The organism is Mycobacteriales bacterium, from assembly GCA_035690485.1.
GTDB lineage: Bacteria > Actinomycetota > Actinomycetes > JAFAQI01 > DASSKL01 > DASSKL01.
Window position 1 is genome coordinate 1 of the sequence record DASSKL010000080.1, and the last position, 111,713, is coordinate 111,713.

Consider the following 111,713-nt stretch of genomic DNA (forward strand, 5'->3'; position numbering starts at 1 on the left):
CTGCCTCGCCTTGGGGTTGGACCGCACCCACTCGAGCTCACGCTCGATCTCCCGCTTGCGTTTGGCGTCCTTCTGGCCCTCGACCTTGATGCGGGCCGCCTTCGTGTCGAGGTAGGTCGTGTAGTTGCCCTCGTAGGGGTACGCCCGGCCGCGGTCGAGCTCGAGGATCCACTCGGCGACGTTGTCGAGGAAGTAGCGGTCGTGAGTGACCGCGAGCACGGTGCCGGCGTACTGCGCAAGGTGCTGCTCGAGCCACTGCACGCTTTCCGCGTCGAGGTGGTTGGTCGGCTCGTCGAGCAGCAGCAGGTCGGGCTGCAGCAGGAGCAGCCGGCACAGCGCGACCCGGCGGCGCTCGCCGCCGGACAGGACGGTCACATCGGCGTCCGGCGCCGGCAGCCGCAACGCGTCCATCGCCTGCTCGAGCCGGGCGTCGAGGTCCCACGCACCGCTGTGGTCGAGCTTGACCTGCAACTCCCCCATCTCGTCGAGGAGCTGCTGCATCTCGTCGCCGTCGGCGGTGCCGAGCTTCTCGGTGATCTCGTTGTAGCGGTCGAGGGCCTGGCGGACCTCCGCGACCCCCTCCTCGACGTTGCCCCGGACGTCCTTGGCCTCGTTGAGCGGCGGCTCCTGCAGCAGGATGCCGACGCTGTAGCCGGGCGTCAGGGTCGCGTCACCGTTGGACGGTTGGTCGAGACCCGCCATGATCTTCAGCACGCTGGACTTGCCGGCGCCGTTGGGCCCGACGACGCCGATCTTGGCGCCCGGGAGGAACGCCAGCGTGACGTTGTCGAGGATCACCTTGTCGCCATGCGCCTTGCGCACGTTGCGCATGGAGTAGATGTACTGCGCCATTGCTCCAGACTACGGGCCTCGACCGCCCCCTCGGACGGTCACGCCGCCTCGGTGGAGTAGCGCTGCTCCGGCACCGTTTCGGCGGCCGGTGCATCGGCCGGTGCGGCCACCGGCTGCGGCTGCGCGCGCTCCGGCTTGACCGGCTTGGCCGTGGCGAACGTGAGGTCGACCGACACGGAGTCGGCGTTGATGGACCAGTTGTCGCGCTCTGTGCCGTCCTTGCCCCGGTAGGTGTCCCGGTTGAGGCGGCCCACGACGACGACCCGGTCGCCGCGGGTGACGGACTCGTGAACGTGGTCGGCCAGCTGCCGCCAGCACGTCACGTCGAAGTACATCGTCGTCTCGTTCGACCAGGCGCCCGTGCCGCGGTCGAACCGCCGCGGCGTGGCGGCGATGCTGAAGTTGAGGACCGAGGACTGGTCACGGGTGAACCGCTTCACAGGCTCCTTGGTGATGTTGCCGGCCACGGTGATCCGCACGTCGTTCATCGCTGCCTCCGCTGTGCTCCGGGTCGAGGCGGCCGGACCGCCGCCGCAACCGCAGCGTCGTACGCCGCAGAACGCCGCGACCAGGGCCGCGACAAGATCTGTGGGCAGCGCCCCGGCACCTACGATTGCCTGTGGGCGCCCGTAGCTCAGTCGGATAGAGCGGGGACCTTCTAAGTCCAGGGTCGCAGGTTCGAGTCCTGCCGGGCGCGCCCAGCCGACAGGCCCACGCGGCGCTTGACGGGTTGACTCCGGGGTAGGCGACGCCCGTAAGGTCGGTGTCCGAGACGAGTCCCGCCGAAGGCAGGTGACATGCGCGTTCTGCTCATCCACCCCAGCCCGCTGCTGTACTCCGAGCTCTACATCCGCCTGGAGCCGCTGGGGCTCGAGCGGGTGGGCACGGCGGCGCTCGCCGCCGGCCACGACGTACGCGCCATCGACCTGCAGACCCACTCGACGAGCGAGTTGATCGCCGAGCTCGGCAGCTTCCGCCCCGAAGCGGTCGGCTTCTGCGGCAACTACCTCGCCAACGTGCCCGAGGTGCTCGACCTCGCCGGCCTGGTCAAGCGCCTGACCGGCGCCTTCGTCTTCGTGGGCGGTCACTCCACGTCGTTCATCGCGAAGGACATCCTCGAGCAGGCGCACGGCACGGTCGACTGCGTCGTCCGCGGCGAGGGCGAGCGGATCACGCCGATGCTGCTGGAGGCGTGCCGCGACGGCGACGTGCACACCCTGCCCGGTGTCGTCACGCTCGAGGGGTCCGGCCCGGCACCGCTGATGATCGACACACTCGAGGAGTGCCCGCCGACCCGCAGCCTCACCAACCGGCGGCGCAAGTACTTCATCGGCACCCTCGACCCCTGCGCCTCCATCGAGTTCAGCCGCGGCTGCCCCTGGGACTGCTCCTTCTGCAGCGCCTGGACGTTCTACGGCCGCAGCTACCGCAAGGCCGACCCGGTCGCGGCCGCCGAGGAGCTCGCCGCGATCGAGGAACCCAACGTCTTCATGGTCGACGACGTGGCGTTCATCAAACCCGAGCACGGCGACGCGATCGCCAGCGAGGTCGAGCGCCGCAAGGTGCGCAAGGAGTACTACCTGGAGACCCGCAGCGACGTGCTGCTGCGCAACACCGAGGTGTTCGAGCGCTGGCGGCGGCTCGGGCTCAACTACATGTTCCTGGGCATGGAGGCGCTCGACGAGCAGGGCCTCGACCACTACCGCAAGCGCACGAACATCGACGAGAACATGCAGGCGCTCGAGGTGGCCCGCAAGATCGGGCTCACCGTCGCCATCAACCTCATCGTCGACCCGCAATGGGACGAGAAGCAGTTCCAGCTGGTGCGCGACTGGGCAATGTCGGTGCCGGAGATCGTGCACCTGACCGTGATGACGCCCTACCCGGGGACCGAGATCTGGCACACCGAGGCCCGCAAGCTGACGACGCGCGACTACCGGCTCTTCGACATCCAGCACGCCGTGCTGCCCACGAAGCTGCCGCTGCCGCGGTTCTACGAGGAGCTGGTCAAGACGCAGGGCGTGATCGCCCGCAAGCACCTCGGGGTGGCGGCGGTGGCCAAGACGTTCGGCCTCATCGGCAACCGGTTGGTGCACGGCCAGACCAACTTCGTCCGGATGCTCTGGCGCTTCAACAAGGTCTACAACGCCCAGCGCCAGCTGCACGACCACGACCGGGTCAGCCGCTACGAGCTGCCGATCCCCCAGCACCGCGAGATCAAGCAGCGCGACCGGCGCGACCTCTACATCCACACCCAGCCGATCCGTCGCCGCGAGGACACCGTCGAGGTCGGCTGACCCGTACGTCCCACCATCGCGAACCCTCGGCACCGTAGTCTGTGCGCCGTGTCCGAGGTCCTGGTCTGGGTCGACTGCGAGATGACCGGGCTCGACCTCACCCGCGACGCGCTGGTCGAGGTGGCCGTCCTGGTCACCGACTCCGAGCTCACGATCCTCGACGAGCAGGGTCTCGACCTGGTGCTGACGGCTCCGCAGGAGACGCTCGACGGGATGGAGCAGGTCGTCCGCGACATGCACACCCAGTCGGGGCTGCTCACCGAGATCGCCACTGCCACCACCACGGTCGAGGAGGCGCAGCAGCAGGTCCTCGACTATGTACGCCGCTTCGCCCCGGAGCCCCGCAAGGCGCCGCTCTGCGGCAACTCGGTCGCGACCGACCGAGGCTTCCTGGCGCGCGACATGCCGGAGTTCGACGCCTGGCTGCACTACCGGATCGTCGACGTGTCGAGCATCAAGGAGCTGTGCCGCCGCTGGTACCCCCGCGTCTACTTCAGCGCGCCGGCGAAGAACGGCGGGCACCGCGCGCTCGCGGACATCAGCGAGTCGATCCGGGAGCTGCGCTACTACCGCTCGACGGTGTTCGTCCCGGGTCCCGGTCCCGACACGCCGACGGCTCGCGCGGCGGCCGAAGCCGTCTCCGGCACGAGCCCCGCGAGCGGCTGAATCCCGCGCGGGCAGGCGCTCCCAGGCCGGTACACTGATCGGGCCGCGCGGCGCGTTCGCGGCGGCGATGGTGGGTGTAGCTCAGCTGGTAGAGCACCGGGTTGTGGTCCCGGGTGTCGCGGGTTCAAGTCCCGTCACTCACCCCAACGCGTCACGTGGCGGCACTGAGCGCAGGCGGGGGCCGGACAAGACGTCAACTGCGGACCCCGACCGCGATCAGCCCCTGCCGCTCGGACACCAGGGGTTGGCCGGCGCACCGGCGCAGGGGTCGGGCATCGACGGCAGCGTCGCCGACTGCGGGTCGGTGAGCGAGCGCGCGCCCGGAAGCGGGTGCATGACGACCTTCGACCGGCGCGGGTAGTTGGAGCCCGGCAGGCAGGCGCTGCTGCCCTGGACGGGACCGATGGCGATGGACGCCGAGTCACACGCGACCTCGTCGGCGAACAGCGCGTTCGCGTCGGGCAGCGTGGTCTGCCCGGTGCACTCCGGGTAGAGCGACTCCAACATCGGCGGCGAGGTGGTCAGCCCGGCGGGATCGGTATTGGCCCCGAAACAACTCGGCGGGTTGGGCTCGGTGCTCACCGCGCCGATGTCGCCGTTGGTCGGGTTGCCGAAGCCGCCGTTGTGCGTGAACGCGTTGTGGAAGACGGCGTTGCCGTAGTCGTCGTACAGGCAGACCGCCGGGGTCGAGGTGCCGCCGGTGCACGGCGGTCCGCTGTCGGGGAACGGCACCACGATGACGCCCCAGGCGTCGTTGTTGGCGAAGACGTTGTCCATCACGGTGTCGTTGCGCGCCCCGGACAGCGACAGGCCGGTGCCCAAAGGCCCGGCAGCCGCCAGGCCCGACCCCGGCACGTTGGGGTCGTTGTTGTCGTGCACGTAGTTGTGCATGAACACCCAGCAGGAGTGGGTGTGCGTGATCGGGCTGATGGCCCCGTTGGGGCACGAACCGTCCTGCGGCGGCGGGTTGTCGCCGTTTTGGCTGTTGGTGTCGAAGCCGTCCTCGTTGTGGTCGAACTCGGAGTTCTCCACGACCAGTCGCCCACCGGAGTTGGAGCCGGAGTAGCCGAGCGCGTTGTACTCCGCCCATGCGTGGTTGACGGTCTGGTCGCACACCTGCTGGCAGGCACCGATGTAGTAGCCGGAGTCGCTGAAGTTGCTGGCGTAACCCTGATCGAAGCTGCCGCCGGACCAGTCGCTGGAGAAGATGCCGTACTGCGCAGCCGTCGACTCGTCGGCGAAGTAGGTCGACGTGGTGGTCAGGTAGTTGCCCCAGAACCCGTGCCCGCCGATCTTGGCGCTGTCCTCGCCGCCGTTCCACCAGACCTCGTTACCGGTGCTGCCGTCGTGACCGGCGCCGCCCTGGAAGTTGCAGACCGTGAGGTTCTCGACCCAGACGTTGTCGGCCTTCCAGACCATGACGCCGTCGAGCCCCGCCCCCTTGCCCTGCTCCAGCGGACCGGCGTTCTGGTCCTGGGCGCGCGTGCTGCACGTGGGCCCTGACTTCGTCCCGTCCACGATGACGGTGTCGCGGTTCATGCCGCGCAGATGGATGAGCGGCTTCGTGATGAGTACGCCGGCCGGCGGGCCGCCTGCGGGAGAGCTGGACGTCCGGGTCTTGTAGTCGCCGGGTGCGACGAGCACCCAGTCGCCCGGTTGCGCCGCGTTGACGGCAGCCTGGATCGAGCTGTACTGACCGTGGATTCCCTTGTAGGTCCCCACCCGCAGCACCTGCGGGTGGTGGCCGGAGACGGCGATGGCCGGGGTGGCCAGGGCAGCGAGCAGGGCAGTGGCGGCCGCACCGGCCAACGGCTTGTTCATGATGCGCGCATTGCATCGCTCCCCGACCGGCCGGACAAGAGAGGTTGCGGGGCTGCCGCGTCCGTGCCTGTCGTCCGGGTCGGCGGCTCCCCCACTCCTACCCCGACCTGCGTGAGAGCGGAGTTCCGGTCGGGTGGGACGCCGTGAAACGGTAGGGGCCAGGCACTATCGAGGGGAACAGCCGTGGACTACGTGAAGTTCGGCCGCACCGGCATGGACGTCTCGCGCATCTGCCTGGGGTGCATGAGCTACGGCGTCCCCGAGCGCGGCGGCCACCCGTGGTCGCTCGACGAGGAGCGGTCGCGACCGTTCATCCAGCGGGCGCTCGAGCTCGGCATCAACTTCTTCGACACGGCGAACGTCTACTCCGACGGCACCAGCGAGGAGATCGTCGGCCGCGCGCTGAAGGACTTCGCCAACCGCGACGAGATCGTCATCGCCACGAAGGTGCACGGCGTCATGCGCCAGGGCCCCAACGGCTGGGGCTTGTCGCGCAAGAACATCATGGCCGAGATCGACCACAGTCTGCGCCGGCTCGGCACCGACTACGTCGACCTCTACCAGATCCACCGGTGGGACCGGCGTACGCCGATCGAGGAGACCGTCGAGGCGCTGCACGACGTCGTGAAGGCGGGCAAGGCCCGCTACGTCGGCGCCTCGTCGATGTGGGCATGGCAGTTCAGCAAGTCGTTGCACGTCGCGGAGCTGAACGGCTGGACGAAGTTCGTCTCGATGCAGAACCACTACAACCTGCTCAACCGTGAGGAGGAGCGGGAGATGCTGCCGCTGTGCGCCGACCAGGGCATCGCGGTCATCCCCTGGAGCCCGCTGGCCCGGGGCCGGCTCACCCGAGACTGGGACGAGACGACCGAGCGGTCGCAGACCGACGAGTTCGGCAAGTCGCTCTACGACACCACCGGCGACGATCGGGTCATCGTCGAGCGAGTGGCGCAGGTGGCGAAGGAGCGCGGCGTGCCGCGGGCGCAGGTCGCGCTCGCGTGGATGCTGTCGAAGAAGGTCGTCACCGCACCGATCATCGGCGCAACCAAGCCGCACCACCTCGACGACGCGGTCGCGGCGGTCGACCTGAAGCTCACCGACGACGAGATCGCGACGCTGGAAGAGCCCTACCACCCGCACCCGGTGATGGGCTTCCGGTAGCAGCGGTGCGGGTGCGCCGCAGGCTCGCCACGGTCGCCGTCGCGAGGATCAGCACGATGACGACGAGCGACATCCACGTCGGGATGTCGGGGACCGACGCCCCCGACTCGTGCGCCGCGTGCAGCACCAGCTTGCCGCCGATGAACGCCAGGATCGCGGCCAGGCCGAACCGCAGGTAGACCAGCCGGTCCAGCAGCCCGGCGAGCAGGAAGTAGAGCTGGCGCAGCCCCATCAGCGCGAACGCGTTGGCGGTCAGCACGAGGTAGGGCTCCTGGGTCAGCCCGTAGATGGCCGGGATCGAGTCGAGGGCGAACAGCACGTCGGTGAGCCCGATGGCCACCATGACCAGCGCGAGCGGTGTCGCCAGCCGCCGCCCGTCACGAACGGTCGTCAGCCGCGCGCCGTCGTAGTCGCTGGTCGTCGGCACCAGCCGGGCGACCAGCCGGTAGGCCGGGTTGCGGGTGGGGTCGGGTTCCTTCTCGCCGCCGCGCAGCAGCTGCACCGCGGTGACGATCAGGACCGCGCCGAAGGCGTAGAACGTCGCGCTGAACGCGTCAAGCGCCGCCGCACCGGCCGCGATGAAGCCGGCGCGCAGGACCAGTGCGGTGACGATCCCGACGAGCAGCACCCGCTGCCGATAGGCCGGCGGTACGCCGAACGACGTGAGGATCAGCGCGAAGACGAACAGGTTGTCGACGGACAGGCTGTACTCCGTGAGCCAGCCGGCAGTGAACTCGCCGGTCCACCGCCAGCCCGCGACGAACCCCAGGCCGACCGCGAACGCGACGGCGAGGCCCACGTAGACGCCGACCCAGACGGTGGCCTCGCGCATCGAGGGCACGTGGGGCCGGCGCACGCTCAGCGCCACGTCGAGACTCACGACCGCCGCGAATCCGGCGACGGTCAGAGCCCAGACCCAGATCGGGATGTCGAGCACGAGCGGCTCCTTCGGCAGCGACGGCTGCCGAAGGTCTCTCCCACCGCAGGGCGGCCGTGGCACCGGGCCCCGCGTCGGGCTGCGGGGCCGTACTGACGATGCCGCGTGGAGGGGTACTCCCCTTCGGACTGACTCCAGAATAGCCGAGCAGTGGTCGCTAGGCCAGCGGCGTCAGCCGCTCCAGGCCGGTCGGCAACGCCGACGCGTGCAGCACGCCGAGCCGCCTGGTGGCCCGGGTCAGCGCCACGTAGAGATCGTGGCCGCCGCGCGGCGAGCCCTCGACGACGAGGCGCGGCTCGACGACGAGGACCGAGTCGAACTCCAGGCCCTTGGCCTCCGCGACCCGCAACACGGCGACCCTGGCGTCGAGGGCCGCTGGCCCGCGCGCCGCGTCGGGCAGTCGCTCTGTGACGGTCTCGGCGACCTCGGCATAGACCGAAGCGGGCAGGAGCACCGCCACCGTCCCCTCGCCGACCTCGGCCTGCTCGGATCGCACGGCGGCGACCAGGGTGTCGGCCAGGGCAGTCCGCTCGACCCGGCGCACCCAGGGCCGGTCGTCGGTCTCCCGCACCGATCGCGGTATCCGCGCGCCACGCTCGGTCGCGGCCAGCACGTCGCCGGCAACCGCCATGATCTGTGCGGGCGTGCGGTAGTTGACGGTCAGCTCGGCGGCGCGCCATCGCCCGGCGACGAACGGGTCGAGCGCATCCGCCCACGACTGCGCGCCACTCGACGACGACGTCTGCGCGATGTCCCCCACCACGGTCATCGACCGGCTGGGGCAGCGGCGGAAGAGCATCCGCCACGCCATCGGGGTGAGCTCCTGCGCCTCGTCGACGATGACGTGGCCGTACTCCCACAGCCACGCGCCGCCGGCGCGCTCGGCGAGGGGTTGGCGGCCGCCGGCCTCCCGGTAGCGCTGCGCCAACTGCTCGGCGCTGACCCGCCCCCGGGTGCCGGTCGCGGCGATCACCTCGGCGGCGTACTGGCGTTCCTCGCGCTCACGGCGCCGGTCCGCAGCACGTTGCAGGATCTCGTCGGGGTCGCCGAGCAGCACCGCGGCCTCGTCGAGCAGCGGCACGTCGGCGGGCGTCCATGCCGAGCCGGGCGGGCGGCGCAGCAACTGCCGCTCGGCCACCGACAGCGGTTCGAGAGAGGACGGGTCGGCGTACATCCCCTCGACCAGCTCGGCCGGGGTCAACCTCGGCCAGCAGGCGTTGACCGCGTCGCGGAACTCGTCGCTGCGCATGAGCGTCCGGGCCACCCACCGCTGCCGCGACAGCTCGGGGTCGCCGGTGACACGGCCGACCTCGCGCACGAGGTGCTGCAGCAGCGCCCTGGCGAAGGTGTAGCGGGCGTGGTTGTGCGGTCGGCGCGAACGTCGCGCCCGGGACACGGCATCGGCCACGACGCGTGGCGGCACCTGCAGGTCGTGCTCGTCGAACGGCACGACCAGCGGCTCGGCCGGTACCGTCTCGCGGGCAGCGACGGCCGCGGCGATCACGTCGACCATGCGCAGGTCACTCTTCAGCGCGACGACGTCGGCACCGTCGTCCGCGCGCACGTCGACCTCGGGCCCGATCCGGTCGGGCGTGGCCAGCACGACCCCGGTCTCGCCGAGCGAGGGCAGCACCGCCTCGATGTAACGGGTGAAGATCCGGTTGGGGCCGACGACGAGTACGCCGCTGCGCTCGAGCCGCTCGCGATGCGCGTAGAGCAGGTAGGCCGCTCGGTGCAGGCCGACCGCGGTCTTGCCGGTGCCGGGACCGCCCTGCACGACGAGCACCCCGCCCAGATCGGCGCGGATGATCTGGTCCTGCTCGGCCTGGATCGTGGCGACGATGTCACGCATGTGCCCGGTGCGGCTCTCCGAGAGCGCGGCGAGCAGCACGGCCTGCCCCGATAGGGTGGCCCGGTCGTCGGCGGAGATGGTGTCAAGGTCGAAGACGTCGTCGTCGATGTCGACCACCCGCCGGACCCTCAGCCGCAGGTGCCGCCGGCGGACCACGCCGAGCGGGTTCGCCGGCGTCGCGCGGTAGAACGCCTCGGCGGCCGGTGCCCGCCAGTCGACGAGCAGCGTCTCCTGCGCGTCGTCGAGCAGTCCGATGCGGCCGATGTAGTGCCGCTCGCCACCGACCAGGTCGAGCCGGCCGAAGCAGAGGCCGGCCTCGGCGGCGTCGAGCCGGGCCAGCCGGTCCTCGTACATCGTCGCGAAAGCGTCGCGCTCGCTGCGCGCCTGCGGGGTGCCGCTCGCGCCGCGTCGGCGTACCTCCCGCAGCTGGTCGCGCGACTGGGCCCGCAGCCGGTCGAGGCGGCCGTAGAGCCTGTCGACGTAGGCCTGCTCGCGCGCGAGCTCCGCCTGCTTGGCGTCCGTCACCGCCCGGGCGCGTGGCGCGGCCAGGGGGCCGCCTGCTCGTAGATGCGCGCGAGCCGCAGGACCACGTCGTCGCGGTGCCGCCGCGCGGTGATCTGCAGCCCGACCGGCAGGCCGTCGCTGGTGGTGCCGGCGGGCAGCGAGATCGCGGGGTTCCAGCAGAGGTTGGCCAGCATGGTGAACGGCACCGGGCCGCTGTTGCGGGCGTCCTTGCCATCGATGGTGAACGGCAGCGGGCCTTCCGCGGCGAACGCCGGCACCGCCGTCGTCGGGGTGAGCAGCAGGTCGACGTCGGCGAACAGCTCGGCGACCTCGACCTCGAGCCGGTTGCGGCGCTTGACCTGCCGGGCGAACTGCGCGACGGAGTACGACGCGGTGACCTCGAGCGATCGGCGGTTGTCGGGCATGAACTCCTCGGCCCGCTCAGGGAACATGCCGCGCTCGACGTCCATGTTGATGTCGACGGCACCGAGCCCCCACCAGGCCCGCAGCGGGTTGGTCGGGGCGAACGGCCGGTCGATCTCGCGCAGTCCGGCCACGGAGACCAACGTGTCGGCGGCAGCGCGCGCGAGCTCCGCCACCTCGGGGTCGACGACGGCGAAGCCGAGGTCGAGTGACCACGTGGCGGTCAGGCCGCCGACGTCGAGCTCCTCGATGGCCCGCTCGTAGCAGACGCCGGAGGGCGGCAGCGACCCGCGGTCGCGATCGTCGGGACCGGCGGTGACGTCGAGGTGGCGGGCGGCGTCGGCGACGGTGGTGACCATCGCGCCGCGCACGCTGGTCTCGCTCTCGTGCGCCCCGTCGAAGGGGATGCGGCCGTACGACGGCTTCAAACCGAGCAGCCCGGTGAACGCGGCGGGGATCCGGGTCGACCCGCCCCCGTCGCTCGCGGTCGCGAAAGGCACCATCCCGGCGGACACGGCCGCCGCCGACCCTCCGCTCGACCCGCCCGGCGTGCGGGTCGGGTCCCACGGGTTGCGCGTCACGCCGCAGGCCTTGGTCGCGGTGAAGCAGGTCGCCCCGAACTCCGGTGCGGTCGTCTTGCCGAGCGGCACGGCGCCCGCCGCCCGCAGTCTGGCCACCTGCATGGAGTCGGCCGCTGCGGGCGGATGGCCGGCGTAGAGCAGCGAGCCGTGACCGGTCGGCATGCCGGCGCAGTCCTCAAGGTCCTTGACCCCGAACGGCACGCCGGCAAACGGCCCCGGGTCCTCGCCGCGGGCCACCATCGCGTCGACCCGCTCGGCGGCCGCCCGGGCCAGGTCGGGGGCCAGGTGGCTGAAGGCGTTGAGCTCGGGGTCCATGGCCTCGATGAGAGCCAGGCACTCGTCGAGCGCCTCGACCGCCTTGAGCTCGCCGCGGCGTACCGCTTCAGCGGTCTCGATCACCGTGCGCATTCTTGTGACCGTATCTCCCGGTCAGGCCAGGGCGACGAGGTCGGCGAGCTCCGGCCGCCAGACGTCCTCGACCCCGTCGGGCAGCAGCAGCACCCGGTCGGGACCGAGCGCCGCGACCGCACCCTCGTCGTGGGTGACCAGCACGATCGCCCCGCGGTAGCTGCGCAGCGCCTCGAGCACCTGCTCGCGGCTGGCCGGGTCGAGGTTGTTGGTGGGCTCGTCGAGCAGCAGCACGTTGGCACTGGACACGACGAGCAGGGCGAGGGCGAGCCGGGTCTTCTCGCCGCCGGACAGCGTCCCGGCCGGCTGGAAGACCGTGTCGCCGGAGAACAGGAAAGAGCCCAGCACCTTGCGCTGCTCGACCTCCGGCAGGTCGGGGGCCGCCGAGGCGAGGTTCTCCAGCACGGTGCGGCGCGGGTCGAGGGTCTCGTGCTCCTGCGCGTAGTAGCCGAGCCGCAGCCCGTGCCCGGGCTCGACCTGGCCGGTGTCGGGCGGCTCGAGACCGGCCAGGATCCGCAGCAGCGTCGTCTTGCCCGCCCCGTTGAGGCCGAGGACGACGACGCGGCTGCCGGCGTCGACGGCGAGGTCGACATCGGTGAACACCTCGAGCGATCCGTAGCACTTCGACAGCTCGCTCGCGGTGAGTGGCACCCGGCCGCACGCCGCCGGCTCCGGGAAGCGCAGCTTGGCGACCTTGTCCTGCTGGCGCACGTCTTCCAGGTCGGTGAGCATGCGCTCGGCCCGGCGCAGCATGTTCTGCGCGGCGACGGCCTTCGTAGCCTTGGCCCGCATCTTCTCCGCCTGCGTCTGCAGGGCCGCGGCCTTGCGCTCGGCGTTTGCACGCTCACGCCGACGTCGCCGCTCGTCGACCTCGCGGGTGGCGAGGTAGGCCTGCCAACCGACGTTGTAGACGTCGAGCGAGCACCGGTTGGCATCCAGGTGCAGGACCTTGTTGACCGTCGCGTCGAGCAGCGACACGTCGTGGCTGATCACGACGAGACCGCCGCGGTGCGAGCGCAGGAAGTCGCGCAGCCAGACGACCGAGTCGGCGTCAAGGTGGTTGGTCGGCTCGTCGAGCAGCAGGGTGTCGGCGCCGCTGAACAGGATGCGCGCCAGCTCGACCCGGCGGCGCTGGCCGCCCGACAGCGTGCCGAGCGGCTGCCCGAGCACCCGGTCGGGCAGGCCGAGGCTGGCGGCCAGCGACGCGGCCTCGGCCTCGGCCGCGTAGCCACCGAGGACGTGGAAACGCTCCTCGGCCACGCCGTAACGGCGCACCGCGCGCTCGTCGCCGGCCGCCATCTTCTGCTCGGCGGCCCGCAGGTCCTGCATCACCTCGTCGAGGCCGCGGGCGGACAGGATGCGGTCGCGGGCGATCTCCGACAGGTCACCCGTGCGGGGATCCTGCGGCAGGTAGCCGACGCTGCCGCGCCGCGTGATGGAGCCGGCCGCCGGGGCGCCCTCACCCGCGAGGATCCGACAGAGCGTGGTCTTGCCGGCGCCGTTGCGGCCGACCAGGCCGACCTTGTCGCCTCGGTTGACCTGGAACGACGCGTGCTCGAGCAGCAGGCGGGCGCCGGCGCGCAGTTCGACGCGTGAAGCAGTGATCATCGGAGGTACCGAGTCTAGTTGGCGACCCGCGCAACCGGCTTTCCTTTATCCACCGGCGGTCGTACGGTCGAGGTACGGCACCGCACGACAACTTGGGGGCGCGCCATGGGCAACAAGAACAAGGGCGGTCGCGAGGCCCGCAAGCCCAAGAAGGACAAGAAGTCCAAGGGCGTGCCGACCGCAACCCACACGGTTCAGCAGGTCGTGCACCCCACGACCCCGCCGGCCACGGCCGGGCACTGACGCTCAGTCGTCGTACCAGTCGTCGCGGCCGAGCAGGCGGGTGATCGCGGCCTTCAGCTCGTCGGGCGTCGTCGCGCCGACCTCGACGGCTGTCCCGTCGGTGTCAACGAAGACGTTCATCGGTACGCCGCGGATGCCGAGCGCCGCCGCGTAGTCGCCGGTCTCGTCGATCAGCACGGTGCCCTCGACGCCGTAGATGTCGCAGAAGTGCCGGGCCTCACCGGCTGGGTCGACGCTCTCCCAGACGTTGACCATGATGATGTCCAGGCCGAACCGGCCTGCGCGGCGGCGTAGGTCCTCGATGACCGGCGCCTCCACGTTGCAGGGGCCTCACCAGCTGGCGAAGAAGTTGAGGATGTACTTCTTCTCCGCCCACTCCCGGCTCTCCCGGATCCGCCCCTCGAGATCGGGCAGCCGGAAGGCCGGGACCCGCTGCCCGGTGAGCGGGTGCGGCGCGCTGGTGACGTCGTCGGCGGGCGGGCCGGTGAGCAGGTCTTCGACCACGATCAGGCTGGCGCTGCCGGCGTTGGAGACGAGCACCCAGCCGGTGACCGGGTCGACCGCGAGGTCGCCCGGACCCTTGCCGACCGGCACCCTCGCCCACTCGCGGCCGTCGTCGGCCCCGACGATGCTGATCGACCCCGCGCCGCGGTTGCACACGTAGAAGCGGTCGCCCGCAGGGGCCTCGGCGACGCCGACGGGCGCCCGCTCGACGGGCACCTCGTCGATGACGCTGCGGTCGTCGAGCCGGACGCGCACGATCGTGCTGTCGAGGGAGTTGGCGATGAACGCCGTGCCCGAGCGAGGGTTGACCGCGACCTTGCAGGGCCCTTCGCCGACCGCGATGCGCTCGACCGGCTCCATGCGCTCGACGTCGACCATCGTGACCGAGGCGGAGAAGAAGTTGACGCAGTAGGCCAGGCCGCGCTCGACGTCGACGTCGATGCTGCCCACGCCGAGCTCGGCGGGGACCACGGCAACCCGCTCAAGGGTGTCGCAGTCGACCACGGAGACCGTGCTGCCGGCCGTGTCGCCGCACAGCAGCAGCCGCCGCTGCGGGTCGTGGCCGAGCCCCGCGGGGTACTCCCCGACCTCGACCTCGTGCACGCGGTTGCCGCCGCGGGTGTCGATCGCCGAGATCGTGTTGCTGCGGGCGTTGGCGCAGAACATGCGGCCGGTCGGCTCGTCGAAGGCGGCGGGGATCGGCTCCTGACCGACCGGGATCTCCTCGACGGCTTCGAGCCGGTCGAGGTCGATGACCGTGACGGCGTTGCTGCGAGAGCAGGAGACGTAGGCCCGGCGCCCCGCGGGGTCGACCGCGACACCCTCCGGGCCCATGCCGACCGGGATCTCGGCGACGATGCGGTAGGCCTCGGTGTGCTGCGGAGCGGGCGGGCCCAGATCGACCAGACACGCGGCGCCGTCGGGGAAAACCGGCGCCACGCCCGGCACCTTCTCTCCGGCAGTCACGTAGCGCACCGCCCTTCGACGTCGGCCCCCCGACATGTCGTGGAGCCATCCAATCAAACACTTGCTGGACTCGCCAAACGACCGTTTCCCCGCGGCCTCCCGGCACATGCGGCACGATGGCCTCGTGTCGCAACGAGCCCGGATCCTGCGGCTCGCGCTGGAGCTGATGGCCCAGGGCGGCGCCGAGGCGATGAGCATGCGCGACCTCGCCGGCGCTGCGGAGATGAACGTCGCGACGCTCTACCACTACTTCCCGTCCAAGCGCGACCTGCTGACCGCGGTGCTCGAGGAGCCGGAGTACCGCAACGTGCTCGACGGCGAGCTGCCCGGAGCCGGGCCGGGCGGCCCGGTCGACGACCTCGCCCAGCTGCTGCAGGAGTCGTGGCAGGTCATGCTCGACGTGCAGGACTACGTGCGGGTGATGGTCGGCGAAGCACTGCGCGGCGACGACGCGGCGCGCAGCGTCGGCTCGAGCCTGCTGGGCACGACCGAGGCAGCGCTGCAGCAGTGGGCGGCCGACGTGCTGCACGAGCGCCAAGCGGCGCGAGCCGCCGCCATCGCCCGGATGCTGCGCGCCGTCATCGTCGGCGTGTTCATCGAGCAGCTGGCCGACGGCAGCGACGACACGTCCTGGTGCGAGCAGCGGGCGCGTGAGCTCGCACCGATGCTGGCCGGCGTCGTACGCCGTGAGGGTGGCGCACCCAAGTCGACGCACCGGCGCTAGCCCGGCCGGGCCCGTCCGCGTCATCACTTGCGCCGCTCACCGGTCCGGGTACCAGGGCGCCGGCGCGACAACCTGGCGGCAGGAGCGTCAGTCGCGCCGCGGGAGGCCGTCGGCCTCCGACAGCGCGCCGTGGAAGCTTTCGTACTGCTGGATGTGGGTGGGGGCGATGAACAGCCCCTCGGCCTCGACGGTCGTCTTGCCGTCGACCTCGATCCGGCCCGAAGCGTAGATCTTGCGGCCCTCACAGCCGTCGTTACGCGCATGCACGACCAGCGGCACGTCGAGCGGCGTGGGCCGGCGATAGGACACGGTCAGCCGGGCGGTCATCCCCGGAGTCCCGGCCGCGCCGTTGGCGTGGCCGAGGATCTGGTCGAGGACGGCAGCGAGCATCCCGCCGTGGACATAGCCGGGCGGGCCCTCATAGGCCCGACCGAAGGTCATGTCGGCCCGCAGGTCCTGGCCGGTGACGGTCGGGAGCAGCGGGATCGCGATCGGGTTGGCGCCCCCGGAGATGGCGTTGTAGCGGCGGACGTCCCAGTCGTCGTCGGGTCGCCGCGCGACGTCGATCAGCTCCGTCGCCTCGCGGACCAGGTCGGCGGCCCGCTTGAGCCGGTCGGCGTCCGCGTGCGTGCGCACGGTGGTGTCGATGAGGCGGCGTACGCCGTCGGCAAGGTCGAACAGCGCGGCCTCGTCGGGGTCGCGCGGGTCGGTGTCGTAGACCGGAGTCACTCCCGAAGTGTGTCAGCCGTGGTTGGCTTGCCGTCATGCCGTACTGGTCGCTGGGCTGGCGAGCGGCCACCGTGCTGGCCGCGGTGCTGGTGGCCGGCAGCGTCGGCGTGCGCCGGCCGAGGGCGCGCAGGCTGGCTCCGGCAGCGCCGGTGCTGCGGGAGCTCGGCATCGTCTTCCTGCTGTTCGCGCTCTGGCTGCTGGCCGGGTCGCACGCGCACACGCACGTGGCCGGGGCGCAGGACCGGGCGATGGACATCTGGCGGGCCGAGCGCTGGCTGCACCTGCCCAGCGAGGTGACCGTGCAGCACGCCGTGCTGCCGCTGCACTGGCTGGTGAGACGGATCAACGACTACTACGCCGGCGCGCACCTGTCCGGCATGCTGATCTTCCTGTGCTGGCTGCTCTGGCGGCACCGCGGCGCCTACGCGCGGGCACGCAACATCGTGGTCCTGCTGACGGCGTCGGCGCTGCTCATCCAGATGGTGCCGGTGGCACCGCCCCGGATGTTCCCGCACCTCGGCTTCGTCGACACGGGCCTGCTCTACCACCAGTCGGTCTACGGCCCGGTGGGCAGCGGCGTGCCGACACAGCTCGCCGCGATGCCGTCGCTTCACGTCGGCTGGTCAGTGCTCGTCGCCGTCGTCGTGGTGGCCGTCAGCACCAGCCGGTGGCGATGGTTGGTGGTGCTGCATCCGCTGGCGACGATGTACGTCGTCGTGGTCACCGCGAACCACTGGTGGTTCGACGGCCTCGCGGCCATCGGGCTGCTCGCCCTGGTCTGGCCGCTAGAGCTGGCGCTGGAGACGGCCTGGCGGCACCTGCCGCCGTTCGCGGTGCCGCAGCCGTTGGCCGGTCAGGCCGCCGAGGGGATCCAGCGCGTGTCGGCCGGCTCGTCGCGGTAGATCTCGTCGGAGGCCGGACCGCCGGACATGCCGAGGTCGACGAGCAGCGACAGCGGGACGCCCGCGGCCAGCCACGTCATCAACGGATGCTCGGTGTGCGTCTCGTGCTCCATCCCGCTCTCCTCGCCCGTTGGTACTAGCCCGGATGCAGACATTCTCGGCCACACCAAGGAGCCGAATGGAGCACCCGAACGGGTGAAATTCGGTCATGATCGCCCAATCGAGCGCATATTTCGGTGCAATCGGTGCGCGCAGCCGGGCGCCCCGGCGGCGGCGTTACCCGGCCGGGACAGCGTCGATGCGCAGGGGCGTCACTTCGCCGTCGAACCCGCGCAGCGGCTGGGCGGGCAGCAGCGTGGTCGACCACCCGCCGCGATTCAGCGTGGCCCGCAGCAGCGGATCGGCGACGACTTCGCCCGGTGCGGCAATGGTCAGCAGCCGAGCGGCCAGGTTGACGGGGGTGCCGAAGTAGTCGCCGTCCTGCATCAGCACCGGGCCGAAGGAGACCGCCGCTCGCATCTGCAGGTCGTGCTCGGCGACGCGGGGATGGCGCACCATCAGGCAGGCGATCTCGGCGGCCGACTCGGGCGTCGTCGTCACGAACATCACCGCGTCGCCGATGAACTTCACCACCCGGCCACCCTGGTCGTGCACCACGCTGGTGGCCTCCGCCTCGAACGCCGACAGCAGCTTCGCGAGCTTGTCGAGCGGCACCGACCGCGACAGTGCCGTGAAGCCGGCCAGGTCGCAGAACCCGATGCCGCAGGAGAGGCCGCCCGCGTCGTCGACCAGGAGCTCGACGTGGCGGCGTACGCCTTCGATGTGGCGACGGTGCACCACGTCGATGACCTGGGTTATGCCGGGCACGAGCGCGGCAATCTTGGCGTAGCCACGACCGGTGCGCTCCTCGCTGCCGGTGTGCGCGAGCGACAGGTCGTCGATGCTGCGCAGCGCCGCGAACTCCGCCTCCGCTATCCGGGCAGCGGCCGAGCCGACGACCCGGGCCAGGCCGAGCGTCTGGTCTCGACCCAGCAGCTCGACCAGCTCGCCGAACGCGGACAACGCCTTGATGTCGGCCTCGGTGAGGACGGGCAAGTGCGGCGGCGGCTGGGGCAGCCCGAGGGCGCGGCAGAGCTCGCGGGTGTCGTCCTCGGACAGGCCGGTCGCCGGCGCGGCGTCCTCGATCGTGTACGCCGGAAAGCCGGGGTGGATCAGCCGATCGCCGGCGAGCGCGAACAACCGCCCCATGGCGTGGGCCTTCTGCATCTCCTCGACCGAGCAGCCCTGCTCGACCAGGAAATGCAGCAGCGCGAGGCGATCGGCCGCATTGGACGCGCGCTCGTCGTACAGCCCGGCGGCGGCCAGCGTGTCCAGGCCCGGCTTGTCCATGCTGCTCCCCCACGCCCGTCCACTGCCTGCATGCAGTCTGCACCGATTCGCCGGCGGCTCCCAGCGTCCGTGACAATGCCCCGGTGAGGACAACGCCGTGACCCGAGCCGATCTCGGCAAGAGCCCCGCCGACGTCGCCCGGATGTTCGACGCCGTGGCCCCGCGCTACGACGTCACCAACGACGTGCTGTCGCTGGGCCAGGACCGGCGATGGCGGCGAGTCGTTGCGCGGCTGGTCGGTGCGCGACCCGGCGACCGGGTGTTGGACCTGGCCGCCGGCACCGGCACGTCGTCCGAGCCTTTTGCCGCCGTAGGCGCCCGGGTCGTCCCCTGCGACTTCTCCCTCGGCATGCTGCGCGTTGGCAAGCAGCGACGGCACGACATGGCATTCACCGCGGGCGACGCCACTCGGCTTCCGTTCGCCGACGGCGTGTTCGACGCAGTCACGATGTCCTTCGGACTGCGCAACGTCGTCGACGTCGACGCGGCACTGCGGGAGATGCTGCGCGTGACCAGGCCCGGCGGCCGACTGGTCGTCTGCGAGTTCAGCCACCCGACCTGGCGGCCGTTCCGCACCGTCTACGTCGAGTACCTCATGCGCGCGTTGCCCGCGGTGGCACGGCGCACATCCAGCAACCCGGACGCCTACGTCTACCTCGCGGAGTCGATCCGCGCGTGGCCGGACCAGACAGGCCTCGCTGCGCGAATCAGGGCGTCGGGCTGGCAGCAGGTGGGTTGGCGCAACATGTCGGGTGGCATCGTTGCCTTGCACTACGGCGTGCGCCACTGACCTCGACGTGCATCTGTTGTCCGGACCGGACTGGGCAGCAGCGCGCAACACGGCCATAATCCGGGACGGCCTAACCAGGAGCAGAACATGACCACTGAGGCACCGCAGTCCACCAGCGACATGCAGGCTCTCTACGACGCCCTGACCAGTGCAGCCGGTGAAGACGGCCGCACCCGCGTCGGCTACGACGAGGCGTTGCGCAGCGCAGGCACGATCGGGCAGTTCAGCAGCAACGGCGAGCTGGACGATGCACGGGTCGAAGCCGCTGCACGAGGGCTGATCGAGCAGGGTCTGCTGGAGGTGCGCGGTCCTGGTTACAAGTACGTCGGTGGTGCAGTCGGTCGCTCGTCCGGGCGCAGCTCCGGCCGCGGGCGCAAGCGGGCTACGAGCAAGCGCACCGCCGGCCGCAATCGCGCAGCAGCGCGCAAGACGACGGCGCGCTCGACCGGCGGCCGGCGCAGTGCTGCTGCCGCCCGCGGGTCGTCCTCTCGCGGCGCTGCCAGTGGTCGTGCGGCGACCGCGCGGCGCGGCAGCGGTAGCGGTAGCGGGTCGCCGTACCTCGCCGACACGCTGCGCGACCTGCTGGCGAAGATGACCGACGAGGTCTCGACGGTCTCGGCCCTGTCCGGCCGCATCGACAGCGCAGCGCAGGAGCTGCAGGCGATGCTCGCGGAGTACTGCGAGCGGATCGCGACACTGGCTCAGCTGCGCGCGACGACCAGCGAGGGCCCCCTTGCCGCGTTCCTCGCCGAGGAGCTGCGGCCGGAGCGGCCCAGCGAGCTGCAGGCGCTCGACCAGGCGAGCGACCGGGCCCAGCGCGCCGACGTCTGACCCCAGGGCACGGTGCCTGTAGACTGGCCCCGTGTTCACGCGCCGCTAGCTCAACTGGCAGAGCAGCGGACTCTTAATCCGCGGGTTCGGGGTTCGAGTCCCTGGCGGCGCACCCGTGCTACGCCTGCCCTGACCAGGGCTTTTCCTCACGGCCCCGGAAGTTCTGGTGGGCCGCTGTGCACCGACGACAAGGCGTGCGACACTCGGGGTTACAGAGAGCGCCTGGATTCATCCGGCCCTTGTGCTTACTCGCCGCCCTCGAACCCTACTTCTCGGGCGGCGCACCGTGACAGTTTCCCTCAGCAATCAGACACGCGAGGCGAGCGGTCACGCCGCCCCAGACGGGCCCCACCTGGCGTCGAAGGCGCACGGTCCAAGCCGCGAGGGGACCGACGGGCGTGGACGCGCAGCGATGACCAAAGACCGAGCGGCCGCCAGTCACCGAAACGCCACCCCTCCGGCCACCTACCCCGACGAGCCCGCAGCTGCCTGCACGGCCTCGGAGCCCGGCGGGGATGGGCCGTACAAGTGCGGCTGCGGTCACGCCGCCGAGGCCCACGACCAAATCGCCGCCCGGTACTGCGCCGCGACCCGCAGCGCCCACCTCGACCGCGGCTGCATCTGCGCAAAACCTGCGCCGGCAGGCACGAAATGACCGTGCCGACGCTGCCGCGGTCAACTGGGCCCGTCCAATTCGGCTCGGACTACGCCCGGCTGCTGGCCGAGGTGCGACGCGCGGGGCTGCTGGAGCGGTCGGGCTGGCGCTACCTGACCCGTGTCTTGACGCTCGCTGCGTCGATCGGTGCCGGTGTCCTCGCCCTCTCCTGGGTGGGGGACTCCTGGTGGACGCTGGGGGTCGCGGCCTACGCCGGTGCCGTCATGGCGCAGCTCGGCTTCCTCGGGCACGACGCCGGCCACCAACAGATGTTTCACGGTAAGCGGTGGAACGACCGGGTCGGTGTCGCCGTGTCCGCCCTCGGTGTCGGCCTGAGCTACCGGTGGTGGGTCGACAAGCACAGCCGGCACCACCGCAACCCCAACGAGATCGGCCGCGACCCCGACGTCGATCGCAACGTCCTCGCGTGGACCCCTGAGCAGGCGCAGGGCCAGCGGGGGCTGTTCCGGCTCATCGCGCGGCACCAGGACGCGCTGTTCTTCCCGTTGCTGCTGCTCGAGGGGTGGAACCTGCACGCCGGCAGCGTCCGGACGCTGCTGCACCGGCAACCACGAACGACGGAGCTGCTGCTGCTCTGCGCGCATACAGCGGGCGGCGTCGCGCTGCTGCTGACGTTCCTCTCCCCGCTGAAAGCGCTGATCTTCCTGCTCGTCCAGCAGTCCACATTCGGGCTCTACCTCGGCGCCACGTTCGCGCCCAACCACAAGGGCATGCCCATCCTCGACGCCGGCAGCGAGCACCCGGACTTCCTGCGGCGCCAAGTGCTCACCTCCAGGAACATCACCGGCGGTCGGCTCACCGCCCTCGGGCTCGGCTCGCTCAACTTCCAGATCGAGCACCACCTGTTTCCGAGCATGCCGAGCGCCAACCTGAGGCGCTGCCGGCCCCTGGTTCGACGGTTCTGCGCCGAACACGCCGTTGCCTACACCGAGACCGGACTGTTCGACTCCTACCGAAGGGTACTGCGTTACCTCGGGAATATTCGACCGGATGGCCCCGGCACGCCGATGGTGACGGGGTCGTTGTCGCGGAGGGGACTGTGACATGACCAACAGAGCCACCAGCGCAGCCGCCGCAGCCAGCCGGCTGCCACTGCAGCGATGCTGCACAACCCACCCCGACTGGCAGACCCTCACCCAGCACTTGATGGTCAAGTTCGACAACTTGGACGGCCAACGGGTCATAGATGCGGTCGGCAACGCTCGTCAGGCCGTCGACCTCGGCGCGCTCGACCCAGACGATGCCCTGACAACCGGCGAGATCATCGCCCGTTACCAACTCCTGATGCTGTCCGATGCCGCGGCGGCCAGGCACCGGGCGCTAACGACGGCGACGGTGGCCCGCACGGATTCGGCACCCGGCAGGGCACTGGCCAACTCCTCACCGCCGTAGCGCATCACCACGTCGTCCCGCGTACAATGGAGGACGGAAGCTGACGCGCTCCAGACCCTCGGCGACACGGTTCGGCGATGAGTTGTGGGGTGGCCCGTGGACGAGCAGCGGCTGGCTTCCGTCTTGGTCGAGTTCGCCAGGACGTTGACCGGCGACTTCTCCATCCAGACGATCCTCGATCACCTCGTCGACCACGTCGTCGAGGTCATCCCGGTGGACGGCGCCGGCGTACTGCTCATGGACAGCGACACCGAGCACCACTTCGTCGCCGCCTCCGACGACGTCATCCTCGGCGTCGAAGGGCTTCAGATGGAGCTCCAGCAAGGTCCATGCCTGGACGCCTACCGCAGCGGCGAGCACGTCGCCGTGCGCGACCTGGCCACCGACACGACGTTCGACCGCTTCTCCCCCGCCGCCGCGCAGGCCGGCATGGGTGCCGTCTACAGCTTCCCGCTCCGGCTGGACGACCGGCAGCTCGGGGCGTTGGAACTCTACGCGAAGAATCCGGTCGACCTGTCCGACGCCGACCTCGCCGGTGCGCAGATCTTGGCGGATGTCACCGCCGCCTACCTGTTCAACGCGAGCGCTCGCGAGGACGCCCGTGCACTGGCCCGCGCCAGCCAGGAACTCGCGGCGACCCTGCAGGAAAGCTTGATGCCCGCGGAGCTGCCTGAGGTGCCGGGGCTCACGGTCGCCGCCCGCTGGCTGCCCGGCAAGGGCGGCACGCTTGTGGGTGGCGACTTCTACGACCTGTTCCCGCTCCCGTCCAAACGGTGGGGCGCTCTGCTCGGCGATGTCGTCGGGCACGGCGCTCGCGCCGCAACGCTCGCGGCACTGGCCAGATACACCGTCCGGACGCTGGCCATCCTGCAGGCGTCGCCCCGCGACGTGCTCGCGGGGCTGAACGACACCGTGTTCCGACGCGAGGAGCCGGAGCAGTTCCTGACCGCGATCTACCTGACCACCCGCGTCGCCACGCACGGAGTCGCCGTATGTCTGGTCAGCGGTGGGCACCCGGCCCCCCTGTTCCGCCACGCCGACGGCCACGTGGAGGTCGTCGAGACGTCCGGGGCCTTGTTGGGGTGCCTGCCCGATGCGGGGCTGCAGGAGGTCCGCTTCCGCCTGAGGCCAGGAGAACTGCTCCTGCTCTACAGCGACGGCGTGACCGAAGCGCGCCGCGGACGCGAAGAGTTCGGCCAGGATCGGCTATGCGCGCTGCTGGCGGACGCCGACCCCGTCCCTCAAACCGTCGCCGACACCGTCATCGACCGGGTCGCGGCGCACTGCGGCGGGGTTCTCGCCGACGACGTCACCGTCGTCGTGCTCAGCGCAACCTAGAGCCGCGGGCCACCGCGGGGTTCGCACCGCCGACGTACGGCTCTTGCCGGTCGAGCATCCGCTCGCGCGTACGAAGCCGGTCGTACGCCGCAGAGGGAGTCTCCTCGACGAAGCGCTCGACGAGCGAGGTGAAGCGACTCGGCTCGACCCCGTGCGGGAAGTGCCCGGAGTTCTCGAAGATCTCCAGCCGGCTGCCCGGCAGTGCTGCGGCGGTCGCATGGGCGTGGTGCACCGGAATGATGCGGTCGCGGGCACCCCAGACGATGAGGGTCGGGACGTCGGCCGCCAGGTAGAGCCGGTCCCCGGCACTGACCCGCTGCCCGCCCGGGCTCGCCACCGCGCGGACCGCGCGGACGAACGCGGCCCGCCGGTCGCGGTCGGTCATGCCGGCGATACGGCGTACCAGCTCGCCGCCCTCGCTGCTCGGCCGGACACCGGCCACTGCCAGCGCCGGCTGCACGGCGTTGGCCGCTCCCCCGAGCACCCCGAGGACGTGCTCGGCACCGGGCAACGCTGCAGCGCGGATCAGCGGGCTGACCTCACGACCAAGGCCACCGCTGGAGACGAGCACCATGCGCTCGACGTACTGCGGGAACTGGTAGGCGAACTGCATCACCACCCCGCCGCCGAGCGAGTGCCCGACGAACGTCGCCCGCTCGACGCCGATCGTCTCGAGAAGGTCACGCAGCCAGCAGGCGAACGCACCGATCGAGTGGTCGCCCCGCAGGCGGGCCGACGACCCGTGGCCGGCGAGATCCGGCGCGATGACGTCGAAGCCGCCGGCCAGCCGCTCGCAGACGGGCGCCCACTCCGAGGCGTCGCCGGCAATCCCGTGGACCAGGACCACGGCCGGGCCTTCACCGGCACGGACGAAGCTGGCCTCGCGGCCGTGCACGCGCACCGTCTGCATCCCTCGACGGTAAAGGGCCCCGGCGGGATGCTGTCCCGTCAATAGGAGAATCTCGGTGTGACGGGCGACACCTGGGCCGAGCTGGCCGACCTGTTCGTCGACGAGGCCTACGCCTCCGTCAAGGGCTACGTGCGCACCTACGTGATGCACCAGCACCTGCTGGAGCACCTGCCCCCGCCCCCGGCGACGGTGCTCGACGTGGGTGGCGGTGCAGGTCACCAGTCGTTCCCCCTCGCGCTGGCCGGTTACGACGTGACGCTGCTCGACTCCTCGCCCGCGATGTTGGACAAGGCACGAGGACGACTCGCGCGTCTCCCGGCACAGGCCCGGCAACGGGTGGCGCTGCTGCAGGGCGACGGTGCGAGCGCCGATGCTGCCGTCGACGGCCGCCGCTTCGAGGCGGTGCTCTGCCACGGCGTGCTCGGCTACCTCGACGACCCGCAGCCGATGGTCGACCAGCTCTGCCGGTGTGCCGCCCCGGGCGGTCTCGTCTCGATCATGACGGGCAACGCGAGGACCACCGCGGTCCGCCCGGCGCTGGAGCAGCGCTGGGAGGAGGCGCTCGCGTCGTTCGACACCCGGACGGGCATCGGCGTGCTCGGGGTGACCGGCCGGGCCGACACCGTCGAGGAGCTGAGCGACCTCTTGCGCGACCGGGACGTCGAGCCGGTCGCCTGGTACGGCGTCTGGCTGTTCGTCGACTGGCTCGAGTTCGGCGGAGTCCGTCTCGACCCGACCGACGCACCGCAGGTCGCAGCGACCGCGGCGGTCGAGCTGGAGGCCAGCCGGCGCGACCCTTACCGGCAGCTCAGCCGCGTCTTCCACCTGCTGGGACGCAAGAACGAGAGCTGACGACAGGAGCCCGAGCGCCTCGCCATCCGGAGCGACGTCCACCGAACTATTCGATACCCTAATCGAGTGGATGGCACCGGCCGCGTGCTCGCGCGCCTGGCCCGGCAGGTCGAGGTCGGTCTGGCGACGGTCGACCTGTCGCTCGCGCAGTACCGCTTCCTCGCCCTGCTCGCGGAGGGCTCGTCCGCGGCGTCGGCACTGGCCAGCGGGCTCACGGTCAGCCGGCCCAGCGTCACCGCCGTCGCCGACGGCTTGGTGTCCCGCGGGCTGGTCGAGCGGCGGGCCGACGACGACGACCGCCGGGTCGTCGGTCACACCTTGACGGCCAAGGGCCGGCAGATGCTCGAGGAGGCCGACCAGGCCGTCTCGGCCCGGCTCGAAGGGATCGCCAAACACCTCGAACCCGCTGCGGCCGCCGAGGCATTCGCCGGCGTACGACGCTGGCACCAGGCCCTCGACGGCTACCGCGCCGAGAAGCTGAAGGCACGCCGATGACTTCCGGCGGCGACTCGGCGTACATCCCGGTCGGGGTGCGGCCGCGCTACCACGCACCCAAGGCGTCCATCGACCGCGACCGGTCGAAGAGCTGGCTGCGACGGGCCCTGCCGGTGGTCCTCGCGCATAAGGGCACGTTCGCCGTCGCGCTGGTGCTCTCGTTCACCGCGCTCGTGCTGCAGGTGCAGATCCCCAAGCTGCTCGGCGACGCGGTGACGCACCTGCACCACGAGTCGCTGCGCCACTACGTGCTGCTGGTCCTCGGTCTCGCCGTCGCCGCCGGGGTCACCGGCTACGTCTCCCGGCTGTGCCTGATGCGTACGGCGTACGACATCGAGTTCGACTTGCGCAACATCATCTACGAGCACCTGAGCCGGATGTCGTTCCCGTTCTACGACCGGGTGCAGTCGGGCCAGTTGATCTCGCGGGCCAACTCCGACATCCGCTCGGTGCAGATGTACCTCACCTTCGCGCCGGCGATCCTCGTGCAGTGCGGCATCGCGGTCGTGGCGTTCGGCTACATGCTCGCGATCAGCGTGCCGCTCGCGTTCGTAGCGATGGCGACCACGCCGGTCGTCTACGTGCTCGGCGTGCGTATGCGCCGGCAGATGTTCCCGATCTCCTGGCTGATCCAGGCCCGGCTCGCCGACGTGGCCACGATCGTCGACGAGAACATCAACGGCGTCCGGGTGGTCAAGTCGTTCGCCGGCGAGTCGCGCCAGCTGACACTGCTCGCGCGCGCTGCCGACCGGCTGCAGTGGTCCTACGTCAAGGACGCCGACCTGCGCGCGCAGTTCACCCCCGCCGTGCAGAACCTGCCGCAGGTGGGTCTCGCGCTCGTGCTGCTGGTCGGCGGCTACCTCGTCGTGCACGACCGGCTCACAGTCGGCGACATCCTGACGTTCAGCTTCTACATCGTGATGCTGCAGGCGCCGTTCCAGATGCTCGGCATGCTGATCATGATGGGCCAGCGGGCGGCCGCCTCCGCGGGCCGCATCTACGAGATCCTCGACGAGCAGCCGTCGATCGTCGACCGCGCGAACGCCGTCGACCTCGACGAGTGCCGAGGCGACATCGTCTTCGACCGGGTGCGGTTCGGCTACCTGGCCGACGGGCCCCGGGTCCTCGACGGGCTCGACCTGCACCTGGCACCGGGCGAGACCGTCGCCGTGGTGGGCCGCACCGGGTCCGGCAAGTCGACGCTGGCGCGGCTGCTCGCGCGCTTGTACGACGTCGACGACGGCGCGGTCCACATCGACGGCCATGACGTGCGCGACCTCACGCTGGCGAGCCTGCGCGCCAACGTCGGCATCGTCCTGGACGAGCCGTTCCTGTTCTCGGTGTCGATCCGCGACAACATCGCCTACGGCCGGCCCGACGCCGACCTCGCCGACATCCGGGCCGCCGCCGTGGCAGCCGGCGCAGAGGAGTTCATCGAGGCGCTGCCCGAGGGCTACGACACCGTCGTCGGTGAGCGCGGCTACACGCTGTCGGGCGGCCAGCGCCAGCGCATCGCCATCGCCCGCACGCTGCTGGTCAACCCGCCGATCCTCGTCCTCGACGACGCCACCAGCGCGATCGACGTGCAGGTGGAGCAGCGGATCCACGCGGCCCTGCGCGACCTCATGCGCGACCGCACGACACTGATCGTGGCGCACCGGCTTTCCACGATCAGCCTCGCCGACCGGGTGGTCCTCGTCGACGGCGGGCAGATCGTCGCCGACGGCACGCACGCCGAGCTGATGGCGACGACACCCCTCTACGCCGAGGTGCTCGCCCAGGGCGAGCGCGAGGGCGCGCTCGTCCAGGAAGCGGCGCTCTGATGGCGTGGTCGGGCCACGCCGGTGGCGGGATGTTCGGCGGCGGTGGCGCTGCCGGCGGCTCCCGCTCGGCCGCCAACCCCGGTGGTGGGCTGCCGTTCGCCGGCATCCCGCCGGAGATGATGGCGGGCGTCGAGCGGCTGCTCGCGTCGGAGCCCGAGCACGCGGAGCCGCGCGCCCGGTTCACCTACCGGCCGACCGAGCGGGAGACCCGGCGGCTGACCCTCCGCTCGCTGCTGTTCGCCCACTGGCACCTCGGCGTGCTCGCGATCGCGCTCGTCACGGTCGTCAGCGTCGCGAACCAGGCCGGGCCCAAGCTGATCGACGTCGGCATCACCAACGGGATGGGCCGGCACAAGGACTTCGGTGCGGTCGCGCTCGCCGCCGGCCTGTTCCTGGCGGCGATCGCGGTGACCGCGCTCGCCCAGCGCTGGCAGGTGAAGGTGACCGGCCGGCTCGCCGCCTGGGTCATGAACGACCTGCGGGTCAAGGTTTTCACGCACCTGCAACGGCTCGGCCTCGACTTCTACACGGACGAGAAGGCCGGCGTGATCATGACCCGGATGACCAGCGACATCGAGAACCTGCAGCAGATGCTGCAGGACGGACTCGCGCAGTTCGCCGTCCAGGGACTCACCATGCTGGTCATCGCGGGCGTGCTGTTCTCGATGAACGTCAAGCTCGCCCTGATCACGATCGTGGTGATCATGCCGGTGCTCACGGCGCTGTCGCTGTGGTTCCGCTCGGCCTCCGAGAAGGGCTACGACCGCGTCCGCGACGGCATCGCGAACGTGCTCGCCGACCTGGCGGAGAGCCTGCACGGCGTACGCATCGTCACGGCACACAACCGGCAGCGGCACAACGTGCTGCACCACCGCAACGTCGTCGGCGGCTACCGCGACGCGAACATGTACACCGCGCAGATCGCCGCCGTCTACGGCCCGGGCACCCAGATGCTCGGCTACCTCGGCTCCGGCGCCATCCTCGCGATCGGCGGCGACATGGTGCTGCACGGCACGCTGAGCCCCGGCGACCTGGTCGCGTTCTTCCTCTACCTGAACCGGTTCCTGATGCCGATCCAGCTGCTGGTGCAGCAGTACAACACCTACCAGCAGGGGCAGGCGTCGATCAGCAAGCTGCGCACGCTGTTCGCCGTCGCACCCGGCGTGCCGGAGGCGCCCGACGCGGTCGAGCTGCCACCCGTCTCCGGTGACATCGCGTTCGAGGGCGTGACGTTCGGCTACGACCCGGCCAACCCGGTCGTCCGCGACGTCGACCTGCGCATCGACGCGGGCGAAACCGTCGCGTTCGTCGGGCCGACCGGTGCCGGCAAGTCGACGCTCGCCAAGCTCGTCACCCGCTTCTACGACCCGACCGAGGGACGGGTCCTGCTCGACGGGCACGACCTGCGCCGGGTCACCCTGAGCTCGCTGCGGCACCAGCTCGGAGTGGTGCCGCAGGAGCCGTTCCTGTTCGCGGGCACGATCCGCGACAACATCTCCTTCGCGCGACCCGATGCCACCGACGACGAGGTGCGCGAGGCGGTCGAGGCCGTCGGTCTCGAGGAGGTCGTCGACCGGATGCCGCAGGGCGTCGACACGATCGTCCACGAGCGTGGCCAGTCGCTGTCGTCGGGCGAACGCCAGCTGATCGCGCTGGCCCGGGCATTCATGGCCCGGCCAAGGGTGCTCGTGCTCGACGAGGCGACCTCGAACCTGGACCTGCTGTCCGAGCAGCGGATCGAAACGGCGCTCGACGTGCTGCTCGAAGGGCGTACGGCGGTGCTCATCGCACACCGCCTCACGACGGCGATGAAGGCCGACCGCATCATCGTCGTGGACGAAGGGCGCATCATGGAGGTCGGTACGCACGACGAGCTCGTGCGCGCCGGCGGTCGCTATGCCGACATGTACGCCACGTGGATCGCGCATGCCGAGCACAGTCTCGACCAGGAGCCCGCGGTCGGCTAAGGCCACCGAGAGCTCGAGGCGGCTCGCCCGCCTCGCCCGTCAGGACGCCCGCCTCGGCGGACGTCACGGTCAACCGGTCCCTCCGGACCGCTCTTGTGGGAGAGGGCACGTGTCCACATCCGGCCGGCCTGCGGCCAACGGCGGCCCGTCGCCACGGCGACGGCAGCGCCCGACGAGGCGGCGCCCCGACGACGGCCCGATCCCCGTCCTCGCCAAAGCCATGGGCGGAGTGCAGTACGCCGTGGATCGCGGCCGCGTCACCGCCGACACGCGGAGCACCTTCCAGGCGGTCGCGCTGCTGGTGCGCGAGCTGCGCGCCCAGGCCAAGTCCGCGGAGGTGGCCGAAGCCCAGCGCACGGTGCAGCTGAAGCGGATCGACGGCATCGCGGCGATGATGGCGCGTACGGCCGCCGGCAACGCCTCGCTGCTCGCGCTGCTCACCGACGACGCGGCGGTGCTGCCCGGGACGAGCGGCGCCGTCCGGCAGCTGCGGGCGAGCGCCGGCATGGAGAGCGCACCGGAGCCCGTCGCGCCCGAGCCGGCGCCCTCGGCGGGCCAGGCCGGGCGGCAGGTCGTGCCGCAGTCCGCCATCGCGCGCCAGCTGTCCAACCCGTTCCTCGCCCCCGACTTCTCCGCGCCGCAGCCGGCGCGCGCCCGCGTCAGGCTGCTGGCCGACTGGGAGCTGCTGGGGCCGCTGCTGCGGGCCTTCGAGACCGCCAGTGGCGCGGCGCCGTCGTGCATGAACCTGCCGCGACCGGTGCCCGTCCGGCTGCCCGCCGGGCGCGAGCTCATGCCGCACCAGGCCCAGGTCGTCGCGGCCGCGTCCGCGGGCCACCGGACGTTCCTGCTCGCCGACGAGCCCGGCCTCGGCAAGACCGCGCAGGCCCTGCTCGCGGCCCAGTCCGCGAACGCCTATCCGCTGCTCGCCGTCGTACCCAACGTCGTCAAGACCAGCTGGGCGCGGGAAGCCGGCATGTGGACCCCGAACCACCCGGTCACGGTGATCCACAGCGACGGCGAGACCGTCGACGCCTTCCGCGACATCGTGGTCGTCAACTACGACGTGCTCGACCGCCACGTCGGCTGGCTCGGCACCCACGGGTTTCGCGCGATGGTCGTCGACGAGGCGCACTTCATCAAGAACAAGACGTCCCAGCGCTCCCGCAACGTGCTCGAGCTCTCCGAGCGCATCCGGCTGCGGACCGTGCGCCCGCTGCTCATGGCGCTTACCGGCACCCCGCTGATCAACGACATCGAGGACTTCCTGGCCATCTGGGAGTTCCTCGGCTGGATCCGCGACGACGAGCCGGGCCCCGAGCTCATGGCCGCGCTCGAGCGCAACGCCTTGACCCCGGCGGACCCCGACTTCTACCCCGCGGCGCGGCAGGCCGTCATCGACCTGGGCATCGTGCGGCGGCGCAAGACGGACGTCGCCGCCGACATCCCGGCCCGCCGCATCGCCGACATGCCGGTGGAGCTGGAGGGCGCCCTCGGCGACTCCATCCGGGCCGCCGAGCGCGCGCTGGCACGCCGCCTCGTCAAGCGCTACGACAGCGCGCTCGCCGCCCGGTCGAAGGGCGAGGTCGTCGTCGGCATCGACCACGCGCTCGTCCGGCAGGTTGCCGGTTGGGAACGGCAGGACGCGCAGGAGTCCACCGGTGGCGAGAACGTCTTCCACCTGATGCGCCGCATCGGTGAGGCCAAGGCGGTGCTCGCCGCCGACTACGCCGCCCAGCTGTCGCACAACGTCGGCAAGGTGGTGTTCTTCGCCAAGCACATCGACGTCATGGACGCCGCGGAGCAGACCTTCGAACGCCGCGGCATCGGTTACTCCTCCATCCGCGGCGACCAGACCTCACGAGTCCGTCAGCGCAACATCGACGCGTTCGTCCAGGACGACGACGTGGCGATCGCGGTCTGCTCGCTGACGGCAGCGGGCGTGGGCCTCAACCTGCAGGTGGCGTCCAACGTCGTGCTCGCCGAGCTGTCCTGGACCGCGGCCGAGCAGACGCAGGCGATCGACCGGGTCCACCGGATCGGGCAGGACCAGCCGGTGACCGCCTGGCGCATCATCGCCGCGCAGACGATCGACGCACGCGTCGCGGAGCTCATCGACAGCAAGGCGGGCCTGGCCGCCCGTGCCCTCGACGGCTCCGACGAGGAGGTCGCCTCCTCGGTCGACGTCCAGCTCGAGGCCCTCGTCAGCCTGCTGACCGAGGCACTCACCAACCGGGTCGAGGGGCGCGACTGAGCCCCGCGCGCCGGCCAGGACGCTGCGCGGATCAGACGGCGCGGTAGACCACGAACGACGCGGCGATGTACTGGCAGACGAACGCCGCGATCGTCAACGCGTGGAAGATCTCGTGGAAGCCGAACCACCGCGGCCACGGGTCGGGTCGCTTGAAGCCGTAGACCAGGGCGCCGAGCGTGTAGAGCCCGCCGCCGACCACGACGAGCGTGAACGCCGCCACACCCGCGCCGTGAATCAGCTGCGGTACGACGAAGGCGGCGGCCCAACCCAGCCCGATGTAGAGGGGCACGTAGAGCCAGCGCGGGGCGCCGACCCACAACACGCGGAACAGCACGCCGACGATCGCCCCGGCCCACACCGCTGAGAGCACCGCGACGCGAGCCGCGCCGTGCAACGCGAGCACCGCGAACGGCGTGTAGGAACCCGCGATGATCAAGAAAATGTTGGCGTGGTCGATGCGCTTGAAGACCGACTCCACGCGCGGCGACCACCGGCCCCGGTGGTAGATCGCGCTCGTCGCGAACAGCACGACCGACGTCACGGCGAAGGCCGCGGCCGCGGCCGCGGCCGGACCCGTCGGTGCCAAGGCGATCAGGACGATGCCCGCCGCAAGTGCCAGCGGCGACGTCGCGGCGTGCAGCCAGCCACGCAGTTTGGGCTTCATCACCCACCACGGTGTCACGGATGCGGCGGGGCGCGGTGAACCGGGATCAGACCAGGCGGTCCAGCGTCGTCCCGGCGGCGAGGAACAGTTCGGTGCAGTTGTGGACGACCTGCTCGCGGGTGACCTCGTCGGGGTGTTCGATCCACTGGGCGACGCTCTCGGCGAACCCTGCGACGAGGAAGCGCGCGACGAAGCCGACCGCGCGCACGTCGACCTTGCCCTCGAGCCGTCGGGCGGCCTGCGCGACGAGCAGCCCCGTGGCGTGGTTGGCCAGCTGCGCCCGCCGGGCGGCGAGCTCCGGCATGCCGGCCGACTCGCTCAGCACCCGGCCCTTGCGCGGGTCGTCGGCGAGCACGTCGACCATGGCGGCGAGCGCCGCCTCGGTGACCGCCCGCGGGGAGGGGTCGACCGGCTGCTGCACGACGGCCAGCGCGGCGCCGAGCAGCTCGTCGTTCAGCCGGTCGTAGAGCGCGATCCACAGCTCCTCCACCCCGGCGAAGTTCTCGTAGAAGTAGCGGGGTGCGAGGCGGGCGCGGGCGATGACCTGGCGCATCGTCAGAGCGGCTACGCCCTCGGTGCCGGCGAGGTCGAGGGCCGCTTCGAGCAACTGCTCGCGGCGCTGGTCGCGTCGCTCCTGCGGCAGGAGGCCGCCGTAGGTCCGGACGCGCTGCACGTGTCATCTTGACACAGGCGATGTCAGATGGAGATAGTTTTGTCATCACGCGATACCACTTCGTGTCGCGAACGGCGAGGAGGCACGATGAGCGCGCTGGTCGACGAGCGGACGGTCGAGGTCCCCGACGGGCCCGATGCCCACGCGACCAAGATCGAGCCCAAGCCGTTCGGGCCGGGCTCGCTGCTCTGGGACATGTCCGGCGACCGGCTGGCGACGGCGACGTCCGGCTGCGCGTTCGTCCTGCAGGTGATGCACCCGGCGATCGGCACGGTCGTCGACAAGCGCTCGACGTTCCGCACCGACCCGTGGGGCCGGGCGGCCCGCAGCTTCGACTCGGTGCAGACGTGGGTCTACGGCGGGGAGGAGGCCCTCGAGGAGGGCCGCCGGCTGCGCCGCATGCACAAGACGATCAACGCCCCGGGCCCCGACGGGCAGACCTACCAGGCGCTGAGCCCCGAACCCTGGGCGTGGGTGCCGCTCACCGGCTTCTGGGCCTTCCACATCTCGTCGCAGTACTTCTTTCCCGAGCCCTGGCCGGAGGAGCAGGTGCGGCGGTTGTACGACGAGACGCTCAACCTCTGCCGCATCCTTCAGGTGCCCGAGCGCATGCTGCCGCCGACGCCCGAGGACTACTGGGTCTACTTCGACCACATGGTCGACAACGTGCTGGTCGACCACCCGGTGGCACACGAGGTCATCAACAGCGCTGCCCACTCCCCCGCGCCGCCGACGATGGCCCCGCTGATGCGGCCGGCCTGGCCGGCGATGCGCCGGTTGCTGTCGACGTTCAATCGCACGTTCACCGTCGGCCTGCTGCCCCCGGCGGCGCGCGACAAGCTCAAGCTGCGCTGGACGAAGGCCGACGAGCTGCAGCTGCGCGTCCTCGCCCGCACGGTCGGGGCGCTCAACGAGCGCCTGCCGGAGAAGCAGCGCTACCTGCCGATCGCCTACCGGGCGCGCGAGGCGGCGCGACAGCAGGCGGCGCTGACCGACGCGCTCGCCACCCGCGCGATGTAGCCGGGAGGCTTCACCCCGCTGCTCGTGCGGCCGCAGGGCCTGCCCGCAGTCAGCTCCCCCGCGTGCCCGCCGCGCGCGCCGCTGCTCTGGTGCGGCGTTCCTCCGCGTCCATTGCCTCGGCCTCGTCGTAGGTCGGCGCCGTCCCGCCGAGGTGAACGGGCAACCACCAGCGGTCGTCGACGCCCTCTGGGTCGTGGGGGTAGTGCCGTTGGGTTTGCTCCAGCAGGGCTTGCATGCGCCGGCGCAGCTCGTCCGTCGTCGCCTGCGGGTCGCCGGTCGCAGGGAACGGCTCGCCCACGGTCATCGCGATCATCCGACCCCGCGTCAGGTCGCGCGGCCTGCCCTTGGTGAGGATGCGCTGGCCGCCCCAGGTCACCATCGGGATGATCGGTACGCCGGCTTCCGAGGCCATCCGAGCGGCGCCGGACTTGAACTCCTTGAGCTGGAACGACCGGCTGATCGTGGCCTCCGGGAAGACGCCGACGATCTCCCCGCGACGAAGCGCGTCGACCGCGTGTGCGTAGGCGGCCGCGCCGGCCTCACGGTCGACGGAGATGTGTCGCATGCCGCGCATGAGCGGCCCGGTCACCCGGTGCCGGAAGACCGCCTCCTTTGCCATGAAACGCACCAGCCGCCCCGACGGCCGCGCTGCCAGGCCGACGAAGATGAAGTCGAGATAGCTGACGTGGTTGCTCGCGAGCACGGCGCCCCCGTTGCGCGGGATGTTGTCCGCGCCGCGCTCCAGGAAGTGCAGCCCGAGCGCCCTGAAACCCAGCTTCGCCGTCAGGATGACGGGCGGATAGACCAGCTCTGGCATCTGCGCCTCCTGGGGGACGTCCGTGTGGACGCTACCCGCTTCGGGCCGTTCGCCTCTTGTGGCACCGCGCGCTCACCAAGATCGTGAGGGAGTGGCACCCAGGAGGCACGCCTTGACGACTCTGCTCGAACGGCCGCCCGCCCCGGACCGCCGGCGCGAGCCCTCCGGCCGACACCGGCGGCCGGGTGAGAAGAGAGGCGGGGTTCACGGTGTCCGACGAAACCGCTGACGTCTCGCTCAGCGATCTCAACGTCAACGACGAGGACACGCCACTCGCCCTCGCCGTCGGTCGTGCCTTGTTCCTGTGGGCGCTCAACCCGATGATGCTCACCCGGCCGGACACCGGCGCGATCCTGGACGCCAACCCTGCCGCCTGCCGGACGCTGGGGTTGTCGGTCGAGGAGATCCGCGCGCGCGGGCGCGAGGGGTTGCGGGACCCCGCTGACGACCGCTGGACGGCCGGCTTCCTGCATCGCGCGCACACCGGGTCGTACGTGGGTGAGCTGTCCATGCAGCGTGGCGACGGCACCATGTTCCCGGCAGAGGTCTCATCGGCCCTGTTCGAGGCCCACGACCGGCAGTACGCCGTGCTGGTCTTCCGCGACATCAGCGAGCAGCGGGCGACGGAGCGACGACTCCGCGACGCCTTGGAGGAGATGTCGCGACTCGCGACTACCGACCAGCTGACCGGCCTGCTCAACCGCCGTGGCTTCATGACGGTCGGACACACGTTGGAAGAACAGGCGCACCGCAACGGGCACCCGTTGGTGGTGCTGACCGCAGATGTCGATGGCCTCAAGAGCATCAACGACCGGTTCGGTCACGCGGCCGGAGACGACCTGCTGCGCGACGTCGCCGCCACGCTCACTGCGTCGTTGCGCACCGCCGACGTCATCGCCCGGCTCGGCGGCGACGAGTTCGGCGTCATCCTGACCGGAGCGCGTGCCGCCGCAGACGCCGCTGCCGCCGTCGAACGCATCAACGACAACCTCGAGAAGCAGTCGCGGGAGCGCTGGGGGCGCCCGGTCAGGGTCAGCATCGGCATCGCATCCGGGACGCCGGGCTCCGCCTTCAGCCTGTACGAACTGCTGCGCATCGCGGACGACGCGATGTACGCGCAGAAGCCCTCGGCTCGTCGCTCCCGTCGCTAGCGCAGCCGATGCATCTCTTTGGCGACCGCGTCCTCGGAGAAGCCGTCGTCGTGGTAGACGTCCCAGGCATTCATGACGACGCCGATCCCCCAGAAGGCCATCAGGAACGCCGGCCAGAAGATGCCGTCGGCACCGGTCAGCACCCAGACCGCGGCGACGGCGGAGTTGAACAACACGTAGACGAGCAGGTGTCCGTGGAAGTCACGCTTCTTCTTCAGTCGCCGGATGGCCCGTTCGCGCAACTCGGTGTCGGGCTCGGCGAGTTCGTCGGTGAGCATGTCGCCCTCCCTCCCGATACCGCGACCGTACGGCGGTCCGGTCCGCCGGCAGCAGAGGCGAAGGTCCCCAGTGGGGTCAGTGGGTCAGCGCGCCGGGGTTGAGCAGCGCCTCCGAGCCGACGAACAGCGCGACCGCGACGATCAGCCAGGCGAACCAGCGGCGCAACCGGGCGCCGTCGACCCGGGCGCCGACGTGGCCGGTGAGCAGCGCCGCGACCAGGGCGCCGCCGGCGAACACCAGCGCGACCGGCCAGTCGATCGCGGCACGCTGCGCGTGCGCCAACAGGCCTGCGGCCGAGTTGACGACGATGACGACGAGCGACGTCCCGATCGCCAGCGGCATCTCCAGCCCGAGCACCAGCGCGAGCGTAGGCACGATCACGAAGCCGCCGCCGACACCGAACAGGCCGGTGAGGAAACCGACCGCACCGCCGGCCGCCAGCGCCTTCGGCAGGCAACGCTGCCAGTGCACGCCACCGTCGGGGGCGGCACATGCGCCCCGAGGCTGGACCTCGCTGACGAGCATGCGCACGGCGACGACGACCATCAGCGCGGCGAAGGCCACCAGGAGCACCCGCGGTGACATCTCACGGTTGACAGCGGTGCCCGCGACCGCCGTCCCGACACCCGCGACACCGAAGACCGCGGCCACCGTCCAGCGCACCTGCCCGGCACGGATCCGCGGCCAGGCGCCTGCGCCGGACGAGACGCCGACGACGAACAGCGACGTGGTCACCGCCTGGGGCACCGACTCACCCACGCCGTAGACGAGTGCCGGCACCGCAAGGATCGACCCCCCGCCACCCAGCAGGCCCAGCGCGGCGCCGATGACGATCCCGAAAGCCGCGGCCGCGAGCACCGGTCAGGCCGCTTGTTCGCCGGGCCCTGCCAGCCGGACACCGGCGGGACGCGCGCGCTCGAAATCGTCGTCGACGAGCACGGCTTCACGGCCCGCGGCGGCGAGGAGCGACGCGGCGTAGGCCGCGCGGTACCCGGTGGCGCAGTGCACCCACACCTCGCCCGAGGGCACGTCGTCGAGGCGGTCGCGCAGGTCATGGAACGGGATGTGCACGGCGCCCACCACGTGGCCGGACTCCCACTCCAGCTGCTGGCGAACGTCGAGGACCGTGATCGGTCGCTGCGCGCGGGCCGGCTCGAGCTCGGCGAAGCGCACCGCCCGGCTGGTCCGCAGCCCGTCCGGACCGGCGAGCTCCTGCGGATCGCCGTACGCCGCGGAGCGGATCCGATCGATCCCGATACGCCCCAGCTCGCGCTGTGCCTCCTGCACCTGCTCGGGTGTCTCCCCGAGAAGAGTCAGCGGCGTGCCCCAGGGGATCACCCAGCCGAGGTAGGTCGCGAAGGACCCGTCGAGGCCGAGGTTCAGCGAGCCGGCGACGTGCCCGGACACGAACGCAGTGCGGGTACGCAGGTCGACGACCCACTCCCCCGCGGCGAGGTGCCGGCGCAGGTCGGCGGCGTCGGCCCGCTGCGGCAGCGACAGGTCGGGCGGCGTTGCGGGAGCCGCGAGGTTGGCCTCCGCCATGTGCGCGTAGTAGGCCGGATAGGTGTCGAGCCCTGCGAGCAGAGCTCGCACGTAGTCGTCCTCGGCCTGGGTCAGGGCCGGATTGCTCACCAGCTCTGCGGCGATGGTCGAGGCAGTGCCCTCGGCCTGCGTGGCCGAGCAGAAGCTGCCGAACCCGTGCGTCGGGAAGAGCGGTGTGTCGCCGGGCAGCGCGGCAAGGCGGTGCGCCGAGGCGTACTGCGCGCGCGCCAACGAGAGCGTGGATTCGGGCCCCACGAGGTCGGGACGACCGGTCGAGCCGAAGAGCAGCGACCCGCCGCTGAACACGCCGGCCGGTCGCCCGGCCGACTCCACCGCATAGGACAGGTGGGTGAAGGTGTGGCCGGGGGTGAGGATGGCCCGCACCACGAGCAGCGGCGAGACGGCGACGGCCTCCCCTTCTCGGATCGGGGTGCGGTCGAACCTGACCGGGTCCTCGGCGTTGACGTAGTAGGCGGCACCGGTCTCACGGGCGAGCGCATGCCCACCGGTCACGTAGTCGTTGTGGATGTGGGTCTCGAAGACGTGCCGGACCGTCACGGCCTCGTCGTCGGCCACCTGGAGCACCCGGTCGATGTCGCGCTGCGGGTCGATGACGAGTGCTGTCGTCCCGTCGTGGACGACGTAGGAGCGGTCGCCCAACGTGGGCGTGTCGATCGGGATGATGCGCAGCATCGCGTCTCCCTCGGCCCGGTCAGGCATGACCGCGCTCGACGTGTCGCCCGCTGGCGGCCCAGGCGTTGGTGCCGCCCGCGACGGACACCGCGTCGATGCCCTGACGCTGCAACCACCGGGCCGCGGTCAGGCTGCGGTGCCCGCTGGCGCAGATAACAAAGACTCGCCGATCGCGGGGGATCTCCGCAAGATGCGCGGGCAGCTCGCCCATGGGGACCAGCCGGGCGCCGGGCACGTGCGCCTCCACGAACTCGAAGGGCTCCCGGACGTCGAGCACGTAGGCGCCCAGCCCGTGCTCGGTCGCCAAACCGGCGACGTCGACCTCGAGCCGAGCAGAGGATCTCCACATACCGAACACCATACCCCCTGGGGTACCTGGTCAGGAGTGGTCCGCCTCACGCGAGGGACAGGAAGAGCTTCTCCAGCCGCTCGCGATCCACGCCGTCGGCATCCGCCGTCACGCATTGGCGCAGGCCGGTGGCGATGATGCGGAACCCGGCGCGGTCGAGAGCGCGCGAGACGGCCGCCAGCTGCGTGACCACGTCACCGCAGTCGCGACCCGCCTCGATCATCGCGATGACGCCGCGGATCTGACCCTCCGCGCGGCGGAGCCGCTTGATCACATCCGCCAGGTCCTGCGGGTCCAGTTCCATAGCCGCCTCCTTCGATACCCCCCACCGTACCCCTGTCACGCGGATCGACCCCTCGGCCTACAGGGGGAAGGCGGCGGCGACTGCGGACGTCGGGCGACGTGCAACGGCCGACCGGCTAGCATCCCGGCGCCGGCCATGTGACGACACCGAGGACCGCCCGATGAGAGTGACCATCGACGCCGACCGCTGCCAGGGGCACGGCCGCTGCTACGACCTGGCACCGCAGATCTTCCACGACGACGAGGAAGGCTACGGCCAGGTCGGTGGTGACGGCACCGTGCCGGCCGGCCTCGAGCCGCTCGCGAAGCGCGCCGCAGCCAACTGCCCCGAGCGGGCCATCAGCGTCGTCGAAGGGGCCTGACGTGACCGCCGACACGCGCTTCTCCGAGGAGGAGTTCGAGGCGCAGCGCAACCTGCGCCCGCTGGGCACCCGCAGCCAGATCGTCACGGGGCCGGTATCGGACTGGGCCACGGACTTCTCGCACCTCGAGCCGGAGTGGGCGGCCGATCCCTACCGGATCCTGGACGACCTGCGCGCACGCTGCCCGATCGCGCACACCGACCGCTTCGGCGGGGGCTGGCTCCCGACCCGCTACGAGGACGTCGCCGCGATCGCGCACGACACCGAGCGGTTCTCCTCCCGATCGATCATCATGGGAAACTTTCGGCCGCCCCGCGACATCGCGCCCATGGGCGGCACTCCGCCGATCTCCTCCGACCCGCCGTTCCACCACGACGCGCGCAAGCTGCTGCTGCCGGCGTTCACCAAGACGGCGATCGGCAAGATAGAGCCGGCGACGCGCGCGTTCTGCCACGAGCTGGTCGACCGGCTGCAGGGCCGGGACGTCGTCGATGCCGCGGTCGACTACGCGCAGCACATCCCGATGCGGGCGATCGCCGACATGCTCGGCTTCCCGCCGGAGGACGGCCCGCACTTCCGCGAGTTCGTGGAGAGCGCGCTCGAAGGCGTGAACCTGCCGCCCGAGGAGCGCATCGCGCGGATGACCAAACTCTTCGACTACATCCTCGTGCAGATCCGCGACCATCTCGACAACCCGCGTGACGACCTCACGACCTACCTGATCGAGGCAGAGCTCTACGGCCAGAAGCTCGAGGCGTTCCACGTCGCGGGCACCATCGGCCTGCTGCTGATCGCCGGCATCGACACGACGTGGAGCGCGATCGGCGCGTCGCTCTGGCACCTCGCGCAGACGCCGGCCGACCGCGCGCGACTGGTCGGCGAGCCGTCGCTGGTGGCAACCGCCATGGAGGAGTTCCTCCGCGCGTTCGCCCCGGTGACCATGGCGCGGCTGGTCAAGGACGACATGGCGTGGCGCGGGGTCGACATGAAGGCCGACGACTGGGTCCTGCTGTCGTTCCCGGCCGCCAACCGCGATCCCGACCAGTTCGACCGGGCCGACGAGGTCGTGATCGACCGGGAGGTCAACCGGCACGCGGCGTTCGGCCTCGGCATCCACCGCTGCGTCGGCTCGCACCTGGCGCGCATGGAGTTGCGGGTGGCCCTCGAGGTCTGGCTCGAGCGGATGCCGGTGTTCTCCCTCGCCGATCCGGGGGCGGTCACCTGGTCGGCCGGCCAGGTCCGGGGGCCGCGGACCCTGCCGCTGCGCATCGGCGGCTGACGACCGCCGGAGGGCGGAGCGAGCAGGTGGCGGTCGGAGTCGATGTCGCCGCGACGGCCGGCGCCGTCGGGGTGATCGTGACGTGGACCAGCGTCATGCGGGTCCTGGTCATCCCGCGTGGTCGTTCGAGCGCGCTGAGCCGCGTGGTCGACCGGATCGTCGACGCGACCTTCCAGCTCGCCGCCCGCCGGGTCCACGACTACCAGCGGCGGGACCAGCTGCTCGCTGCACAGGCGCCGGCGTACCTGCTGCTGCTTCTCGCGACGTGGCTGGCGGCGTTCCTCGTCGCGTTCACGCTGCTGCTCTGGCCGTGGCACCCGGCGTTCGGGGGCGCCGCCCGCGAGGCGGCGAGCTCGATGTTCACCCTCGGGTTCGATGCGACCGCCACTCCTGCGCCGACCATTCTCGACGTGCTCGCCGCGGCCACGGGGCTGGTCGTCGTCGCGCTGCAGATCGCCTACCTGCCGACGCTGTACGCCGCATTCAACCGACGCGAGACCGAGGTGACCATGCTCGCCTCCCGCGCCGGCTCGCCACCGTGGGGCCCGGAGCTGCTGGCGCGCACTCGCTACGGCACCCGCGCCCGCACCGACGACCTCCCCGACTACTACGCCCTGTGGGAGCGGTGGGCGGCCGACGTCGCGGAGAGCCACACCAACTACCCCGTGCTCACGCGGTTCCGTTCGCCGCAGTCCCACACGTCCTGGCTGGTCGGTTTGCTCGCCGTGCTCGACTCGGCGGCCCTGCTGCTCGCCCTGTGCCCGAGCCGGGACGGCATCGAGCCACGACTGTGCCTGCGGATGGGGTTCACGGCGCTGCAGCAGATCGGCCTCGTGCTCGGCCTGCGCGTCGAGGGCGACCCCGACCCCGACCTGCCCCTGCTGCTGCCGTACGCCGACTACCTGGCAGGCGTCCAGAGGATGACGGCGACCGGCTTCCCGATCGAGCGGTCCGCCGAGGAGGCCTGGCCTCACTTCCGCGGATGGCGCGCCAACTACGAGCGGGTCGCCTACGACATCGCCCGGCTCACCGACGCCGTGCCGGCGTTGTGGTCCGGACCGCGACGCTGGCCGGCAGCTCCGGTGACGACGGTGCGCCCACCCAACCGGATCGCGCGCGACGCACGCTAGCTGTCGCCTTGGCTGCCAGGGCGACAACGGCCGGCGCCGCCGGCCGCTGACGCGAGGCCCGCGTCTCGGGACCTAAGCCCCTGGCCCGCGGGCGCCGAGTCGAGCACGGTGACCAGGTGACCAGCGTGTCCACGGACTGGCCGGTCGTGCACAAGCCGGCCGTCGCCCGCGCCCGCGCCCGCGCCAACCTCGTCGACTACGCCACCGAGCGGGCGAGCTTCACCTGGTCCGATGCGCGGGCCGGACTCGACGGGCTACCCGGTGGTGGCCTCAACATCGCGCACGAAGCCCTCGATCGCCACATCGCGGCGGGGCGCGGCGGGCACATCGCGTTGCGGATCGTGGCAGGCGACGGTTCGGTCACGGAGCACTCGTACGCCGCTCTCGCCGCGCTCACCAACCGGTTCGCCGACGCGTTGCACGATCTGGGCGTCGGCCCCGGGGAGCGCGTCTTCGCCCTGCTACCGCGCGGCCTCGAGGTCTACGTGACCGCGCTCGGGACGCTCAAGAACCGCAGCGTGTTCAGCCCGCTGTTCGCGGCGTACGGCCCCGAGCCGGTGCGCCAGCGGCTGGCCCTCGGCGACGCGCGGGTGCTGGTGACCACGGCGGCGCTCTACCGCCGCAAGGTGGCATCGGCCCGCGATCAGCTGCCCGGCCTCCGGCACGTGCTGCTGGTGGACGACGACGCGACGGCCGGCACGGCCGGGTTCCACGGGCTGCTGCGGCAGGCCGACGCCTCGTTCACGATTCCGCCCACCGATCCGCAGGATCCGGCGCTGCTGCACTTCACCAGCGGCACGACCGGCACGCCGAAAGGCGCGCTGCACGTCCACGAGGCGGTCGTCGCACATCACGCAACGGCCGCGTTCGCGCTCGACCTCCGTGCCGATGACGTCTTCTGGTGCACCGCCGACCCGGGCTGGGTCACCGGCACGTCGTACGGCATCGTCGCGCCGCTCACCCACGGCGCGACGGCCCTCGTCGACCAGGCCGAGTTCGACGCGCTGCGCTGGTACTCCTTGCTGGAGCGTCAGCGCGTGACCGTCTGGTACAGCGCGCCGACGGCACTGCGCATGCTGATGCGCGCCGGTGACGAGCTACCGCACGAGCACGACCTGTCGCACCTTCGCTTCATCGCGAGCGTGGGTGAGCCGCTGAACCCGGAGGTGGTGGGGTGGAGCGCCGACACCCTGGACCACCCGGTGCACGACAACTGGTGGCAGACCGAGACCGGCGGAATCATGATCGCCAACTTCGCGGCTTCGGACATCCGGCCCGGCTCCAGCGTCGGACGGCCTGCTCGGTGTGCGACCGGTCGTCGAGGCCACGCTCGCCGGCGACCACAGGGCCAGCGACGGCCACCGGGGTGGCCGTTACCTCGCCGCGGTCGCGGACCTGCTGCAACGACCGGAGGAGCTGTGAACGACGACGCCGCCCGCGCTGCCGTGGCTGCCGTGCTGGGCCGCATCGCGCCCGAAGTCGAGCTCGACGAGGTGCCCGGTGCCGCCGTCCTGCGCGACGAGCTGGATCTCGACTCGCTCGACTTCCTCGCGCTCGTCGAGGGGCTCTGCGAGCGCACGGGCGTCGAAATCCCGGAACGGGACTACGGCCGGGTCGCCACGCTGCACGACCTCGTCGCCTACCTCGTGGCGCACAGCTGACCCGCACCGGCGTACCACCGTCTCGGCCTCTCCGGCCGGACCGGTACGTCGTCGATCGACCTCATCGGGACTTTCGCCTCTCCCCCGGTCGGAGCAGCGGCGTGACCATGGATGCGCCGGACGGCACAGAGATGCACCGGCCGGGCGGAGGTCGCCATGCGCGTCGACGAGATCATGGCGGAGGCGGTCGTCACGGTCCGCCCCGACACCCCGGTCAAACAAGCGGCGGCGCTCCTGGTGGGGCGCGACGTCAGTGCCGCCCCAGTGGTCGCCGAGGACGGTGTACTCGTCGGCGTCGTCAGCGGCATCGACTTGGTACGTCACGACGTCGGCCCGGATCCTCGGGCCCACATGATCCCGCAACGACCCTCGACGGCACCACCGGAGAGCGTGGTCGACGTCATGTCGCACGACGTAGTGACGACGCATCCGCACGGCGACGTCGCCGACGCGGTCGCTCTCATGGACCGCCACCGGCTACGCAGCCTGCCGGTGGTGGACGAAGGGCGGATCGTCGGCATGCTCAGCCGCAGCGACGTACTGCGCGCGCTGGCTCGCTCCGACGAGGAACTCGCGGTGGCCGTACGCCGGCGGCTGGAGGACTGCTTCGGCCGGGATGCCACCGACGTCGCCATCAGCGTGGACCAGGGGTTGGTCGTTCTCTCGCTGCCATCCGAAGGAATCGACCCCGATGCAGCGGTACGTGTCGCGGAGACGGTGCCCGGAGTCGTCCGGGCCCGGACGAGGTGAGGGACATGGCTGAAGCCTGCGCACGTGCGCTCGAAACGCACACGGCGTGGCTGTTCTTCGCCGGTGATCGCGTCTACAAGGTCAAGAAACCGGTGCACCTGGGGTTCCTCGACTTCCGTTCGGTCGAGGCACGCGCACGAGCGTGCGCGGACGAGGTGGCACTCAACCGGCGGCTGTCGCCGGACGTCTACCTCGGCGTCGCCGAGATTCGCGGTCCGGACGGCTACGAGCACGCGGTCGTGATGCGCCGCATGCCCGACGAGCTGAGGCTCGGCCACCTCCTGCGAACGCGCACGGACCTCGCCGCGGAGGTCGACCAGATCGCGTCGCTGCTCGCCCGCTTCCACTCCGATGCGCAGATACCCGACGACGCCGCGAACCTGGGCTCGGCTCGCCTGCTGCGCGCGCGGTGGGACGACGGGCTCGACCTGCTCGAGCGCACCGGCGTCGTGCCCTCGGCGGACGTGCAGGAGACCCGGCGGTTGGCCCACCGTTACCTCGCCGGGCGACAGGGGTTGCTGCGGGCACGGGTGACGGCAGGCCGCGTGCGCGACGGCCACGGCGATCTGCTGACGGACGACATCTTCTGCCTGCCCGAAGGGCCGCGAATCCTCGACTGCCTGGAGTTCGACCGGGAGCTGCGGATCGGCGACACCCTCGCTGACGTCACCTTCCTGGCCATGGATCTCGAACACCAGGGCGCACCGGCGTACGCACAACGGCTGCTCGACCGTTACGCGGCCCTGTCCAACGACCGGTGGCCGCGGTCTCTCGAGCACCACTACGTCGCCCACCGCGCGCACATTCGTGCGAAGGTCTCCGCCATTCGCGCGGGTCAGACCACGGGCGAGGAGTCCGCACGAGCTGCGGCGGAGTCCCGCAAGCTGACCTCGCTGGGGCTGCGGCACCTGCAGGTCGGGCGGGTACGGATGCTGGTCATCGGCGGGCTCCCCGGCGCCGGCAAGTCCACGGTCGCGACGGCGGTGGCGGGCCGCACCGGCTGGCCGGTGCTGTCGTCCGACATCGTGCGCAAGCAGCTGGCCGGCCTGCCCGCTCTCGTGCCCGCCGGCGCGGACTTCAGGAACGGGATCTACACGTCCGGATGGAGCGAGGCGGCCTACGCCGAGATGTTCGAGCAGGCAAGCCGCCACCTCGAGATGGGCGAGAGCGTCATCCTCGACGCGTCGTTCACCGATCCGCTGCAGCGGCAGGAGGCGGCTGCGCTGGCCCGCCGCACCTCCACGGACCTGGTCGAGGTGTCGCTCCTCACGCTGGACGTGACGGCCGAAGCACGCATCGCGACGCGCCGGCCGGGCGAGACGACCTCCGACGCGACGATCGACGTGCGGCGCCGGCTCGCCGAGTACGCCGAGCCCTGGCCCTCGGCCCACGGCGTGCGGTCCGACACTGCCCTCGAAGAGACCGTCGCCCAGGTGGCGGAGCTGCTGCGCTGATCGCATCCAGGCGCGGGGTCGGGACCAAAGCCCCGGCGAAGGGGGTCCTCTCGCCCGTAGCGGCCGCCCGTGCAGTTGCGTTGGATACCACTGGGAGGTGCGGACGATGAAGGCTTCCGTTGGTGACAGGATCATCGTCGAGGGTCACACCCTCGACGAGAAAGCCCGTGACGGCGAGATCATCGAGGTGCACGGCCACGACGGCGAACCGCCGTACCTGGTGCGCTGGGATGACGGCCACGAAGGCCTGTTCTTCCCCGGGCCTGACGCGCGGCTGCACCACTTCACCCACGAGTCGGCATGACGGCGGCGACCACGGCGTTCGCCGCACGCCGTGCCCACCAGGAGCAGATCTTCGCCGTCGTCAACCGGTTGATCGCGGAATTCGCCGGCATCCACCCGGCCGGCACCGTGATCCGTCGGGTGGCCGCCGTGCGAGAGCAGCTCCTGCACCTCGGCATCCGCGACGATCTGCCCTGGCAGGTGGAAACCCTGGCCCGTCAGCTGCTGTCGGAGCGCACGCCGCCGCACGCCTTCCGCTAGCCCGCGTACGCCGGGCCGGTCGGCCGAACTCTGTTCGTGGATGAGCACGAACCAGGCAGGCGCCGAGCCCGACCTGCGAGAACCGCGACCCGCCTTCCTGCGCCGCCTGCGCACGACCGAGGCGGGGCTGTCCCAGCGTGAGGCGGAGCGTCGGCTACTGGCCAACGGTCCCAACCAGCTGCCCCAAGAGGTCCATGAGTCGTGGCTGGCCGCAGTCCTGGCCCAGCTGGTGCACCCGTTGGCACTGGTGCTGTGGGCGGCGGCAGGGCTGTCCCTGGCTGCCGGCACGGCCGCACTCTCGGCCGCAATCGTGCTGGTCATCGTGCTGAACGCGGTCTTCTCGTTCACCCAGGAACGACAGGCCCAGCGGGCGGTGGCCGCGCTGGGCGCGCTGCTCCCCCGGTCGGTTCGGGTCGTTCGCGACGGCCGGGCGCGTGAAGTCGATGCCCGCACGCTCGTGGTCGGCGACGTCGTCCTCGTCGAGGAAGGTGACGGGATCTCCGCCGACGCCCGGATCGTCGACGGCGCGGTGGACGTCGACATGTCCGCTCTGACGGGTGAGTCGGCGCCGGTGTCCCGCTTCGCCATCGATCGATCGCTGGAGACCAGCTGGATGGCGGCTCCCGACGTGCTGCTGTCCGGCACGCTGTGCACGGCCGGTTCTGCGCGTGCGGTGATCTACGCGACCGGCGGGCTGACCGAGCTCGGGCGGATCGCCGCGCTCAGCCAGCACCAGCACCGGGCCCCGAGCCCACTGGAGCGGCAGGTGCGCTCGGTGGCCTGGCTGATCGCGGCCGTCGGCGTGGTCGTTGGTGGCGCCTTCATGCCGCTGGGAATCGTCGCCGGGCTGCCCGCCCGCGACGCGTTCCTGTTCGCGATCGGACTACTCGTCGCGAACGTTCCCGAGGGCCTACTGCCCACGATCACGCTCGCGCTGGCCGCCGGCGTGCGCTCGCTCGCACGGCGCGGATCGATAGTGCGGCGCCTGAGCGCCGTCGAGGTGCTGGGGTCGACGTCGGTCATCTGCACGGACAAGACAGGCACCCTCACCGAGAACGAGATGCAGGCGGTCGACCTGTGGACCCCGTCGTCCGGACGGCGGTCGGCGGACGGGCTGGAACCCGATCCGGACGAGCGACGGCTGGCCGCGGCGCTGGCCGGATGCTCCACGGTCGAGCTGACCGCCGAAGGGCCGACAGCCGCCGATCCGACCGAACGCGCGCTCTACGACCTGGCCGTGCTGCTGGGCGCGGAGGCCGATCCGACGGCCCGCGACACCGCGCGTGTGCGGATCTTCCGCTTCAGCTCGGCGCGCCGTCTGATGTCTACGGTGCAGCGCGGTGCCGACGGCACGGCGTGCCTCCTCGTCAAGGGTGCCCCTGAGACGGTGCTCGACCTGAGCACACACGTGCACACCGAGAACGGCATCAGGACCTTCGACGCGGGGCTGCGCCGGGAGGCCGACCGGACGCTCGCGGCCATGGCGGCCGACGGCCTGCGCCTGCTGGCGGTGGCCTACCGGCCACTCGCCGGTGTCCCGGTCGACCGCCTCGACGCGGAGCACGACCTGACCCTCGTCGGCATCGCCGGACTGCTCGACCCGCCCCGACCCGAGGTGGCGGCGGCCGTCGCAGACTGCCACCGTGCCGGCATCCGCGTGCACGTCGTGACCGGCGACCACGGGGCGACCGCCGCCCACGTCGCTCGCCAGGTCGGCATCGGTGGCGGGCAGCCGCGGGTCGTCAACGGGCCCGACCTCGACCGCATGAGCGAAGCGGATCTCGACGAGCTGCTGGAGGCGGACGACGAGATCGTCTTCGCGCGCAGCTCGCCCGAGGCGAAGCTGCGCATCGCGGATGCGCTGCGGGCGCAGCACCACGTGGTGGCGATGACGGGAGACGGGGTCAACGACGCGCCGGCGCTGCATCGTGCCGACATCGGTATCGCGATGGGGCGCAGCGGCACGGAGGTGGCGCGCGAAGCCGCCACGATGGTGCTCACCGATGACAACTTCGCGACGATCGCGACCGCGGTGGAGGAAGGGCGCCGCGTCTACGACAACGTGCGCAAGTTCATCCTCTACATCTTCGCGCACGCGACACCGGAGATCGTGCCGTTCCTCGTCTTCGCTCTGGCCGGAGGGCTGGTGCCGCTCCCGCTGACCGTCATGCAGATCCTCGCGGTGGACCTGGGCACGGAGACGCTGCCCGCCCTTGCGCTCGGCCGCGAGCCTGCGGAGCCCGGCCTGATGGACCGCCCCCCGCGGCCGCCGTCCGAACACGTCGTCGATCGCCGGCTGCTGTTCCGGGCATGGGCGTTCCTCGGCGCCATCTCCGCGGTGCTCGTGACCGGCGGGTTCTTCTTCACCCTCTGGCGCGCCGGATGGTCCCCCGGAGCGGCCACGACGTCCGGCAGCCCGTTGCACCACGCCTACTTGCAGGCGACGACGACCACCTTCGTGGGGATCGTCGCGTGCCAGGTGGGCACCGCCGTCGCCGCCCGCACCGACCTTGCCCCGCTGCGCGCCATCGGACTGACCAGCAACCCGCTGCTGCTCTGGGGCATCGCCTTCGAGCTCGCCTTCACCGCGCTGCTGGTCACCGTGCCAGGTGTGCAGCAGGTGTTCGGGACCGCCGCTCCGCCGTGGCCGTCGCTCCTGCTGGTCGCGCCGTTCCCCGTGATCGTCTGGGGTGCCGACGAACTCCGGCGGGGCCGGCTCCGACGAAGGGCGGCTCAGCCGGCCGGAGCCGGCTCCGGCACGACCAGCTGACCGACGATCGGCTGCCAGCGGCGGGCGAGCCGCGCCTCCAGGTCGTGCATGGTCGTGTACTCGAGCTCTTCCATGGACAGCCGGTGCGGCTCGAAGGGTCCGTGCCGACGTAGGTAGTCCATGACCTCGTTGGCCATCGAGCGGGCCCGGTCGAACGACGGGTCGTCGAACATGTCGCGCGGCCCGACCAGCCGGCCGTTGTGCAGCTGGTAGCCGAGGGCCACGACCCGCGGCGGCCCGTCGAAGCGCGCCGGGTGCGCGTCACCGACCGCCACCGGCATCAGCGGCGCGTGGTGCGACCCGCGCATGGCTCCCGCCACGGAGTGCGGGAACGCGAACGGCTCCAGCGCCTCGCCCACGGCCGGCAGCCCCGACTGGCAACGCACGATCATGACGGGGTCGTCCTTGCCGACGTACTTGCCGGCGATCAGGGACAGCCGCTGCGTGCTGGTGGCCGCACCCGGGATCTCCAACGAGCGTGACGTGACCGAGTGGATCACGTAGCGCGCCGGAGTGCCGATGTACATCAGCAGGTCGTACATCTCCTCCGGCGTGTCGAACTCGATCCGCTTGTCCTCGTAGAGGTCGTAGATCTCGAACCGGAAGCCGTCGTGCATCTTCGCGTCGATGACCAGACCCGCCGTGGTGAAGGGGTCGGCGAACATGCGGAACAGCGGCAGGTTCCAGGCACCCGGCTCGGTCTTGTCGGCGAGGAAGACGAGCACCGGCTCCGACGGCCGCTCCTCGAGCTCCATCTCGGCGTACCCGGGGCCGAGGCCGCGCAGATTGCCCGAGAATGCGTCGGAGAGCAGGTCCTGCCCGGCGCCGTAGAGCCCCAGCTTCTCGGCGATCCGCGTCGTCGCCTGGAACACGTCCCAGGCGAAGGAGTGCACCAGCCGGTCGTCCGGCTCGCGTTGGTGGGTCATGATCAGCGAGATGTCGTCGCCGCAGGCGGCGACCTGCCCGTCGATCAGCAGCTGCCCGCGCTCTGCCTCGACGAGCCGGCGGGCCTCCTCGAGCATCTCGGGGTGCACCGCCGAATGGCCGACGAAACCGCCCGTGTCCGCCTTGATGATGCTGAGCGTGTACATGCTGACTCCTCACCCGTCGGGGGTTCGCCGCTCAGGACGCGGCCTGGCCGTGCACGTAGAACAGGAGGCTGCCGGTGCCGCCGTCGTGCAACGTGTGACGCACGCCGCGAGGCACGTGCAGGTAGCTCCCGGCGACCAGTTCCGTCCCGCCGACCGTCACCGAACCGACCAGCACCCACAGGTGGTGCTCCCGGTCGAGGTGCAGGTGGCTGGGTTCCTCGGCGCCCGGACGCAGCCGCAGCAGCCCCGCGACGGCGGACTCCGCGGCGTACAACGTCTTGCAGTCGACGCCGACCGCACCGGCCAGCTCGTGCCACGGCAGCTTGTCGACGTCGGAGTAGGGGACGAGCCGGACTGTCGACTCGATGGTCTGCGGGCTCATGGGAAGCCTCCGGCCGGCTACGTGAAGATGATGTGTCCGCCGGCGGCCATCGCGTAGAACTCGCCGACGGTGATGATGTCCTGGACCTGCGGGATGAAGTCGTTCTTCTCGAGGGCGAAGAGGTCGACCGAGGCCTTGCAGGCGTAGATGCCCGCACCCGTGTCGGCGATCATCTCGACGAACTCCGGAATCGAGGGGATGTCGAGGTCGCCCATCTTGCGCTCCAGGTAGTGCGTCATGAGCGACGAGACGCCCGGCAGGCCACCTGCCCACGTGGCCAGGTGCAGGCCGGGGTTGCCGACGGTGGCCACCTTGACGTGCTCGTGCCGCTTGGCGTGGATCGCGTCCAGGCCGAAGAACGTGAAGAACAGGTTGACCTCGATCCCTTCCGCACGGGCACCGTTGGCCATGATCAGCCCGGGATAGATGCCCTCGAGAGAACCTTTCGAGATGATGATCGAGACCTTCTGGATGGGAGCGGTCATCGCACGACCTCCGTTCGTCCTAGATGCAGCCGCGCGGCTTCGGGATACCGGCGATGCGCGCCGCGACCTTGGCCGGACCGCCCGGGAACACCCGGTAGAGGTCCTTGATGGAGATTCCGGCGGTCTTGCTCAGCGCCCGCACGTTGGGGCCGGAGCCGGTGCGGGCGTACTCCGCCCGCATGAACTTCACGACCCGCAGCTGCTCCTCGCTCGGGTCGGCGATGCCCTCACGGGCGGCGAGTTCCGGGATCATGTATTCGGTCCACTGCGCCGGCTCGGCGAAGAACCCGTCCTCGGTGACCTCGACGGCCACCCCGGCGACCGTGATGGTGGGCATGGCTACTCCTCTCGCGCTCCGACGGCCGACAGCTGCTTGCCGGCGATCGGCATCGGCGCGTGCAGTCTCGGCAGATCGCGACCGCGCAGGAGGGCGTGCCAGTAGAGCGGTTCGAACAGCAGCTTGCCGAGATGGTTGGACCGCGACTCCTTGAGCAACGGCAGCCCCACTGCGGTCGGGAAGTGCCCGGGCAACGGCTCGGTGTCGTAGTTGAAGTCGATGAGCAGCGCCTTGCCGAACCCGGTCTCGACGAAGCAGCTGGTGTGCCCGTCGAAGCTCGACAGCAACGGCCGCCCGGCCAGGTAGTCGCGGATGTTGCCGACCAGCACGTCGCCTTCGAAGTGCGCGACCGAACCGGCCTTGGAAGCGGGCAGGTTGGCGGCGTCGCCGATGACGAAGACGTTGGGAGCGGCGAGCGCCTGCAGTGTGTGCTCGTCGGTGGGCACGAAGTCGAGCGCGTCGCCGAGGCCGGGCGACCGGCCGACGTAGGCCGCGCCGCCATGAGCAGGCACCACCACTGCCAGGTCGAAATCGACCGTGCGTCCGTCGTACGAGATCAACCTGCCGTCCCCGCCGGCGACCTCTCCGACGGCGAACTCCGTGACGAGCTCGATGCCCTTGGCCTCGAGCAGCCCGGCGAGGCGACCGGCGGCGACCGGCTTGGTGAAGGCCGCGTCGAGCGGCGTGACGTAGGTGAGCCGGACCGAGTCGCGTACGCCGCGCCGCCGGAAGTACCAGTCGGCGAGGAAGCAGAACTCCAGTGGCGCCACGGGACACTTGATCGGCATGTCGACGACGTCGACGACGAGGCGGCCGCCGTCGAAGGTCGCGAGCGCACCGGCCAGAGCGGCGGCGCCTTCGGCCGTGTAGAAGGTGAAGACCCGCTCCATCCAGCCCGCGCCGGTCAGCCCCTCGGTCTCCTCGGGGAGCAGCCTGGCGCCGGTCGCGATGACGAGCACGTCGTAGTCGAGCACCCGCCCGCCGGCGAGGAACACCCGGCTGGCCGATGTGTCCACCCGGTCGATCGCGGCCTGCCGGAAGTCGACGCCGTCCCGGAGCTGCCGACGTCGTGACCGGGTGATCCCCTCGACGCTCGATCGGCCGAACGGCACGAACAGCAGCCCCGGCTGGTACAGGTGACTGTCGTCCTGGTCGACCACGACGATCTCGACATCGCCCGCGGGGTAGCACTGCCGCAGCCGGTTGGCCGCCAGCGTGCCTCCGGTGCCGGCTCCGAGGACCACGATGCGGGTGGTCATGCGGCTAGCCAACGCCGCGCGGCACCTGCCCGGTAGGGCCGAAAGTCCGCACCGACCCGGAGGGCACCGCCCGCTGGCTCGACGGCCGGTGGCTCGATCTCGACGCGTGGGCCGAGACGACCGGTCCGACGGCCGGCTGACCTACAGCGCGCGCACGAGCTGCAGCGCGTCGAGGACGCCGATCCCGGTCGTGTAGTCGTAGCCGGGGGTCGCCGGGTACAGCCCGTTGCTGCCCAGCGTGATGTCGCGGAAGCCGTTGACCGCCCCCGGGTTGGGCTGCGGCGCGTAGACGGTCACGACCTGCTGCGCGACGGTGCCCGGGTTGACCTTGTTGTAGAGACGGTAGAAGTCCGCCGCAGCCAGCCCGAGCCGGTTGCCGCGCACGCTCTCGACCCGCGCCCACAGGCCCATCACCAGCGGGCTCGAGACGCTGGTCCCGCCGACCCCGACCGGCTGCCCGCTGCTGCCGTCGTAGACGAGGTACGGCGTGTTGGCGTCGGCCAGCGCCGCGACGTCGGGGACGCCACGACCGCCCTGATTGGTGTACTGCCACGACTGGCCCGCCGGGTTGGCGCGCAGCGTCCACGGCGGCGCCGTCTCCCAGGGGCTGATGCCGCCGCCCCCGGCGATCCAGGCGATCTCCTGCTGCACGTTGCCCTGGTCGTCGGCGAGCAGCGTGGTGCCGCCCACCGCGGTGACGTACTCGCCCGTCGACGGCCAGCTCACCCCGGGAGGCCCGGCCGGCAGGCCGACGGAGATGACGACGGGGCAGGCGTACCCGTTGTCGCCGGTCGACGCGAACATGCTCTGCCCCTGCAGCGCCCCCTCGGCCAGCGACTCGTCGGTCGTGACCATCGCACCGTCGAGGAACGCGATGACGTCGCACTCACCCAGCGACGCCGACAACGCGGTCGCGTGGTCGTCGGCGACGAACAGGTTGATGGCGCGGGCGACCTCGGGGTCGGTGAACGTCGAGACGTCGTACATCCAGAGGCGGTTGACCGCGCCGGCGACCATCGTCGAGATCTGCGTGTCGAGGTCCCACTCGGTGTTGCCGGTCATCGGGTTGTCGTTGGCGTCCACCTGCGGGGTGGCGCCGTAGCGGACGCTCACCGGCACCCGCGGGAAGCGCCACGCCTTCTCGGCGACGCGCAGGTTCTTGATGATCGGCGCCGGGTCGCCACCCATCACGACGGCGACCGACGTGCCGGCTGCCGGGGGCAGCCGGTCGGCGTCATAGGCGTGCGCCACGGCGCGGGGCGTGAAGCCGGTCAGGTCGGGTGAACCGCTCGCCGCGACGCCTGCGGGCGTCGACGGGTGCGAGGTCGTCGCCCGGGTGAGCGGGGTCGCCATCGGGAGGTTCGACAGGCCGAGGACCGCGGTGACGGCGCCGGCCAACCGGGAGGGCACGGAGGCGGGCGCCGCGTTGGCGTAGACGGTGTGACCGTCGAGGGCGTAGGAGAGCAGGCTGGTGTGGAACGCCCGCTGCACCTGCGCGACCGTGCCGGTCGCGTCGACGAGCAGCCGGTTGGACGAGGCGCTGATGTCGCGGAATCCCTGCGCGCGCAGGTAACCCTCGACCGCGCCGACGTGCGCCGCCGTCGGCCCGAACTCCGCCAGCACCTGCGCCGGAGTCATGAAGTGCTGGTACGACGCGGTGCCAGGGGTGGCCAGGTCATGGATGCGCTGCTGCACACCGGCGCTGTTGCGCAGCGGCAGCGTCAGGCTGATGTGCAGCCGCTGGCCGGCCGGGAGAGCACCGAGGACCGGGGCGTCGACGTGCAGCGCCTGCGTGTGCGTGGGCGCCCAGGCAGGCCCGCCGCCGCCGGTGGCGGCCTCCGCCGCAACCGCCGTGGCAGCGATCACGCACATCGCCAGTCCGCCCGCCAGCCACCGTCGCTTCACGCGCCCAACCCTTCGCAGTTCCGAAACATCCGCCGTGACAACGACGGTCCACTGGGATCGTTACGCGATGTGTGCGCTCCGTTCCTGCCTGTGCGGGCAGATTTCTCCGCCGCCGGCCGCAGCGGCGCGCGTGGCGGTGGCAGAGTGGCCGGGTGAGCGCCGAGACGATGTCCGCCCCCGTGGCCCTGACCGATGTCGAGTCGTTCGTCGACGGCCACCCGTGGGAGCAGTACCGCTGGCTGCGTGACAACGCCCCGGTCTACCGGCACCCGGAAGGACACGGGCCGGGTTTCTGGGCAGTCACCCGCCACGCAGACGTGCAGCGGGTCAGCCGCGACACCGCGACCTTCTCGTCGTGGCTGGGCGGCATCATGATCCCCGACCCTGATTCGCCCGAGCTGCTCGACGGCGCCCGCCACATGATGCTGTACATGGACCCGCCGCAGCACACTCGCTACCGGCAGCTGGTCAACCGCGGGTTCACGCCGCGCAGCGCCGCCACGTGGACCGAGCGCATCGAGGCGTTGGCCGCGCAGATCGTCGACGAGGTCGTCGAACGCGGCGAGTGCGACCTGGTCGCGGACCTGGCCGGCGAGCTGCCGTCGTACGTCATCGCGGAGCTGATGGGGATCCCACTGGCCGACGGCCGCCGGCTCTACGAGCTGACCGAGATCATGCACTCGGCCGACCCGGGGCTCAGCGACGCCGACCACATGGCCGCCGTCATCGAGATGCACACGTACGCCGGGCAGGTCGCCGCGGACAAGCGCAAGAACCCCGGCCACGACCTCGCGTCGACGCTGGTCAGCGCCGAGGTCGACGGCGAGCGGTTGTCCGACGAGGAGTTCAACTGGTTCTTCCTGCTGCTGCTCAACGCCGGCGGCGACACGACCCGCAACCTGGTGGCCGGCGGCATGGAGGCCCTGTTCGCGCACCCGGCGCAGCGTGCGCGGCTGGCCGCCGACCTCGACGGCCTGCTGCCCACGGCGGTCGAGGAGCTGCTGCGCTGGGTCAGCCCGGTGGTCTACATGCGGCGCACGGCGACGGTCGACACGGAGCTGGGCGGGCGGCGCATCGCGGCCGGCGACAAGGTCGTCATGTACTACGGCGCGGCCAATCGCGACCCGGCGGTCTTCGCCGAGCCCGACGCCTTCGACGTGGGCCGGGCGCCCAACCCGCACATCGCGTTCGGCGGCGGCGGCGCCCATTTCTGCCTCGGCGCGCACTTCGCCCGCATCGAGATCGCCGCCATGCTGCGGCAGATCCTCAGCCGGTTGCCCGACATCGCCCCTGCCGGGCCGCGCGAGCCGCTGCTGTCGACGTTCATAGCCGGACCCCGCCGGCTGCCGGTGACGTTCGCCCCCGGGCCGCGCCGCCGCTAGCTCGCAGCGACCAGCGCCTCGCGCAGCGAGTCGGGGATCGGGCGCTTGCCGGACAGGTCGCGGGCGACCGTCACGTAGACCGTGCGCACGGTCACGAGCACGTCGGACTCCAGATCGGCCAAACCGCGGATGTCGTAGCGGAGCGTGAAGCTCGTGGTGCCGATCTTCTCGACGTCTACGGCGATGTGCGCGATGTCCCCGGCCCGCAGCGAACCGGCCCAGTCGACCTCCGCGTGCACGACCTGGAAGTCGAGGTCGAGGTCCTGCAGCGTCGGGCCGGGCAGCCGGCCGAGGAACCACGCGCTGGCCTCGTCGACGTAGCCGAGGTACCACATGTTGAAGACGACACCCTGCATGTCGACCTCGTAGTAGCGCACCGGCGACGTGTACACCTCGGCTGCAGCAACCATGACCGGGGAGGCTAACGTGCCGCCGGCCGCCGGCCGGCCCGGATGCCGCTGGCGGCTCCTCCGGCGAATCGACCCGCGACGGTCAGCCGGCCAGTGCGCCCAGAGCGATGCTTTCGGCCGCCGCCGTGATCCGCGGGGGCTCCCGAGTCACCGGAATGGCGGCGGCGACAAGGTGCCGGGCCAGCATCGAGGACGGCCCGACCGCGACAAGGGCGCCGCCGTTGCCGTCGACGGTGCGGGCGGCCTCGGCCAGGAAGGCGAACATCGTCAGCTCGTGCCGGTCGTCGAGCCCCGTGAGGTCCACGACGATGCGCACCCCGGACCGGTTGCCCAGCTCGCGCAGGACCTGCCGGGCCTCTCGCGCCGACTGGTAGTCGAGTACGCCGACCCGCACGTAGACCGCCGGGTACGCCGACGAGGCCTGTCCGGCAATGATCTCGAAATCCGCAGCCATCTGCTCTCATTCCCACGCGCCGAGGAGGGCTGCTGGGGGCCAGAGCAGCTGCGGTCACCCGCCGGGACCTGGACGGGGCGAACGAGAGAACGCTACGTCGCATCGTGCGTGCACTCAAGCGGCTTCCGCCGAGTCAGGGCCCCGGCATGCGCCGATCTGCCGGACCTCGGCTCTCGGACCCGACCGCGGGCCGGTAACATTCGTTACTTTCCGGACAGGGCACCGAGGGAGAGGCCGATGACGGAATCGACGGGCGTGCGCGAGGTGCCGGTCCGCAGGGTCGCCCTGGAGGCGGCGTTCGAGTCGGTGCCCAAGCACTTCGCCAAGGACGGCGACCTGGTGTCCAGCCACCTCGTCGCGGCGCTGTCGTCGGTGTTCCCCGACGGTGAGGACTTCTTCGTCCGGTCGGTCAAGCACTACCGCGACCAGATCAGCGACCCCGTGCTGAAGCAGCAGGTCTCCGGCTTCATCGGCCAGGAGGTCACCCACGGCCGCGAACACCGTGCGTTCAACGCCCACCTCGCGACCCTCGGCTACCCCACCCAGATCGCCGAGCGGCTCACCCGCCGCGGGCTGGAGTTCCGGACCCGGCACGTGCCGCCGATCGCGAACCTCGCGACGACAGCGGCGCTGGAGCACGTCACCGCCACGCTCGCGGAGCTGGTCATGCGCGACGAGGAGACCCGCGAGGCGTTCGGCCACGAGGCGGCCCGCGACCTGTTCCTGTGGCACGCACTCGAGGAGAGCGAGCACAAGGCCGTCGCGTTCGACGTCTATCGCGCGATGGGCGGCAGCGAGCGGTTGCGCATCTTCACGATGAAGGCCGTCCGCTGGGGGTTCGTGCTCGGGATGGCGGTGCAGGTGGTGCTGTCGATCCTCAGCGACCGGGCGACATACCGGCCGGGGGCGCTGCGCAAGAGCTGGCGCTACGCGCGCCGCCAGCCGCTGCTGAGCCGGACCACCTGGCAGCAGCTCAAGGCTTACGAACGTCGCGGCTTCCACCCGAGCGACGTGCCAAACGACGACCTGGTCGAGAGCTGGCGCGAGCGGCTGTTCGGCGAGGGCGGCGCCATGCTCTACGCGACCCGCGGAGCCGTCGCCTCCTGACCCTCCTCAGCCGGCGGCGACCGGCCCGACCCGCTCGGCGCGCAGGGCCGCGCGTCGCACCTTGCCGGCGTCGTCGCGCAACGGCTCACTGACGTACTCGACCGACCGCGGCACCTTGTAGCGCACCAGCCGCTCCGCGACGAACGCGAGCAGCTCCGGCTCCGGCAGCAGCGCCCCATCGGCCTGGACGATCGCGTGGACGTTGTTGCCGCGCTCCTCGTCGGGCAGGCCGATCACCGCACACGAGTGGACCAGCGGGTGCTCGAGGATCGCGGCCTCGACCTCTGCGGGGTAGACGTTCGACCCACCGGTGAGGATCATGTCGCTGGCCCGGTCTCCGAGGTAGAGGTAGCCGTCCTCGTCGAGCCAGCCCATGTCGCCGAGCGACTCCCAGCCGTCGGCCGAACGGCGCGGCTCGGCGCCGACGTAGCGGTAGGTCGGGGTGTCGCGTTCCGACTTCAGCCACACCTCACCGGTCTGCCGGGGCGGCAGGTCGCGGCCGTCCTCGTCGCGGATCGTCACCGTCCCCCGGGCGGGTCGGCCGACCGAGCCGCGGTGCTCCAGCCACTCCTCACCGCTGATGATCGTCGAGGCCTGACCCTCGGTGCCGCCGTACAGCTCGTAGATCCGTTCGGGACCGAGCCACTCGACCCAGGCGTCCTTCAGCCAGGCGGGACACGGCTCCGCGAGGTGCCAGACGACCCGCAGCGCCGACAGGTCGTAACGGCCGCGCACCTGCTCGCCGAGCGACCAGATCCGCTTCATCATCGTGGGCACGAGGTAGACGATGTCGGCCCCGTGGCGATCGAGCGCGTCGAGCGTCTGCTCCGCGTCGAAGCGAGGCAGCACCACCACGTGGTCGCCCCAGAGCAGCGCCTGCCACGACCAGATCAACGGGCCGTTGTGGTACAGCGGCCCGGGCATGACCATGCAGCCGCCGGGGCTGATGAGAAGCGGCACGGGCCCGTCGGTCTCGAACAGCGACGGGTCGCCGGAGACGATCAGCTTGGGACGACCGGTCGAGCCGCCCGAGGTCGGCGCCTTCCAGGCCGGGGAGACGACGTCGGGCAGCGGCTCGTCGACGGGCGGCGCGGTGTAGCCGACCGGCAGGCATCGCCGGCCGGGAAACGTCGCCTCCTCGACGCCGAGGACGGCGGCCGCGTCGGCGAGCTCGACGATGGCGGTCAGCTCGCGCACCGGGAGCCTGGCGGACACCGGTTGCGGGATCGCGCCGATCTTCCAGCAGGCGGCGAACGCCACGAACCAGTCGACCGAGTTGGGCAGTGCCACCGTCACCATGTCGCCGACGCGCACCCCGCCGGCGCGCAGGTCATGGCCCAGGCTCGTGGCCGCCCGGTCGAGCTCGGCCCGGGTCAACGAGCGGTCGCCGCACGTGACCGCGGGCCGATCGGGGTCCTGGCCGGCCAGGTCGCGGATGCGTTGCGCGAAAGAGATCGGTGCCACGACCGCCATCCTGCCTGCTCGGCAGCGCAGCCGACCGGCGGGCGGCACTATGGTCACCCTGAACGCCCTGCCAGGGCCGTCCTCGACTCCCGAAACACGCGAGGTGCACCGACATGCCCGACATGTGTCTCGCGCAGGACCCCGACGCCGATGCGCTGCTGACGCGCAGCCCGCTCGCACTGCTGATCGGCATGGTGCTCGACCAGCAGATCCCGCTGGAGAAGGCCTTTCGCGGCCCGCTTGTCCTGGCCGAGCGCATCGGCGACCTCGACGCCGCCCGCATCGCGGACTACGACGAGGACGCGCTCGTCGCGGCGTTCGCCACGCCGCCCGCGCTGCACCGCTTCCCCAAGGCGATGGCCGCCCGCGTGCAGGAGCTGTGCCGGCAGCTGGTGGCGAGCTACGACGGCGACGCCGCCCACGTCTGGACCACCGCGCGCGACGGCAACGAGCTGCTCCGACGGGTCCGTGGGCTGCCCGGCTTCGGGGAGCAGAAGGCGCGCATCTTCGTGGCGCTGCTCGGCAAGCAGCTCGGCGTCCGGCCCCGCGGGTGGCGTGAGGCTGCCGGCACGTTCGGCAAAGCCGGCTCTCACCTGTCCGTCGCGGACATCGTCGACGCCGAGTCGCTGGGACGGGTGCGGGCCTACAAGCAGCAGATGAAGTCCGCGGCGAAAGCCTCCGCCTAGCCTGCCCCGGCCTGTGGCACCTCCGCCGTTGGGACGTTCGGCCCTATCAGGCGACGGACCCGGCGCGTGAGATGGGCACATGCCCGTCACGCTCACCCATAGCAACCGGGGCGACGTGGCGGTCATCGCCGCCCACAGCGATCCGGCCGTGTCGTTCCTCTGCCGCTCGCTGATGGCGGGAGCCGCCTTCTCCGATTACGCGGCCGTCCTCATCGACCTGCGCGACGCCGACCTCTCAGACAGCAGCACGCTGGCGGCGATCGAGCAGGCCGCCCGCAGCTGCCTGAGCCGACGTCAGCTGCTGGGTGTGGTCCGGCCGGGAGAAGACGTCGCCCATGCGGTCGCACGGGTACGTCGCGGACGCCGGCTGCTCGAGGGTCCTGCCGGCACCGCCACCACCTCGGCGCGCGTGGCCGGCAACGTGCTCAGCGGCCTGTTGAAGACGGCAGGCGCCGTCGTCCGGCAGGTCGCCACGGCCCGGGCCCAGCCCCCCCACTGAGCCCGGGCCACGGCCCCCGCACCGGATCACAACAGGCGGTGCGGCGGGCGAAGGGCCGACAACCGTCGACGTACGGCGGACTCGGTGGCCGCCACGACGTCGACGTCGACGTCGACGCCGGTGTTGCGCAGCTGTATCCAGTAGCGCGAGACGCACCTGATGACGCTGCCTGCGGGGAAGACGTCGGCATACTCCGCGATCAGCCGTTCGGTCATCACCAGCATGCGCTCGCGCGCCGCCCGCCGCTGCGCGAACGACGCCGTGTCTACCGTCACCGTCATGCCCGGTCTCCTGTTCGGCATCCGGTCCCCGTGCTTGGCATGCTGCGGGAGACACCGTGAAGATGTGCCGGAACCGGTCCACAAACCGGCCCGATGCCCGAGCGCGGGTACGTCGTTTGCACGACAACCCGTCCCTGGAGCCGCCCCGTGCACGTCGTTTCCGAGCAACACCTGAGCCGCGTGCTCGGCAACCTGCGTGCCGAGCAACCACGGATCGTCGCGAGCGGCAACGCCGCCGCGCCGGCGACCCTGCTGACCGCGGTCGACGCCGCGATCCCGGCGTACCGGCTGTTCATGCTCAACGCCCCGGCCGGCCTCCTGCTGCGCGACGGGGTGATCCCCGAGACGCCGTTCGTCGGTCCGGGCATGCGCGGACATCCGCTGCTCGCCTACACGCCGTGCCGACTCAGCCTCGTGCCGCGCCTCATCACTACGCGGCTGGTTCCAGACGTGGTGGTGCTCAACACCACGGTCCCTCGCGACGGGGTGGTGTCCCTCGGCATCGAGGTCAACATCCTGCCCGCCGCGATCGAGGCGGCGCACGACCGCGGCGCGTTGGTGGTCGCGCAGCTCAACCGGTCGATGCCCTACACCTACGGCGACGGGCAGGTGCCGGTCGCCGACATCGACTACGCGGTCGAGGTCGACGAACCGCTGCGCGCCACCACGGCGCGCCCTTCCGACGAGACGCACCGGGAGATCGGTGCCCGGGTGGCCTCGCTCGTCGGCGAGGCCGCAACGCTGCAGGCCGGCATCGGCGCGGTGCCCGACGCCACGCTCGCCGCGCTGAGCGGGCGGACCCGCCTGCGCGTCTGGACCGAGATGCTGAGCGACGGCGTGATGCACCTGGAGCGCGCCGGGGCGCTCGACGGCGACCACCCGTTGCGTACGTCGTTCGCGGCCGGGAGCCCCGAGCTCTACGACTGGATCGACCGCAACCGGCGACTGGTCTTCAGCCGCACCGAGAAGGTCAACGATCCGGCGCGGATCGCGCGGCAGCCGGCGATGACGTCGATCAACACGGCACTGCAGGTCGACCTGTTCGGCCAGGCCAACGCGTCGTACGTCCGGGACCAGATCCACTCCGGCTTCGGTGGTCAGACCGACTTCATCGTCGGCGCCCTGCACGCGACCGACGGCAACGCGGTCGTGGCCCTCGCCTCGTGGCACCCGAAGGCCGACGTCTCGACGATCGTGCCCGCATTGCGTGCGCCGGCCACGTCGTTCCAGCAGTCGTACGTCGTGACCGAGCAGGGTACGGCGCCGTTGTGGGGCAGCTCCCAGCACGAGCAAGCACGGGCTCTCATCGAGCAGGCGGCGCACCCCGACGCGCGGGACGATCTCCGGAGGGCGGCCGCCGAGGCTCACCTGTTGTGACCCCCGGCACCAGGTTCGGGACCAACGCCCCTAACGCGGCGGGCGGACGCGCACCAGCCTTGGAACAGGAGGTGGTTCACATGGCCGACACGGTGAACCCACTGGTGGTCGTCGGAGTCGACGGCTCGGAAGGTTCGCAGACCGCGCTTCGCTGGGCCGCGGACTACACCCGCCGTGCGGAGGGTCGGCTGCTGGTCATGGGCGCGTGGCAGTACCCGACGATGTACTACGGCTACGCGGTCGCGATTCCCGAGGACGACCTGGCCGCAGAGACCGAGCGCGCGGTACGCGCCTCGGTGACCGAAGTCCTCGGCAGTGAACCGGACCTCTCGGTCGATGTCCGCATCGCGCAGGGTCCGGCGGCCGAGGTGCTGCTCGAGGCGGCGGCGTCGGCCGACCTGCTCGTCGTCGGCTCGCGGGGACACGGGGCGTTCACCGGGATGCTGCTGGGCTCGGTCAGCGGCCACGTCGTGCATCACGCGGCGTGCCCGGTCGTCGTGGTCCGCCCCCCCAAGGCAGGCAAGTGATGGCCACGACCCTCGCACCGCCGGCCCGCATCTGGAAAGGCGCGGTCGCCGCCGCCGTGCAGGCACCGTCGATCCACAACAGCCAGCCCTGGCGCTTCGTCGCCGAGGGCGACCGGCTGCACCTGTACGCCGACCCGCGTCGGCAGCTGCAAGAGGTCGACCCGACCGGCCGCTCGCTGCATCTGAGCTGCGGGGCGGCGCTGATGCACGTGGAGCTGGCTGTGCACGCGGCCGGGCGTGACTGCCTGATCAGCCTGCTCCCCGACCCGGACGACCGGCTGCTGCTCGCCACGATCACCCTGGGGGGCGAGCGTTCACGCACGATCGTGGAACGGCGGCTGGCCGGCGCGATCGTCAAGCGGCACACCCACCGTCAACCGTTCACGGGCGAACCCGTGCCGGCCCCCGTCCTGCACCAGTGGCGCCACGGCGTGGCCGGTCGCGGTGCCTGGCTGCACGTGCTGTACCGCAGCGAGGATCTCGTGCTGGTCAACGCTCTGCTGGCACAGGCGGACGAGGCCGAGCGTTGCGACCCCGCGTACCTGGAGGAGCTCGCCGCGTGGACGCGTGACGACGGTCACCAGGGTGTGCCCGCCCGTGCGTGGCGGGACAGCGACTCCGTCTCCTGCGTGCCGCTGCGCGAATTCGGCAACCGTCCGCAGGGCGGCGAGAGCGCGGACGCCCCGCCTCCGGTAGAGCGTCCTCAACTCGTGCTCATCGGCACCGACGACGACGACCCGCGGGCCTGGTTGCGTGCTGGGATGGCGATGGAGTGGCTGCTGCTCGCCGCCACCGCCAGTGGCCTCGCGGCCTCCCCGCTCACACAGGTCCTCGACTGGCCGGCCTACCGCACCCGGGTAGCCCCGCTGCTCGGGTTGTCGGGCTACGTGCAGATGATCCTGCGCGTGGGCTACCCCACCACGGACGTGACGACCCCGCGCCGGCCGCTGTCCGACGTCTTCTCGGTCAGCTGAGCCGGTCCGTCCACCGGATGGCTAGCCCTTCGCCGCGCCGTCCGCGAGAGCGTCGAGGGCAATGGCGGCGTGCGCGTAGGCTCCGCCGGCCCGCATCTCCGCCGCGACCCAGATCGCTTCCATGATCTGCTCGTCGGTGGCCCCCTTGGCGTGGGCCAGCTTCGTGTGCCCGCGGATGCAGTAGGGGCACTGCGTGGTGTGCGCCACGGCCACCGCGATCAGCTGCTTGGTGACCTCGGGCAGCGAACCCTCGGCGAAAACCTGCTTGCTGAAAGCCGTGAACGCGTCGTGAGTCTGCGGCGCGAGCGCCTTGCGACGGGCACTCATCTCCGCGGTTGCGTGCGGAAACACGTCATGAGCCATGACCCCATCCTCATCTCGACACGACACATCTGTCCACCCGGCACCGCGCCGGTCCCAGGTTCCGGCGCGGTGCCCGAGGCCCTCAGGGGATCAGCACCGCGCGGCCGGCGACCTTGCCGCGGCGAAGGTCGTCGAGGGCGGCGTTCGCCTCGGTGAGGGGGTACTCCGTGAGCGGAGAGTGCAGCTTGCCGTACTGGGCCAGCGCGACGACGTCGGCCAGCTCGTTGCGGCTGCCCCAGTAGCTCGTCATGACCTCCACCTCGACGGGCAGGCCCAGGAACGACACCGGCAGCGCACCGCCGGCGATGCCGACCACGACGATGCGACCTGCCGCGCCGACGACCTGCGCCGCCAGGGCGAGCGTGTCGTCGCTGCCGACGAAGTCGATGACCGCGGCCGCGCCCCGCCCTTCGGTGAGGTCGTGGATCTCGCGGACCACGTCCGGCCCGGTCGGGTCGAGCACGACGTGTGCACCGAGCGCGTGCGCCTGGGCCCGCTTGTCCGCAGCCGTCTCGACGACGATGGTGCGTGCGGGGCTCAGCGCGCCGGCGTACTGCACGCCGTACTGACCGAGGCCGCCGGCTCCGATCGTCACGAGGTGACTGGCCGGTCCGAGCAGCGGCAGCACCTTGCGCAGGGCGCGGTACGGCGTCAGCCCCGCGTCGGTCAGTGGCGCAGCCTGCACGGGATCCAGGCCCTGCAGCGGCACCAGGTGTCGCTCGCCGGGCACCGCGATGTACTCCGCATAGGCGCCCTGCGCGCCGATGCCCGCCCAGCGACTGACGTCGCAGAGCTGCTCCTCACCGCCGAGGCAGAAGCGGCACGCCCCGCAGCCCCAGCCGCCGAAGACCGCGACCGCGTCGCCCGGGCGCACCGAGCGCACGCCGTCCCCGACCGCAGCGACGTAGCCCGCGACCTCGTGGCCCAGAACCCACGGGAAAGCGGGGATCATCGGGATCTCGCCGTCGATCAGGTGCAGGTCCGAGTGACAGACGCCCGCCGCAGCGACCTGTACGACCGCACCACCGGGCGGAGGCACGGGATCGGGTAGCTCGGCCGGTTCGAGAACTGCCTTGTAGTCCGGCAACACCATCGCTCGCATGTCCACCTCCAGCTTTCCGCCGCGACGATCGGTGCCGCGGCGCTAGTCCAACAGCACGCGCTCCCCCGGCCGCGGCACGACCGCGGTCCACTGCAGCTCCCGCTCGATCCGGTCCCGCAACGTGGCCGAGGCCCCGGGCTCCCCGTGGACGACGTAACAGACCTGCGGCGGCTGCGGCATCCGGCCGAGCCAGGCGACGATCTCGTCGGCGTCGGCGTGCACCGAGTAGCTCGGCACGTTGACGATCTCGGCGCGCACCGGGACGTAGCGGCCGTGGATCTTCAGGCTCCGGGCACCCTCGAGCAGGGCGCGGCCACGCGTGCCCTCGGTCTGGTAGCCCGCGAGCACGACCGTGTTGCGCGGGTTCGGCAGCAGCCACTCGAGGTGGTGCAGCACGCGGCCGCCGGTCGCCATGCCCGACGCCGAGAGGATCACCGACGGCACGGTCGGCGCGTTCAGCGCCTTGGACTCCTCGACGGAGTGCGCCTCGTGCAGGTTGCCCGGGTCGAACAGCTCCTCGCCGACGGGCAGGTCACCGCGGACCTCGGGGTCGCGCCGGCGGATCGCCTCGCGGTAGATCTGCAGCGCCGCGAGCGCCATCGGGCTGTCGACGTAGACGGGGACGTCAGGAATGGCACCACCGAGGCGAAGCCGGCGCAGCGCCATGAGGATGACCTCGGTCCGGTCGACGGCGAACGCCGGGATCACCACCGACCCACCCCGCCGGACGGTGCGGGTGATGGCCCGGCCGAGCGGGCCGTCGTCGGCGGCCTCGTGCCGCCGATCGCCGTAGGTCGACTCGACGACGACGACGTCGGACGCCGGCGGGTCGGGAGGCGAGTTGAGCAGCGGGTGGACCGGGCGACCGAGATCTCCCGAGAACAGGACCGTCTGCCCGGCGGCGAGCTCGAGCCGGACGCTGGAGGAGCCCAGGATGTGACCCGCCGGGCGCAGGGTCGCGCGCCATCCGGGCGTGACCTCGAACGGCTCGCACAGCGGCACCGAGCACATCGAGCGCACGGCCCGCAGGACGTCAGCCTCGGTGTAGAGCGGCAGCGGCGGGTCGTGCTTCGAGTAGCCGTGCCTGCGCGCGTTGTCGGCGTCCTCCTCGAGCAGGTGGGCGCTGTCGAGCAGCACGATGTGCGCCAGCTGGGCGGTGCCCTGCGTCAGGTACGTCGACCCCCGGAACCCCTGCCGCACGAGCGCGGGCAGGTACCCGCTGTGGTCGAGATGCGCGTGCGTCAGCAGCGCGGCCCCGATCCCCTCGGCGGCGACGGGGAAAGGCTCCCAGTTGCGGCGGCGCAGCTCGCGCAGGCCCTGGAAGAGACCGCAGTCGACGATGACCTTCGTGTCATCGACGCTGACGAGAAATCGGCTACCTGTGACCGTCCCGACCGCGCCGAGAAAGTCCAGTCTGGCCGTCATCGCTGCACTCTCAGTCCAGGACCGGTTCGTCGTACAGCTGGTCGAGCTCGACGCCCAGCTCGCGGGCGGCGGCGATATCCATGCAGTACATGTCCTCGAGCTCGGCTTCCTCGCCCGCCTCCTGCTCGATGTCGTGCATCGCCACGACCGGGTCGTGGTCGAGCAAGCGGCTGTAACGCTCGTCCACCTCGTCGTCGAAGAGCCGGCTGGTCACGTCGGCCTCCTCTCGTCGAGTCCAGGCTCACCGCGCCGCCCGGGCACCGGTAGGGCCGTTGGTCACGTCTGCGTCGCGGGACCTAAGCCTCTACGCGGATGCCGGTCCGGGCGAGAGGCTGGCAGTCACGAGGTCAGCCGCTCGTGCCGATGCGAAGGGGTGAGGGCGATGACGACGTGCCACGACATCTACGGGTACGACGACGAAGCCGCGAGCGACCGGAGAATCGTCGTCGGCGTCGACGGGAGCGCCGCCTCGCAGGCCGCGCTGCGCTGGGCGATCGACGAGGCGCACGCCACGTCGGCGCGGGTCGAGGCCGTGCTGGTCTATCCGCCGAACCCCTACCTGAACTTCGCGTTCGGTGACTACCCCGCCGTGACGGAGGCCCCCTACGACCAGTTCCGTCGGGACGCCCTCGACCAGCTGCGCCAAACGACCGCCGCCGTCGTCCGCCCGGAGGACCGGTTGCGGGTCGAGCTCGCTCTCGCCGCGGACAACGCACCGGCCAGGGCGCTGACCCGTCACGCCGAGAGGGCGGACCTGCTGGTCGTCGGCGGCAGCAGGCATCACGGGCTCGGCGTACTGCTCGGCTCCACCGCCTCGTCGTGCGTACGGCACGCCACCTGCCCCGTCGTGGTCGTCCCCGCCACCGTGGAGGCTGTGCACCCCGACGACTCGGTGCGCACCGTCGAGCGGAGATCGGTCTCGGTCTGAGCGCTCGCGCCTGCCGTCCAGCTGCCGCGGCCCGACGGCCCACGGTGAGTCGGGCGCGGCGCGCCGGCGGCAAGGCCACGTCAGGCGTCGTACAGACCCCAGCGGGCGACGGCACGGGCGACGTCTTCACCCGTCACCACGCCGATCACGTCGCCGGCCTCGTCGACCACCGGCACGGCGTCGACCCGGTCCTGGACCATGACGAGCGCCACCTGGCGGACGTCGGCGTCGGCGAGCACGCACGAGGTCCGCGGTCGGATCATGCCCGCGATCCGCTGCCTGCGCAGCGCCAGGGGGCCGACCGGCCACTGAGCGAAGACCTCGCGGTCGTCGAGCACCCCGACGCAGTGGCCTCCGGCGACGACGACCAGGTGGCGCACGCCGTGCTCAATCATGAGCGTCCACGCCGACCACGGGCTCGCGTCGGGGCTGACGGTCAGCACCGGCGAACTCATGATCATCCGCGCCGTGACCGGGTCAGCGACCTTCGTGCCGTCGGGGACGCCACCTCGCGGATGCGACGTCGTCATCGGCACCCACCTCCGTGCTCGAGCGTCTCCAACGGCGCGCGCCCACGCCAGTGCCGTTGGTCCTCAGCTCGGGCCCGACGTCGGGTCACCCACCGGGCGGCGATCCAGCCCGTGGCCGTGAGCGCCAGCACCGGGGCCAGGTCGGCTGCCGCGAGCGGCCGAGTCTCGAGCAGGTCCTGAAGCCAGGGCAGGTAGACCCCTGCCACGGTCAGGGCGAACGCGGCGGCCACCGCCGCGAACAGGAACGCGTGGCCGGGCGCGCGAGCGCGAACCCCCAGCCCCACGGCGAGCTGGGTTCCGGCGAGCGCGAGGAACAGCATGGTCTGCCACGGCCGGTCCGAGCCGTGGGCCGCCGCGCCGACCCCGAGGCTCACGGCGGTCACCACGAGCGCGAGCTGCAGGATGCCGACGGCGAGGCCATCACCGAGGACGTTCTGCTTCGCCGGACGAGGGGGACGTCGCAGCACGTCGGGCTCCGCCGGTTCGGCCCCGAGCGCGACCCCGGGGATGCCGTGCGTGACGAGGTTGACCCAGAGGATCTGGGCCGGCAGGAGCGGGATCGACAGCCCTACGGCCGGTCCGAGGAGCATGACGAGCAGCTCGGCGACCCCGCCCGTCAGCGCGTAGAGCAGGAACCGACGCACGTTGTCGTAGATGCGCCGGCCCTCCTCGACCGCGGCGACCACGGTGCCCAGGTCGTCGTCGGCGAGCACGAGATCGGCCGCCTGCCGGGCCACCTCGGTGCCGCGGCCGCCCATCGCGACGCCGATGTCGGCGCGGCGCAACGCCGGGCCGTCGTTGACGCCGTCGCCCGTCATGGCGACGACGTGGCCGGCCCGCTGCCACGCCTCGACGACGTCGACCTTCTGCTCCGGCCGGGTGCGCGCGAGCACCCGGACGCTCGTGAGGTCGACGTCCGAGCTCTGCAGGTCGGCACCGCTGAGGACGGCCTCGCCGTCCTCGAGCAGCCCCAGCCGTCGGGCGATCGCGGTCGCCGTGGCCGCGTGGTCGCCGGTGACCAGCACGGGCCGGATACCCGCCGCCTTGCATCCCGCGACGGCCTCGGCTGCGCCCTCTCGCGGCGGGTCCGCCAGCGCGACGAGGCCGGCCAGCGACAGGCCCGACTCGAGATCGTCCGGCGCAACGTCGCCACGCAGCGCAGTGGCCAGGGCGAGCACCCGGTAGCCGGACGCTGCGTAGTCCTCGGCCCGGGCCAGCGCGACGGCGACGTCGTCGGGGTCGGCGTCGACACGCTCGAGCACGACCTCGGGCGCGCCCTTCGTCACGACCAGCGTGCGGCCGTCAGGATTCCGGTGCACCGTCGTCATCCGTCGCCGGCCGCTGTCGAACGGTATCTCGGCCAACCGGGGGAGCCGCCGGTCGGCGGCGGCCTTCACGATGCCGAGACGCGCGGCGGCCGCGACCAGCGCGGCCTCCATCGGGTCTCCGACCGGCTGCCAGTCGCCGTGCGGACCGGCCGGCGGGCGCACCGTGGCGTCGTTGCAGAGAACGGCTGCCTCGAGCAGCGCCGCGAGATGGGGCGCGTCGTCGCGCGTCAGCCGTCGCCCGTCCGGGCCGGTGACCGCTCCGTCGGGCGCGTAGCCGCGACCGGTGACCGACGCTGCACCGTAGGGCGTCCACACCTGCTCGACCACCATCCGGCCCTCGGTCAGTGTGCCGGTCTTGTCCGTGGCCAGCACAGTGACGGCACCGAGCGTCTCCACCGCGGGCAGCCGCCGGGCGATGGCGTTGCGAGCCGCCATCCTCCGGGCGCCGAGAGCGAGCGCGAGCGTGACCACCGCCGGCAGCGACTCGGGGACGGCGGCGACGAGCAGGCTGATCGCCGTGACCACCATCAGCTCGACCGAGCGACCCTGGGCGAGGCCGACGGCGAGGACGATCAGGCAGAGCAGTGCGCCCACCATCGCGATCGCCCGGCCGAGGCCGACGAGCCGCTTCTGCAGCGGGGTCAGGGTCGGTGGCGCCGACATCAGCGCAGCGATCCGGCCGGTCGCGCTGGCGGCCCCCGTCGCGGTGACCACCGCCTCGCCGCGACCACGCACCACGACCGTCCCGGCGAACAGCTGGTCCCCCGCCGCCCCGGCCGAGGGCGGGTCCTTGTCGACGGGCACCGACTCGCCGGTCAGCGACGACTCGTCCACGGTGAGCGCGGCCGCCTCGACGACGTCGCCGTCGGCGGGGACGATGTCACCCTCGCCGAGTAGGACGACGTCTCCGGGGACGATCCGGCTCGCGGGTACGACCGTCACGGTCTCGTCACGCCGCACCCGAGCGGTGGGAGCGGTCATCGCCGACAGGGCCGCGACCGCCCGGTCGGCCCGCACCTCCTGCCCGACGCCGACGGCGGTGTTGACGAAGACGACCAGCGCGATGATGCCGGCGTCCGCGTAGTCGCCGGTCGCGATCGTCAACAGAGCCGCGACGAGGAGTACGACGATCAGCGGATCGACCAGCTGCTGCACGATGCGCCGGCCGAGCCGTACTCGGGGAGCAGCGGCGACGACGTTGTCGCCGTGCTCCGCCAGGCGACGGGTCGCTTCCGCGGAGCTGAGCCCGCTCCGGCTCGCGACCCCCACCGTCATGGCGCGGTCACGTCACCGGCGACGGTGGTGAAGCCGTAACCAGCGGCCCGCACGGCCGTGATGACGTCGGGAAGCGCGTCCGCGTCGTACGTCGTGCCGTCATCGGGGTTGGCGCCGACGTGCATGAGCACGATCTCCCCCGGGCTCAGCCGGGCAAGCACCCGCCGGACGACGTCCCGGGGCCCTCCGGCGGAGCGCCCCTCCCAGCCGAGCGTGTCCACCGTCCAACCGACGGCCTGATAGCCGAGCCCAGCGATGATCGCTCGGGTCCGCGTGTCGCTCTCGCCGTAGGGGAAGCGGAACCACGGATGGGGGTCGCGGCCGGTCACCCGGGCGATGGTCGCGGCGGCGGACGTCACCTCAGCCCGGACCGCCTGCCCGGACAACGCCGGCAGGTGCGGGTGGTCGACCGTGTGGTCACCGACGAGATGTCCGGCCGCGACGATCTGGCGTGCGGCCGCCGGCTGCGCGTCGACCCAGCGCCCGGTCAGGAAGAACGTGGCCGGGACGCGCTCATGAGACAGCGCGGCAAGGATCGGGGCGACTCCCTGCGCGCCCGCGCCCGCGTCGAAGGTCAGCGCCACGACCCGGCGGTTCGTGGGGAGGCGGTCGATCACCGTCGCGGCGACGGCGGCCGTCGAGGCGGGTGCAGTCGTAGGGGCAGGGGGCGCGACGCTCACGTCGGTTGTCGGAGTCCTCGACGCTGACGGCGTCGGGGCCGACGTGGGCGTCGCACCCCCCCTCGGCGACGTCGAGACCGTCGGGCTCGACGTCGCGGGTGAGCTGCCGCCGGGAGAAGGAGCGGTCCTGAGACCGGCTCCCGGCCCACACCCGGCGAGCAGCACGGTGGCGGTGACCGAGGTCACCGCCACCGCAACAGGTCGACGCACGGCCCGTCACCGGCCGGCGAGGACCTCACACCGACGGCGATAGTCCTCCTCCTCGACCTCCCCTGCGGCGTACCGCTGTTCGAGGATTCGCCGTGCGGCGTCTTCGGGTGGTGCCGGCTCACGGACCCGGCAGGCGCGAAGGCTGTACATCACAGCCGTCAGCACCGCCACCCAGACCGCGAGTGCGGCCAAGCACAGCGGGAGCCACACCGCTGCTTCCCATGCCCCACCGTCATGCCAGCCCATCATCGCGATCACCTCCCGCCCGGGTGTACGTGCGCCCGGACACCTTCGCCACGGGCACCTGCTCGTCCCGCGGCCACGACGGATGGCGCATCCGCGCCTCCCAGTGGACGCGACAGACCGAGCACCACCGCGGGTGGTCCATTCCGTGCGGGCAGCGCAGCGACGCGCGCCCCGCACCAGGCGGCCGGGCGGTGGTCTTCGTGGCGGCCATGGGCCTAGCGTCGCTGAACCCGTGTCGACGCGGCAGCGGCTTACGACTCGACCGTGCGGACCGAACGTCCCGACGCGGACATCCCGGGACTCAGCGTGGCGTCAACGGTCCAACGGCACTTCGCCAGGACCTTCCGGCCCTGGTCCGCCGTCCGCACCACGGCACACCGTGGAGACGGTCGGCAGCCGGGCGACCAGTGCACGGCTCTGCGAGCAGAAGGGAGAGCGCCGTGGCAACCGTGACGGCTCACCCCACCTATCCGGTCCGCGTGACGGCGCGGCTCGACGCACCGCTGTCCCGGTGGTTGTGGCTGGTCAAGTGGTTCATGGCCATCCCGCACTACGTCGTGCTGGCCTTCCTGTGGCTCGCCTTCGTGCTGCTGAGCATCGGGGCGTTCTTCGGCATCCTGTTCACCGGGCGCTACCCGCGGAGGATCTTCGACTTCAACATCGGCGTCCTGCGCTGGACCTGGCGCGTGCAGTACTACACGTACGGCGCATTGGGGACGGATCGTTACCCGCCCTTCACGCTCGAGGACAGGCCGGACTACCCGGCCCACCTCGAGATCGCCTACCCCGGTCAGCTGTCCCGGGGCCTGGTGCTGGTGAAGTGGTGGCTGCTCGCGATCCCGCACTACCTCATCGTCGGGCTCTTCCTCGGCGGCGGCTGGATGGCAGTGCACGCCGGCGGCGGGCTGGTCGGGCTGCTCGTGCTGATCGCCGGATTCGCCCTGCTGTTCACCGGCCGCTACCCGCAGCAGATCTTCGACCTGCTGCTCGGGCTGAACCGATGGGCGCTCAGGGTCGCGGCGTACGCCGCACTGATGACCGACGACTACCCCCCGTTCCGCCTTGACATGGGCGGCGACGAGGCCGCGGCACCGGCCGCAGAGACGGCGCAGGGTTGATGCGCCGCACGGGCACGTGGTCGGGGGCGGACGGAGCCCCGCCCCCGACCACGGTCCTCCCCAGGGCCCGGAGCCAAAGAGAGGTATGCTCGCCATATACCCCCTGGGGTAGGTCGAAGGGAGCGGGAGCATGAACGCAGTAGGCATGCGGGTGACGGTGCCGCAGGACCTCGACACGGTGCTCGAACGGCTGCGCGGCGCGCTGGCCGATGAGGGCTTCGGCGTGCTCACCGAGATCGACGTCCAGGCGACGTTGCGCACCAAGATCGGCGCGGAGGTCGAGCCGTACCGGATTCTCGGCGTCTGCAACCCGCGGCTCGCCCACCAGGCGCTCGAGATCGACCGGTCAGTCGGGCTGCTCCTGCCGTGCACGGTCGTCCTCCGCGAGGGCGATGCCGGCAGCACCGTGCTGGAGGTCCAGGACCCGGCAGTCATGGTCTCGGTCACCGGCGAACCGCGGCTGCGCGTGATAGCCGACGAGGCCGCGCGGCGGTTGAGCGCCGCGGTTCGCCGGCTCGTCGTGGCCGACGCCGCTTAGACGGCAGGAGCGTCACCCCCTCCCCCGTAGGGTGGCGCTCCTGCCCCTCCGCCGCTGCTTCGGGACGTTCGGCTCTGGCGCCAGAGCGGCGTTCACGATCGAATGCACGCGGAGGGATGACTCATGAACGACGTTGTCGTCGGCGTCGACGGGTCCAGCGACTCGGCCCGCGCCCTCGCATGGGCGCTCGAGGAGGCGGAGGCGCACCAGGTGCGGTTGCGCATCATCACCGTCGTGACGCCGGTGCCGACCGCCGCGACCTGGCCGGTCGACGTGCTCTACGGCAGCGTCACCGACGAGGATCTCGCGCGCGCCCAGGCCAACGCCGCGACGATGCTCACCACGGTGGAGAAGGAGCGCGGCCGTCGCGCGCAGGTCGAGGTCGGGGTCGAGGCCCTCATCGGCCAGCCCGCGCACACGCTGTGCAGCGCGAGCGCCGACGCGCGTGCGTTGGTCCTCGGCTCGCGCGGTGCCGGCGGCTTCGGCCGGCTGCTGCTCGGCTCGGTGAGCACCGCCGTGGTGCACCACGCCCGCTGCCCAGTCGTGATCATCCGCCCGCCCGACCCTCGCTCTGACGACCTCTGACCCCCGCTGCCAGGTCTTGACCGGCAGCGAGATGCGGTAGGCAGGCGCCATGGAAACGACCGTGCCGTCGGACTCCGAGCTCGCGCAGATCGACGCCTACTGGCGAGCAGCCAACTACCTGTCCGTGGGGCAGATCTACCTGCTCGCCAACCCTCTGCTGCACGAGCCGCTGCGCGTCCAGCACATCAAGCCGCGGCTGCTGGGCCACTTCGGCACGACGCCGGGGCTGAACCTGATCTACGCGCACCTCAACCGGGTCATCAAGCAGCGGGACCTGTCGGCGATCTACGTCACCGGACCCGGCCACGGCGGCCCGGGCCTCGTCGCCAACGCCTACCTCGAGGGCACCTACACCGAGGTCTACCCCAGCATCGGGCACGACGAGGAGGGGCTGCGACGGCTGTTCCGGCAGTTCTCCTTCCCCGGCGGCATCCCGAGCCACGTGGCCCCCGAGACACCCGGGTCCATCAACGAGGGCGGTGAGCTGGGCTACTCGCTGGTCCACGCCTACGGTGCGGCGTTCGACAACCCGGACCTCCTCGTCGCCTGTGTCATCGGCGACGGTGAGGCCGAGACCGGCCCACTCGCGGCCTCCTGGCACTCCACCGCGTTCCTCGACCCGGTGCACGACGGCGCGGTCCTGCCGATCCTGCACCTCAACGGTTACAAGATCGCAAACCCGACGGTGCTCGCGCGAATCGACGACGCCGAGCTGCTCGACCTGCTGCGCGGCTACGGCCACGAGCCCTACGTCGTCGCGGGCGACGATCCCGCCCGCGTGCACCGTGAGCTGGCGACCACGCTCGACACGATCTGCGACCGCATCGCCGAGATCCAGCACGCCGCTCGCGTGGAGGGCGCTACCCACCGGCCGCGCTGGCCCTGCCTCGTCCTGCGTACGCCGAAGGGCTGGACCGGCCCGAAGACGGTCGACGGGCTGCCGGTCGAGGGTTCGTTCCGCTCGCACCAGGTGCCGCTCGCCGGCGTCCGGGAGAACCCGGAGCACCTGCGGATGCTCGAGGAGTGGATGCGCTCCTACCGACCCGATGAGCTCTTCGACCGGACCGGCGCGCTGCGCGAAGACCTCACCGCCCTCCCGCCGGCCGGCCCCCGGCGGATGAGCGCCAACCCGGTGGCCAACGGCGGCCTGCTGCTGCGCGGCCTCGAGCTGCCCGACTTCCGGGACTACGCCGTCACCGTCACCGAGCCCGCGACGGAGTTCAGCGAGGCGACCTACGTCCTCGGTGAGTGGCTTGCCGACGTCGTACGCCGCAACCCCACGACGTTCCGCATCTTCGGACCCGACGAGACCGCCTCCAACCGGCTGCAGGCGGTCTTCGAGGCAACCGACCGGATGTGGCAGGCGCGGATGGAGCCGACGGACGACCATCTCGGCCGGTCCGGGCGCGTGCTCGAGGTGCTCTCCGAGCACCTGTGCGAGGGCTGGCTCGAGGGCTACCTGCTGACGGGCCGGCACGGGTTGTTCAATTGCTACGAGGCGTTCGTCCACATCGTCGACTCCATGGTCAACCAGCACGCCAAGTGGTTGAAGGTGACCCGGGGGCTCGCATGGCGCCGGCCGATCGCCTCGCTGAACTTCCTGCTGTCCAGCCATGTGTGGCGCCAGGACCACAACGGCTTCTCCCACCAGGACCCCGGCTTCATCGACCACGTCGTCAACAAGAAGGCCGAGATCGTGCGCGTCTACCTGCCCCCCGACACGAACACGCTGCTGTCGACGATGGACCACTGCCTGCGGAGCCGGGACTACATCAACGTCGTCGTCGCTGGGAAGCAGCCGGCACTCACCTACCTGCCGATGGACGAGGCGATGGCCCACTGCACGCGCGGTCTCGGCATCTTCGACTGGGCCAGCAACGACGACGGCGAGGACCCCGACGTCGTGCTGGCCTGTGCTGGCGACGTGCCGACGCTGGAGACCGTCGCCGCCGCGGCTCTGCTGCGCGAGCACCTGCCGCAGCTCAGGGTGCGGGTCGTCAACGTCGTCGACCTGATGCGGCTGCAGACGCCCGACGAGCACCCGCACGGCCTGCCGGACGACCAGTTCGACGCGCTGTTCACGGCCGACCGGCCGGTGGTCTTCGCCTACCACGGCTACCCGTGGCTGATCCACCGGCTGACCTACCGCCGGACCAACCACGACAACATCCACGTGCGCGGGTACAAGGAAGAGGGGACGACGACCACGCCGTTCGACATGGTCATGCTGAACGACCTCGACCGGTTCCACCTGGTCATCGACGTGATCGACCGGGTGCCGCACCTGGGCCAGCGGGTAGCCGGGCTGCGTCAGCGGATGGTCGACGCGCGGTTGCGGGCACGTGCCTACACCCGCGAGAACGGCGAGGACATGCCGGAGATCAGCGACTGGACCTGGCCCGGCTGACGTGCGCGTCCTCGTGGTCAACGCCGGCTCGTCCAGCCTGAAGCTCCGGCTGGTCGAGCCGCCCGAGGGACTGCTGTGGTCCTGCGACGTACCCGGCGGCAATGGCCGGTTCGACGCCGGGGCGGTCGCCGACGCCGTCGCCGAGGCACGTCGATCCGCGGGCGAGGCCGACGCGGTGGGGCACCGCATCGTCCACGGCGGGACCGAGTTCAGCGCTCCGGTGCGGATCGACCCCGCCGTGGAGCAGCGACTTCGCGCGCTGACCGACCTCGCGCCGCTGCACCAGCCGAAGTCGCTCGCCGCCCTCGACGCGGTGACGGCGGCCCTGCCGGACCTGCCGGCGGTTGCCTGCTTCGACACCGCGTTTCACGCAACCCTGCCGGCGGCTGCCGCGACCTACGCCGTCCCGCGCGAGTGGCGGGAGAGCTTCGGCCTACGCCGGTTCGGCTTCCACGGGCTGTCGCACGCCTACGTCTCGCGTCGCGTGCAGGAGCTGGCGCCCACGGCTCGCCGGGTCGTGAGCTGCCATCTGGGCGCGGGCGCTTCGCTGGCGGCGATCCTCGACGGTAGCTGCGTCGACACGACGATGGGCTTCACGCCGCTCGAAGGTCTGGTGATGGCCACGAGGTCGGGCTCCGTCGACCCAGGCCTGCTGCTGTGGCTGCAGGAGCACACCGGGCTGCGGGAAGGCGACGTCGCCGAGGCGTTGGAGCACCAATCCGGCCTGCTGGCACTGGCCGGCACTGCCGACATGCGCGAGGTGCTCGACCGGGCAGCCGCCGCAGACCCCGACGCGGCCCTGGCACTCGCCGTCTACCTGCACCGGCTGCGCGGGCTGATCGCTGCCATGACCGCCTCGCTCGGCGGGCTCGACGTCCTCGCCTTCACCGGTGGCGTGGGCGAGCGCGCACCGCGCATCCGGGCCGCGGCCGCAGATGGCCTCGGCTACCTGGGCGTCGCCGTCGACGGGCCGCGCAACGACGGGGCCGACGGCGTCACCGACATCTCCGCCGAGGCGGCCAGGGCGCGGACATGGGTGATCCCAGCGCGCGAGGACCTGGAGATCGCCCGAGCCGTCGCCGACCTGCTGAGCGGCTGAGACCCGCGAGCCGGCGAATCAGGCGGCCGACAGCCGGTAACGGATGGGCAGCGACCGGTGCCCGTTGACGAAGATGGCCTTGGTCAGCTGCGGCCTGCCGGCGAGGTCGACCTGCTCGAGCCGCGGCAGGATCGCGCCGAACAGCGACTCCAGCTCCATCTTGGCCAGCTGGGTGCCCAGGCAGAAGTGCGGGCCGAAGCCGAACGCGAGGTGGTGGTTGGGCGTGCGGCCGACGTCGAAGGTGAAGGGCGCAGCGAACTCCGCCTCGTCGCGGTTCGCCGACACGTAGGACAGCATCAGCCAGTCACCGGCCTTGATTCGCTTACCGCCCAGCTCGTAGTCGGTGCGTGCCGTGCGCATGAAGTGCTTGACCGGGCTGACCCAGCGGATCATCTCGTCGACCGCGGTCGGCAGCAGCGACATGTCGCCCCGCAACCGGGCCAGCTGGTCGGGGTGGTCGATGAGCGCCTGCATGCCGCCGGCCATCGCCGAGCTGGTCGTGTCGTGCCCGGCGGTCGCGATGATGACGTAGTAGGAGATCGTCTCCAGGTCACCGAGCGGGTGGCCGTCCAGCTCGGCATTCGCGATCATGGAGGCGAGATCCTCGGTCGGCGTCTCCCGCCGGTCCGCGGTGAGCGTCGTGAAGTAGGCGAAGAAGTCGGTGAGGATCGCTTCGAGGTCCGCGAGCGACGTGCCGCGCGACACGTCGGGATCCGTGGCGCCGAAGAGCTCTTGCGTCAACTGCAGCATGCGCGGGTAGTCGGCCTCCGGCAGACCGAGGATCGCCAGGATCACCTGCAGGGGGAACGGCATCGCGACGTCGCGAGCGAAGTCGCACTCGCCGTCCTTGCGCTCGAGCGTCTGCAGCGCCTGCGCCGACAGCGCGTCCAGGCTCCCGGTGAGCCGGCCCAGCCGGCCGGGGCGGAACCACGGGATGACCAGCTTGCGGTACCTGGGATGGTCCGGCGCGTCCATGTGGATCAGCGTGCGCAGCAGCGGCCCCTGCGCCTGGTTGCGGCGCACGGCCTCCCAGTTCGCGAGCACCGGCTCCGGCTCGTTGGTGAACCGGTCCGGCTGCAGCTCGATGTCCATGACGTCCGCGTGCCGGGTGACGAGCCAGAACGGCGGGAAGTCGTCTGCCTCGACGAGATGGACCGGGTCCTCGGCCCGCAGCAGCGCCAGCAACGCGTGCAGGCGGTCGAAGTCGGCGAAGGTCGCCGGATCCGTGATGGCGCGACCGGCATCGGCGATCGAGAGAGAGGTCGTCATTCCTGTCCCCAGGGCGCAACGGGCTGGTGCCCCGGACCCTAGCCCTCGGCCCCGACGCTCGCAGGGGCGCAGCCAACCGCGCGCCGGCCCGCATCGCCGTGTCCTTCTCCCCGAAGGGGGAGTTCTTCCGCGTCCGGGTCACCGGCCTCGACCCGATCGGCTGACGCGGCTCACGGGTCCGGGTCCTCGGCCATGCGCCGGGCGAAGACGGCCGCGGCCTCGGCCGTGAACGGACCCGGGGCGCCGGCCAACACGGTCCCGTCGACCGCACGGATCGGCTGCACGTGACGCGTCGTCGACGCCAGGAACGCCTCGGCGCCGGCCGCCAGAGCCTCCACCGGGACCGCGCGCTCCTCGATGCCCGGCACCCACTCGAGCAGCAGCTCGCGGGTGATGCCGGCCAGGCAGCCGCTCGACAGCGGAGGCGTGACCAGCCGGCCCTCGTGCTCCACGACGACATTGCTGCCGGTGCCCTCGCACAGCTCGCCGCGGTTGTTGGCGAAGATCGCTTCGCCGGCCCCGCGCTCGTTCGCGTAGCGCAGCGCGACGACGTTGTCGGCGTACGACGTGGTCTTGGCCCCCACCGTTGCAGCGCGTTCGTTGCGGGTCCACGGCACGACCGCGACGTCGGTCGTCGGAGGCCAGTCGCCGAGCGGCGCCGCGACGACGAGCACGGTCGGCGGCGACTCGCCCCGGGCCGAGCCGTAGGGCGACGGTCCACCCGTGACCGTGACACGCAGCCGGGCGTGGGCAAGCGTCGACGCGGCCAGGACCGCCGTGATGCCACCGCGCACCCGGTCTTCGTCGAACTCCAGGCCCAGGCAGTCGGCGGAGGCCCGCAACCTGCGCAGGTGCCGGGTCAGCGCGAAGACGGCACCGTCGCGCACCTCGCAGGTCTCGAAGACGCCGTCACCGACGAGCAGACCGTGGTCGTCGGCCCGCACCACGGGGGCGTCGTCGGGCACGATCCGCCCGTCGACCCAGGTCGTCACGAGCCCGAGTCTTTCACCGGTGTCCGCCGAGGTCGTAGCGTTGCATCGGACGTCCCCGAGCAGCGGCGGAGGCAGCCATGGGAGCCATCCGGCTGGCCCGCGTCTACGACCACGCGCCCGCGCACGGCAACGTCTACCTGGTCGAGCGGCTGTGGCCCCGCGGCGTACGCAAGGAGGACCTGCACGTCGACGGCTGGCTCAAGGACGTCGCGCCCAGCACCGAGCTGCGCAAGTGGTTCGGACACGACCCCGGGAAATGGGCGGAGTTCCGCCGGCGCTACACCGCCGAGCTCGACGCCGACCCGCAGGCGTGGCAGCCCCTCGTGGATGCCGCGCGCACGAGCGACGTCACGCTCCTCTACAGCTCGCGCGACCAGGAGCACAACAACGCAGTCGTACTGCGCGACTACCTCACCGAGCGACTAGGCGACTGACACCGGGTGCAGCGTCCGCGCCGTCGGCGAGACCGGCACGCCGTCGCGGTCGGGCGCCGTCCCGAGCACCTTGTCAGCCACCGTGGCGACGACGCCGAACCAGTAGCGCTCGTTGCGGAAGTGGTGCAGGCGGTGCCCCCGCCAGCGCGCTCGGTAAAGCGCCGTGCGCGGCTGGTGCGGCGAGTGGATGAGGAAGTGCACCCACTCGTAGCCGAGCAACATCACGAGCGACGTCGCCGCCCCGGTCGTCGCACGCCGCCGGTCACGGCCGACGATCGGGAGGACGGCGTTGACCGCGACGAGGCCGACGACCGTACGCAACGGGAGCAGGACCAGGTCGATGTCCGTGGGGTCCTGGTGGTGGCTGCGGTGCGTGCGCGCCACGTACGACTCGCGAACCTGCCCGTGGCGGACCCGCGGCGGCCGGTGGAGCAGGTAGACGTGCACGGCCCACTCGGCGAACGGGTGCAGCCCGACGATCGCACCGGCCACGATCGCGTCGTCACGCCGCCAGCGACCCATCGCCAGCCGGGCGGGCACGGCGACAGCAGCGGCGCCCGCGAGCAGCTGCGGGCCGCGGCGGCGGAAGAAGACCTCCGCCCATCCCGCGAGGCCTGCCACCTCGCCCGCGTCGGCGTAGGTCTTGGGGTGCTTCGTGACTGAACGACCCATCAGCCGGCAATCTACCCCGTTCGGGTGGAAACGAGCGCGTCCGGCAGGCGCCGGCGGCGCACCGAGCGGCCGCGGAACGGCTCCAGGGCCGGATGGCCGAGCAGACCACGGCGGCGCAGCCACGGCCACCAGGCAACGCCCACGGCCACCGACATCAGGTGCCCGATCGTCGTGACGTCGTGGTCGATGGCGACCGGGATCACCACGGCGGCGGCGACCAGTGCACCCAGCGCGCGCCGGCGGCGTCCGGCGAACATGCCCAGCATGGCGCCGAGCACCGCGTGGAACCCGTAGGAGACCCCGACGTCGAGCCGGTGCGCGGCGGACGCCGGCAGCCAGCCAGCGTCGATCGCCGCCTCCACCGGCAGCTCGGTGGCGAGTGTCGCCAGCACGTGGCCCGAGGCGAAGATGACGAACGTCCACCCCGGCCCCACCCGCCGCTCCACCGGCGAGAGCACGAGCCCGAACAGCACCGCGTAGGCGATCCAGTGCATGTCCGGCAACCACAGGGCACTGGCGACCAGCACTCGCACCGGTGCAGACTCCAGGTGCGCGACGTCGGTGCTCGACTCGGCCAGGATCTTGTGGTGCAGGTCGTGGTCGACGACGCCCAGCACCAAGGTGCTGCCGGCGAGCAGCAGCAGGTAGCCCACGGTGAACGGGGTGGCCGACGGGGTGGGCCGCTCCGCCCAGATCACGCTGCCGATCGCGCGCAGGCGCCCCGCGGGAGACGACGCCGGCTCGGACTCCAACGGCGTCACCACGCCCCCACGATGACAGACGGCCGGCGCTCCCGCCGCCTCATGCCGGACCGCGGACGGCCGGCTCGACGTAGCGGGCCAGGCGCAGGCTGGCCGCGATGGCCAGCACGAAGCCCACGGCGGCGACCGGCACGAGTCCGGCACGCGGCCGGTCGCCGAGCAGGGCCAGACCGACGGCCGCCGGCAGGCAGGTCTCGACGACGAAGGTGACGGCCGCCACCGTCGTCACCCGACCGTGCTCGAGGGCCACGGCGAACGCGCCGGCCCCGAGAACGCCGTACAGCACCAGCGCCCACGACACCGGGTCGGTCACCAGATCGGTGAACGAGTGCGGCAGCACCCAGGAGCGGGCTCCGATCGCGCTGCCCGAGAAGCCGAGACCGGCGACCACGGCGAGAACCGCCGAGTTCTTCCGCTGCGCCGCGCCGAGAATGCCGGCGAGAGCCACCGTGGTCCCGGCCAGCAGCGCCCACTGCCCGGCGTCGGACAGCCGGGTCGGGGGCTCCGGCCGCGCGGCGGCCGCGAGCAGGACGAGGCCGGCAATGAGTGCGACCACGGCACGCGCCTCAACGGGCGACAAGGCGCTGCCGAGCCAGCGCGCCGCGACCAGCGCGGTGATGCCGACGCTGCCGGCGGCGGCCGCCTGCACGAAGAACAGCGGCAACCGCTGCAGCGCGACGACGGCAGCGACGAAGCCGAGCAGGTCCAAGCCGATGCCGAGCAGGTAGCGCCACTCCCGAACGAGAGAAGCCCCGAGCGCGCCGCCGGAAGAGGCCCGCGCGACGCCGACGGCCTGCAGGACCGAGGCGACGCCGTACGCCGTTGCAGCGAGCAGCGCACACGCGGCGGCAATCGCGGCCCCGGCCGAGCCGCTCACGACGCGCCGCGCCCGCGGCACGGGCGCGGGTGACCGAGGGGCGCCCGGCGGTTACTGCCCGCACCGCGCGGGGGACCAATCCGGACAGCATCGTCGACCGCGCGCCAGCCGGGAGGGTCCGTGTCCAACGCGTCTCTGGCGCACCCGGTCGCGTCCACCCGGCGCTGGGCGCGCGGCGGCGTCGACCGGCTGGCCGACGAGATCGGCGGGCCCGCGCGCCTGCAGGTGATCGCGATCCTCGCCGCGGTCCTCGCGCTGAACGGCGCGGACCTGGGCACGGTGTCGGCCACCGCCGACGACCTCAAACGCGCGTTCGGGATCAACAACACCGACATCGGTCTGCTGGTCACCGCCTCCACGCTGATCGGCGCGATCTTCACCATCCCGGTCGGCGCGCTGACCGACAGGGTCCGACGTACCCGGCTGCTCGCGCTGAGCATCGCGATGTGGGCCGTCGCGACGTTCTTCTCCGGGGCCGCGGAGTCCTACGTCTGGCTGATCATGTCGCGGATAGGGCTCGGTGCGGTCACCGCCACCGCGGGTCCGACGATCGCCTCACTCACCGGCGACTTCTTCCCGGCGAAGGCGCGGGCGCGGATGTACGGGTTCATCCTGGCCGGCGAGCTGCTCGGCACCGGCTTCGGGTTCGTCGGGTCCGGCTACCTGTCGGCCATTCTGAGCTGGCGCTACGCGTTCTGGTGGCTGATCATCCCGAGCGCCGTGCTCACCTACGTCGTCTGGCGGCTGCCGGAACCGGCTCGGGGCGGGCAGAGCCGGCTGAGCGAGGGGCAGGAGGAGCTCGTCGACGCCGACGACGTCGAGGACATGCCCCCGAAGAACCAGCGGCGCGAAGAGGAGGCGGCGATCGCCGAGGCCCGCGAGGGCGTCGTCGAGCAGGTGGTCGAGCAGAACCACACCGAGCCGTACCGCAACCAGATCCTGACCAAGGACCCGGCGAAGAAGAACCTCTGGTGGGCGGTGCGCTACGTGCTGAGGGTGCGCACCGACGTCGTCATCATCATCGCGTCCGCGCTCGGCTACTTCTACTTCTCCGGGCTGCGCACGTTCGCGATCATCTTCGCCCAGGACCACTACGGCATCTCGAAGAGCCTCGCCTCCACGCTCGTCATCGTCATCGGGCTCGGCGCACTCGCCGGGGTCTACGCCGGCGGCCGCGTGTCGGACAAGCTCATGGCCCGCGGCGTGGTCAACGCCCGCGTCATCGTGCCGGCGGTCGTGATGCTCACGATCTCGGTGTTCCTGGCACCGGCCTTCCTGCTGACACAGCTCTGGATCGCGATCCCACTGCTCACGATCGGCGCAGGGCTGCTCGGCGCGGCCAACCCGCCGCAGGACGCGGCGCGGCTCGACATCATCCACCCCCATCTCTGGGGCCGGTCCGAAGGCATCCGCTCGGCCCTGCGCGGGGTCCTCGACGCGGCGGCGCCGGTGACCTTCGGGCTGGTTTCCGACCGGTTGTTCGGCGGCAACGTGACGTTCGGCGGCAACCGGGCGGGCGGGGACCACTCGGAGGCGCTGGGCTACACGTTCCTGCTCTTCCTCGTCGTCGTCATCGCCGCCGGGCTGATAGTCCTGATCGCCCTGCGCACCTACCCGCGCGACGTGGCGACCGCCGACGCCTCCGTCGCCAACACCCTCGGCGACCGGCGCGGCGACCGGCGCCGCAGCCGCCGGGGGGAGGGCGCCGGCGAGCCGTACGCCGAGGAGCCGGGCGCCGAAGCCGGCGAGCCGGCCCGGTCAGCCGGCCGCGAGCCGGTCGGCGAGCCGTGACGCCAGCGCCATGATCGTGAGTGCCGGGTTGGCACTGCCCTGAGTCGGGCAGACCGAGCCGTCGCTGATGTAGACGTTGGGCACGTCCCACACCCGATGCCCGGCGTCGACGACCGAGTTGTCCGGTGCGGTGCCCATGCGGGCGCCGCCGATGAGATGCGCGAAGCGCTGAACCGTCAGCACGTCCTGCGCGCCCGCCGCATGCAGGATGTCCTGGATGATCTTCGTCGAGAACTCCATGTTCGCGTGGTCGTTGTCGCCGAGGCTGTAGTCGAAGCGGGCGACCGGCAGACCGTAGGGGTCCGTCTCGTCGGCCAGCGTGACCCGGTTGTCGGCGTGCGGCAACAGCTCGTTGAGCACGCCGACCGTCGCCCAGTGGTTGTAGTCGCGCATGTACTCCCGCAGCGCCGCGCCCCAGTGCCCGTCGGCGAGCACGTGCTCGGCCCACGCGATCGGCAGCGGGTGCACGGTCTGGATGGAGAAGCCGCGTGCGAAGCCGCGCGACTCGTCGGTCTCGTAGAACTGCTCGCTCGACACCTCGGGCGGCGGCGCCTTGTAGGAACGCAGCTCCTGCCCGAACCGCCCCGCGGTCTGGGTCGCGCCCTGCACCATGACGTAACGGCCGACCTGGTCGTGGTTGTTGCCGAGCCCGTGCGGGTGCCGGCGGCTGGTCGACTGCAGCAGCAGCCGCGGCGTCTCGATGGAGTAGCCCGCGACGGCGACGACCTTGGCGCGCTGCAGCCGCTCGGTGCGGTCGCCCTCGCGCAGGTAGGTCACGCCGATGGCACGGCCGCTCGCGTCGTCGATCTCGACCCGCGACACCATGCAGTCGGCCCGGACCTCGACGTCGTGGGCCAGCGCATCGGGCAGGTGGGTCACGTAGGGGCTGGCCTTCGCGTTGACCTTGCACCCCTGCAGGCAGTAGCCGCGGTAGATGCAGTGCGGCCGGTTGCCGAACGTCCCGTTGACGATGCCCACCGGCCCGACCCGCATCTCGATGCCGAGCTTGCGGGCGCCGCGCCACAACACGGCGGCCGGCGCGCTGATCGGATGGGGGCTGAAGGGGTACTTGTGCGGGTCGCCCCAGGGCCAGTCCTGCCCGGCCACCGGCAGCTCGCGCTCGACCCGGCGGTAGTGCGGCTCGAGATCCCAGTAGGAGATCGGCCAGTCGGCGCCGACCCCGTCGCGCGAGTAGGTCTCGAAGTCGGACGGATGGAACCGCGGCGTGTAGCCCGCATAGTGGATCATCGACCCACCGACCCCACGGCCGGAGTTGTTGTGACCCATCGCGACCGGGTCGCTGCCGCCGATGATCCGCTTCTGCGTCCAGTAGAGCGCGTGCGATCCGGCCTCGTCGGACACCCAGTCCTCGTCGGGGTGCCAGAACGGCCCCGCCTCGATGATGACCACCCGCCAGCCCCGCCGGGCCAGCCGCTGCGCGAGCACCGACCCACCGGCGCCCGCCCCGACGACCACGAGGTCGACCTCGTCGCTGTCGTCGTAGCGACGCATCGTGTCCTCGCCGGGCAGCTGCCGGGAGTGGACGTCGAGCAGGAAGCGGGAGTCGTTGTCGCGCGGGCCGACGGCTCCCTTCAGCGCGTAGCGCAAGCCGCTCATCAGCGACCCTCGTCGGCGCGGCGGCGCTGCTCGATCTGCTGCGCGACCGGTGCCGGGTCCTCGTTGCCGGCGCCCGGCTTCTCCCAGGGCTCGAGCGTGCTGGTCGGCCCGAGCCGCATGTAGCCCCGGGGGTAGGCCGGCCCGCCGAAGCCGATCTCGTTCCACGACCACGGGTGGGAGTAGAAGCCCTCGAGCACCGCGCGCAGGACGACCGACCACGCCCGCGACACGTTGAGCTGCTCCCACGGGCCGCCGTCGAGGTCGCCCTGCGAGAAGCCGTCGACGATCGCCTCCTGCGCACCGGGCGCGCAGTGCGCGAACGCCCGGCCGTGCCGCTGCTGCGCGGTGTGCTCCAGCCCGGCCAGCACCAGGTGCCAGGTGTCGCGGTCGTCCGGCATGTCGGCGTACTGGAACCCGTCGAGCCGGCCGTCGGCCAGCTTGGCGTCGATCGCGCTGACGACCGGGACTCGCGGCTCCGCGTGCTGGTCGGTCACCAGGTCGCAGAACGCCCGCACGGTCGGCTCCTCCCTCGCGGAGAAGAACCGCAACGGCCCGGGCGGGTCGAGCCGAGCGAGGACGACCTTGCGGGTTGCCTCGTCCCACGTGTCGGCGACCGACAGCACGTCGTAGTCGGGGTAGCGACCGATCATCTGCGGCGTCGTCCCGACGCGCTGCCGCGGCCAGGTCTCGGCCGGGTCGCCCGGCTTGTTGCCCGGCCGGCGCTTCGGCAGGTGGTGCGGCAGGGACGGGTCGGCCACGTCAGTCCTCCCGCCGCAGCAGCGCCGCGAGCAGGCCCATGCCGCCGACGATGCACATCAGCCCGGGCGCGGCGATCGGTGGACCGGTGGGGACGTTGTACGACGCGTTGGCCCAGCCCCCCGGCTTGCGGGCGACCCCACGCGCGTGGAAGTACTCGCCGAGCAGGCCGTTGGCCGTGTAGATCCCGGCGGTGATCGGGAGGACGGTCTTCGCCCACTTGCGGGAGAACACGCCGCCGATGCCGGCCACCATGACCGGCGGGGTGACGAGGATCGGGCTCCACATCCACTTGTTGCCGAAGCTCGCCTTGTAGTGCTCGAAGTAGATCTCTGCCGTCGTCACCGCCGCCGAGACCGCCGTCAGCGCCGACAGCGACCGCTCGAAGCGACCGTGCTCGACGTTGCGCGCCCAGTGGTCGATGACGTGCTCGGCACCGCGCACCCGCTGACCGTGGGATCGGCGCGACGAACCGGGTCCGGTCAACGTAGGCAGCCATCGCATCGCCGTGCTCCTCGCCGTGGGGGTCGTCAGCCGCGAACTACCACCGACGCCCGTCCCCAAACACCGGGCCGGGCGCTGTGATTCGCTTGCTGCCATGCTCGCGCCAGGGACGCCTGCGCCCGGCTTCGCGCTGCCCGACCAGGACGGCCGCACGGTCCGGCTGGCCGACTTCGCCGGTCGCTGGCTGCTGCTCTGGTGGTACCCCAAGGCCTCCACGCCCGGTTGAACGGTGGAGGGCTGGGCCTTGCGGGACAGGGCCGCGGAGTTCGCCGCCGCCGGCTGCGCCGTCGTCGGAGCGTCGTTCGACCCGCCGGAGGCGAACAAGGAGTTCGCCGACGCGCAGGCGTTCGGCTTCCCGCTGCTGTCCGACGTCGACCGCAGCGTCGGGCGCGCCTACGGCGTGACCCGCGACGACGACGACCAGTACGCCGCCTACCCCCAGCGCGTCTCCTACCTGATCGACGCCGGCGGGGTCGTCCGGGTCGTCTACACCGTGGCCGACGTCGAGGGCCATGCCGACGCGGTGCTCGCCGACCTCGCCCGGCTGCGGACGTGACCGCCGAGGCACGGGCCGGCACCACGAGCGACACCGCAGAGCTCGACAAGAGGGTCAACCAGGTCAGCTCGGGCGGCGCCCGCGCGGCGGTGCTCGGCGTCAGCGACGGCTTGGTCACCAACGTCAGCCTCATCCTTGGCCTGGCCGGCGCCGGCGCGTCCGCGTCGAGCGTGCGGCTCGCCGGGTTCGCCAGCCTGATCGCCGGCGCGCTGTCGATGGCGGCGGGCGAGTGGATCTCCGTACGCAGCCAGGTCGAGCTGTACGAGTCCGTGCTGTCCGACGTACGCCGGCTCGTCGCCCGCAACCCGCGGCTGGTCCTCCGGGAGCTGACCGACCGGTTGGAGCACGCCGGCCTGGGTCGCAGCACCGCGCAGGTGGCGAGCACGGAGCTGCCGCTCGACGAGCCGCGCTTCCTGCGCTTCACCGCGCGCACGGTGTTCGGCGTCGACCCCGACCAGCTCGGCTCACCGTGGACGGCAGCGGTCACGTCGCTGCTGCTGTTCGCCCTCGGCGCGGCCGTGCCGCTGCTGCCGTGGTTCTTCGGCCGCGGGGCCACTGCCGCCGGGTGGTCGGTCGGGCTGACGATGGCGGCCAGCCTGCTGACCGGGGCCGTGGTCAGTCGCAGCAGCGGTCGGCACGCGGGCTACGGTGCGGTGCGCCAGGCGCTGATCGTGGCGGCCGCCGCCGGAGCGACCTACGGCATCGGCCTGGCCTTCGGCGCGACACTGTCCTGATGCGAGGGTGTTGCCGATGACCACTGACCGCACCGCCGTCGTCACCGGCGCGGGCTCCGGCATCGGCCGGGCCACCGCCCTCCTGCTCGCCGACCTCGGCTACCGGGTCGCCGCCGCCGACCTCGACGAGGCGTCGGCGCACGAGACCGCGGCGGCGGCCGACGGCATCACGGGCTACGGCGTCGACGTCACCGACGACCGCTCGGTCGCCGCACTCGCCGATGCTCTCGGGGCGCTCGACGTGGTGATCAGCTGCGCGGGCTGGGACGAGACCTACCAGTTCCTCGAGACCACGCCAGACTTCTGGGCGAAGGTCGTCGCGATCAACTACCTCGGCGTCGTACGCATGGCGCACGCGTTCCTGCCGGCGATGGTCGAGCGCGGGGCGGGTGGCCGCATCGTCAACGTCGCGAGCGACGCGGGCCGGGTCGGCAGCAGCGGCGAGTCGGTCTACGCCGGCGCCAAGGGCGGCGTCATCGCGTTCACCAAGTCGATCGCCCGCGAGATGGCGCGGCACGCGATCACGGCCAACGCCGTCTGCCCCGGCCCGACCGAGACGCCGCTGTTCCGCCGCCAGCCGGAGCGCATCCAGGAGGCGCTGGAGCGGGCGATCCCGATGCGTCGGCTGGCCACGCCCGACGACGTCGCGCACGCGATCGCCTACTTCGCCTCGGAGCCGGCCGGCTTCGTGACCGGGCAGGTGCTGTCGGTCAGCGGCGGCCTGACGATGCACGGCTGACGGCCCACGACGCACCCGACCGAGACGACGGAGAGACGATGAACTACGGCTCCTACGAGCACCTGCTGTTCGAGCGGCGCGACAACGGCGTGCTGCAGATCACGATCAACCGGCCGGACCGGATGAACGCGACGCACGAGCCGCTGCACACCGAGCTGGCCACCGTCTGGACCGACGTCGACCGCGATCCGGACACGCGCGTGGTCGTCGTCACGGGCGCGGGCAAGGCATTCTCCGCCGGCGGCGACCTCGCGATGGTCGAGCGGATGACGCAGAACTACTCCGAGATCGTCCGGATGATGAAGGAGACCGGCGACCTCGTCTACAACATGGTCAACTGCGACAAGCCGATCATCTCGGCGATCAACGGCACCGCCGTCGGCGCGGGGCTCACGGTCGCGCTCATGGCCGACATCAGCATCATCGCCGAGGACGTGCGGCTGACCGACGGGCACCTGCGGCTCGGCGTGGCCGCGGGCGACCACGCGGCGATCATCTGGCCGCTGCTGTGCGGGATGGCCAAGGCCAAGTACTACCTGCTGACGGCCGACTTCATCAACGGCCAGGAGGCGGAGCGGATCGGGCTGGTCAGCCGTTGCGTGCCGGCGGGCGAGCTCATGGACACGGCTCACGACGTTGCCCAGCGGCTGGCTACCGGGCCGCAGCACGCGGTGCGGCTGACCAAGCGGTCGCTGAACAACTGGCTGCGCCTCGCCGGCCCGACATTCGACACGTCGGTCGCCTACGAGATGTTGACCTTCCTCGGCGACGACGTCGCCGAGGGGATGGCGGCGGTCAAGGAGAAGCGCCCGCCGGCCTTCCCGACGACTCAGTCGTAGCTCACCTTCACGACGCCGGTCTTCGGCAGCGACTGGCAGGCCAGGATCCAGCCCTCGTCCAGGTCCTCCTGCTCGAGCACCTGGTTGTCGACCATCTCCACCTCGCCCTCGACCAGCCGGCAGGCGCAGGCGCTGCAGTTGCCCTCGCGGCAGGAGTAGGGCGCGTCGAGGCCCTTGGCCAGCAGCACGTCGAGCAGGTGTGACTGCACGGGCCAGGCCACCTCGAAGCTCTCTCCGTCGAGCTCCACGTGCACGGTCGCGGTCGGGCCACCGTCGTCGACGACCTCGACGGGCTGCCCCCAGCTGCTGCCGGAGAGGCTGACGAACCGTTCGAGGTGCATGTTGGCCCGCGGCACCCCGAGCGAGGTCAGCGCAGCGCTCACGGCATCCATGTAGGGCGCCGGGCCGCAGAGAAACGCGTCGTACGCCGTGTAGGGCCGGGCCAGCTCCGCCAGCTGGGCGGTCGCCGGCACCCCCTGCACCGACTCCAGCCAGTGCACGACGGACAACCGGTCGGGGTGCCGCGCGGACAGGTCCGCCAGCTCGCGGGCGAAGATGACCGATCGCTCGTCACGGTTGGCGTAGACGAGCACGAGGTGGCCGGTGCCGGTGGCGAGCGCGCTCTTCACGATCGACATCACCGGGGTGATGCCGCTGCCGCCGGCGAACAGCAGCAGGTCGCCGGACAAATCCTTCGGGGTGAAGTGACCGGCGGGTGGCAGGACCTCGATGACCGTGCCCGGCCGCACGTTGTCGCAGACCCAGTTGGACCCGTAGCCGTCGACGGTGCGCTTGACCGTCACCTTCATCAGGTCATCGACGTGCGGCGAGCTCGACAGCGAGTAGCAGCGTGCGGTCGGCTCCCGGTCGCTCGGGATGCGCAGGGTGAGGAACTGGCCGGGCCGGTAGGGCATCGGCGGGCCGTCGAAGACGACGGAGTGCGCGTCGTCGGTCTCCCGGACGATCTCCTTGACCGTCAGCTCGCGCGGGGCGTGGTCACTCACCGGTCCCCCACCGGGAGGCGCCCGCTGGCGACCGCGTCGTCGATGCTCGCGCGCAAGGACTCGCAGGCCGCGACCCGCGCGGTGCTGGCACCGGCGGCGCGGCGCTCGGCCAGCTCGGCGCACGACTGCCCAGGATCCGTGCACCACTGGATGCTGGTCTGCGCGAAGGTGTCCTTGCGCACCAGCACCGTGGTGCCGCAGCGACGGCAGGCCAGCTCCTGCATCGAGCGGCCGTCGTCGCGTTCGTCCCGGAGCACCGCCACCGGTCTAGGCGCGGGCGGCAGCGACGTCGCCCACCTGGCCGCCGGCCTGCGCCGCCTCCACCAGCTGCTTCTGCCACGACTCGACCGCGCGAGTCGTGTCGATCTCGAACTCGAAGCGTTGCACCATCTCGGGCGCGATGTCGGCCACGTCGACGTAGAACTGCTCGTACCAGCGGCGCAGCTGGTAGACCGGCCCGTCCTCCTCGCACAGCAGCGGGTTGTCGATCCGGGTCTTGTGCTGCCAGATCTTGACGTCTTCCAGGAACCCCTCGCCGATCATCCGGGTCATCTTGCGGGCGACCTTGGCCATCGTCTCGTCGTCGAGGCCGGGGATCTTCTTGACGATCATGCCGTACTGCAGCACGAACGAGTTGGGCGTCACCGGGTAGTGCGCGGTGATGAGGATCGACGAGATCGTCATGCCGCCGTAGTTGTCCTCGAGCCAGTCGACGAGGTAGGCGGGGCCGAAGTAGGTGGCCTCCGACTTCGTCAGCTGCCCCTCGAAGACCCCGATCTCGATCGGGGCACCGGTCGCCGCAGTCTCGTGGTTGGTGCCGGCGTAGTACTGCGTCGCGAGGTGGCCCTCGAAGACGTTCTTGAAGTAGGTCGGCAGGCCCTTGTGGATGTAGTAGAAGTGGGCCATGTCGACCATGTTGTCGACGATCTCGCGGGAGTGACTGTTGTCGACCGGGATCTGCTCCCAGGTCCAGTCGGTCCACTCGCCCGCGTCGTAACCGTCGAAGACCGGGATCGTCACGTCGTCGGGCGGAGGGTTGCCCTCGGGGTCGTGCCAGACGAACAGGTGACCGTTGCGCTCCAGCGTCAGCCACGACTTCGTGCGCGCCCGCGGCGGCACCCGCCGGGCGTAGGGGATCTCCTGGCACTTGCCGTTGCCACCCCAGCGCCAGCCGTGGAACGGGCAGGCCAGGTTGTCGCCCTGCACGGTGCCCTGGCTCAGGTCGCCACCCATGTGCCGGCAGTAGGAGTCGAGAGCGTGCAGCTCCCCGTCGGCCCCCTGCCAGACGACGAGCTTGCCGCCGAAGGCGTAGACGCCGTGCGGCTTGCCGTCGCGAAACATGCGCGCCGGGCCGAGGCAGTGCCAGCCGCGCGCGTACCGGGCCGGCGGCGTGCTGGTCTGGATGACGCGGGTCTCGTCGACGGCAGTCACGGTCTTGCCTCCTGGGGAGATCAGGCGGTACGCCGGGAGCTCGGCAGCTCGCTGCGGTGCAGCCGCTCCACGAGCTCGGTGACCGCGGCGGCCAGCGTCGCCCGGTGCTGTGGGTCGACGTCGGCGAGTGCCTCGGTCAGCTGGCTGACGTGGTAGTGGTGCACGCGCTCCAGCGCCCGCTTGCCCTTGCGGGTGGCGACGTAGTGCGACACCCGGCCGTCGCTGTCGTGCGCCTGCCGGCTGACGAAACCGGCGGCCTCGAGCTGCTGCAGCACCCGGCTCGCCGTCGGCTGGCTGAGGTCGAGCGCCTGCGCGAGCCTGGTCGCCGAGATCGGGCCGACGTCGGCGACCAGCGACAGGAAGCGCAACCCGCTGCGGGTGACGTTGACCTTTGTCGACTCGACCGTGCGCTCGTGGAAGCGAGCCGACCCGGACAACCGGTAGAGGTCGTTGAGCGCCTGCGCGAGCCGGCTGAGCGACGGGTCGATCACGTCCGAAGTGTCCCAGATATGCATACAGCACGCAAGTACCTGCCAGCGCCAGCCGAGAAGAGATGGCCGGTTGGATGGTCGAGGCCTGCGGCGGCCTAGGCCTCGATGAGCCGCGGGCCGAGGTGGGCGAGCTGGCAGGAGGCGCCGCCGAGCAGCGCGTCGATCTCCATCGCCCAGAGGAACCGGCGGTGTACGGGGTAGGTCGTGTCCGCGCCCATGCCGCCGTGCAGGTGCTGCACGCGGTGCTGCACCCGAAGCCCCGCGTCGGTCGCCCACCACGTCGCGACGCCGACCGCGGCACGCGCGTCGTCGTGGTGCTCGACCGCCCACGCGGCCTGCCACAGCGTCATCCGCATCGCCTGCACGTCGCAGTAGCAGTCGGCGACCTGCTGGCTCACCGCCTGGAACGTCGCGAGCGGCCGGCCGAACTGCTCGCGGCTGGAGACGTAGGCCGCGGCGTCGTGCACTCCCCCGTCGGCCACCCCGAGCGCCAGCGCCGCCAGCGCGAGCCGCGCTCGCGCGTGCAGCCACCCGACCGCGCCCGCGTCGCCGAGCGGCTCGGCCGGCGCGCCGGCGAACGTCAGGTCGGCGGCCAGGGCGTGCGTCGTCGTCTCGACCGGCTCCCGGCGTACGCCGTCGGCGGTGATGTCGACGAGGAACAGCTGCCGCTGCCCGCCGGCCTCGGCCTCGACGACCACGGCACCCGCGGCGTGGCCGTGCGGCACGGTCGCAACCAGCCCGTCGAGGCGCCAGCCGCCGTCCGTCCGCTGCGCCCGCACGCCGACGCCACCCTCGACCAGGTCGAGCGCCACGGTGAGCGTTGCGCGGCCGCCCGCGATGCGCGGCAACCACTGTTCGTGCTGCGGTCCGGTGCCGTGCTGCCCGAGCGCGAGCCCGGCCAGCGCCGTCTCCCACAACGGCAGCATGGCCAGCCGGCGGCCCTGCTGCTCCAGCACGAGCAGCAGCTCGACGAGCCCGAGCCCGGCCCCGCCGTGCTCCTCGGGCACGGCGATGCCGAGCAGTCCGGCGTCGGCGGCCTCCCGCCAACCTTCGTCGTCGACCCGCGAGGTCGACCGCTCGAGGGCCGCGAGCTGGTCACCCGCGGTGCGCCGCGCGAAGGTCTCGTCCGCGAGCGCGACGAGGGACTGCTGGTCCTCAGAGGGTCCGAGGCTCACCGGGCACCTCGCGGCATGCCGAGACCGGTGGTGCAGATCATGTCGCGCAGCACCTCGTTGACCCCCCCGCCGAACGTGTTGACGATCGACCCGCGGGTGAGCACCTCGACGCGGCCGTCGAGCGGCGCGCCCGGCTGACCCTGCCGCCGCGCACCGGCAGCACCGAGCAGGCCGAACAGCGTGCGGCAGACCGACACGTGGGTCTCGGTGCCGAACACCTTGGCGGCCGAGGCATCGGCCACCGAGACCGTGCCGTCCTGCACCGCCGCGGCCACCTGCCAGTTGAGCAGCCGCACCGCCTCGACCTGCGCGTAGGTGCGGGCGAGGTCCTGGCGCACCCACGGCTCGCCCGCGATCCCCTGCTCGACGCACCAGTCGCGCACGCCCTCCCACAGCGCCTCGGTGCGGCCGGAGAACGCGGCGAGCCCGATCCGCTCGTGGTTGAGCTGGGCGGTGATCAACCGCCAGCCGCCGTCGACCTCGCCGACGACGTTGCCGGCCGGCACCCGCACGCCGTCGTAGAACGTCGTCGTCGTCATGTTGCCGCCCACGGTGTGCAGCGGCGCCCAGGAGAAGCCGGGGCTGTCCGTCGGCACGATGAACATCGAGATGCCCTTGTGCTTCGGGGCATCGGGGTTCGTGCGTGCGGCCAGCCAGACGTAGTCGGAGTGGCCCGCGCTGCTGGTGAACACCTTGTTGCCGTCGATCACCCACTCGCCGCCCGCACGCACGGCCCGGGTGCGCAGCGACGCGAGGTCGGTGCCCGACCCCGGCTCGGTGTAGCCGATGGCGAACAGGCACTCACCGGCGAGGATGCGCGGGAGGTAGTGGGCCTTCTGCTCGGGCGTGCCGAACGCCATCAGCGTCGGACCGACGGTGTTGATGGTCACGAAGGGGAACGGCGCGCCCGCCCGCTGCACCTCGGTGAACAGCAGCAGCTGCTCGAACGCCGTCGCCCCCCCGCCGCCGTACTCCTTCGGCCAGCCGAGGCCGAGCCAGCCGTCGGCACCGATCTGGCGTACCAGCCGGCGGAACAGCTCGGGGTTGTCGCCCTCGCCGCCCAGCTCCGCCTTGACCGCCGGCGGCAGCAGCCTCGCGAAGTAGGCCCGCAGCTCGTCACGCAGCTCGCGCTGGTCGGCCGTGAGCTCCATGTGCAGCACGGGCGCACAGTACCGCTCCCGGGCAAGCGCTTGGTAGGTTCTGCTCACTCCGCGACCAAGGGAGCCAGCAGTGGCAGGCACGAGTCATGGCCGGGTCGTCATCGTCACCGGCGCCGGTCAGGGCATCGGGCGGGCGCACGCCCACGCGTTCGCCGCCGACGGCGCCGCCGTGGTCGTCAACGACGTCGGGCCGGCCGCGCAGCAGGTGGTCGACGACATCAAGGCCGCGGGTGGCACCGCGGTCGCCAGCACCGGCGACGTCGCCGACTGGGACTACGCCGCCGCACTCGTCGCCACGGCGCTGGAGGAGTTCGGCCAGCTCGACGCCCTGGTCAACAACGCCGGCCTGGTGCGCGACCGGATGCTCGTCAACATGGCCGAGGCCGAGTGGGACGAGGTGCTCCGCGTCGACCTCAAGGGGCACTTCTGCCCACTGCGGCATGCCGCGGCCTACTGGCGCGACGAGAGCAAGGCCGGCCGGCAACGGGCCGCCCGCATCGTCAACACCTCGTCCGGGGCCGGCCTCCTCGGCAGCGTCGGACAGGGCAACTACTCGGCCGCGAAGGCGGGGGTCGCGGCGATGACGCAGGTGGCCGCGGCCGAGCTGGCCCGCTACGGCATCACGGTCAACGCGATCGCCCCCGCCGCCCGCACGCCGATGACCGAGCAGGTCTTCGCCGCGACGATGGCCAAGCCGGAGGACGGCTTCGACGCGATGGACCCGGCCAACGTCTCGCCGCTCGTGGTGTGGCTGGCGAGCGAGGACAGCGGCGACGTCTCCGGCCGCGTCTTCGAGGTCGAAGGCGGCATAATCAGCCCGGCCGACGGCTGGCAGCACGGACCGCGCGAGGACAAGGGCGAGCGCTGGTCGCCGGCCGAGATCGGTCCGGTCGTGCGCCGGCTGCTCAAGGAGGCGCCCGCCCCGGCGCCGGTCTACGGGGCCTGACATCCATGGCTGACAAGCGGATGACCGCCGAGCAGGTGATCGGGGAGCTGCGCTCGGGCATGACGCTCGGCATCGGGGGCTGGGGCTCGCGGCGCAAGCCGATGGCACTGGTGCGCGCCCTGTTGCGTTCCGACGTGACCGACCTGACCGTCGTCTCCTACGGCGGCCCCGACGTCGGGCTGCTCTGCGCAGCGGGCAAGGTGCGGCGGCTGGTCTTCGGCTTCGTCTCGCTCGACTCGATCCCGCTGGAGCCACACTTCCAGGCGGCGCGCAAGGCCGGCACGATCGAGGTCACGGAGCTCGACGAAGGCATGCTCCAGTGGGGGCTCTACGCCGCGTCGCTGCGGCTGCCGTTCCTGCCGACACGCGCCGGCCTCGGGTCGGACGTCATGCGGGTCAACCCGGACCTGCGCACGGTCACCTCGCCCTACGCCGGCGGCGAAGAGCTGGTCGCCGTACCCGCCCTGCACCTCGACGCGGCGCTCGTGCACCTCAACCGGGCCGACCCGAGCGGCAACGCGGTGTTCCTCGGCCCCGACCTCTACTTCGACGACCTCTACTGCCAGGCCGCCGAGCGCGCCTACCTGTCCTGCGAGCGGGTCGTGCCGACGGAGGAGCTCGCCAAGCACGACGTGACCCGGATGCGCATCAGCCGCTGGATGGTGCACGGCGTGGTCGAGGCCCCGGGTGGCGCGCACTTCACCTCCTGCGTGCCCGACTACGACCGGGACGAGGACTTCCAGAAGCAGTACGTCGCCGCAGCCAAGGAACCCGACGCCTGGCCCGCCTTCTACGAGCGCTACCTCGCGGAGCAGTCATGAGTGCCACCCGCGCGGAGGTGTGCGCGGTCGCCTGCGCGGAGGTGTTCCGCGGCGACGGCGAGATCCTGGTCAGCCCGATGGGCCTGCTGCCGAGCCTCGGTGCCCGGCTGGCCCGCGAGACGTTCGCGCCCGACCTGCTGCTGACCGACGGCGAGGCGACCTACGTCACCGGGACGTGGCCGATCGACGCCCCCCCGCCGGCCACGGCCGAGGGCTGGATCCCCTACCGCTCGATCTTCGACCTGCTCTGGGCCGGCCGTCGGCACGTGATGATGGGCGCCAGCCAGATCGACCGCTACGGCAACCAGAACATCTCCTGCATCGGCGACCACGCCAGGCCCACCGTGCAGCTGCTCGGCGTGCGCGGCGCGCCCGGCAACACCGTCAACCACCCGACCAGCTACTGGGTGCCGAAACACTCCCCCCGCGTCTTCGTGCCGCAGGTCGACATGGTCTCCGGCGTGGGCTACGACCGCGCGACGGGAGAGGCGGCCCGCTTCCACTGCATCCGCCGCGTCGTCACCGACCTGGCGGTGCTGGACTTCGGCGGCCCGAGCGGGACGATGCGGCTCGTGTCCACCCATCCCGGCGTCGGCGTCGACGAGGTGCAGGCCGCCACCGGCTTCGACCTGGTCACCGACGGCGCCACCGAGACACGGCTGCCCACCGGCGAGGAGCTGCACCTGATCCGCGAGGTGCTCGACCCCCGAAGCCTGCGCAGCCGCGAGGTGCCCGACTGATGCACCCCGCCCTGCAAACGCGAGCGTGCGAGCTGTTCGGCGTACGCCGCCCGGTCGTGCAGACCGGCATGGGCTGGGTGTCCGGTGCGCGGCTGACGTCGGCCACCGCCAACGCCGGCGGGCTCGGCATCCTCGCCTCCGCGACGATGACGTACGACGAGCTCGCCAGGGCCATCGCCGAGGTGAAGTCGCGCACGTCGGAGCCGTTCGGCGTCAACCTGCGCGCCGACGCGGCCGACGTCGTGCAGCGCATCGACCTGATGGCGCGAGAGGGCGTGCGGGTCGCGTCGTTCGCGCTGGCGCCGAAGCAGGATCTGATCGCGCGCTGCAAGGACCACGGCATGGTCGTGATGCCGTCGATCGGTGCGCGCCGGCACGCCGAGAAGGTTGCCGGCTGGGGCGCCGACGCGGTCATCGTGCAGGGCGGCGAAGGTGGCGGGCACACCGGCCAGGTGCCGACGACCGTGCTGCTGCCGCAGGTGGTCGATGCGGTCGACATCCCGGTCATCGCCGCCGGCGGGTTCTTCGACGGCCGCGGCCTGGTGGCCGCGCTGGCCTACGGCGCCGCGGGGATCGCGATGGGCACGCGGTTCCTGCTAACCAGCGACAGTGCGGTCAGCGACGTGGTGAAGCAGGTCTACCTGGGCAAGGGCGTGACCGACACCGTGGTGACGCGCGAGGTCGACGGCATGCCGCACCGGGTGCTGCGCACGCCGCTGGTCGACGCGCTGGAGCGCCGCCGCGCAACCGGCCGGCTGGCGCGCTCGGCGCGCTCGGCGGTGTCGTTCCAGCGGATGTCCGGCATCCCGTGGCGGCAGATGGTGTCGGAGGGGCTGGCGATGAAGCGCAGCGGCGAGCTGTCGTGGAGCCAGACGCTGATGGCCGCCAACACGCCGATGCTGCTCAAGGCCGCGATGGTCGACGGCCGGCCCGACCTGGGCGTCATGGCCTCCGGCCAGGTCGTCGGGCTGCTGGACGACCTGCCGTCGTGCGCCGAGCTGCTCGACCGGATCGAGCGGGAGGCGACCGAGGTGCTGGAGTGGTTCTGTGCCTGATCTTCAGATTCCCGAGCCGGTCCCCGCGCACGGGCTGCTCGCCGGCAAGACCGTGCTCGTCACCGCGGCCGCCGGCACCGGCATCGGCTTCGCCACCGCGAGGCGCTGCGTCGAGGAGGGCGCGACCGTCGCCATCTCCGACCGGCACGAGCGGCGGCTGCAGGAGGCGGCCGATGCTCTCGCCGAGCTGGCCGGCGAGCGCCCGCTCGCGATCCCCTGCGACGTGACCCAGGAGCCCGAGGTGCAGCGGATGTTCCACACCGCGCTGTCGCACCACGGGCACCTCGACGTGCTCGTCAACAACGCCGGCCTCGGCGGCACCGCGCTGCTGACCGAGATGACCGACGAGCAGTGGCAGCAGGTGCTCGACGTGACGCTGACCGGCACGTTCCGCTGCACCCGTGCGGCGCTCAAGCACATGACGACCCGTGGCGCCGGCGTCATCGTCAACAACGCCTCGGTGATCGGCTGGCGCGCGCAGGAGGGGCAGGGGCACTACGCCGCGGCCAAGGCCGGCGTCATGGCGTTGACCCGGGTCGCAGGCGTGGAGGGCGCCAGGCACGGCGTACGCGTCAACGCCGTCGCGCCGAGCCTCGCGATGCACCCGTTCCTGGCCAAGGTGACCACGGAGGACCTGCTCGAGGAGCTGACCGCACGCGAGGCGTTCGGGCGGGCCGCCGAGCCGTGGGAGGTCGCCAATGTCATCGTCTTCCTCGCCAGCGACTACTCGTCGTACATGACCGGCGAGGTCGTGTCGGTCAGCAGCCAGCACCCGTAGTCAGGAGCCGCGATGCCCCCGGTGTCCTCGAGAGTCCACGACAACGGCGTGGCCGAGGTCGTCGTCGACCACCCGCCGGTCAACGCGTTGCCGGTCGCCGGCTGGTTCGCACTCGCCGACGCCGTCCGCGCCGCCGGCCAGGATCCCGGCGTTCGCGCCGTCGTGCTGCGCGCCGAGGGGCGAGGCTTCAACGCCGGCGTCGACATCAAGGAGTTCCAGCGCGACAGCGGCTTCACCGCGCTGGTCGGCGCCAACCGCGGCTGCTTCGCCGCCTTCGCCGCGGTCTACGAGTGCGCGGTGCCGGTGATCGCGGCGGTGCACGGCTTCTGCCTTGGTGGCGGCATCGGGCTGGTCGGCAACGCCGACGTCATCGTGGCCAGCGACGACGCGACGTTCGGGTTGCCCGAGGTCGAGCGCGGGGCGCTCGGCGCGGCGACGCACCTGTCGCGGCTGGTGCCGCAGCACAAGATGCGAGCGATGGTCTACACCGCGGCGACCGCCACCGCGGCCGAGCTGCACGCCTTCGGATCGGTCCTGCGGGTGGTGCCGCGCGAGGCGCTGCGCGACGCCGCACTCGAGGTCGCGGGCGACATCGCCGCGAAGGACCCGACCGTCATCCGCGCAGCCAAGGAGTCGCTCAACGGCATCGATCTGCAGGACGTGCACCGCTCCTACCGCTACGAGCAGGGCTACACCTTCGAGCTCAACCTGTCGGGCGTCGCCGACAGGGTCCGCGAGTCCTTCGGCAAGCACTGACGCCCGCTACGAACGCAACAGCTTCTTGTCGACCTTGCCGGTCGCGTTGCGGGGCAGGGCGTCGACGAGCACCACCCGGCGCGGCACCTTGTAGCCGGCCAGCCGTTCCCTGCACCAGGCGATCAGCGCGTCGGGATCCGGTTGTGCGCCGGTCCGCGCTACCACGAACGCCTGGCCCACCTCGCCGAGCCGCTCGTCCGGCACGCCGACGACGGCAGCCTCCGACACCGCCTCGTGGCGCACCAGCACCTGCTCGACCTCGGCCGGGTAGGCGTTGAAGCCGCCGACGACGTACATGTCCTTCAGCCGGTCGGTGATCCGCAGGTTGCCGCCCTCGTCGAGCACGCCGACGTCGCCGGTGTGCAGCCAGCCGTCGCTGTCGACGGCGGCAGCGGTCGCCTCGGGGTCCTCCCAGTAGCCGAGCATGACGTTGTAGCCGCGGACGACGACCTCGCCCGGTTCGCCGGTGGCCACCGGCGCACCCTGCTCGTCGACGACCCGCACCTCGACGCCGTCGATCGCCCGGCCGCTCGTCAACGAGACGACCTCGTCCGGATCGCCCTGCCGGCAGCCGGTCGCGTAACCCCCGCACTCGGTCAGCCCGTAGGCCGTCAGCACCGTCTCGAACCCCAGCTCGTCGCGCATCCGGCGGATCAGCTCGGTCGGCACGACCGACGCCCCGGTGACCGCGAGGCGCACCGACGACAGGTCGTACGCCGAGCGCTGCGGGTGCTCCAGCAGCGTGGAGTACAACGTCGGCGGGCCGGGCACGACCGTGACCTTCTCGCGCTGGACGAGATCCATGGTCGCGGGCACGTCGAACACCTGCACCGGCAGCAGCGTCGCCCGCTGCACCAGGCAGGCGAGCATCCCGGCCTTGTAACCGAACGTGTGGAAGAACGGCGCGACCACCAGCATCCGGTCGCCGCGACGCAGCCCGACCGTCTGCGCCCACGTGCTGAACAGCCGCACGCCCTGCTCGTGGGTGACCATCACGCCCTTGGGCCGGCCGGTGGTGCCCGACGTGAAGATGAGGTCCGAGACGGCGTCCGGCGCCACCCCGTCGGCCGCCTTCCCGGCGTCGGCCTCGTCGACGGTGTTCGCGCGATCGAGGAACCGGGCCCAGCCGTCGTCGCCCTCGCCGTCTAAGCGCACGACGGTCTCCAGCGCCGGCAGCGGCTCGGCGGTCGCGAGCATCGCCAACCGGTTGCCGTCGAGGAACCCGTCGTCGACGACCAGCAGCCGCGCGCCGGTCGCAGCCAGGACGTGCTGCGCCTCCTCGCCCTTGAAGCGGGTGTTGACCGGCACCAGCACGGCCCCGACCGACACCAGCCCCAGGGCGGCGATCACCCAGCGGTCGCTGTTCGGCGCCCAGATGGCGACCCGGTCGCCGGGCCGGATGGCGGTGGCGAGGAACGCGCGGGCACAGCGGCGTACGTGCTCCTGCAGCTGCGCGAACGTCAGGCGCGCGTCGCCGAAGACCAGCGCCTCGTCGTCGGGCACCTCCGCCGCCGCGGCAGCCAGGACGGCAGGGAAAGTCAGGGCAGGCACAGGCGGACTCCGACGATGTAGCAAGCGCTTGGTAGGACAGTATGATCGGCCGGTAGCACCGTCAACGTCACCGCACGCTCGGCCCAGGGAGGTCGCGTGGCCCGGCCGCAGGACCGTCGCGAGGTGATTCTCCGCGAGGCCGCCGAGCTCTTCGCCCGGCAAGGTGTGGCCGCGACCACGGTGCGCGAGATCGCCGACGCCGCAGGGATCCTTTCGGGCAGCCTCTACCACCACTTCACCTCCAAGGACGAGATCGTGGAGGCGGTGCTGGCGACGTTCCTGCAGGAGCTGCGGGAGCGCTACGACGAGGTGGTGGCGGGCACCGGCGAGGCCACCGAGAAGCTGCGCGGGCTCGTCGACGTGAGCCTCGAGATGATCGCGAAGCATCCGCGAGCGACGGAGATCTACCAGAGCGACGCGCACCGGTTGCGGGCCAGCGACGGTTTCGTCGAGGAGTCGACGAGGGCCGTGCGTGCCGCCTGGGTGTCCGTGCTCGAGGAGGGCGTGCGTAGCGGTGCCTTCCGCGCCGACGTGCCGGTGAAGGTCCTCTACCCGCTGCTGCGCGACGGGCTCTGGCTGACCGCGCGATGGTTCCGGCCGACCCGCGCCTACGGGCACGCGCAGCTGGCCGACGACTACTGGCGCGTCTACGCCGGCGGGCTCGTGCGCAAGGAAGCCGCGTCGTGGACCTGACCGAATCCCCGCAGGAGCAGGCCTTTCGTGCCGAGGCGCGCGACTGGCTCGCCGACCACGTGCCCCGCGAGCCGCTCCCGTCGGGCGACACCCGTGAGGGCTTCACGCTGCACGTCGAGTGGGAGAAGACGCTGCACGCGGCCCGCTGGTCGGTGGTGTCGTGGCCGGCGGCCTACGGCGGGCGCGACGCCTCGGTCTGGGAGTGGCTGGCGTTCGAGGAGGAGTACTACCGGGCCGGCGCGCCGCAGCGCGTCACGCAGAACGGCATCTTCCTGCTGGCGCCGACGCTGTTCGCGTTCGGCACGCAGGAGCAGCAGGACACGCTGCTGCCACGGATGGCCGCAGCCGACGACCTGTGGTGCCAGGGCTGGTCCGAGCCCGGCGCCGGCAGCGACCTGGCGTCGCTGACCAGCCGGGCCGAGCGCGACGAGTCCCGTGGTGGCTGGCGCCTGTTCGGGCAGAAGACGTGGACGACGCGCGGCGCGTTCTGCACGCACCTGTTCGGCCTGTTCCGCAGCGACCCGGCGTCGCAGCGTCACCGCGGGCTCACCTACTTCCTCGTGCCGCTCGACGCGCCCGGCGTGACCGTGCGGGGGTTCAGCCGGCTCGACGGCGACGAGGGCTTCGCCGAGGTCTGGTTCGACGACGTGTTCGTGCCCGACTCGGCCGTGCTCGGCGGCGTCGGCGCCGGCTGGCGGGTCGCGATGGCGACCACCGGGTCCGAACGCGGGCTGACGCTGCGCTCCCCCGGCCGCTTCACCGCCGCGGTCGACCGGCTGGTCGCACTGGCGCGGCAGCATCCCGAAGCCCTGACGGGGTCGCTGCGCGAGCGCATCACCCAAGCCTGGATCGACGCCGAGGCCTACCGGCTGTTCACCCTGCAGCAGGTCACCAACAGCGTCTCCGGCCGCGAGCGTGTCGGGGAGTCGTCGCTCAACAAGCTGTTCTGGAGCGAGCTCGACGTGCGGATCCAGTCGGCGGCGCTCGACCTGCTCGGACCCGTGGCCGAGGTGGACGGGCCGTGGGCCCGCGGGTTCCTCTTCTCGCTGGCCGGCCCCATCTACGCGGGCACCAACGAGGTGCAGCGCAACATCGTCGCCGAGCGGCTGCTCGGCCTGCCGCGGGCGGCGCGGGGCTGATGTTCTTCGGGCTGTCCGACGACGCGCGCTCGCTGGCCGCCGGCGTGCACGACCTGCTCACCGACGCCTGCCCGCCCGACGTGGTCCGGGCGGCCTGGCCCGGCGGCGACCCGTCGGCGGTCGACAAGCTGTGGGCGGCGCTCGGCGACCTCGGGCTCTTCGGCCTGCTGGTGCCCGAGTCGACCGGCGGGCTCGGTCTCGACGACCTCGTGACCGTCGCGGCACTGCAGCAGTGCGGCTACGCCGGAGTGCCCGGGCCTCTCGTCGAGACCGTTGCGGTAGCAGCGCCCCTGCTGTCTGCCGGAGACGCGCTGCCCGCCGGCCTGCTCGAGGGCAGTGTCCGCGTCGCCGTGCAGCGCGACGCCAGGGATGCGAACGGCACCGGACCGCTCGTGCCCTACGCCGCGGCGAGCACGCACGTGCTGCAGCTACCCGGCCCGCAACCGGCGGGCTCTCGGCCCCGACTACTTCCCGTCGACGACCTGTCGGTGACACCGGTAGCCACGACCGACGGCTCCCGCGCCGCGGCCCGCATCACTGCCGCAGAGACCGGCACCGGTTTGGCCCTCGACGTCGGGCCGGCCGATGTCGCGTCGGCCCGGCACCGTGGGGTGCTGGGCACGGCGGCGTACCTCGTCGGGTTGTCGCGCCGGATGCTCGACCTGACGGTGAGCTACGTCAGCAACCGCACGCAGTTCGGCGTGGCCATCGGCAGCTTTCAGGCGGTGCAGCACCCGCTGGCCGATGCGCTGGTGGCCGTCGAGTTCGCCGAGCCTGTTGTGCTGCGGGCCGCGCAGTCGCTGGTCGACGACGACCCCGCCACCGGCATTCACGTCGCGATGGCCAAAGCCCTCGCGTCGGATGCCGCGACGCAGGCCACTCGGGCGACGTTGCAGGCGCACGGCGCGATGGGCTACACCGTCGAGTACGACCTGCACCTGTTCGCCAAGCGCGCCTGGGCGCTGGCTGCCGACTGGGGCAGCGCCGCCGAGCACCGTGCCACGATCACCCGCACCCTGCTACCCGAGGAGACACCGTGACCGCAGAAGCGACGGCACCGGTCCAGGCGAGCAGCCCCGACTCGCCGGTGCGCTACGAACGCCGCGGCGCGGTCGCGGTCGTCACCATGGACCGCCCGGAGTTCCGCAACGCGCAGAACAGCAAGATGACCTACGCGCTCGACCGGGCGTTCTACCGCGCGGCCGAGGACGACGAGGTCAAGGTCGTGGTGCTCGCCGGTGAGGGCAAGCACTTTTCCGCCGGGCACGACATCGGCACGCCCGGCCGCGACGCCGACGAGACGTTCGAGCGCAAGGCCGGGCTGTGGTGGGACCACGTCGGCAAGGACGGCGCGGCGTCGCGCTACGCCCGCGAGTCCGAGGTCTACCTGGGCATGTGCCGGCGCTGGCGCGACCTGCCGAAACCGACGATCGCGATGGTGCAGGGAGCCTGCATCGCGGGCGGGCTGATGCTCGCCTGGTGCTGCGACCTCGTCATCGCCTCCGACGACGCGTTCTTCGCCGACCCGGTCGTCCGCATGGGCATCCCCGGCGTCGAGTACTTCGCCCACCCATGGCAGATGCCGCCCCGGTTCGCCAAGGAGTTCCTGTTCCTCGGTGAGCGGGTCGACGCCACCCGCGCCCGCGAGCTCGGCATGGTCAACCGGGTGGTGCCACGCGACCGACTCGAGGCCGAGACGATGGACGTCGCCGAGAAGATCGCGGCCATGCCGGCCTTCGGCCTGGCCCTCACCAAGCGCGCGGTCAACCAGTGCGAGGACCTGATGGGCATGCGCGACGGCATGGACGCGGTGTTCGCGCTGCACCACCTGGCGCACGCGCACAACGCCGAGGTCGGCGGCGACTCGCTCGGTGGCCAGGACGCGCGCAGCATGCGCGACTCGGCCCGCTGACATCTCTCGCGGCGCTGCCGGCGCCCGGCGTACCGTCGTCGCCATGACGACCTTGGACGACGCGCGTCTCGATCCCGCGCTGCTCGACCGCGTCCTGGCCGACCTCGACCGCGACGGTTATGCCGTGGTCGAGCGGCTGCTGCCGCCCGACGAGGCCGCTGCGGTGCGAGCCGGGCTGCGCGACGTGCTCGACCGCACGCCGACGGGGCGCAACGACTTCGAGGGCTTCAGCACTCGCCGGGTCTATGCGCTGTTCGCCAAGACCCGCGCGTTCGACCCGCTCGCCGTGCACCCGCTGCTGCTCGGCGTGCTCGATCGCACGCTCGGCGGCAGCTACCAGCTCAGCGCGCCGACCGGCATCGAGATCGGCCCCGGCGAGAAGGCGCAGTTCCTGCACACCGACGACCAGATCTACCCGCTGCCGCGGCCGCACCAGGAAGTCGTCCTCAACACGATGTGGGCGCTCGACGACTTCACCGAGGACAACGGCGCGACCCGGGTCGTGCCCGGCAGCCACCGCTGGACCGACCGGCGCCCGGTCGATCCCGACGAGACCGTGACCGTCACCATGCCGGCGGGATCGGTGCTGTTCATCCTCGGCAACCTCTGGCACGGCGGCGGCGCCAACCGCACCGATCGCCCGCGCCTCGGCGTCCTGCTGGAGTACGCCGCGGGCTGGCTGCGCCAGCAGGAGAACCACGTGCTCGCCGTACCGCCCGAGACCGTGCGCACGCTGGAGCCGCGCCTGCAGGAGCTGCTCGGCTACGGCATCCACCCGCCGTTCGTCGGTTACGTCGACGGTCGCCACCCGCGCCACGTGCTGGAGCACTGAGCTTCGGGCGGCGTGCGGAGTCGATCACTCCCGGGCCGGTGGGTCTCGCCAGGTGCGGCCGTGGGGATCCGTCCACTCGACGATGCCGTCGTCGAGGCGCTGGTAGCGCCAGCGGGTGTGGGTCTTGAGCCGGTGGTGCCGCCGGCACAGCGGGATCAGGTTGCCCCGTGTGGTCGGGCCGCCATCATCGTGAGGAGTCGTGTGGTCGAGGTCGCTGCGCTGCGCGGGTGTGGTGCAGCCGGGGAACCGGCACCGCCGGTCCCGAGCCCGGATGAACTCCCGCAGCCGCTTCGAGGGCCGGTAGCGCTGCCGGCCCTGGTCGAGCAGCTCCCCGCTGGCCGGGTCGGTAATCCAGCGCTGCCAGTCGGCGTCCTCGGCCAGGGCCCGGCCGACCGCCGGGGGCAGCGGCCCGTAGCCGGGCAGGCTGACCGGGTTGTCGGCCAAACCGAGCGCAGTCGGCAGGTCGATCGTGACCTGCACGAGCGGCTGCAGCTGCGGCGCCTCGGCTTGCCCGGTGACCAGGGCGACCAACGCGTCGGCGCGGCGCTGGTCGAGCGTCCGGTCGTCATCGGTCCAGGTCTCGGCGGTGCTGGTGAGGGCCTGCCAGACGGCGTGGCCGTGCTCGGCGGTGAGCTGCGCACACAGGGTGAACATGCCGTTTGGTTCGTTCCAGTACTGGACCTGCCGGCCGGCCCGCGCCTGCTCCCGGCGCCGGGCCGCGCCCTGTGGGTCGGCCGCGATCACCGCGCGCCGCGCGAGGTTGCGGAACCGGCCCGGGGTCAGCTCGACCGCCTTGTCCAGCACCGTTTTCGCGACGTGGCGGGCCGTGTCGTCGTCGACCTCGGCGGTCTCCTCGATCAGGGCGATCGCCTGGATCACCGAGAGGCCGCCGGTCTCCATCGCGTCGCGGGCGGCGATCAGCCGCCCATCCAACGCGCGGGCGTGCTCGATCCGCCGGTGCGCCGCGGCCGGCGAGACGTGCAACGCGACCGCGACCTGCTCCCGGGTCCAGTCCTCACTGTCCAGCGGGTCGGTCGGATCCGGCGCGGCCGCGGCGGCCAGGCAGGCGGCCTTGCGCGACTCCACCCAGGCGCTGACCCGCTCCCAGTCGGCGAGCGCGTCGAGGCGATCCACCGGGGACAGCTCCCACGGATCGGTCCCCGCCAACCGCTGCAGCACCTCCAACATGCGAACGACATTACGTCCCACCACCGACAATTTCGGCATACAGGAAATGCCTGTGGAACAAGGAAAATCCGCTCTCAGCGAATGCCGGCCCGGCCCGACCGCGACCTGCGGTTACAGTGACCGCACAGGGAGGTCCAATGATCCACGACGTCATCGAACGTTGGCACCGCAACATCCGTGGCGAGCTGGCCGGCGGGCTCGACGAGCTGCTCGACGACGACGTCGTCTTCTACTCGCCGATCGTCTTCACGCCCCAGCGCGGCAAGGAGATCACGACGGCCTACCTCACGGCGGCCGGACAGACGCTCGCCGGCAAGAAGCAGCCGCAGTCCGCTGCCGGTGCGTCTGAAGACGGTTTCCGCTACACCAAGCAGGTGCTCGACGGCGAAACGGCGGTGCTGGAGTTCGAGACGACCGTCGGCGGCAAGTACGTCAACGGCGTCGACATCATCCGCTGCAACGACCAGGGCAAGATCGTCGAGATCAGGGTGATGGTCCGCCCGCTGCAGGCGATCAACATGGTCCACGAGCAGATGCGTGCCGCGCTCGAGGCCGCACAGGCCTGACGTCAGTCCGCGAGCCGCTGCACCAACCGTTTCGGTGCGACCGTGCGGTAGGCCTCACGGACGCATTCCTCGATCTCGGCCCAGTCGACGTCGCCGTCGAGGCGTACGCCGATCCAGCCGCGATGCCCGACATACGGCGGCCGGAAGAACCGCTGGGGGGCCTCGGCGACAAGTTCCTGCAGCACACCTACCGGCGCCGCGCACCACAGATGCGGGAAGTCGTGGTCGTGATGGCCGCCGGACCACAGCATCACGAACTGCTTGCCGACGAAGAACGCCGGCGACCCGTGACTCACCCTCTCGGTGACCTCAGGCAGCGCCAGGCACATAGCCCGCACCCGGTCCTCGACGTCCCCGGTCACGTGGACACCCGGCGCGCCATCAGGAACGCGCTGTCCGACGCCCGCCTCACCGGCCGGCCGTAGGACGCGGCCACCTCGCTTAGCAGGTGCTCTCGGATCGACCAGCCGGAGGAGCGCAGCCGATCCAGCTCCGCGGGTGCCAGGCCCTCCTGCCAGAGTCCGGCGGTCGCCTGCACGTCGGCCGCGGCCAGCCGGCGCCGGCCGTGCGGCTTCTCGAAGGCCACCGCGCTCCCGACCGCCGACGCCGCGTCGACGCGGGCCAGGACGTGCGCGGCCTGTGTCGACGACAGGTAGGCGAACACGCCCTCGATCAGCCACGCCGTGGGCACCGACGGATCGAACGCCGCGGCCTGCAGCGACGACGACCAGTCACCCGTCAGGTCTGCGGCGACGGTCGTCCGGGAACACGCCGGGTCGACGTCGGTCAGCACCGCGTCCTTGACCGCGAAGACCTCGGCGCGGTCCACCTCGAACCACCGGGTCTGCGCCGGCACCGCCAGCCGGAAGGCCCGGGTGTCCAGCCCGGCGCCCAGGACGACCACCTGAGGGCAGCCGGCACGCAGCAGGAAGTCGTCGTAGAACGGGGTGCGAATGACGACGTGAAAGGCCAGGGCCCGCCGCTCCGCGCTGGCCGGGCCCTCGTCGACCTGCGGCTGCAGCGCGGCGAAGGCGGCAGCGTAAGGGTCGTGGAACAGCGCGTCGGGACGTGCCGACTCCATCGCGCGCACCCGCGCGGCCGACACCGCAGTGCCGGCGACCCCCGCTAGCTGCACGCCGAGAAAGCTACAGCCGCTCGATGATCGTGACGTTGGCCTGCCCGCCGCCCTCGCACATCGTCTGCAGCCCGTAGCGACCACCGGTGCGCTCGAGCTCGTGCAGCAAGGTCGTCATCAGGCGCGCGCCGGTCGCGCCGAGCGGGTGCCCCAACGCGATGGCGCCGCCGTTGACGTTGACCTTGGCGAGGTCGGCACCGGTCTCGCGCTGCCAGGCCAGCACGACCGACGCGAACGCCTCGTTGATCTCGACCAGGTCGATCTCGTCGAGCGACATTCCCGTCTTCTTCAACGCGTGGGCCGTAGCCGGGATCGGCGCCGTCAGCATGATGACCGGGTCGGCACCACGCACCGACAGGTGGTGGATCCGCGCCCGGGGCGTCAGCCCGTGCTCACGCACCGCCTGCTCGGAGGCGACCAGCAGCGCTGCTGCGCCGTCGGTGATCTGGCTCGACACGGCAGCGGTGACCCGGCCGCCCTCCTGCAGCGGCTTGAGGCCAGCCATCTTCTCCAGCGTCGTGTCGCGGCGCGGCCCGAGGTCCTCGGTGACCTCTCCAAACGCAGCGATCTCCCGGGCGAACCGGCCCTCGTCGATCGCCCGTAGCGCGCGCTGGTGCGACTCGAAGGCGAACGCCTCCATCTCCTCGCGGGAGATGTCCCACTGCTGCGCGATCATCTCGGCCGAGTTGAACTGCGACAGCGGCTGGTCGCCGTAGCGCGCCACCCAGCCGGCCGATCCGGTGAACGGCTCGGCGAAGCCGTACTGCTCACCCGCGAGCATCGCCGAGGAGATCGGGATCGCACTCATGTTCTGCACGCCGCCTGCGACGACAAGGTCGGCGGTGCCGCTCATCACGGCCTGCGCGGCGAAGTGAAGTGCCTGCTGCGAGGAGCCGCACTGCCGGTCGACGGTGACGCCGGGCACCTCCTCGGGCAGGCCCGCGGCCAGCCAGCAGGTGCGGGCGATGTCGCCGGCCTGCGGGCCGATCGTGTCGACGCAGCCGAAGACCACGTCCTCGACCGCCGCCGGGTCGACATCGGCCCGCTCGATCACGGCACGCAGGACGTGCGCGCCGAGGTCTGCCGGGTGGACCCCTGCCAGCCCGCCGCCGCGCCGGGTCACCGGGCTGCGCACCGCCTCGACCAGGAATGCCTCAGCCATCGGACGATCCCTTCATCGCGCTCAGGAAGGCGGGCGCCTCGCCCCCTCCGTCGACGTACAGCTCGGCGCCGGTGACGTAGCCGGTCTCCGGGCCCGACAGCAGCAGGCATGCGGCCGCCACATCCGCCGGTGAAGCAAGGCGGCCCATCGGCACGGTCGCCTCGACGGCGCCGATGTCGTCACCGTAGGTCTGGCCGGCGAGCTCCGTGCGCACCAGCCCCGGTGTCACCTGGTTGACCCGCACCTTGGGCGCCCACTCGATCGCGAGGCTGCGGGTCAGCACCGCGAGCCCGGCCTTCGCGGCGTTGTAGGCCGACGTGCCGGGCGCCGGCCGCCGCGCCGCGACGCTGCCGATGTTGACGATCACCCCGCCGCCGTCCTGCTGCTGCATGACCGCGTTGGCCGCCTGCGACAGGTAGTAGGGCGCCAGCAGGTTGAGCGCGACGATCCGCTCGACGAACCGCGGGCTGACCGTCGCCGCGTCCGCGTAGGGGCTGCCGCCCGCGTTGTTGACCAGCACGTCGAGCCGGCCGTGCGTCCCGACGACCTCGTCGACCAGCGCGCGGCACTGGTCGGGGTCCCGCACGTCGCAGGAGACGAACGGGTGCGGCGACGAGTCGGGTGGCTTGCGGCCGCAGACGATGACCCTCGCGCCGGCTTCGGCGTAGGCCGCAGCGATGCCGGCACCGAGACCCCGGGTGCCCCCGGTGACCAGGACCACGCTGGCGTCGAAGGACGCGGTCACACCTGCGCCCGCGCGAAAGTCGCCGCCATGTCACCGGCGGCGACGTGAGCGAACGCCATCGCCGGCGTGATCGGCGCACCGGGACCGGGATAGGTGTTGCCCATCA

Annotated in this window: 118 protein-coding genes, 3 tRNA genes and 2 pseudogenes (1 of these 123 running past the window's edge); 64 read left to right on the plus strand and 59 right to left on the minus strand. The window is 71.7% G+C overall.

All coding sequences use genetic code 11. The features are described 5' to 3' along the window. Both VFJ21_11555 and ssb read right to left on the minus strand, forming a co-directional pair. On the minus strand, positions 1-852 hold an 852-nt coding region (locus tag VFJ21_11555; GenBank protein HET7407757.1), incomplete at its 3' end, for an ATP-binding cassette domain-containing protein. 38 nt (positions 853-890) lie between these two features. Beyond that, a complete protein-coding gene (gene ssb / locus VFJ21_11560; protein HET7407758.1) occupies positions 891-1,340 on the minus strand; it encodes a single-stranded DNA-binding protein in 450 nt (149 codons plus the stop codon). Positions 1,341-1,475: 135 nt separating this feature from the next. Between ssb and VFJ21_11565 the strand changes: the two genes are divergently transcribed. From VFJ21_11565 to VFJ21_11580, 4 genes are all read left to right on the plus strand, one after another. Then, a tRNA-Arg gene (locus tag VFJ21_11565) sits at positions 1,476-1,549 on the plus strand. Between the two features lie 100 nt (positions 1,550-1,649). Then, entirely contained in the window at positions 1,650-3,149 is a 1,500-nt protein-coding gene (gene hpnR / locus VFJ21_11570; GenBank protein HET7407759.1) for a hopanoid C-3 methylase HpnR, read from the plus strand. Between the two features lie 48 nt (positions 3,150-3,197). Then, entirely contained in the window at positions 3,198-3,815 is a 618-nt protein-coding gene (orn, locus tag VFJ21_11575) for an oligoribonuclease (GenBank protein HET7407760.1), read from the plus strand. 70 nt (positions 3,816-3,885) lie between these two features. Further along, positions 3,886-3,961 (plus strand) — tRNA-His (locus VFJ21_11580). Positions 3,962-4,031: 70 nt separating this feature from the next. On the opposite strand, the gene VFJ21_11585 is transcribed toward VFJ21_11580, so the two are convergent. After that, the gene (locus tag VFJ21_11585; protein HET7407761.1) at positions 4,032-5,636 is read right to left on the minus strand and encodes a hypothetical protein; all 1,605 of its coding nucleotides are present in this window, start codon (positions 5,634-5,636) and stop codon (positions 4,032-4,034) included. A 183-nt stretch (positions 5,637-5,819) separates the two neighbouring features. Here VFJ21_11585 and VFJ21_11590 point away from each other — a divergent pair, with 183 nt between their 5' ends. After that, on the plus strand, positions 5,820-6,797 hold the full coding sequence (locus VFJ21_11590) for an aldo/keto reductase (GenBank protein ID HET7407762.1): 978 nt from the start codon (positions 5,820-5,822) through the stop codon (positions 6,795-6,797). Here VFJ21_11590 and VFJ21_11595 read toward each other — a convergent pair. The 4 genes from VFJ21_11595 to VFJ21_11610 all read right to left on the minus strand — a co-directional run bounded on the left by VFJ21_11595 (position 6,730) and on the right by VFJ21_11610 (position 13,110). Beyond that, entirely contained in the window at positions 6,730-7,734 is a 1,005-nt protein-coding gene (locus VFJ21_11595; protein ID HET7407763.1) for a TerC family protein, read from the minus strand. The genes VFJ21_11590 and VFJ21_11595 overlap by 68 nt on opposite strands. Before the next feature lie 157 nt (positions 7,735-7,891). Next, positions 7,892-10,111: a helicase gene (locus tag VFJ21_11600; GenBank protein HET7407764.1), complete on the minus strand. Its 2,220-nt coding sequence runs from the start codon at positions 10,109-10,111 to the stop codon at positions 7,892-7,894. Further along, positions 10,108-11,502 (minus strand): amidase, encoded by a 1,395-nt coding sequence (locus VFJ21_11605; GenBank protein HET7407765.1) that lies wholly within the window; start codon positions 11,500-11,502, stop codon positions 10,108-10,110. The genes VFJ21_11600 and VFJ21_11605 overlap by 4 nt, the downstream gene beginning before the upstream one ends. A 21-nt stretch (positions 11,503-11,523) precedes the next feature. Next, entirely contained in the window at positions 11,524-13,110 is a 1,587-nt protein-coding gene (locus VFJ21_11610) for an ABC-F family ATP-binding cassette domain-containing protein (GenBank protein ID HET7407766.1), read from the minus strand. A 105-nt stretch (positions 13,111-13,215) separates the two neighbouring features. Here VFJ21_11610 and VFJ21_11615 point away from each other — a divergent pair, with 105 nt between their 5' ends. Further along, positions 13,216-13,353 carry a hypothetical protein gene (locus VFJ21_11615; GenBank protein ID HET7407767.1) on the plus strand — a complete coding sequence of 46 codons (138 nt, stop codon included), beginning with the start codon at positions 13,216-13,218 and terminating at the stop codon, positions 13,351-13,353. Between the two features lie 3 nt (positions 13,354-13,356). Here VFJ21_11615 and VFJ21_11620 read toward each other — a convergent pair whose 3' ends face one another. Further along, entirely contained in the window at positions 13,357-13,671 is a 315-nt protein-coding gene (locus tag VFJ21_11620; GenBank protein ID HET7407768.1) for a thioredoxin fold domain-containing protein, read from the minus strand. Positions 13,672-13,683: 12 nt separating this feature from the next. After that, complete coding sequence (locus VFJ21_11625; GenBank protein HET7407769.1) at positions 13,684-14,796, minus strand: hypothetical protein; 1,113 nt, start codon at positions 14,794-14,796, stop codon at positions 13,684-13,686. A gap of 151 nt (positions 14,797-14,947) precedes the next feature. On the opposite strand from VFJ21_11625, the gene VFJ21_11630 reads away from it, so the two are divergent. Next, positions 14,948-15,547 carry a helix-turn-helix domain-containing protein gene (locus VFJ21_11630; protein HET7407770.1) on the plus strand — a complete coding sequence of 200 codons (600 nt, stop codon included), beginning with the start codon at positions 14,948-14,950 and terminating at the stop codon, positions 15,545-15,547. A gap of 87 nt (positions 15,548-15,634) precedes the next feature. On the opposite strand, the gene VFJ21_11635 is transcribed toward VFJ21_11630, so the two are convergent. Then, positions 15,635-16,276, minus strand: coding sequence for a PaaI family thioesterase (locus VFJ21_11635; GenBank protein ID HET7407771.1), 642 nt, complete (start codon positions 16,274-16,276; stop codon positions 15,635-15,637). 35 nt (positions 16,277-16,311) lie between these two features. On the opposite strand from VFJ21_11635, the gene VFJ21_11640 reads away from it, so the two are divergent. Next, a complete protein-coding gene (locus VFJ21_11640; protein HET7407772.1) occupies positions 16,312-17,178 on the plus strand; it encodes a phosphatase PAP2 family protein in 867 nt (288 codons plus the stop codon). Here VFJ21_11640 and VFJ21_11645 read toward each other — a convergent pair. After that, a complete protein-coding gene (locus VFJ21_11645) occupies positions 17,130-17,291 on the minus strand; it encodes a hypothetical protein (protein ID HET7407773.1) in 162 nt (53 codons plus the stop codon). The two genes, VFJ21_11640 and VFJ21_11645, sit on opposite strands and share 49 nt — an antisense overlap. A 163-nt stretch (positions 17,292-17,454) precedes the next feature. Then, positions 17,455-18,567: an adenylate cyclase regulatory domain-containing protein gene (locus VFJ21_11650; protein ID HET7407774.1), complete on the minus strand. Its 1,113-nt coding sequence runs from the start codon at positions 18,565-18,567 to the stop codon at positions 17,455-17,457. Between the two features lie 97 nt (positions 18,568-18,664). Between VFJ21_11650 and VFJ21_11655 the strand changes: the two genes are divergently transcribed. From VFJ21_11655 to VFJ21_11680, 6 genes are all read left to right on the plus strand, one after another. Further along, positions 18,665-19,357 (plus strand): demethylmenaquinone methyltransferase, encoded by a 693-nt coding sequence (locus tag VFJ21_11655; protein ID HET7407775.1) that lies wholly within the window; start codon positions 18,665-18,667, stop codon positions 19,355-19,357. Positions 19,358-19,444: 87 nt separating this feature from the next. Beyond that, a complete protein-coding gene (locus VFJ21_11660) occupies positions 19,445-20,188 on the plus strand; it encodes a hypothetical protein (protein HET7407776.1) in 744 nt (247 codons plus the stop codon). A 39-nt stretch (positions 20,189-20,227) separates the two neighbouring features. Continuing rightward, positions 20,228-20,300 (plus strand) — tRNA-Lys (locus VFJ21_11665). Positions 20,301-20,839: 539 nt separating this feature from the next. Beyond that, on the plus strand, positions 20,840-21,907 hold the full coding sequence (locus VFJ21_11670; GenBank protein ID HET7407777.1) for an acyl-CoA desaturase: 1,068 nt from the start codon (positions 20,840-20,842) through the stop codon (positions 21,905-21,907). Position 21,908: 1 nt separating this feature from the next. Further along, positions 21,909-22,256, plus strand: coding sequence for a hypothetical protein (locus VFJ21_11675; GenBank protein ID HET7407778.1), 348 nt, complete (start codon positions 21,909-21,911; stop codon positions 22,254-22,256). 96 nt (positions 22,257-22,352) lie between these two features. Further along, entirely contained in the window at positions 22,353-23,594 is a 1,242-nt protein-coding gene (locus VFJ21_11680) for a GAF domain-containing SpoIIE family protein phosphatase (protein ID HET7407779.1), read from the plus strand. On the opposite strand, the gene VFJ21_11685 is transcribed toward VFJ21_11680, so the two are convergent. Then, complete coding sequence (locus VFJ21_11685) at positions 23,581-24,504, minus strand: alpha/beta fold hydrolase (protein HET7407780.1); 924 nt, start codon at positions 24,502-24,504, stop codon at positions 23,581-23,583. The two genes, VFJ21_11680 and VFJ21_11685, sit on opposite strands and share 14 nt — an antisense overlap. Before the next feature lie 57 nt (positions 24,505-24,561). Between VFJ21_11685 and VFJ21_11690 the strand changes: the two genes are divergently transcribed. From VFJ21_11690 to VFJ21_11710, 5 genes are all read left to right on the plus strand, one after another. Continuing rightward, positions 24,562-25,356: a methyltransferase gene (locus tag VFJ21_11690; GenBank protein HET7407781.1), complete on the plus strand. Its 795-nt coding sequence runs from the start codon at positions 24,562-24,564 to the stop codon at positions 25,354-25,356. A 66-nt stretch (positions 25,357-25,422) separates the two neighbouring features. Beyond that, a complete protein-coding gene (locus VFJ21_11695) occupies positions 25,423-25,851 on the plus strand; it encodes a MarR family winged helix-turn-helix transcriptional regulator (protein HET7407782.1) in 429 nt (142 codons plus the stop codon). Continuing rightward, positions 25,848-27,674, plus strand: coding sequence for an ABC transporter ATP-binding protein (locus VFJ21_11700; GenBank protein ID HET7407783.1), 1,827 nt, complete (start codon positions 25,848-25,850; stop codon positions 27,672-27,674). Before VFJ21_11695 ends, VFJ21_11700 begins: the two co-directional genes overlap by 4 nt. Then, positions 27,674-29,641, plus strand: coding sequence for an ABC transporter ATP-binding protein (locus VFJ21_11705; protein ID HET7407784.1), 1,968 nt, complete (start codon positions 27,674-27,676; stop codon positions 29,639-29,641). The genes VFJ21_11700 and VFJ21_11705 overlap by 1 nt, the downstream gene beginning before the upstream one ends. Before the next feature lie 109 nt (positions 29,642-29,750). Next, entirely contained in the window at positions 29,751-31,892 is a 2,142-nt protein-coding gene (locus tag VFJ21_11710) for a DEAD/DEAH box helicase (protein HET7407785.1), read from the plus strand. 31 nt (positions 31,893-31,923) lie between these two features. Here the strand turns inward: VFJ21_11710 and VFJ21_11715 are convergent, their stop codons facing one another. Next, complete coding sequence (locus tag VFJ21_11715) at positions 31,924-32,556, minus strand: hemolysin III family protein (protein HET7407786.1); 633 nt, start codon at positions 32,554-32,556, stop codon at positions 31,924-31,926. A gap of 46 nt (positions 32,557-32,602) precedes the next feature. Then, the gene (locus tag VFJ21_11720; GenBank protein ID HET7407787.1) at positions 32,603-33,229 is read right to left on the minus strand and encodes a TetR/AcrR family transcriptional regulator; all 627 of its coding nucleotides are present in this window, start codon (positions 33,227-33,229) and stop codon (positions 32,603-32,605) included. Between the two features lie 87 nt (positions 33,230-33,316). Between VFJ21_11720 and VFJ21_11725 the strand changes: the two genes are divergently transcribed. Further along, on the plus strand, positions 33,317-34,249 hold the full coding sequence (locus tag VFJ21_11725) for an oxygenase MpaB family protein (GenBank protein ID HET7407788.1): 933 nt from the start codon (positions 33,317-33,319) through the stop codon (positions 34,247-34,249). A gap of 49 nt (positions 34,250-34,298) precedes the next feature. Here VFJ21_11725 and VFJ21_11730 read toward each other — a convergent pair whose 3' ends face one another. Beyond that, positions 34,299-35,066, minus strand: a complete 768-nt coding sequence (locus VFJ21_11730) for a lysophospholipid acyltransferase family protein (protein HET7407789.1) — start codon at positions 35,064-35,066, stop codon at positions 34,299-34,301. A 209-nt stretch (positions 35,067-35,275) separates the two neighbouring features. Between VFJ21_11730 and VFJ21_11735 the strand changes: the two genes are divergently transcribed. Next, positions 35,276-36,217: a sensor domain-containing diguanylate cyclase gene (locus tag VFJ21_11735; GenBank protein ID HET7407790.1), complete on the plus strand. Its 942-nt coding sequence runs from the start codon at positions 35,276-35,278 to the stop codon at positions 36,215-36,217. Here VFJ21_11735 and VFJ21_11740 read toward each other — a convergent pair. The 5 genes from VFJ21_11740 to VFJ21_11760 form a co-directional block, all read right to left on the minus strand. Beyond that, a complete protein-coding gene (locus tag VFJ21_11740) occupies positions 36,214-36,495 on the minus strand; it encodes a 2TM domain-containing protein (protein HET7407791.1) in 282 nt (93 codons plus the stop codon). The genes VFJ21_11735 and VFJ21_11740 overlap by 4 nt on opposite strands. A 76-nt stretch (positions 36,496-36,571) precedes the next feature. Continuing rightward, positions 36,572-37,354 (minus strand): sulfite exporter TauE/SafE family protein, encoded by a 783-nt coding sequence (locus VFJ21_11745; protein HET7407792.1) that lies wholly within the window; start codon positions 37,352-37,354, stop codon positions 36,572-36,574. A gap of 3 nt (positions 37,355-37,357) precedes the next feature. Further along, positions 37,358-38,758, minus strand: a complete 1,401-nt coding sequence (locus VFJ21_11750) for an MBL fold metallo-hydrolase (protein HET7407793.1) — start codon at positions 38,756-38,758, stop codon at positions 37,358-37,360. Beyond that, positions 38,751-39,092: a rhodanese-like domain-containing protein gene (locus tag VFJ21_11755; protein HET7407794.1), complete on the minus strand. Its 342-nt coding sequence runs from the start codon at positions 39,090-39,092 to the stop codon at positions 38,751-38,753. The genes VFJ21_11750 and VFJ21_11755 overlap by 8 nt, the downstream gene beginning before the upstream one ends. A 34-nt stretch (positions 39,093-39,126) precedes the next feature. After that, positions 39,127-39,384 carry a metal-sensitive transcriptional regulator gene (locus tag VFJ21_11760; protein HET7407795.1) on the minus strand — a complete coding sequence of 86 codons (258 nt, stop codon included), beginning with the start codon at positions 39,382-39,384 and terminating at the stop codon, positions 39,127-39,129. Between the two features lie 160 nt (positions 39,385-39,544). Here VFJ21_11760 and VFJ21_11765 point away from each other — a divergent pair, with 160 nt between their 5' ends. From VFJ21_11765 to VFJ21_11815, 11 genes and pseudogenes are all read left to right on the plus strand, one after another. Beyond that, positions 39,545-39,745, plus strand: coding sequence for a ferredoxin (locus VFJ21_11765; protein HET7407796.1), 201 nt, complete (start codon positions 39,545-39,547; stop codon positions 39,743-39,745). Between the two features lies 1 nt (position 39,746). Then, entirely contained in the window at positions 39,747-41,024 is a 1,278-nt protein-coding gene (locus VFJ21_11770; protein HET7407797.1) for a cytochrome P450, read from the plus strand. Between the two features lie 26 nt (positions 41,025-41,050). Continuing rightward, positions 41,051-42,154, plus strand: a complete 1,104-nt coding sequence (locus tag VFJ21_11775) for a hypothetical protein (protein ID HET7407798.1) — start codon at positions 41,051-41,053, stop codon at positions 42,152-42,154. 341 nt (positions 42,155-42,495) lie between these two features. Next, positions 42,496-43,404, plus strand: a pseudogene (locus VFJ21_11780) (AMP-binding protein). A 67-nt stretch (positions 43,405-43,471) separates the two neighbouring features. Next, positions 43,472-43,576: pseudogene (locus VFJ21_11785) on the plus strand (2-oxo acid dehydrogenase subunit E2). Positions 43,577-43,599: 23 nt separating this feature from the next. After that, positions 43,600-43,815 carry an acyl carrier protein gene (locus VFJ21_11790; protein HET7407799.1) on the plus strand — a complete coding sequence of 72 codons (216 nt, stop codon included), beginning with the start codon at positions 43,600-43,602 and terminating at the stop codon, positions 43,813-43,815. A gap of 156 nt (positions 43,816-43,971) precedes the next feature. Next, the gene (locus VFJ21_11795) at positions 43,972-44,565 is read left to right on the plus strand and encodes a CBS domain-containing protein (GenBank protein ID HET7407800.1); all 594 of its coding nucleotides are present in this window, start codon (positions 43,972-43,974) and stop codon (positions 44,563-44,565) included. Between the two features lie 5 nt (positions 44,566-44,570). Beyond that, positions 44,571-46,019 carry an AAA family ATPase gene (locus tag VFJ21_11800; protein ID HET7407801.1) on the plus strand — a complete coding sequence of 483 codons (1,449 nt, stop codon included), beginning with the start codon at positions 44,571-44,573 and terminating at the stop codon, positions 46,017-46,019. A 106-nt stretch (positions 46,020-46,125) separates the two neighbouring features. After that, positions 46,126-46,323: a DUF1918 domain-containing protein gene (locus VFJ21_11805; GenBank protein HET7407802.1), complete on the plus strand. Its 198-nt coding sequence runs from the start codon at positions 46,126-46,128 to the stop codon at positions 46,321-46,323. Continuing rightward, positions 46,320-46,562 (plus strand): hypothetical protein, encoded by a 243-nt coding sequence (locus VFJ21_11810; GenBank protein ID HET7407803.1) that lies wholly within the window; start codon positions 46,320-46,322, stop codon positions 46,560-46,562. Before VFJ21_11805 ends, VFJ21_11810 begins: the two co-directional genes overlap by 4 nt. A 40-nt stretch (positions 46,563-46,602) precedes the next feature. Continuing rightward, a complete protein-coding gene (locus tag VFJ21_11815) occupies positions 46,603-49,332 on the plus strand; it encodes a cation-transporting P-type ATPase (GenBank protein HET7407804.1) in 2,730 nt (909 codons plus the stop codon). Here VFJ21_11815 and fbp read toward each other — a convergent pair. The 6 genes from fbp to VFJ21_11845 form a co-directional block, all read right to left on the minus strand. Then, entirely contained in the window at positions 49,296-50,423 is a 1,128-nt protein-coding gene (gene fbp / locus VFJ21_11820) for a fructose-1,6-bisphosphate aldolase/phosphatase (GenBank protein ID HET7407805.1), read from the minus strand. The genes VFJ21_11815 and fbp overlap by 37 nt on opposite strands. Positions 50,424-50,454: 31 nt before the next feature. Continuing rightward, positions 50,455-50,805 carry a DUF4437 domain-containing protein gene (locus tag VFJ21_11825; protein HET7407806.1) on the minus strand — a complete coding sequence of 117 codons (351 nt, stop codon included), beginning with the start codon at positions 50,803-50,805 and terminating at the stop codon, positions 50,455-50,457. A gap of 17 nt (positions 50,806-50,822) precedes the next feature. Continuing rightward, positions 50,823-51,290 carry a DsrE/DsrF/DrsH-like family protein gene (locus tag VFJ21_11830; protein HET7407807.1) on the minus strand — a complete coding sequence of 156 codons (468 nt, stop codon included), beginning with the start codon at positions 51,288-51,290 and terminating at the stop codon, positions 50,823-50,825. Positions 51,291-51,309: 19 nt separating this feature from the next. Continuing rightward, positions 51,310-51,627: a TusE/DsrC/DsvC family sulfur relay protein gene (locus VFJ21_11835; GenBank protein HET7407808.1), complete on the minus strand. Its 318-nt coding sequence runs from the start codon at positions 51,625-51,627 to the stop codon at positions 51,310-51,312. Between the two features lie 2 nt (positions 51,628-51,629). After that, positions 51,630-52,886, minus strand: a complete 1,257-nt coding sequence (locus tag VFJ21_11840) for an FAD/NAD(P)-binding oxidoreductase (protein HET7407809.1) — start codon at positions 52,884-52,886, stop codon at positions 51,630-51,632. Between the two features lie 141 nt (positions 52,887-53,027). Beyond that, complete coding sequence (locus tag VFJ21_11845; protein HET7407810.1) at positions 53,028-54,791, minus strand: S53 family peptidase; 1,764 nt, start codon at positions 54,789-54,791, stop codon at positions 53,028-53,030. A 152-nt stretch (positions 54,792-54,943) separates the two neighbouring features. On the opposite strand from VFJ21_11845, the gene VFJ21_11850 reads away from it, so the two are divergent. Continuing rightward, a complete protein-coding gene (locus VFJ21_11850; GenBank protein HET7407811.1) occupies positions 54,944-56,173 on the plus strand; it encodes a cytochrome P450 in 1,230 nt (409 codons plus the stop codon). Here the strand turns inward: VFJ21_11850 and VFJ21_11855 are convergent. Then, positions 56,170-56,583, minus strand: coding sequence for an acyl-CoA thioesterase (locus tag VFJ21_11855; GenBank protein HET7407812.1), 414 nt, complete (start codon positions 56,581-56,583; stop codon positions 56,170-56,172). The two genes, VFJ21_11850 and VFJ21_11855, sit on opposite strands and share 4 nt — an antisense overlap. Before the next feature lie 82 nt (positions 56,584-56,665). Next, a complete protein-coding gene (locus VFJ21_11860; GenBank protein ID HET7407813.1) occupies positions 56,666-57,037 on the minus strand; it encodes a hypothetical protein in 372 nt (123 codons plus the stop codon). A 237-nt stretch (positions 57,038-57,274) separates the two neighbouring features. Here VFJ21_11860 and VFJ21_11865 point away from each other — a divergent pair, with 237 nt between their 5' ends. Continuing rightward, positions 57,275-58,144 (plus strand): metal-dependent hydrolase, encoded by an 870-nt coding sequence (locus VFJ21_11865; GenBank protein ID HET7407814.1) that lies wholly within the window; start codon positions 57,275-57,277, stop codon positions 58,142-58,144. A 6-nt stretch (positions 58,145-58,150) separates the two neighbouring features. On the opposite strand, the gene VFJ21_11870 is transcribed toward VFJ21_11865, so the two are convergent. Next, entirely contained in the window at positions 58,151-59,617 is a 1,467-nt protein-coding gene (locus VFJ21_11870; GenBank protein HET7407815.1) for an AMP-binding protein, read from the minus strand. Positions 59,618-59,721: 104 nt separating this feature from the next. Here VFJ21_11870 and VFJ21_11875 point away from each other — a divergent pair, with 104 nt between their 5' ends. Both VFJ21_11875 and VFJ21_11880 read left to right on the plus strand, forming a co-directional pair. Continuing rightward, positions 59,722-60,294 (plus strand): HhH-GPD-type base excision DNA repair protein, encoded by a 573-nt coding sequence (locus tag VFJ21_11875; protein ID HET7407816.1) that lies wholly within the window; start codon positions 59,722-59,724, stop codon positions 60,292-60,294. Positions 60,295-60,373: 79 nt separating this feature from the next. Beyond that, positions 60,374-60,793 (plus strand): hypothetical protein, encoded by a 420-nt coding sequence (locus VFJ21_11880; protein ID HET7407817.1) that lies wholly within the window; start codon positions 60,374-60,376, stop codon positions 60,791-60,793. A gap of 26 nt (positions 60,794-60,819) precedes the next feature. Here the strand turns inward: VFJ21_11880 and VFJ21_11885 are convergent, their stop codons facing one another. Then, complete coding sequence (locus tag VFJ21_11885) at positions 60,820-61,074, minus strand: hypothetical protein (GenBank protein HET7407818.1); 255 nt, start codon at positions 61,072-61,074, stop codon at positions 60,820-60,822. A 147-nt stretch (positions 61,075-61,221) separates the two neighbouring features. Here VFJ21_11885 and VFJ21_11890 point away from each other — a divergent pair, with 147 nt between their 5' ends. The 3 genes from VFJ21_11890 (at position 61,222) to VFJ21_11900 (ending at position 63,952) form a co-directional block, all read left to right on the plus strand. After that, entirely contained in the window at positions 61,222-62,451 is a 1,230-nt protein-coding gene (locus tag VFJ21_11890) for an acetyl-CoA hydrolase/transferase C-terminal domain-containing protein (protein ID HET7407819.1), read from the plus strand. An 80-nt stretch (positions 62,452-62,531) separates the two neighbouring features. Beyond that, the gene (locus tag VFJ21_11895) at positions 62,532-62,978 is read left to right on the plus strand and encodes a universal stress protein (GenBank protein HET7407820.1); all 447 of its coding nucleotides are present in this window, start codon (positions 62,532-62,534) and stop codon (positions 62,976-62,978) included. Then, positions 62,978-63,952: a nitroreductase family protein gene (locus tag VFJ21_11900; GenBank protein HET7407821.1), complete on the plus strand. Its 975-nt coding sequence runs from the start codon at positions 62,978-62,980 to the stop codon at positions 63,950-63,952. The genes VFJ21_11895 and VFJ21_11900 overlap by 1 nt, the downstream gene beginning before the upstream one ends. Positions 63,953-63,973: 21 nt before the next feature. Here VFJ21_11900 and VFJ21_11905 read toward each other — a convergent pair whose 3' ends face one another. From VFJ21_11905 to VFJ21_11920, 4 genes are all read right to left on the minus strand, one after another. Further along, a complete protein-coding gene (locus VFJ21_11905) occupies positions 63,974-64,315 on the minus strand; it encodes a carboxymuconolactone decarboxylase family protein (protein ID HET7407822.1) in 342 nt (113 codons plus the stop codon). 82 nt (positions 64,316-64,397) lie between these two features. Next, a complete protein-coding gene (locus VFJ21_11910; protein ID HET7407823.1) occupies positions 64,398-65,417 on the minus strand; it encodes an NAD(P)-dependent alcohol dehydrogenase in 1,020 nt (339 codons plus the stop codon). A gap of 42 nt (positions 65,418-65,459) precedes the next feature. Beyond that, positions 65,460-66,842 carry an MBL fold metallo-hydrolase gene (locus VFJ21_11915; GenBank protein ID HET7407824.1) on the minus strand — a complete coding sequence of 461 codons (1,383 nt, stop codon included), beginning with the start codon at positions 66,840-66,842 and terminating at the stop codon, positions 65,460-65,462. Between the two features lie 10 nt (positions 66,843-66,852). Next, a complete protein-coding gene (locus tag VFJ21_11920) occupies positions 66,853-67,056 on the minus strand; it encodes a hypothetical protein (protein ID HET7407825.1) in 204 nt (67 codons plus the stop codon). A gap of 168 nt (positions 67,057-67,224) precedes the next feature. Here VFJ21_11920 and VFJ21_11925 point away from each other — a divergent pair, with 168 nt between their 5' ends. Further along, positions 67,225-67,770, plus strand: a complete 546-nt coding sequence (locus VFJ21_11925) for a universal stress protein (protein ID HET7407826.1) — start codon at positions 67,225-67,227, stop codon at positions 67,768-67,770. Positions 67,771-67,850: 80 nt separating this feature from the next. Here VFJ21_11925 and VFJ21_11930 read toward each other — a convergent pair whose 3' ends face one another. From VFJ21_11930 to VFJ21_11940, 3 genes are read right to left on the minus strand one after another with little or no spacing between them, the layout of a single operon-like run. Next, positions 67,851-68,300 carry a CBS domain-containing protein gene (locus tag VFJ21_11930; protein ID HET7407827.1) on the minus strand — a complete coding sequence of 150 codons (450 nt, stop codon included), beginning with the start codon at positions 68,298-68,300 and terminating at the stop codon, positions 67,851-67,853. Beyond that, the gene (locus tag VFJ21_11935) at positions 68,297-70,903 is read right to left on the minus strand and encodes a cation-translocating P-type ATPase (GenBank protein ID HET7407828.1); all 2,607 of its coding nucleotides are present in this window, start codon (positions 70,901-70,903) and stop codon (positions 68,297-68,299) included. The genes VFJ21_11930 and VFJ21_11935 overlap by 4 nt, the downstream gene beginning before the upstream one ends. After that, positions 70,900-71,583: a polysaccharide deacetylase family protein gene (locus tag VFJ21_11940; protein HET7407829.1), complete on the minus strand. Its 684-nt coding sequence runs from the start codon at positions 71,581-71,583 to the stop codon at positions 70,900-70,902. The genes VFJ21_11935 and VFJ21_11940 overlap by 4 nt, the downstream gene beginning before the upstream one ends. 896 nt (positions 71,584-72,479) lie before the next feature. Here VFJ21_11940 and VFJ21_11945 point away from each other — a divergent pair. From VFJ21_11945 to VFJ21_11965, 5 genes are all read left to right on the plus strand, one after another. After that, positions 72,480-73,157: a DUF4389 domain-containing protein gene (locus tag VFJ21_11945; protein HET7407830.1), complete on the plus strand. Its 678-nt coding sequence runs from the start codon at positions 72,480-72,482 to the stop codon at positions 73,155-73,157. Positions 73,158-73,287: 130 nt separating this feature from the next. Continuing rightward, entirely contained in the window at positions 73,288-73,695 is a 408-nt protein-coding gene (locus tag VFJ21_11950) for a DUF302 domain-containing protein (GenBank protein ID HET7407831.1), read from the plus strand. A gap of 123 nt (positions 73,696-73,818) precedes the next feature. Then, positions 73,819-74,280 carry a universal stress protein gene (locus VFJ21_11955; GenBank protein HET7407832.1) on the plus strand — a complete coding sequence of 154 codons (462 nt, stop codon included), beginning with the start codon at positions 73,819-73,821 and terminating at the stop codon, positions 74,278-74,280. A 49-nt stretch (positions 74,281-74,329) separates the two neighbouring features. Further along, positions 74,330-76,687, plus strand: coding sequence for a phosphoketolase family protein (locus tag VFJ21_11960; GenBank protein HET7407833.1), 2,358 nt, complete (start codon positions 74,330-74,332; stop codon positions 76,685-76,687). A gap of 1 nt (position 76,688) precedes the next feature. Beyond that, positions 76,689-77,786, plus strand: a complete 1,098-nt coding sequence (locus VFJ21_11965) for an acetate/propionate family kinase (GenBank protein ID HET7407834.1) — start codon at positions 76,689-76,691, stop codon at positions 77,784-77,786. 18 nt (positions 77,787-77,804) lie between these two features. Here VFJ21_11965 and VFJ21_11970 read toward each other — a convergent pair whose 3' ends face one another. Continuing rightward, entirely contained in the window at positions 77,805-79,055 is a 1,251-nt protein-coding gene (locus VFJ21_11970) for a cytochrome P450 (protein ID HET7407835.1), read from the minus strand. Positions 79,056-79,081: 26 nt separating this feature from the next. On the opposite strand from VFJ21_11970, the gene VFJ21_11975 reads away from it, so the two are divergent. Beyond that, positions 79,082-79,219, plus strand: coding sequence for a hypothetical protein (locus tag VFJ21_11975; GenBank protein ID HET7407836.1), 138 nt, complete (start codon positions 79,082-79,084; stop codon positions 79,217-79,219). Between the two features lie 6 nt (positions 79,220-79,225). Here VFJ21_11975 and VFJ21_11980 read toward each other — a convergent pair whose 3' ends face one another. Then, complete coding sequence (locus VFJ21_11980; GenBank protein ID HET7407837.1) at positions 79,226-80,047, minus strand: aminotransferase class IV; 822 nt, start codon at positions 80,045-80,047, stop codon at positions 79,226-79,228. A gap of 77 nt (positions 80,048-80,124) precedes the next feature. Here VFJ21_11980 and VFJ21_11985 point away from each other — a divergent pair, with 77 nt between their 5' ends. After that, complete coding sequence (locus tag VFJ21_11985) at positions 80,125-80,481, plus strand: DUF488 domain-containing protein (protein ID HET7407838.1); 357 nt, start codon at positions 80,125-80,127, stop codon at positions 80,479-80,481. Here the strand turns inward: VFJ21_11985 and VFJ21_11990 are convergent. Genes VFJ21_11990 through VFJ21_12000 form a run of 3 tightly spaced genes read right to left on the minus strand, consistent with a single transcriptional unit; the run spans position 80,470 to position 82,791 of the window. Beyond that, entirely contained in the window at positions 80,470-81,153 is a 684-nt protein-coding gene (locus VFJ21_11990) for a sterol desaturase family protein (GenBank protein ID HET7407839.1), read from the minus strand. The genes VFJ21_11985 and VFJ21_11990 overlap by 12 nt on opposite strands. Positions 81,154-81,164: 11 nt before the next feature. Next, entirely contained in the window at positions 81,165-81,917 is a 753-nt protein-coding gene (locus VFJ21_11995) for a rhomboid-like protein (protein HET7407840.1), read from the minus strand. 37 nt (positions 81,918-81,954) lie between these two features. Continuing rightward, complete coding sequence (locus VFJ21_12000; GenBank protein HET7407841.1) at positions 81,955-82,791, minus strand: hypothetical protein; 837 nt, start codon at positions 82,789-82,791, stop codon at positions 81,955-81,957. A 120-nt stretch (positions 82,792-82,911) separates the two neighbouring features. Between VFJ21_12000 and VFJ21_12005 the strand changes: the two genes are divergently transcribed. After that, positions 82,912-84,582, plus strand: coding sequence for an MFS transporter (locus VFJ21_12005; GenBank protein ID HET7407842.1), 1,671 nt, complete (start codon positions 82,912-82,914; stop codon positions 84,580-84,582). On the opposite strand, the gene VFJ21_12010 is transcribed toward VFJ21_12005, so the two are convergent. Genes VFJ21_12010 through VFJ21_12020 form a run of 3 tightly spaced genes read right to left on the minus strand, consistent with a single transcriptional unit; the run spans position 84,550 to position 87,399 of the window. Further along, a complete protein-coding gene (locus tag VFJ21_12010) occupies positions 84,550-86,199 on the minus strand; it encodes a GMC family oxidoreductase (protein ID HET7407843.1) in 1,650 nt (549 codons plus the stop codon). The two genes, VFJ21_12005 and VFJ21_12010, sit on opposite strands and share 33 nt — an antisense overlap. Then, complete coding sequence (locus VFJ21_12015; protein HET7407844.1) at positions 86,199-86,957, minus strand: gluconate 2-dehydrogenase subunit 3 family protein; 759 nt, start codon at positions 86,955-86,957, stop codon at positions 86,199-86,201. The genes VFJ21_12010 and VFJ21_12015 overlap by 1 nt, the downstream gene beginning before the upstream one ends. 1 nt (position 86,958) lies before the next feature. Then, the gene (locus VFJ21_12020) at positions 86,959-87,399 is read right to left on the minus strand and encodes a hypothetical protein (GenBank protein HET7407845.1); all 441 of its coding nucleotides are present in this window, start codon (positions 87,397-87,399) and stop codon (positions 86,959-86,961) included. A 154-nt stretch (positions 87,400-87,553) separates the two neighbouring features. Here VFJ21_12020 and VFJ21_12025 point away from each other — a divergent pair, with 154 nt between their 5' ends. The 4 genes from VFJ21_12025 to VFJ21_12040 are packed head-to-tail and all read left to right on the plus strand — an operon-like array spanning position 87,554 to position 90,327. Next, entirely contained in the window at positions 87,554-88,015 is a 462-nt protein-coding gene (locus VFJ21_12025; GenBank protein ID HET7407846.1) for a peroxiredoxin, read from the plus strand. Further along, a complete protein-coding gene (locus tag VFJ21_12030; protein ID HET7407847.1) occupies positions 88,012-88,749 on the plus strand; it encodes a VIT1/CCC1 transporter family protein in 738 nt (245 codons plus the stop codon). The genes VFJ21_12025 and VFJ21_12030 overlap by 4 nt, the downstream gene beginning before the upstream one ends. A 16-nt stretch (positions 88,750-88,765) precedes the next feature. Beyond that, positions 88,766-89,488: an SDR family oxidoreductase gene (locus VFJ21_12035; protein HET7407848.1), complete on the plus strand. Its 723-nt coding sequence runs from the start codon at positions 88,766-88,768 to the stop codon at positions 89,486-89,488. 38 nt (positions 89,489-89,526) lie between these two features. Further along, positions 89,527-90,327, plus strand: a complete 801-nt coding sequence (locus VFJ21_12040; protein ID HET7407849.1) for an enoyl-CoA hydratase/isomerase family protein — start codon at positions 89,527-89,529, stop codon at positions 90,325-90,327. Here VFJ21_12040 and VFJ21_12045 read toward each other — a convergent pair. The 6 genes from VFJ21_12045 to VFJ21_12070 all read right to left on the minus strand — a co-directional run bounded on the left by VFJ21_12045 (position 90,318) and on the right by VFJ21_12070 (position 95,585). Then, positions 90,318-91,331, minus strand: coding sequence for a ferredoxin--NADP reductase (locus VFJ21_12045; GenBank protein HET7407850.1), 1,014 nt, complete (start codon positions 91,329-91,331; stop codon positions 90,318-90,320). The genes VFJ21_12040 and VFJ21_12045 overlap by 10 nt on opposite strands. Beyond that, positions 91,328-91,594: a hypothetical protein gene (locus VFJ21_12050; GenBank protein HET7407851.1), complete on the minus strand. Its 267-nt coding sequence runs from the start codon at positions 91,592-91,594 to the stop codon at positions 91,328-91,330. The genes VFJ21_12045 and VFJ21_12050 overlap by 4 nt, the downstream gene beginning before the upstream one ends. A gap of 4 nt (positions 91,595-91,598) precedes the next feature. Then, on the minus strand, positions 91,599-92,762 hold the full coding sequence (locus VFJ21_12055) for a Rieske 2Fe-2S domain-containing protein (protein HET7407852.1): 1,164 nt from the start codon (positions 92,760-92,762) through the stop codon (positions 91,599-91,601). A 20-nt stretch (positions 92,763-92,782) separates the two neighbouring features. Continuing rightward, positions 92,783-93,253, minus strand: a complete 471-nt coding sequence (locus VFJ21_12060; GenBank protein HET7407853.1) for a MarR family transcriptional regulator — start codon at positions 93,251-93,253, stop codon at positions 92,783-92,785. A 95-nt stretch (positions 93,254-93,348) separates the two neighbouring features. Next, entirely contained in the window at positions 93,349-94,428 is a 1,080-nt protein-coding gene (locus VFJ21_12065; GenBank protein ID HET7407854.1) for an acyl-CoA dehydrogenase family protein, read from the minus strand. After that, positions 94,425-95,585 (minus strand): acyl-CoA dehydrogenase family protein, encoded by a 1,161-nt coding sequence (locus tag VFJ21_12070; protein HET7407855.1) that lies wholly within the window; start codon positions 95,583-95,585, stop codon positions 94,425-94,427. Before VFJ21_12070 ends, VFJ21_12065 begins: the two co-directional genes overlap by 4 nt. Before the next feature lie 73 nt (positions 95,586-95,658). Here VFJ21_12070 and VFJ21_12075 point away from each other — a divergent pair, with 73 nt between their 5' ends. The 6 genes from VFJ21_12075 to VFJ21_12100 are packed head-to-tail and all read left to right on the plus strand — an operon-like array spanning position 95,659 to position 100,684. Then, entirely contained in the window at positions 95,659-96,534 is an 876-nt protein-coding gene (locus VFJ21_12075; protein HET7407856.1) for an SDR family oxidoreductase, read from the plus strand. Positions 96,535-96,539: 5 nt separating this feature from the next. Next, positions 96,540-97,355, plus strand: coding sequence for a CoA-transferase (locus tag VFJ21_12080; GenBank protein ID HET7407857.1), 816 nt, complete (start codon positions 96,540-96,542; stop codon positions 97,353-97,355). Next, positions 97,352-98,095 carry a CoA-transferase gene (locus VFJ21_12085; protein HET7407858.1) on the plus strand — a complete coding sequence of 248 codons (744 nt, stop codon included), beginning with the start codon at positions 97,352-97,354 and terminating at the stop codon, positions 98,093-98,095. The genes VFJ21_12080 and VFJ21_12085 overlap by 4 nt, the downstream gene beginning before the upstream one ends. Further along, positions 98,095-99,150 carry a nitronate monooxygenase gene (locus tag VFJ21_12090; protein HET7407859.1) on the plus strand — a complete coding sequence of 352 codons (1,056 nt, stop codon included), beginning with the start codon at positions 98,095-98,097 and terminating at the stop codon, positions 99,148-99,150. The genes VFJ21_12085 and VFJ21_12090 overlap by 1 nt, the downstream gene beginning before the upstream one ends. Beyond that, a complete protein-coding gene (locus VFJ21_12095; GenBank protein ID HET7407860.1) occupies positions 99,143-99,928 on the plus strand; it encodes an SDR family oxidoreductase in 786 nt (261 codons plus the stop codon). The genes VFJ21_12090 and VFJ21_12095 overlap by 8 nt, the downstream gene beginning before the upstream one ends. A gap of 12 nt (positions 99,929-99,940) precedes the next feature. After that, a complete protein-coding gene (locus tag VFJ21_12100) occupies positions 99,941-100,684 on the plus strand; it encodes an enoyl-CoA hydratase family protein (protein HET7407861.1) in 744 nt (247 codons plus the stop codon). 6 nt (positions 100,685-100,690) lie between these two features. On the opposite strand, the gene VFJ21_12105 is transcribed toward VFJ21_12100, so the two are convergent. Then, positions 100,691-102,235, minus strand: a complete 1,545-nt coding sequence (locus tag VFJ21_12105) for a FadD3 family acyl-CoA ligase (GenBank protein HET7407862.1) — start codon at positions 102,233-102,235, stop codon at positions 100,691-100,693. A gap of 96 nt (positions 102,236-102,331) precedes the next feature. On the opposite strand from VFJ21_12105, the gene VFJ21_12110 reads away from it, so the two are divergent. Genes VFJ21_12110 through VFJ21_12130 form a run of 5 tightly spaced genes read left to right on the plus strand, consistent with a single transcriptional unit; the run spans position 102,332 to position 106,811 of the window. Continuing rightward, the gene (locus VFJ21_12110; protein ID HET7407863.1) at positions 102,332-102,928 is read left to right on the plus strand and encodes a TetR/AcrR family transcriptional regulator; all 597 of its coding nucleotides are present in this window, start codon (positions 102,332-102,334) and stop codon (positions 102,926-102,928) included. Beyond that, a complete protein-coding gene (locus tag VFJ21_12115; GenBank protein HET7407864.1) occupies positions 102,919-104,067 on the plus strand; it encodes an acyl-CoA dehydrogenase family protein in 1,149 nt (382 codons plus the stop codon). Before VFJ21_12110 ends, VFJ21_12115 begins: the two co-directional genes overlap by 10 nt. Next, the gene (locus tag VFJ21_12120; protein HET7407865.1) at positions 104,067-105,107 is read left to right on the plus strand and encodes an acyl-CoA dehydrogenase; all 1,041 of its coding nucleotides are present in this window, start codon (positions 104,067-104,069) and stop codon (positions 105,105-105,107) included. The genes VFJ21_12115 and VFJ21_12120 overlap by 1 nt, the downstream gene beginning before the upstream one ends. Then, the gene (locus VFJ21_12125; protein HET7407866.1) at positions 105,104-105,979 is read left to right on the plus strand and encodes an enoyl-CoA hydratase; all 876 of its coding nucleotides are present in this window, start codon (positions 105,104-105,106) and stop codon (positions 105,977-105,979) included. The genes VFJ21_12120 and VFJ21_12125 overlap by 4 nt, the downstream gene beginning before the upstream one ends. Positions 105,980-106,022: 43 nt before the next feature. Continuing rightward, entirely contained in the window at positions 106,023-106,811 is a 789-nt protein-coding gene (locus VFJ21_12130; protein HET7407867.1) for a phytanoyl-CoA dioxygenase family protein, read from the plus strand. 24 nt (positions 106,812-106,835) lie between these two features. On the opposite strand, the gene VFJ21_12135 is transcribed toward VFJ21_12130, so the two are convergent. Beyond that, positions 106,836-107,999, minus strand: coding sequence for a DUF222 domain-containing protein (locus tag VFJ21_12135; GenBank protein HET7407868.1), 1,164 nt, complete (start codon positions 107,997-107,999; stop codon positions 106,836-106,838). Between the two features lie 137 nt (positions 108,000-108,136). Between VFJ21_12135 and VFJ21_12140 the strand changes: the two genes are divergently transcribed. Continuing rightward, positions 108,137-108,565 carry a nuclear transport factor 2 family protein gene (locus VFJ21_12140; GenBank protein ID HET7407869.1) on the plus strand — a complete coding sequence of 143 codons (429 nt, stop codon included), beginning with the start codon at positions 108,137-108,139 and terminating at the stop codon, positions 108,563-108,565. Positions 108,566-108,567: 2 nt separating this feature from the next. Here VFJ21_12140 and VFJ21_12145 read toward each other — a convergent pair whose 3' ends face one another. The 5 genes in view from VFJ21_12145 to VFJ21_12165 are tightly spaced (at most 29 nt apart) and all read right to left on the minus strand, a layout consistent with a single transcriptional unit that may run on beyond the window. Then, positions 108,568-108,894 (minus strand): MmcQ/YjbR family DNA-binding protein, encoded by a 327-nt coding sequence (locus VFJ21_12145; GenBank protein HET7407870.1) that lies wholly within the window; start codon positions 108,892-108,894, stop codon positions 108,568-108,570. 29 nt (positions 108,895-108,923) lie between these two features. Then, entirely contained in the window at positions 108,924-109,700 is a 777-nt protein-coding gene (locus VFJ21_12150) for an SAM-dependent methyltransferase (protein HET7407871.1), read from the minus strand. 10 nt (positions 109,701-109,710) lie between these two features. Then, positions 109,711-110,862, minus strand: a complete 1,152-nt coding sequence (locus VFJ21_12155; protein HET7407872.1) for an acetyl-CoA C-acetyltransferase — start codon at positions 110,860-110,862, stop codon at positions 109,711-109,713. After that, a complete protein-coding gene (locus VFJ21_12160; protein HET7407873.1) occupies positions 110,855-111,607 on the minus strand; it encodes an SDR family oxidoreductase in 753 nt (250 codons plus the stop codon). The genes VFJ21_12155 and VFJ21_12160 overlap by 8 nt, the downstream gene beginning before the upstream one ends. After that, a protein-coding gene (locus tag VFJ21_12165) for an FAD-dependent oxidoreductase (protein ID HET7407874.1) crosses the window boundary here: on the minus strand, positions 111,604-111,713 show its 3' end. Its footprint extends 1,501 nt past the window's final position; only the last 110 of its 1,611 coding nucleotides appear in the window; its start codon lies beyond the right edge, outside the window; the stop codon is at positions 111,604-111,606. Before VFJ21_12165 ends, VFJ21_12160 begins: the two co-directional genes overlap by 4 nt.

What these genes read in the sequence shown, in the direction of transcription:
- ssb (HET7407758.1), bottom strand. Translation starts at nt 1,340, where the DNA reads ATGAACGACGTGCGGATCACCGTGGCCGGCAACATCACCAAGGAGCCT.
- hpnR (HET7407759.1), top strand. Translation starts at nt 1,650, where the DNA reads ATGCGCGTTCTGCTCATCCACCCCAGCCCGCTGCTGTACTCCGAGCTC.
- VFJ21_11585 (HET7407761.1), bottom strand. Translation starts at nt 5,636, where the DNA reads ATGAACAAGCCGTTGGCCGGTGCGGCCGCCACTGCCCTGCTCGCTGCC.
- VFJ21_11605 (HET7407765.1), bottom strand. Translation starts at nt 11,502, where the DNA reads ATGCGCACGGTGATCGAGACCGCTGAAGCGGTACGCCGCGGCGAGCTC.
- VFJ21_11610 (HET7407766.1), bottom strand. Translation starts at nt 13,110, where the DNA reads ATGATCACTGCTTCACGCGTCGAACTGCGCGCCGGCGCCCGCCTGCTG.
- VFJ21_11615 (HET7407767.1), top strand. Translation starts at nt 13,216, where the DNA reads ATGGGCAACAAGAACAAGGGCGGTCGCGAGGCCCGCAAGCCCAAGAAG.
- VFJ21_11640 (HET7407772.1), top strand. Translation starts at nt 16,312, where the DNA reads ATGCCGTACTGGTCGCTGGGCTGGCGAGCGGCCACCGTGCTGGCCGCG.
- VFJ21_11645 (HET7407773.1), bottom strand. Translation starts at nt 17,291, where the DNA reads ATGGAGCACGAGACGCACACCGAGCATCCGTTGATGACGTGGCTGGCC.
- VFJ21_11650 (HET7407774.1), bottom strand. Translation starts at nt 18,567, where the DNA reads ATGGACAAGCCGGGCCTGGACACGCTGGCCGCCGCCGGGCTGTACGAC.
- VFJ21_11660 (HET7407776.1), top strand. Translation starts at nt 19,445, where the DNA reads ATGACCACTGAGGCACCGCAGTCCACCAGCGACATGCAGGCTCTCTAC.
- VFJ21_11670 (HET7407777.1), top strand. Translation starts at nt 20,840, where the DNA reads ATGACCGTGCCGACGCTGCCGCGGTCAACTGGGCCCGTCCAATTCGGC.
- VFJ21_11675 (HET7407778.1), top strand. Translation starts at nt 21,909, where the DNA reads ATGACCAACAGAGCCACCAGCGCAGCCGCCGCAGCCAGCCGGCTGCCA.
- VFJ21_11685 (HET7407780.1), bottom strand. Translation starts at nt 24,504, where the DNA reads ATGCAGACGGTGCGCGTGCACGGCCGCGAGGCCAGCTTCGTCCGTGCC.
- VFJ21_11700 (HET7407783.1), top strand. Translation starts at nt 25,848, where the DNA reads ATGACTTCCGGCGGCGACTCGGCGTACATCCCGGTCGGGGTGCGGCCG.
- VFJ21_11705 (HET7407784.1), top strand. Translation starts at nt 27,674, where the DNA reads ATGGCGTGGTCGGGCCACGCCGGTGGCGGGATGTTCGGCGGCGGTGGC.
- VFJ21_11715 (HET7407786.1), bottom strand. Translation starts at nt 32,556, where the DNA reads ATGAAGCCCAAACTGCGTGGCTGGCTGCACGCCGCGACGTCGCCGCTG.
- VFJ21_11725 (HET7407788.1), top strand. Translation starts at nt 33,317, where the DNA reads ATGAGCGCGCTGGTCGACGAGCGGACGGTCGAGGTCCCCGACGGGCCC.
- VFJ21_11730 (HET7407789.1), bottom strand. Translation starts at nt 35,066, where the DNA reads ATGCCAGAGCTGGTCTATCCGCCCGTCATCCTGACGGCGAAGCTGGGT.
- VFJ21_11740 (HET7407791.1), bottom strand. Translation starts at nt 36,495, where the DNA reads ATGCTCACCGACGAACTCGCCGAGCCCGACACCGAGTTGCGCGAACGG.
- VFJ21_11750 (HET7407793.1), bottom strand. Translation starts at nt 38,758, where the DNA reads ATGCCTGACCGGGCCGAGGGAGACGCGATGCTGCGCATCATCCCGATC.
- VFJ21_11755 (HET7407794.1), bottom strand. Translation starts at nt 39,092, where the DNA reads ATGGTGTTCGGTATGTGGAGATCCTCTGCTCGGCTCGAGGTCGACGTC.
- VFJ21_11760 (HET7407795.1), bottom strand. Translation starts at nt 39,384, where the DNA reads ATGGAACTGGACCCGCAGGACCTGGCGGATGTGATCAAGCGGCTCCGC.
- VFJ21_11765 (HET7407796.1), top strand. Translation starts at nt 39,545, where the DNA reads ATGAGAGTGACCATCGACGCCGACCGCTGCCAGGGGCACGGCCGCTGC.
- VFJ21_11795 (HET7407800.1), top strand. Translation starts at nt 43,972, where the DNA reads ATGCGCGTCGACGAGATCATGGCGGAGGCGGTCGTCACGGTCCGCCCC.
- VFJ21_11800 (HET7407801.1), top strand. Translation starts at nt 44,571, where the DNA reads ATGGCTGAAGCCTGCGCACGTGCGCTCGAAACGCACACGGCGTGGCTG.
- VFJ21_11805 (HET7407802.1), top strand. Translation starts at nt 46,126, where the DNA reads ATGAAGGCTTCCGTTGGTGACAGGATCATCGTCGAGGGTCACACCCTC.
- VFJ21_11810 (HET7407803.1), top strand. Translation starts at nt 46,320, where the DNA reads ATGACGGCGGCGACCACGGCGTTCGCCGCACGCCGTGCCCACCAGGAG.
- VFJ21_11815 (HET7407804.1), top strand. Translation starts at nt 46,603, where the DNA reads ATGAGCACGAACCAGGCAGGCGCCGAGCCCGACCTGCGAGAACCGCGA.
- fbp (HET7407805.1), bottom strand. Translation starts at nt 50,423, where the DNA reads ATGTACACGCTCAGCATCATCAAGGCGGACACGGGCGGTTTCGTCGGC.
- VFJ21_11825 (HET7407806.1), bottom strand. Translation starts at nt 50,805, where the DNA reads ATGAGCCCGCAGACCATCGAGTCGACAGTCCGGCTCGTCCCCTACTCC.
- VFJ21_11830 (HET7407807.1), bottom strand. Translation starts at nt 51,290, where the DNA reads ATGACCGCTCCCATCCAGAAGGTCTCGATCATCATCTCGAAAGGTTCT.
- VFJ21_11835 (HET7407808.1), bottom strand. Translation starts at nt 51,627, where the DNA reads ATGCCCACCATCACGGTCGCCGGGGTGGCCGTCGAGGTCACCGAGGAC.
- VFJ21_11840 (HET7407809.1), bottom strand. Translation starts at nt 52,886, where the DNA reads ATGACCACCCGCATCGTGGTCCTCGGAGCCGGCACCGGAGGCACGCTG.
- VFJ21_11855 (HET7407812.1), bottom strand. Translation starts at nt 56,583, where the DNA reads ATGGTTGCTGCAGCCGAGGTGTACACGTCGCCGGTGCGCTACTACGAG.
- VFJ21_11860 (HET7407813.1), bottom strand. Translation starts at nt 57,037, where the DNA reads ATGGCTGCGGATTTCGAGATCATTGCCGGACAGGCCTCGTCGGCGTAC.
- VFJ21_11865 (HET7407814.1), top strand. Translation starts at nt 57,275, where the DNA reads ATGACGGAATCGACGGGCGTGCGCGAGGTGCCGGTCCGCAGGGTCGCC.
- VFJ21_11870 (HET7407815.1), bottom strand. Translation starts at nt 59,617, where the DNA reads ATGGCGGTCGTGGCACCGATCTCTTTCGCGCAACGCATCCGCGACCTG.
- VFJ21_11875 (HET7407816.1), top strand. Translation starts at nt 59,722, where the DNA reads ATGCCCGACATGTGTCTCGCGCAGGACCCCGACGCCGATGCGCTGCTG.
- VFJ21_11880 (HET7407817.1), top strand. Translation starts at nt 60,374, where the DNA reads ATGCCCGTCACGCTCACCCATAGCAACCGGGGCGACGTGGCGGTCATC.
- VFJ21_11885 (HET7407818.1), bottom strand. Translation starts at nt 61,074, where the DNA reads ATGACGGTGACGGTAGACACGGCGTCGTTCGCGCAGCGGCGGGCGGCG.
- VFJ21_11895 (HET7407820.1), top strand. Translation starts at nt 62,532, where the DNA reads ATGGCCGACACGGTGAACCCACTGGTGGTCGTCGGAGTCGACGGCTCG.
- VFJ21_11900 (HET7407821.1), top strand. Translation starts at nt 62,978, where the DNA reads ATGGCCACGACCCTCGCACCGCCGGCCCGCATCTGGAAAGGCGCGGTC.
- VFJ21_11905 (HET7407822.1), bottom strand. Translation starts at nt 64,315, where the DNA reads ATGGCTCATGACGTGTTTCCGCACGCAACCGCGGAGATGAGTGCCCGT.
- VFJ21_11910 (HET7407823.1), bottom strand. Translation starts at nt 65,417, where the DNA reads ATGCGAGCGATGGTGTTGCCGGACTACAAGGCAGTTCTCGAACCGGCC.
- VFJ21_11915 (HET7407824.1), bottom strand. Translation starts at nt 66,842, where the DNA reads ATGACGGCCAGACTGGACTTTCTCGGCGCGGTCGGGACGGTCACAGGT.
- VFJ21_11925 (HET7407826.1), top strand. Translation starts at nt 67,225, where the DNA reads ATGACGACGTGCCACGACATCTACGGGTACGACGACGAAGCCGCGAGC.
- VFJ21_11930 (HET7407827.1), bottom strand. Translation starts at nt 68,300, where the DNA reads ATGACGACGTCGCATCCGCGAGGTGGCGTCCCCGACGGCACGAAGGTC.
- VFJ21_11935 (HET7407828.1), bottom strand. Translation starts at nt 70,903, where the DNA reads ATGACGGTGGGGGTCGCGAGCCGGAGCGGGCTCAGCTCCGCGGAAGCG.
- VFJ21_11950 (HET7407831.1), top strand. Translation starts at nt 73,288, where the DNA reads ATGAACGCAGTAGGCATGCGGGTGACGGTGCCGCAGGACCTCGACACG.
- VFJ21_11955 (HET7407832.1), top strand. Translation starts at nt 73,819, where the DNA reads ATGAACGACGTTGTCGTCGGCGTCGACGGGTCCAGCGACTCGGCCCGC.
- VFJ21_11960 (HET7407833.1), top strand. Translation starts at nt 74,330, where the DNA reads ATGGAAACGACCGTGCCGTCGGACTCCGAGCTCGCGCAGATCGACGCC.
- VFJ21_11970 (HET7407835.1), bottom strand. Translation starts at nt 79,055, where the DNA reads ATGACGACCTCTCTCTCGATCGCCGATGCCGGTCGCGCCATCACGGAT.
- VFJ21_11985 (HET7407838.1), top strand. Translation starts at nt 80,125, where the DNA reads ATGGGAGCCATCCGGCTGGCCCGCGTCTACGACCACGCGCCCGCGCAC.
- VFJ21_11990 (HET7407839.1), bottom strand. Translation starts at nt 81,153, where the DNA reads ATGGGTCGTTCAGTCACGAAGCACCCCAAGACCTACGCCGACGCGGGC.
- VFJ21_12010 (HET7407843.1), bottom strand. Translation starts at nt 86,199, where the DNA reads ATGAGCGGCTTGCGCTACGCGCTGAAGGGAGCCGTCGGCCCGCGCGAC.
- VFJ21_12035 (HET7407848.1), top strand. Translation starts at nt 88,766, where the DNA reads ATGACCACTGACCGCACCGCCGTCGTCACCGGCGCGGGCTCCGGCATC.
- VFJ21_12040 (HET7407849.1), top strand. Translation starts at nt 89,527, where the DNA reads ATGAACTACGGCTCCTACGAGCACCTGCTGTTCGAGCGGCGCGACAAC.
- VFJ21_12080 (HET7407857.1), top strand. Translation starts at nt 96,540, where the DNA reads ATGGCTGACAAGCGGATGACCGCCGAGCAGGTGATCGGGGAGCTGCGC.
- VFJ21_12085 (HET7407858.1), top strand. Translation starts at nt 97,352, where the DNA reads ATGAGTGCCACCCGCGCGGAGGTGTGCGCGGTCGCCTGCGCGGAGGTG.
- VFJ21_12090 (HET7407859.1), top strand. Translation starts at nt 98,095, where the DNA reads ATGCACCCCGCCCTGCAAACGCGAGCGTGCGAGCTGTTCGGCGTACGC.
- VFJ21_12100 (HET7407861.1), top strand. Translation starts at nt 99,941, where the DNA reads ATGCCCCCGGTGTCCTCGAGAGTCCACGACAACGGCGTGGCCGAGGTC.
- VFJ21_12120 (HET7407865.1), top strand. Translation starts at nt 104,067, where the DNA reads ATGTTCTTCGGGCTGTCCGACGACGCGCGCTCGCTGGCCGCCGGCGTG.
- VFJ21_12130 (HET7407867.1), top strand. Translation starts at nt 106,023, where the DNA reads ATGACGACCTTGGACGACGCGCGTCTCGATCCCGCGCTGCTCGACCGC.
- VFJ21_12135 (HET7407868.1), bottom strand. Translation starts at nt 107,999, where the DNA reads ATGTTGGAGGTGCTGCAGCGGTTGGCGGGGACCGATCCGTGGGAGCTG.
- VFJ21_12140 (HET7407869.1), top strand. Translation starts at nt 108,137, where the DNA reads ATGATCCACGACGTCATCGAACGTTGGCACCGCAACATCCGTGGCGAG.
- VFJ21_12145 (HET7407870.1), bottom strand. Translation starts at nt 108,894, where the DNA reads ATGTGCCTGGCGCTGCCTGAGGTCACCGAGAGGGTGAGTCACGGGTCG.
- VFJ21_12155 (HET7407872.1), bottom strand. Translation starts at nt 110,862, where the DNA reads ATGGCTGAGGCATTCCTGGTCGAGGCGGTGCGCAGCCCGGTGACCCGG.